This window comes from Streptomyces sp. NBC_01190 (assembly GCF_045039895.1).
Classification (GTDB): Bacteria; Actinomycetota; Actinomycetes; order Streptomycetales; family Streptomycetaceae; genus Actinacidiphila.
The window spans coordinates 5,935,123-6,050,465 of record NZ_CP108580.1 but is presented as its reverse complement, the minus strand read 5'-3'; the positions used below and the strand labels follow the sequence as shown (position 1 = coordinate 6,050,465).

At 71.6% G+C, this 115,343-nt stretch carries 92 protein-coding genes and 1 riboswitch (2 of these 93 only partly in view); of the genes, 41 read left to right on the top strand and 51 right to left on the bottom strand.

The window, feature by feature from the left end; genetic code table 11:
- A protein-coding gene (locus tag OG519_RS25500; RefSeq protein ID WP_405588317.1) for a 2-hydroxyacid dehydrogenase crosses the window boundary here: on the bottom strand, window positions 1-484 show its beginning. Its footprint begins 506 nt before the window's first position; 484 of the gene's 990 nt are visible here — the first part of the coding sequence; the start codon lies at window positions 482-484; the stop codon falls past the left edge of the window.
- A 48-nt stretch (window positions 485-532) separates the two neighbouring features.
- On the opposite strand from OG519_RS25500, the gene OG519_RS25495 reads away from it, so the two are divergent.
- Both OG519_RS25495 and OG519_RS25490 read left to right on the top strand, forming a co-directional pair.
- Window positions 533-1,525 (top strand): aldo/keto reductase, encoded by a 993-nt coding sequence (locus OG519_RS25495; protein WP_405588314.1) that lies wholly within the window; start codon window positions 533-535, stop codon window positions 1,523-1,525.
- 213 nt (window positions 1,526-1,738) lie between these two features.
- A complete protein-coding gene (locus OG519_RS25490; RefSeq protein WP_405592986.1) occupies window positions 1,739-2,932 on the top strand; it encodes a PQQ-dependent sugar dehydrogenase in 1,194 nt (397 codons plus the stop codon).
- On the opposite strand, the gene OG519_RS25485 is transcribed toward OG519_RS25490, so the two are convergent.
- The 12 genes from OG519_RS25485 to mnmA form a co-directional block, all read right to left on the bottom strand.
- Window positions 2,925-5,210, bottom strand: coding sequence for an MMPL family transporter (locus tag OG519_RS25485; RefSeq protein WP_405588311.1), 2,286 nt, complete (start codon window positions 5,208-5,210; stop codon window positions 2,925-2,927). The genes OG519_RS25490 and OG519_RS25485 overlap by 8 nt on opposite strands.
- Before the next feature lie 211 nt (window positions 5,211-5,421).
- A complete protein-coding gene (gene gatB / locus OG519_RS25480; RefSeq protein ID WP_405588308.1) occupies window positions 5,422-6,930 on the bottom strand; it encodes an Asp-tRNA(Asn)/Glu-tRNA(Gln) amidotransferase subunit GatB in 1,509 nt (502 codons plus the stop codon).
- Window positions 6,931-6,951: 21 nt separating this feature from the next.
- The gene (locus OG519_RS25475) at window positions 6,952-7,218 is read right to left on the bottom strand and encodes a hypothetical protein (RefSeq protein WP_405588305.1); all 267 of its coding nucleotides are present in this window, start codon (window positions 7,216-7,218) and stop codon (window positions 6,952-6,954) included.
- Window positions 7,215-8,708: an Asp-tRNA(Asn)/Glu-tRNA(Gln) amidotransferase subunit GatA gene (gene gatA, locus OG519_RS25470; protein WP_405588302.1), complete on the bottom strand. Its 1,494-nt coding sequence runs from the start codon at window positions 8,706-8,708 to the stop codon at window positions 7,215-7,217. The genes OG519_RS25475 and gatA overlap by 4 nt, the downstream gene beginning before the upstream one ends.
- Before the next feature lie 2 nt (window positions 8,709-8,710).
- Window positions 8,711-9,007, bottom strand: a complete 297-nt coding sequence (gene gatC, locus OG519_RS25465; RefSeq protein ID WP_386426281.1) for an Asp-tRNA(Asn)/Glu-tRNA(Gln) amidotransferase subunit GatC — start codon at window positions 9,005-9,007, stop codon at window positions 8,711-8,713.
- A 528-nt stretch (window positions 9,008-9,535) separates the two neighbouring features.
- Window positions 9,536-11,716: a putative bifunctional diguanylate cyclase/phosphodiesterase gene (locus tag OG519_RS25460; protein WP_405588298.1), complete on the bottom strand. Its 2,181-nt coding sequence runs from the start codon at window positions 11,714-11,716 to the stop codon at window positions 9,536-9,538.
- 222 nt (window positions 11,717-11,938) lie between these two features.
- Window positions 11,939-14,155 carry an NAD-dependent DNA ligase LigA gene (gene ligA, locus OG519_RS25455; protein ID WP_405588295.1) on the bottom strand — a complete coding sequence of 739 codons (2,217 nt, stop codon included), beginning with the start codon at window positions 14,153-14,155 and terminating at the stop codon, window positions 11,939-11,941.
- Between the two features lie 80 nt (window positions 14,156-14,235).
- Window positions 14,236-15,246, bottom strand: a complete 1,011-nt coding sequence (locus OG519_RS25450) for a methionine synthase (protein WP_405588292.1) — start codon at window positions 15,244-15,246, stop codon at window positions 14,236-14,238.
- 37 nt (window positions 15,247-15,283) lie between these two features.
- A complete protein-coding gene (locus tag OG519_RS25445) occupies window positions 15,284-16,498 on the bottom strand; it encodes a hypothetical protein (protein WP_405588289.1) in 1,215 nt (404 codons plus the stop codon).
- Between the two features lie 266 nt (window positions 16,499-16,764).
- Window positions 16,765-17,454, bottom strand: a complete 690-nt coding sequence (locus OG519_RS25440) for an SDR family oxidoreductase (protein WP_405588286.1) — start codon at window positions 17,452-17,454, stop codon at window positions 16,765-16,767.
- Entirely contained in the window at window positions 17,451-17,993 is a 543-nt protein-coding gene (locus tag OG519_RS25435) for a TIGR00730 family Rossman fold protein (RefSeq protein WP_405588283.1), read from the bottom strand. The genes OG519_RS25440 and OG519_RS25435 overlap by 4 nt, the downstream gene beginning before the upstream one ends.
- Entirely contained in the window at window positions 17,990-19,216 is a 1,227-nt protein-coding gene (mnmA, locus tag OG519_RS25430; RefSeq protein ID WP_405592984.1) for a tRNA 2-thiouridine(34) synthase MnmA, read from the bottom strand. Before mnmA ends, OG519_RS25435 begins: the two co-directional genes overlap by 4 nt.
- A 259-nt stretch (window positions 19,217-19,475) precedes the next feature.
- On the opposite strand from mnmA, the gene OG519_RS25425 reads away from it, so the two are divergent.
- The 3 genes from OG519_RS25425 to OG519_RS25415 all read left to right on the top strand — a co-directional run bounded on the left by OG519_RS25425 (window position 19,476) and on the right by OG519_RS25415 (window position 22,143).
- Window positions 19,476-20,336: a thioesterase family protein gene (locus tag OG519_RS25425; RefSeq protein ID WP_405588280.1), complete on the top strand. Its 861-nt coding sequence runs from the start codon at window positions 19,476-19,478 to the stop codon at window positions 20,334-20,336.
- 82 nt (window positions 20,337-20,418) lie between these two features.
- Window positions 20,419-21,585, top strand: coding sequence for a cysteine desulfurase family protein (locus OG519_RS25420; RefSeq protein WP_405588277.1), 1,167 nt, complete (start codon window positions 20,419-20,421; stop codon window positions 21,583-21,585).
- A 153-nt stretch (window positions 21,586-21,738) separates the two neighbouring features.
- Window positions 21,739-22,143, top strand: coding sequence for a hypothetical protein (locus tag OG519_RS25415; RefSeq protein WP_405588274.1), 405 nt, complete (start codon window positions 21,739-21,741; stop codon window positions 22,141-22,143).
- A 98-nt stretch (window positions 22,144-22,241) separates the two neighbouring features.
- Here OG519_RS25415 and OG519_RS25410 read toward each other — a convergent pair whose 3' ends face one another.
- The 5 genes from OG519_RS25410 to OG519_RS25390 form a co-directional block, all read right to left on the bottom strand.
- A complete protein-coding gene (locus OG519_RS25410; RefSeq protein ID WP_405592982.1) occupies window positions 22,242-23,330 on the bottom strand; it encodes an ABC transporter ATP-binding protein in 1,089 nt (362 codons plus the stop codon).
- Window positions 23,331-23,410: 80 nt separating this feature from the next.
- Window positions 23,411-24,499 carry an ABC transporter ATP-binding protein gene (locus tag OG519_RS25405; protein ID WP_405588271.1) on the bottom strand — a complete coding sequence of 363 codons (1,089 nt, stop codon included), beginning with the start codon at window positions 24,497-24,499 and terminating at the stop codon, window positions 23,411-23,413.
- 14 nt (window positions 24,500-24,513) lie between these two features.
- On the bottom strand, window positions 24,514-25,515 hold the full coding sequence (locus OG519_RS25400; protein ID WP_405588268.1) for an ABC transporter permease: 1,002 nt from the start codon (window positions 25,513-25,515) through the stop codon (window positions 24,514-24,516).
- Window positions 25,516-25,628: 113 nt separating this feature from the next.
- Window positions 25,629-27,386 carry an ABC transporter substrate-binding protein gene (locus OG519_RS25395; protein ID WP_405588266.1) on the bottom strand — a complete coding sequence of 586 codons (1,758 nt, stop codon included), beginning with the start codon at window positions 27,384-27,386 and terminating at the stop codon, window positions 25,629-25,631.
- Between the two features lie 134 nt (window positions 27,387-27,520).
- On the bottom strand, window positions 27,521-28,519 hold the full coding sequence (locus OG519_RS25390; RefSeq protein ID WP_405588263.1) for an ABC transporter permease: 999 nt from the start codon (window positions 28,517-28,519) through the stop codon (window positions 27,521-27,523).
- A gap of 278 nt (window positions 28,520-28,797) precedes the next feature.
- Between OG519_RS25390 and OG519_RS25385 the strand changes: the two genes are divergently transcribed.
- Window positions 28,798-30,321 carry a DUF885 family protein gene (locus OG519_RS25385; protein WP_405588260.1) on the top strand — a complete coding sequence of 508 codons (1,524 nt, stop codon included), beginning with the start codon at window positions 28,798-28,800 and terminating at the stop codon, window positions 30,319-30,321.
- Window positions 30,322-30,383: 62 nt separating this feature from the next.
- Here the strand turns inward: OG519_RS25385 and OG519_RS25380 are convergent, their stop codons facing one another.
- Both OG519_RS25380 and OG519_RS25375 read right to left on the bottom strand, forming a co-directional pair.
- On the bottom strand, window positions 30,384-31,154 hold the full coding sequence (locus tag OG519_RS25380) for an enhanced serine sensitivity protein SseB C-terminal domain-containing protein (protein WP_405588257.1): 771 nt from the start codon (window positions 31,152-31,154) through the stop codon (window positions 30,384-30,386).
- 338 nt (window positions 31,155-31,492) lie between these two features.
- Window positions 31,493-32,254 (bottom strand): enhanced serine sensitivity protein SseB, encoded by a 762-nt coding sequence (locus OG519_RS25375; protein ID WP_405588254.1) that lies wholly within the window; start codon window positions 32,252-32,254, stop codon window positions 31,493-31,495.
- A 168-nt stretch (window positions 32,255-32,422) separates the two neighbouring features.
- Window positions 32,423-32,519, top strand: a riboswitch (glycine riboswitch).
- A 195-nt stretch (window positions 32,520-32,714) separates the two neighbouring features.
- On the opposite strand from OG519_RS25375, the gene gcvT reads away from it, so the two are divergent.
- The 9 genes from gcvT (at window position 32,715) to OG519_RS25330 (ending at window position 42,426) form a co-directional block, all read left to right on the top strand.
- Window positions 32,715-33,830, top strand: coding sequence for a glycine cleavage system aminomethyltransferase GcvT (gene gcvT / locus OG519_RS25370; protein WP_405588251.1), 1,116 nt, complete (start codon window positions 32,715-32,717; stop codon window positions 33,828-33,830).
- Window positions 33,831-34,098: 268 nt separating this feature from the next.
- A complete protein-coding gene (gcvH, locus tag OG519_RS25365) occupies window positions 34,099-34,479 on the top strand; it encodes a glycine cleavage system protein GcvH (protein ID WP_405588248.1) in 381 nt (126 codons plus the stop codon).
- A gap of 51 nt (window positions 34,480-34,530) precedes the next feature.
- Window positions 34,531-35,796 (top strand): serine hydroxymethyltransferase, encoded by a 1,266-nt coding sequence (gene glyA, locus OG519_RS25360; RefSeq protein WP_405588245.1) that lies wholly within the window; start codon window positions 34,531-34,533, stop codon window positions 35,794-35,796.
- Window positions 35,797-36,041: 245 nt separating this feature from the next.
- Window positions 36,042-37,427 (top strand): L-serine ammonia-lyase, encoded by a 1,386-nt coding sequence (locus OG519_RS25355; protein ID WP_405588242.1) that lies wholly within the window; start codon window positions 36,042-36,044, stop codon window positions 37,425-37,427.
- 189 nt (window positions 37,428-37,616) lie between these two features.
- Entirely contained in the window at window positions 37,617-38,048 is a 432-nt protein-coding gene (locus OG519_RS25350) for a hypothetical protein (protein ID WP_405588240.1), read from the top strand.
- Window positions 38,049-38,094: 46 nt separating this feature from the next.
- Window positions 38,095-38,574: an SAM-dependent methyltransferase gene (locus OG519_RS25345; RefSeq protein WP_405588237.1), complete on the top strand. Its 480-nt coding sequence runs from the start codon at window positions 38,095-38,097 to the stop codon at window positions 38,572-38,574.
- A 680-nt stretch (window positions 38,575-39,254) separates the two neighbouring features.
- Entirely contained in the window at window positions 39,255-40,466 is a 1,212-nt protein-coding gene (locus OG519_RS25340) for a hypothetical protein (RefSeq protein ID WP_405588234.1), read from the top strand.
- Between the two features lie 31 nt (window positions 40,467-40,497).
- Entirely contained in the window at window positions 40,498-41,226 is a 729-nt protein-coding gene (locus tag OG519_RS25335; protein WP_405588231.1) for a hypothetical protein, read from the top strand.
- Window positions 41,227-41,307: 81 nt separating this feature from the next.
- Window positions 41,308-42,426: an MBL fold metallo-hydrolase gene (locus OG519_RS25330; protein ID WP_405588229.1), complete on the top strand. Its 1,119-nt coding sequence runs from the start codon at window positions 41,308-41,310 to the stop codon at window positions 42,424-42,426.
- An 80-nt stretch (window positions 42,427-42,506) separates the two neighbouring features.
- Here the strand turns inward: OG519_RS25330 and OG519_RS25325 are convergent, their stop codons facing one another.
- Complete coding sequence (locus tag OG519_RS25325) at window positions 42,507-43,223, bottom strand: TetR/AcrR family transcriptional regulator (RefSeq protein ID WP_405588227.1); 717 nt, start codon at window positions 43,221-43,223, stop codon at window positions 42,507-42,509.
- Between the two features lie 124 nt (window positions 43,224-43,347).
- On the opposite strand from OG519_RS25325, the gene OG519_RS25320 reads away from it, so the two are divergent.
- Together OG519_RS25320 and OG519_RS25315 are read left to right on the top strand one after the other, a co-directional pair.
- Window positions 43,348-44,091 (top strand): SDR family NAD(P)-dependent oxidoreductase, encoded by a 744-nt coding sequence (locus OG519_RS25320; RefSeq protein ID WP_405588224.1) that lies wholly within the window; start codon window positions 43,348-43,350, stop codon window positions 44,089-44,091.
- A 105-nt stretch (window positions 44,092-44,196) separates the two neighbouring features.
- A complete protein-coding gene (locus tag OG519_RS25315) occupies window positions 44,197-44,781 on the top strand; it encodes a TetR/AcrR family transcriptional regulator (RefSeq protein WP_405588221.1) in 585 nt (194 codons plus the stop codon).
- A gap of 10 nt (window positions 44,782-44,791) precedes the next feature.
- On the opposite strand, the gene OG519_RS25310 is transcribed toward OG519_RS25315, so the two are convergent.
- From OG519_RS25310 to OG519_RS25300, 3 genes are read right to left on the bottom strand one after another with little or no spacing between them, the layout of a single operon-like run.
- The gene (locus OG519_RS25310) at window positions 44,792-45,889 is read right to left on the bottom strand and encodes a cell wall protein (protein ID WP_405588219.1); all 1,098 of its coding nucleotides are present in this window, start codon (window positions 45,887-45,889) and stop codon (window positions 44,792-44,794) included.
- Window positions 45,886-47,019: an ATP-binding cassette domain-containing protein gene (locus OG519_RS25305; RefSeq protein ID WP_405588216.1), complete on the bottom strand. Its 1,134-nt coding sequence runs from the start codon at window positions 47,017-47,019 to the stop codon at window positions 45,886-45,888. Before OG519_RS25305 ends, OG519_RS25310 begins: the two co-directional genes overlap by 4 nt.
- Before the next feature lie 10 nt (window positions 47,020-47,029).
- On the bottom strand, window positions 47,030-47,434 hold the full coding sequence (locus OG519_RS25300) for a GntR family transcriptional regulator (RefSeq protein ID WP_405592980.1): 405 nt from the start codon (window positions 47,432-47,434) through the stop codon (window positions 47,030-47,032).
- 251 nt (window positions 47,435-47,685) lie between these two features.
- On the opposite strand from OG519_RS25300, the gene OG519_RS25295 reads away from it, so the two are divergent.
- Together OG519_RS25295 and OG519_RS25290 are read left to right on the top strand one after the other, a co-directional pair.
- Window positions 47,686-49,344, top strand: a complete 1,659-nt coding sequence (locus OG519_RS25295; protein ID WP_405588214.1) for a glycosyltransferase family 39 protein — start codon at window positions 47,686-47,688, stop codon at window positions 49,342-49,344.
- Window positions 49,345-49,639: 295 nt separating this feature from the next.
- Window positions 49,640-51,373, top strand: coding sequence for an LCP family protein (locus tag OG519_RS25290; protein WP_405588212.1), 1,734 nt, complete (start codon window positions 49,640-49,642; stop codon window positions 51,371-51,373).
- 111 nt (window positions 51,374-51,484) lie between these two features.
- On the opposite strand, the gene OG519_RS25285 is transcribed toward OG519_RS25290, so the two are convergent.
- Window positions 51,485-51,862: a VOC family protein gene (locus OG519_RS25285; protein ID WP_405588209.1), complete on the bottom strand. Its 378-nt coding sequence runs from the start codon at window positions 51,860-51,862 to the stop codon at window positions 51,485-51,487.
- A gap of 162 nt (window positions 51,863-52,024) precedes the next feature.
- Between OG519_RS25285 and OG519_RS25280 the strand changes: the two genes are divergently transcribed.
- From OG519_RS25280 to OG519_RS25270, 3 genes are all read left to right on the top strand, one after another.
- Window positions 52,025-52,489, top strand: coding sequence for an SRPBCC family protein (locus OG519_RS25280; RefSeq protein WP_405588206.1), 465 nt, complete (start codon window positions 52,025-52,027; stop codon window positions 52,487-52,489).
- Window positions 52,490-52,577: 88 nt separating this feature from the next.
- Window positions 52,578-54,197 carry a phytoene desaturase family protein gene (locus OG519_RS25275; RefSeq protein ID WP_405588204.1) on the top strand — a complete coding sequence of 540 codons (1,620 nt, stop codon included), beginning with the start codon at window positions 52,578-52,580 and terminating at the stop codon, window positions 54,195-54,197.
- Window positions 54,198-54,401: 204 nt separating this feature from the next.
- Complete coding sequence (locus OG519_RS25270; protein WP_405588201.1) at window positions 54,402-55,112, top strand: sortase domain-bontaining protein; 711 nt, start codon at window positions 54,402-54,404, stop codon at window positions 55,110-55,112.
- A 23-nt stretch (window positions 55,113-55,135) separates the two neighbouring features.
- On the opposite strand, the gene map is transcribed toward OG519_RS25270, so the two are convergent.
- Window positions 55,136-55,903, bottom strand: a complete 768-nt coding sequence (gene map, locus OG519_RS25265) for a type I methionyl aminopeptidase (RefSeq protein WP_405588197.1) — start codon at window positions 55,901-55,903, stop codon at window positions 55,136-55,138.
- 107 nt (window positions 55,904-56,010) lie between these two features.
- Here map and OG519_RS25260 point away from each other — a divergent pair, with 107 nt between their 5' ends.
- The gene (locus OG519_RS25260) at window positions 56,011-56,295 is read left to right on the top strand and encodes a helix-turn-helix domain-containing protein (protein ID WP_405588194.1); all 285 of its coding nucleotides are present in this window, start codon (window positions 56,011-56,013) and stop codon (window positions 56,293-56,295) included.
- Between the two features lie 70 nt (window positions 56,296-56,365).
- On the opposite strand, the gene OG519_RS25255 is transcribed toward OG519_RS25260, so the two are convergent.
- Window positions 56,366-58,132: a protein kinase domain-containing protein gene (locus tag OG519_RS25255; protein WP_405588191.1), complete on the bottom strand. Its 1,767-nt coding sequence runs from the start codon at window positions 58,130-58,132 to the stop codon at window positions 56,366-56,368.
- Between the two features lie 764 nt (window positions 58,133-58,896).
- Between OG519_RS25255 and OG519_RS25250 the strand changes: the two genes are divergently transcribed.
- The 3 genes from OG519_RS25250 (at window position 58,897) to OG519_RS25240 (ending at window position 64,970) form a co-directional block, all read left to right on the top strand.
- Window positions 58,897-61,314 (top strand): endonuclease/exonuclease/phosphatase family protein, encoded by a 2,418-nt coding sequence (locus OG519_RS25250; protein WP_405592978.1) that lies wholly within the window; start codon window positions 58,897-58,899, stop codon window positions 61,312-61,314.
- 197 nt (window positions 61,315-61,511) lie between these two features.
- Window positions 61,512-62,795, top strand: coding sequence for an alkaline phosphatase (locus tag OG519_RS25245; RefSeq protein ID WP_405588188.1), 1,284 nt, complete (start codon window positions 61,512-61,514; stop codon window positions 62,793-62,795).
- A gap of 711 nt (window positions 62,796-63,506) precedes the next feature.
- Window positions 63,507-64,970, top strand: coding sequence for a discoidin domain-containing protein (locus OG519_RS25240; protein WP_405588185.1), 1,464 nt, complete (start codon window positions 63,507-63,509; stop codon window positions 64,968-64,970).
- Between the two features lie 137 nt (window positions 64,971-65,107).
- On the opposite strand, the gene OG519_RS25235 is transcribed toward OG519_RS25240, so the two are convergent.
- Entirely contained in the window at window positions 65,108-66,031 is a 924-nt protein-coding gene (locus OG519_RS25235; protein WP_405592976.1) for an NADP-dependent oxidoreductase, read from the bottom strand.
- A gap of 297 nt (window positions 66,032-66,328) precedes the next feature.
- Here OG519_RS25235 and OG519_RS25230 point away from each other — a divergent pair, with 297 nt between their 5' ends.
- Window positions 66,329-67,156: a cholesterol oxidase substrate-binding domain-containing protein gene (locus OG519_RS25230; RefSeq protein WP_405588182.1), complete on the top strand. Its 828-nt coding sequence runs from the start codon at window positions 66,329-66,331 to the stop codon at window positions 67,154-67,156.
- A gap of 31 nt (window positions 67,157-67,187) precedes the next feature.
- Here OG519_RS25230 and OG519_RS25225 read toward each other — a convergent pair whose 3' ends face one another.
- From OG519_RS25225 to OG519_RS25205, 5 genes are all read right to left on the bottom strand, one after another.
- Entirely contained in the window at window positions 67,188-67,757 is a 570-nt protein-coding gene (locus OG519_RS25225) for a hypothetical protein (RefSeq protein ID WP_405588179.1), read from the bottom strand.
- 540 nt (window positions 67,758-68,297) lie between these two features.
- Window positions 68,298-68,789 carry an ATP-binding protein gene (locus OG519_RS25220; protein ID WP_405588177.1) on the bottom strand — a complete coding sequence of 164 codons (492 nt, stop codon included), beginning with the start codon at window positions 68,787-68,789 and terminating at the stop codon, window positions 68,298-68,300.
- A 156-nt stretch (window positions 68,790-68,945) separates the two neighbouring features.
- Window positions 68,946-69,713 (bottom strand): enoyl-CoA hydratase/isomerase family protein, encoded by a 768-nt coding sequence (locus OG519_RS25215; protein ID WP_405588174.1) that lies wholly within the window; start codon window positions 69,711-69,713, stop codon window positions 68,946-68,948.
- Window positions 69,714-69,820: 107 nt separating this feature from the next.
- Complete coding sequence (locus tag OG519_RS25210) at window positions 69,821-70,990, bottom strand: Ig-like domain-containing protein (RefSeq protein WP_405592974.1); 1,170 nt, start codon at window positions 70,988-70,990, stop codon at window positions 69,821-69,823.
- 237 nt (window positions 70,991-71,227) lie between these two features.
- Complete coding sequence (locus OG519_RS25205) at window positions 71,228-72,202, bottom strand: Ig-like domain-containing protein (protein WP_405588171.1); 975 nt, start codon at window positions 72,200-72,202, stop codon at window positions 71,228-71,230.
- 197 nt (window positions 72,203-72,399) lie between these two features.
- On the opposite strand from OG519_RS25205, the gene glgX reads away from it, so the two are divergent.
- Entirely contained in the window at window positions 72,400-74,877 is a 2,478-nt protein-coding gene (gene glgX, locus OG519_RS25200) for a glycogen debranching protein GlgX (RefSeq protein ID WP_405588169.1), read from the top strand.
- 93 nt (window positions 74,878-74,970) lie between these two features.
- Window positions 74,971-76,272, top strand: a complete 1,302-nt coding sequence (locus OG519_RS25195) for an MFS transporter (protein WP_405592973.1) — start codon at window positions 74,971-74,973, stop codon at window positions 76,270-76,272.
- A 107-nt stretch (window positions 76,273-76,379) separates the two neighbouring features.
- On the opposite strand, the gene OG519_RS25190 is transcribed toward OG519_RS25195, so the two are convergent.
- A complete protein-coding gene (locus OG519_RS25190; RefSeq protein ID WP_405588167.1) occupies window positions 76,380-78,242 on the bottom strand; it encodes an ABC transporter ATP-binding protein in 1,863 nt (620 codons plus the stop codon).
- A complete protein-coding gene (locus OG519_RS25185) occupies window positions 78,239-80,014 on the bottom strand; it encodes an ABC transporter transmembrane domain-containing protein (RefSeq protein ID WP_405592971.1) in 1,776 nt (591 codons plus the stop codon). The genes OG519_RS25190 and OG519_RS25185 overlap by 4 nt, the downstream gene beginning before the upstream one ends.
- Window positions 80,015-80,778: 764 nt before the next feature.
- Here OG519_RS25185 and OG519_RS25180 point away from each other — a divergent pair.
- Both OG519_RS25180 and OG519_RS25175 read left to right on the top strand, forming a co-directional pair.
- Window positions 80,779-83,130 (top strand): M4 family metallopeptidase, encoded by a 2,352-nt coding sequence (locus OG519_RS25180; RefSeq protein ID WP_405592969.1) that lies wholly within the window; start codon window positions 80,779-80,781, stop codon window positions 83,128-83,130.
- 192 nt (window positions 83,131-83,322) lie between these two features.
- Window positions 83,323-83,529, top strand: coding sequence for a cold-shock protein (locus OG519_RS25175; protein WP_405588164.1), 207 nt, complete (start codon window positions 83,323-83,325; stop codon window positions 83,527-83,529).
- Between the two features lie 132 nt (window positions 83,530-83,661).
- On the opposite strand, the gene glgP is transcribed toward OG519_RS25175, so the two are convergent.
- Complete coding sequence (gene glgP / locus OG519_RS25170; protein ID WP_405588162.1) at window positions 83,662-86,274, bottom strand: alpha-glucan family phosphorylase; 2,613 nt, start codon at window positions 86,272-86,274, stop codon at window positions 83,662-83,664.
- Window positions 86,275-86,767: 493 nt separating this feature from the next.
- Between glgP and OG519_RS25165 the strand changes: the two genes are divergently transcribed.
- From OG519_RS25165 to glgB, 4 genes are all read left to right on the top strand, one after another.
- Window positions 86,768-88,753, top strand: coding sequence for an alpha-1,4-glucan--maltose-1-phosphate maltosyltransferase (locus tag OG519_RS25165; RefSeq protein WP_405588160.1), 1,986 nt, complete (start codon window positions 86,768-86,770; stop codon window positions 88,751-88,753).
- Complete coding sequence (treS, locus tag OG519_RS25160) at window positions 88,750-90,450, top strand: maltose alpha-D-glucosyltransferase (protein ID WP_405588158.1); 1,701 nt, start codon at window positions 88,750-88,752, stop codon at window positions 90,448-90,450. Before OG519_RS25165 ends, treS begins: the two co-directional genes overlap by 4 nt.
- Before the next feature lie 241 nt (window positions 90,451-90,691).
- Window positions 90,692-92,533, top strand: coding sequence for a maltokinase N-terminal cap-like domain-containing protein (locus OG519_RS25155; RefSeq protein WP_405588156.1), 1,842 nt, complete (start codon window positions 90,692-90,694; stop codon window positions 92,531-92,533).
- 30 nt (window positions 92,534-92,563) lie between these two features.
- Window positions 92,564-95,098, top strand: coding sequence for a 1,4-alpha-glucan branching enzyme (gene glgB / locus OG519_RS25150; RefSeq protein ID WP_405592967.1), 2,535 nt, complete (start codon window positions 92,564-92,566; stop codon window positions 95,096-95,098).
- Window positions 95,099-95,194: 96 nt separating this feature from the next.
- On the opposite strand, the gene OG519_RS25145 is transcribed toward glgB, so the two are convergent.
- On the bottom strand, window positions 95,195-96,220 hold the full coding sequence (locus OG519_RS25145; RefSeq protein WP_405588154.1) for an ATP-dependent 6-phosphofructokinase: 1,026 nt from the start codon (window positions 96,218-96,220) through the stop codon (window positions 95,195-95,197).
- A 74-nt stretch (window positions 96,221-96,294) separates the two neighbouring features.
- Complete coding sequence (locus tag OG519_RS25140; protein WP_405588152.1) at window positions 96,295-97,293, bottom strand: 2-hydroxyacid dehydrogenase; 999 nt, start codon at window positions 97,291-97,293, stop codon at window positions 96,295-96,297.
- Window positions 97,294-97,629: 336 nt separating this feature from the next.
- Between OG519_RS25140 and pta the strand changes: the two genes are divergently transcribed.
- The 3 genes from pta to pyk all read left to right on the top strand — a co-directional run bounded on the left by pta (window position 97,630) and on the right by pyk (window position 102,365).
- A complete protein-coding gene (gene pta, locus OG519_RS25135; RefSeq protein WP_405588150.1) occupies window positions 97,630-99,711 on the top strand; it encodes a phosphate acetyltransferase in 2,082 nt (693 codons plus the stop codon).
- Window positions 99,708-100,883 (top strand): acetate kinase, encoded by a 1,176-nt coding sequence (locus OG519_RS25130; protein WP_405588148.1) that lies wholly within the window; start codon window positions 99,708-99,710, stop codon window positions 100,881-100,883. The genes pta and OG519_RS25130 overlap by 4 nt, the downstream gene beginning before the upstream one ends.
- A 63-nt stretch (window positions 100,884-100,946) precedes the next feature.
- Window positions 100,947-102,365, top strand: a complete 1,419-nt coding sequence (pyk, locus tag OG519_RS25125; protein ID WP_405588145.1) for a pyruvate kinase — start codon at window positions 100,947-100,949, stop codon at window positions 102,363-102,365.
- A gap of 114 nt (window positions 102,366-102,479) precedes the next feature.
- Here pyk and OG519_RS25120 read toward each other — a convergent pair whose 3' ends face one another.
- From OG519_RS25120 to OG519_RS25105, 4 genes are all read right to left on the bottom strand, one after another.
- Entirely contained in the window at window positions 102,480-103,925 is a 1,446-nt protein-coding gene (locus OG519_RS25120; protein ID WP_405588143.1) for a hydrogenase expression protein HypF, read from the bottom strand.
- Window positions 103,915-104,523 (bottom strand): DUF6114 domain-containing protein, encoded by a 609-nt coding sequence (locus OG519_RS25115; protein WP_405588140.1) that lies wholly within the window; start codon window positions 104,521-104,523, stop codon window positions 103,915-103,917. Before OG519_RS25115 ends, OG519_RS25120 begins: the two co-directional genes overlap by 11 nt.
- 98 nt (window positions 104,524-104,621) lie before the next feature.
- Entirely contained in the window at window positions 104,622-105,251 is a 630-nt protein-coding gene (locus OG519_RS25110) for a DUF6230 family protein (RefSeq protein WP_405588138.1), read from the bottom strand.
- 702 nt (window positions 105,252-105,953) lie between these two features.
- On the bottom strand, window positions 105,954-106,925 hold the full coding sequence (locus OG519_RS25105) for a tetratricopeptide repeat protein (RefSeq protein WP_405588135.1): 972 nt from the start codon (window positions 106,923-106,925) through the stop codon (window positions 105,954-105,956).
- A gap of 231 nt (window positions 106,926-107,156) precedes the next feature.
- Between OG519_RS25105 and OG519_RS25100 the strand changes: the two genes are divergently transcribed.
- Entirely contained in the window at window positions 107,157-107,849 is a 693-nt protein-coding gene (locus tag OG519_RS25100) for a TetR/AcrR family transcriptional regulator (protein WP_405588132.1), read from the top strand.
- Between the two features lie 42 nt (window positions 107,850-107,891).
- Here the strand turns inward: OG519_RS25100 and OG519_RS25095 are convergent, their stop codons facing one another.
- The 9 genes from OG519_RS25095 to OG519_RS25055 form a co-directional block, all read right to left on the bottom strand.
- Entirely contained in the window at window positions 107,892-108,059 is a 168-nt protein-coding gene (locus OG519_RS25095) for a hypothetical protein (protein ID WP_405588129.1), read from the bottom strand.
- Between the two features lie 162 nt (window positions 108,060-108,221).
- Window positions 108,222-109,922 carry a methylmalonyl-CoA mutase gene (locus tag OG519_RS25090; protein ID WP_405588127.1) on the bottom strand — a complete coding sequence of 567 codons (1,701 nt, stop codon included), beginning with the start codon at window positions 109,920-109,922 and terminating at the stop codon, window positions 108,222-108,224.
- Between the two features lie 149 nt (window positions 109,923-110,071).
- Complete coding sequence (locus tag OG519_RS25085; protein ID WP_405588124.1) at window positions 110,072-110,416, bottom strand: DUF3817 domain-containing protein; 345 nt, start codon at window positions 110,414-110,416, stop codon at window positions 110,072-110,074.
- Window positions 110,417-110,469: 53 nt separating this feature from the next.
- Window positions 110,470-110,979: a MarR family winged helix-turn-helix transcriptional regulator gene (locus OG519_RS25080; RefSeq protein ID WP_405588122.1), complete on the bottom strand. Its 510-nt coding sequence runs from the start codon at window positions 110,977-110,979 to the stop codon at window positions 110,470-110,472.
- 134 nt (window positions 110,980-111,113) lie between these two features.
- Window positions 111,114-111,599 carry a MarR family winged helix-turn-helix transcriptional regulator gene (locus OG519_RS25075; protein ID WP_405588119.1) on the bottom strand — a complete coding sequence of 162 codons (486 nt, stop codon included), beginning with the start codon at window positions 111,597-111,599 and terminating at the stop codon, window positions 111,114-111,116.
- Between the two features lie 223 nt (window positions 111,600-111,822).
- On the bottom strand, window positions 111,823-112,524 hold the full coding sequence (locus OG519_RS25070) for an AIM24 family protein (RefSeq protein ID WP_405588116.1): 702 nt from the start codon (window positions 112,522-112,524) through the stop codon (window positions 111,823-111,825).
- Window positions 112,521-113,171 carry an AIM24 family protein gene (locus OG519_RS25065; protein ID WP_405588113.1) on the bottom strand — a complete coding sequence of 217 codons (651 nt, stop codon included), beginning with the start codon at window positions 113,169-113,171 and terminating at the stop codon, window positions 112,521-112,523. The genes OG519_RS25070 and OG519_RS25065 overlap by 4 nt, the downstream gene beginning before the upstream one ends.
- Complete coding sequence (locus OG519_RS25060; protein ID WP_405588110.1) at window positions 113,171-113,809, bottom strand: AIM24 family protein; 639 nt, start codon at window positions 113,807-113,809, stop codon at window positions 113,171-113,173. Before OG519_RS25060 ends, OG519_RS25065 begins: the two co-directional genes overlap by 1 nt.
- Window positions 113,810-113,811: 2 nt before the next feature.
- Window positions 113,812-114,669 carry a DUF2127 domain-containing protein gene (locus OG519_RS25055; RefSeq protein ID WP_405588107.1) on the bottom strand — a complete coding sequence of 286 codons (858 nt, stop codon included), beginning with the start codon at window positions 114,667-114,669 and terminating at the stop codon, window positions 113,812-113,814.
- 174 nt (window positions 114,670-114,843) lie between these two features.
- Between OG519_RS25055 and OG519_RS25050 the strand changes: the two genes are divergently transcribed.
- Together OG519_RS25050 and OG519_RS25045 are read left to right on the top strand one after the other, a co-directional pair.
- Window positions 114,844-115,242 (top strand): DUF3817 domain-containing protein, encoded by a 399-nt coding sequence (locus OG519_RS25050; protein WP_405588104.1) that lies wholly within the window; start codon window positions 114,844-114,846, stop codon window positions 115,240-115,242.
- Window positions 115,239-115,343, top strand: the start of a protein-coding gene (locus OG519_RS25045) for an MTH1187 family thiamine-binding protein (protein ID WP_405588102.1). The gene runs 189 nt beyond the window's last position; only the first 105 of its 294 coding nucleotides appear in the window; the start codon lies at window positions 115,239-115,241; the stop codon falls past the right edge of the window. The genes OG519_RS25050 and OG519_RS25045 overlap by 4 nt, the downstream gene beginning before the upstream one ends.

Sequence of the window (115,343 nt, the reverse complement as noted above, 5' to 3'; positions counted from 1 at the left end):
TGATGAGCACGGTCCGGTCGGCGAGCGCCGGGTAGAAACCCGAGTACCACTTCTCGTTGTCCTGGCCGCGCACGAAGCGGGGGATGCCGCGCAGCGAGGCGAGGATCAGTGTGAGCGCGAGTTCGGCGGTGCTGGCCTCGTGGACGCCGCGGGCGTTGCACAGCCGGACGCCGGGCGGGAGGTCGGCCAGGTGGGGCGTGATGTCGTCCACCCCGGCGGTGAGGCTCTGCACGACGCGGACCGAGCGCATCCCGGCCAGCGGGCGGGTGCCGACAGCGGCGCCCTTCATATAGGGGACGACGTAGAAGACGGCCTCCGCCGGGTCAGCGGGGAAGCCGTCACCGGTACCGTCCCAGAACACATAGCGGAAGGCGTCCGGCAGCTCGCCGAGTTCGGCGAGCGGCAGCGACACCCACACCTGAGGACGGTCGTCTGCCGTCGCGGCGGGTTTCGGGAGGCTTTGGCCTTGGGTTGAATCGGTCATGGTCAGGAGGCTATGGCACAGTGGGGCCGCGCAAGGGAGGTCACTCGGGTGGAGCGCAGGACGGTCGGGGCGGGGGCACTCCACGTGGGCGCGGTCGGCCTCGGGTGCATGCCGATGAGCTGGGCGTACAGCGCCTCGCGCCGAGGCGGCGAGGAGTCGCTGCGGGCGGTGCGCACCGCGCTCGACCACGGGACGACGCTGCTCGACACGGCGGACATGTACGGCCCTTACACCAATGAGCTGCTGCTGGGCCGGGTGTTGAAGGAGCGGCGGGCCGAGGCCTTCGTCTCCACCAAGTGCGGACTGCTCGTCGGCGAGCAGCACATCGTGGCCAACGGCCGCCCCGGATACGTGCGCCGGGCCTGCGACGCGTCGCTGCGGCGGTTGCAGACCGACACCATCGACCTCTACCAGCTCCACCGGGTGGACCCCGAGGTCCCGGTGGAGGAGACCTGGGGCGCGATGGCGGAGCTGGTGGCGGCCGGGAAGGTGCGCGCGCTCGGCCTGTGCGCGGTGGGGGCGCGGGGCAACCGCCGCACCGGCGCCGCGCTGTACGACGAGACGATCCGTCATCTCACCCGCATACAGCAGGTGTTCCCGGTCTCCGCGGTACAGGCCGAGCTGTCGGTGTGGGCCCCGGAGGCGCTGGACGAGCTGCTGCCGTGGTGCACGGCCCACGCGGTCGGCTTCCTGGCCGCGATGCCGCTGGGCAACGGTTTCCTCACCGGCACCCTCACTCCGGGCGGCGGCTTCGAGCCGGACGATCTGCGGGCCAGGCATCCGCGCTTCACCGCCGAGATGATGGCAGCGAATCAGCCGATCGTGGTCGGCCTGCGGCGGGTCGCGGAACGGTACGGTGCCACGGCCGCGCAGGTGGCCCTCGCCTGGACGCTGGCGCAGGCGCCCACGGTGGTGCCGGTGCCGGGCGCGAAGTCGGCGCGCTGGACCGCGGAGAACGCGGGGGCGGCCGGACTGACGCTGAGCGCCGCCGACTTGGCGGAGATCGCGGAGCTGCCGGCCGCCCGGGGGTCGTGGGACTGACCGGCTCGCCGGGTGCCGGGAGCGGAGGCGGGGGCGGGGGCGCCCTACGACGCCGGCCGCATCACCCGATCGGCCGGCCGGCCGCGGCCGGCCGCGTGGCCGGGCGGGAACGGCGGGCGCGTCGGGGCCGATGTGTGGTGTGCTGGTCGGGTGAGCACCGTGAAGGCAATCGTCCGCCCCGCCGCCGCCCACCGCCGGGCCCCCGCACTGGGGATGGCCGCCGCGGGCACCGCGGCCGTACTGCTGCTGGCGGGCTGCTCGTCCGGTGGATCGTCCGCGCCGCACGCGACCGCCACCACCGCCGGCACCGCCACCACCACCGGCACCGTGTCACCTGGTGCCGCCCCGTCCGGTACGGCCGCGACCTCCGCCGCCGCGCCGGGCGCCGGCCCCTCGGCCGCGCCCGCCAAGGGCACCGCGAAGGTGGTCGGCACGGTGGCGACCGGTCTTCGCGCCCCGTGGGGCATCGCCCTGCTCCCCGACGACGCCCTGCTGGTGGCCTCCCGGGACGACGGGCGGATCTCCCGGGTCGACCTGAGGACCCACAAGGTCACCCCGGTCGGCACGGTCCCCGGCGTCGAGCACACCCAGGGCGGGGAGAACGGCCTGCTCGGGCTGGCCCTCTCGCCCGACTTCGGCGCCGACCACTTCGTCTACGCGTACCACAGCACCGCCTCCGACAACCGCGTCGTCCGGATGGCCTACACCCCCTCCCGGGGCCGGGGCGAGCTGCTCGGCGCGCCCGACACGATCCTGCGGGGCATCCCGACCGGCACCCTGCACAACGGCGGCCGGATCGCCTTCGGACCGGACGGGATGCTGTACGTCGGGACCGGCGAGACCGGCAAGCGCGAGCTGGCCCAGGACCTGAGGTCACCGGCCGGCAAGATCCTGCGGATGACGCCCGACGGGAAGGCGCCGAAGGACAATCCGACGCCGGGCTCGCTGGTCTTCTCCCCCGGGCACCGCAATGTGCAGGGGCTCGCCTGGGACGCCGCCGGGCATCTGTGGGCCTCGGAGTTCGGCCAGGACCGGTGGGACGAGCTGAACTTCATCCAGCCGGGGAAGAACTACGGCTGGCCGGTGGTCGAGGGCATCGCCCACCGCAAGGGCTTCGTCGACCCGATCGAGCAGTGGCACCCCGATGTCGCCTCCCCCAGTGGGATCGCCTACGCGGCGGGCTCCATCTGGATGGCGGGTCTGCGGGGCGAGCGCCTGTGGCGCGTCCCGCTGGACGGCACCAGGCCGGCCGCGGCGCCGCAGGCGTTCTTCACCCACACGTACGGCCGGCTGCGCACCGTGGTCGCCCTCGACGACCACACCCTGCTCCTCACCACCAGTAACACCGACGACCGCGGCACCCCGAAGCCGGGCGACGACCGTATCCTCCGGGTCGACGTCACCTGACCCGCCTGAGCTGCGGCACCGGTGCCACCGGTGTCACCGGCCGGTCCGCCGCCGCGACGCTCGTCCACTGGACCGCCGGGACGGCGGCGGGCCGGGGTTCGATCCCGATCCGCGGCAGCCGCCGCTCCAGCCAGCCCGGCAGCCACCAGTTGGCGTCGCCCAGCAGGTGCATCAGCGCGGGCACCAGCAGCGTCCGCAGCACGAACGCGTCGAGTGCGACCGCCGCCGCCAGCCCGATGCCGAACATGGCGATCACCCGGTCCCCGCTGAGCACGAAGGCGAGGAAGACCGCGATCATGATGACCGCCGCGGAGCTGATCACCCGGCTGGTCTCGGCGAGCCCGACCCGCACCGCCCGCCGGTTGTCGCGGGTGTCGCACCACTCCTCGTAGATCCGGCTGACCAGGAACACCTGGTAGTCCATGGACAGGCCGAAGAGCACCGAGACCATGATCACCGGCAGAAACGGCTCGATGGGACCGGCCCGGCCGAGGCCCAGCCACTCGCTGCCCCAGCCCCACTGGAAGATCGTGGTGACGACACCGAAGGACGAGCCGACGGCGGCGACGTTCATCACCGCCGCCTTGAGCGGCACCCCGATCGAGCGGAAGGCGACCAGCAGCAGGAGGCAGCCGAGCCCGACGACGGTGCCGACGAAGAGCGGCAGCTTGCCGACCACGGCGGCGGCGAAGTCGTCGAAGCTGGCCGTGGTGCCGCCGACGTAGACCCGCAGTCCTGTGCCCTGCTCGGCGGTGGGCAGCACGTCGGCCCGCAGGGTGTCGATGAGCCGCGAGGTGGCACCGGACTGCGGAGTGCTGTCCGGGACGACGGTGATCACGCCGACGGCGCCGGACGGGTCGAAGTCGGCGGGGCCGGCCGAGGCGACGCCCGGGATCCCCCGCAGTGCGTCGGGCAGCCGGTCGAAGGCGAGCCGGGCGGCCGCGCTGGGGATGCCGCCGCCGGCGGGCGCGGTGGTCGCCACCAGGGTGAGCGGCCCGTTGGTGCCGGGTCCGAAGCCCTGGGAGAGCAGGTCGTACGCCTGCCGGGTGGTCGATGTGGCCGGTCCGTTGCCCTGGTCGGACGTCCCGAGGTGCAGCGAGAAGGTGGGCAGCGCCAGCACGATCATCACCACGGCGGCCAGCGAACCCAGCACCTTGGGGTGCCGCTCCACCAGGGCCGACCAGCGGACGGCGAACCCGGACGGCGGCTCCGCCGGCGCGTCGTGGCCGCCGTCGGCGAGCCGTCGCTCGGCCAGGGCGCGGCGCTGGCGGCGGCTGAGGGCGCGCGGGCCGATGTACGCCAGCAGCGCGGGCAGCAGGGTGATGGAGGCGGCCACCGTGAGCAGCACGGTGAGCACGGCGGCGACCGCGACGCCGTCGAGGAAGTCCAGCCGCAGGATCAGCATGCCGAGCAGCGCCACACACACCGTGCCGCCGGCGAAGACCACCGCTCTGCCGGTGGTGGCGATCGCCTCCTCGGCGGCCCGGGCGACGCTCAGCCCGCGTTTGAGGGCTCTGCGGTGCCGGGTGACGATGAAGAGCGCGTAGTCGATGCCGACCCCGAGGCCGATCAGCATGCCGAGCATGGGCGCGAAGTCGGCGACGGTCATGCCGTGTCCGAGCAGTTGGATGCCCATATAGGCGGTGCCGCAGCCGACCAGCGCGGTGGCGATCGGCAGCAGCATGGCGGCGAAGGAGCCGAAGGCGAGCAGCAGCACCACGGCGGCCACCGCCACCCCGATCAACTCGCTGAGGTGGGCGCCGGCTCCTTCGGTGGTGCCGATCGCCTGGCCACCCAACTCCACCTGGAGACCGGGCCGTTCGGCCGCCTTGGCGGTGTCCACCAGGGCCTGGGCCTGGCTGCGGCTGATGCTGTCGACGCTGCGGGCGTAGTCGACGGTGGCGTACGCGGTGCGCCCGTCCCGGCTGATCCGGCCGGCGCCGCCGGACGGCTCGTACGGGCCGGTGACCGAGGTGACGCCGGGCAGCGTACGGGTCCGGTCGAGCACCTTCGTCATGGTCCGCTCGACGTCGCCGGCCCGTACGGTGCGGCCGGCCGGGGTGTGCCAGACGATGGTCTCGCTGTCGCCCGCCTGGGCGGGGAACGCCGCCGACAGCAGGCTCGCCGCGTGCCCGGACTCGGTGCCGGGGGCGTCGTACGTCGTGGAGTACGCGGAGCCGGCCGCCGCCGCGGCGGCGGTCAGGCCGACCAGCGCGGTGATCCACAGCAGCACGACGGCGAGGCGGCGGTTGACACACCAACGGGCGACTGCGGCCATCTGGCGATTTCCTCGACTGCTTCCGGTACTTCGGTGAACTGGTGGTGCCTCTGTGATCGAGGTGCGCACCACTGTGCCCGAGGAACATGATCCTTGGGGGGTTTCGTGCCGTTACTCACAAGAGTCGGTTCCGCACGTTTGGTACACATAAGGGCGGCACCCCTTTTCGGGGTGCCGCCCTTATCCGCGACCTACACAACACCGCCAGGCGTCAGCCCTGGACGCCGAGCTTCTCCAGCACCAGTTCACGGACCCGCTTGGCGTCCGCCTGGCCGCGGGTCAGCTTCATGACCGCGCCGATCAGCGCGCCCGCCGCGGCGAGGTTGCCGCCGCGGATCTTGTCGGCGATCGCCCCGTTGGCCGCGATGGCCTGGTCCACGGCGGCGCCGAGCGCGCTGTCGTCGGAGACGACCTTCAGACCGCGCTTCTCGACCACGTCGTCCGGGCCGCCCTCACCGGCCAGCACGCCCTCGATGACCTGGCGGGCCAGCTTGTCGTTGAGGTCCCCGGCCGCGACCAGCGCGGAGACCCGGGCCACCTGCTCCGGGGTGATCGGCAGGCCGGCCAGCTCGGTGCCGGTCTCGTTGGCGTGCCTGGCCAGCTCGCCCATCCACCACTTGCGGGCCGAGGCGGCGTCCGCGCCGGCGTCCATCGTGGTCAGGATGAGGTCGAGCGCGCCGGCGTTGAGCACCGACTGCATCTCGTGGTCGCCGATGCCCCAGTCCTCCTGGAGGCGCTTGCGGCGCAGCCGGGGCAGCTCGGGCAGGCCGCCGCGCAGCTCCTCCACCCAGGCACGGGGCGGTGCGACCGGCACCAGGTCGGGCTCGGGGAAGTACCGGTAGTCCTCGGCCTCCTCCTTGATCCGTCCCGCGGTGGTGGAGCCGTCCTCCTCGTGGAAGTGCCGGGTCTCCTGCACGATGGTGCCGCCGGAGGAGAGCACCGCCGCGTGCCGCTGGATCTCGTAGCGGGCGGCCCGCTCCACGCTGCGCAGCGAGTTGACGTTCTTGGTCTCGCTGCGGGTGCCGAACTTCTCCCGGCCGTGCGGGCGCAGCGACAAGTTGACGTCGCAGCGCATCTGGCCCATCTCCATCCGGGCCTCGGAGACGCCCAGCGCCTTGATCAGCTCGCGCAGCTCGGCGACATACGCCTTGGCCACCTCCGGTGCCCGCTCCCCCGCGCCCTCGATCGGCTTGGTGACGATCTCGATCAGCGGGATGCCGGCCCGGTTGTAGTCGAGCAGCGAGTGCGAGGCGCCGTGGATCCGGCCGGTGGCGCCGCCGATGTGGGTGGACTTGCCGGTGTCCTCCTCCATGTGGGCGCGCTCGATCTGCACCCGGAAGACCTCGCCGTCCTCCAGCTGGACGTCCAGATAGCCGTTGAAGGCGATCGGCTCGTCGTACTGCGAGGTCTGGAAGTTCTTCGGCATGTCCGGGTAGAAGTAGTTCTTCCGGGCGAAGCGGCACCACTCGGCGATCTCGCAGTTGAGCGCGAGACCGATCTTGATCGCGGACTCCACGCCGATCTCGTTGACCACCGGCAGTGAGCCGGGCAGGCCGAGACAGGTCGGGCAGGTCTGCGCGTTGGGCTCGGCGCCCAGCTCGGTGGAGCAGCCGCAGAACATCTTGGTCCTCGTACCCAGCTCGACGTGGACCTCAAGGCCCATCACCGGGTCGTACGACGCGAGCGCGTCCTCGTAGGACAGCAGTTCCGTGACGGTCACAGTGGTCTTACCTCTCAGTCCTCAGTCCGCCAGGATGTCGTCGTCGCCGAGCCGGCGCAGCTCACGGATGAGCAGGGCCACACCGGTGGCGATGGCGGCGGCACTGACGACGGCGTCCACCAGCTTGAGCGTGTCGCTCTCGCCGCGTGCCGCCCTGGCCCGCTTGATGTTGGTGAAGGCGCCGAAGAGCGAGGTGCCGATGGCCAGGTACGTGCCGGGCCGGCTCTTCTTGAAGCCCTTGGCCTTGGCGACCGTGCTCTTCTTGTCACCGCTCTGCTTGGTGCTCATAGCTGGGGTGCCTCCTCGAGTAGCGGGTGGCCCCACTTCGTGACGAAGGCGGCCTCGACGGCCGCGCCGACCCGGTAGAGCCGATCGTCCTTGAGTGCGGGCGCGATGATCTGCAGGCCCACCGGGAGACCATCCTCCGGGGCGAGCCCGCACGGCAGCGACATGGCCGCGTTGCCCGCCAGGTTCGTCGGGATGGTGCAGAGGTCGGCGAGGTACATCGCCATCGGGTCGTCGGCCCGCTCACCGATCGGGAAGGCGGTGGTGGGCGTGGTCGGCGACACGATCACGTCGACCCGCTCGAACGCCTTCTCGAAGTCCCGGGTGATCAGCGTCCTGACCTTCTGGGCGGAGCCGTAGTAGGCGTCGTAGTAGCCGGAGCTCAGCGCGTACGTGCCGAGGATGATCCGCCGCTTGACCTCCGGGCCGAAGCCGGCCTCGCGGGTCAGCGCGGTGACCTCCTCGGCGGACCGGGTGCCGTCGTCCCCGACCCGCAGGCCGTAGCGCATCGCGTCGAAGCGGGCCAGGTTGCTCGAACACTCCGAGGGGGCGATCAGGTAGTAGGCGGCCAGCGCGTAGGTGAAGGACGGGCAGGAGATCTCGACGATCTCGGCGCCCAGGCCGCGCAGCAGCTCCACCGCCTCGTTGAAGCGCTGGACGACACCGGACTGGTATCCCTCGCCGCCGAACTCCTTGACCACGCCGACCCGCAGGCCCCGCACATCGCCGCTGCGGGCCGCCTCGACGACCGGTGGCACCGGGACGTCGACGGAGGTGGAGTCCATCGGGTCGTGGCCGGCGATCACCTCGTGCAGCAGCGCCGCGTCCAGCACCGTACGGGCGCAGGGGCCGCCCTGGTCGAGGGAGGAGGAGAAGGCGACCATGCCGTAACGGGACACCCCGCCGTAGGTCGGCTTGACGCCGACGGTGCCGGTGACCGCGGCGGGCTGCCGGATGGAGCCGCCGGTGTCGGTGCCGATCGCCAGCGGCGCCTGGTAGGAGGCGAGGGCCGCGGCGCTGCCGCCGCCGGAGCCGCCGGGGATCCGGGTCAGGTCCCAGGGGTTGCCGGTCGGGCCGTAGGCGCTGTTCTCGGTGGAGGAGCCCATCGCGAACTCGTCCATGTTGGTCTTGCCGATGATCACCACGTCGGCGGCCTTGAGGCGCTTGGTGACGGTGGCGTCGTACGGCGGGATCCAGCCTTCGAGGATCTTGGAGCCGACGGTGGTGGGGACGCCCTCGGTGGTGAAGATGTCCTTCATCGCCAGCGGCACCCCGGCGAGCGGGCCCAGCGGCTCGCCGGCCGCGCGCTTGGCGTCCACCGCGCGGGCCTGGGCGAGCGCGCCGTCCCGGTCCACGTGCAGGAAGGCGTGCACCTTCTCGTCGACGGCCTCGATCCGGGCCAGGTGGGCCTCGGTCACCTCGACGGCGGTCAGCTCGCCGGACGCGATCTTCGCCGCCGTCTCGGCGGCGGTGAGCCTGATGATGTCGCTCACGGCTAGTCCTCCCCGAGGATCTGCGGGACCTTGAAACGCTGCTGCTCCTGCGCGGGGGCGCCCGAGAGGGCCTGCTGGGGGGTGAGCGACGGCCGGACGGTGTCCGGGCGCATGACGTTGGTCAGCGGCAGCGGGTGCGAGGTCGGCGGTACGTCCTCGCCGGCCACCTCGGACACGCGGGCGACCGCGCCGATGATGTCGTCGAGCTGCTGGGCGAAGTGGTCCAACTCCTCGCCGGACAGCTCAAGACGGGCCAGCCGTCCGAGGTGGGCGACCTCCTCGCGCGTGATGCCTGGCATGCGTTGCGATCCTCTGCGGGGTGAGATGTCGATGGACCCCCAATCCTACGTTCCCCCCACCAACCCCCCGCACCGCCTTTCCGTCCGCGCCCGAAGGGGGCGCCCCCTTCTCCCCGCCGCGGCGGCGGGACGCGGAACGGCGCGGGGCGGCGGTGCCGAACCGAGGGCAGCCGGGCGGCGCGGGCGCGAAGGGCGGGCGGACCCGGGGCGGCCCGGAGCGCGGGCGGAGCCCGGGGCGGGGTGGGCCTAGGCCGTGTCTGACAAATAGCGTCGTCCGCCCGCAGGGCGGGGCCCGCGGTGTCTGGTGCTCCCCCAGACTTCGTCCGGGGGAGCACCAGATCGCAAGGGCGGTGGGGGCACCCCCAGCGGTAGCTGGGGGAGGTCGTCCTCGTAGTGGGCCTACTCGGACGACCCCGACAACGCAGCTGGGGGTACCTCCCAGCGTTAGCTGGGGGAGTGCGTGCCAGACGCCGCGGGGCTGGGGGCACCTCCCAGCGGTAGCTGGGGGAGGGATTTGTCAGACACGGCCTAGGTTGCCGCTGCTCGGCCGGAGGGGCTCGGCTTGGGCTCGGCGATGGCGATCGGGACGGGGGAGCGGGTGGGCCGCTGCCAGCCGCGTTCGCCGCGGGCCCGGAGCCAGGCGGTGGCCTCGGCCGGCGGCATCGCCGCGGCGACCAGCCACCCCTGGACCGCGTCGCAGTGCAGCTCCCGCAGCCGCTCCCACGTCTCGTCGTCCTCGACGCCCTCGGCGACGACCAGCAGACCGAGCGAGTGCGCGAGATCGATCGTGCAGCGCACGATCTCCGCGTCCTCGGGATCCTTCACCAGCCGCGCCACGAACGACCGGTCGATCTTCAGTTCGCTCACCGGCAGCCGCCGCAGATGCACCAGCGACGAATACCCCGTACCGAAGTCGTCGAGCGACATCTTGACCCCGTGCCCGGTCAAGCCGTTGAGCGTGTCCGCCGCCCGCTGCGGATCCTCCAGCAGAACCGTTTCCGTGATTTCCAGCTGCAGCGCCCCCGGCGGCACCTTGTGCCGGGCCAGCCGCGCCGCGACCGCCCCGGCGAAGCCGGGACTGTGCACATCACGGGGCGAGACGTTGACCGCGACCGGCACCTCGAGCCCCATCGCCCGCCACACCGCGATCTGCGCCAGCGCGGTCTCCATCACATACTCGGTGAGCTGCGGCATCAGCCCCGACGTCTCGGCCATCCCGATGAACTCCTCCGGGTTGACCCGCCCCCGCTCCGGATGCACCCATCGCACCAGCGCTTCGAGCCCGGCCACCTGGCCGTCGAACCGCACCTTCGGCTGGTAGTGGAGTTCGACCTGGCCCGAGTCCAGGGCCCGCCGCAGATCGGCGAGGAGCCCCAGCCGGTCGGGGGTGTTGGCGTCCCGCGTCGCCTCGTAGACCTCCGCGCCGCTGCGGTCCCGCTTGGCCTGGTACATCGCCACATCGGCCCGGCGGAGCAGCCCTTCGGCGTCCAGCGCGTGGTCCGGAAAGACCGCGACCCCGGCACTGGCCTCCAGCACCAGGGTCAGACCGTCGAGACTCAGCGGTGAGCCGAGGGCCGCGACCAGCGCTCTGGCCACCCGCTGGGCGCGGGTCGGCGAGTCGCAGTGCGGCAGCAGTACCGCGAACTCGTCGCCGCCGAGCCGGGCCGCCTCGGCGCCGCGCGGCAGCGCCAGCCGCAGCCGGTCGGCGATCTGCACCAGCAGCCGGTCACCGGCGAGATGGCCCAGCGTGTCGTTGACCGAGCGGAACTTGTCGAGGTCGATGAGGACCAGCGCGACCCGCCCCCAGTCGCCGGCCGGACCGACCGCCCCCGGCGCCCCGCTCTCGCCGCCCTCCTTGGCGGCGTCCAGCGCCGTCCAGGTGCGCTCCAGCAGCCACTGCCGGTTGGGCAGGCCGGTCAGCGGGTCCCGCAACTGCTCCTCGGCGCGGGCGTGCGCCATCCACAGCGTGGAGTCCAGCGCGATCAGCGGCACCGCGAAGAGCGGCAGCAGCACCGGCTTCTCGCAAGCGACGACGAGGATCAGCGGGGAGATGCCGAGCAGCGCGCCGCCGACCATGCCCTGGCGCAGCAGCGCGGTGCGGGCGATGCTCGGCAGTCCGCTGCCGCGGGGGGCGAAGGTCCACCAGAGCAGGGCGCGGGTGCCGCTCAGATACGCCAGGGCGGTGACGGTGACGGAGAGAACGGCCGGCATGGACCAGTCGTCGGGCAGCCAGGGGTGCTCCACCGACGGGTACACGCCGAAGAGGGCGAGGGTGACCGCCCCGGCGCCGATGCCGAGGATGTCGATGGCGGCGTGCAGGACGGCCTGCCGCCAGCGGCGCCGGCGGGCGGCGCCCACCAGCAGCACCACGGCGAGGCTCACCAGGACGGCCGGCACCCAGCCGTAGAGCAGCAGCACGGCGAGGGTCAGGGCGGCGCCCGATCCGGTGCCGCCCCACCAGCGGTCGCGGCCCATCGCCACCAGATGGCCGACGATGACGCCGGTGAGGACGGCCAGCGCCCAGCCGATGGTGCCACCGGGGAAGAGCGCGTTGCCGTGCTGGAGCATCCGGATCACACAGACCGTCAGCGCGGCCGCGGCCACCGTCTGTACCGCCACCCGGATGACCGGCCGGGGCACCGCCGGGAGCACGGGCACGGGCTGGCGCCCGGCCAGCGGCGCCCTTGCGGCGCTCTCCGTCGGTTCCATGCCGTCCCTCTCCCAGCCTGGTGGAGCAAGTGGTCCGCCGCGTCCGGTCCCCCCCGTGATGGACCGTTCGGTCCGAAGCAAGGTTGACGCGCGGCGGGCGCGCTCCTCAACAGTAGGCCGGAAGGCGCTGCCTCGGGCACCGATCCGCTGCCATTGCCCCTATACGACAGGCGCGATCAGCATATTCTGATATCGGCTGATCGGGTGACATGTATGGGCTATTCACGCTGATTCGCCGTCGGATTCCGGGGGATTCACCGCATTCTCCCGGGCCGCGTCGGCACCTTGTTCGAGGAGTACCTCGAAGCCTTGCTCGTCCAGGACCGGGACTTTCAACTGGACGGCTTTGTCATACTTGGAACCCGGGTTGTCCCCGACGACCACAAAGTCCGTTTTCTTGGAAACCGCGCCGGTGACTTTGGCGCCGCGGCTGCCCAGTGCCTCCTTGGCGCCGTCCCTGGTATGGCCGCTGAGCGTTCCGGTCACCACCACGGTGAGTCCTTCGAGGGGGCGCGGCCCTTCGTCCGAACCCTCTTCGGTGAACTTCACGCCGGCCGCGCGCCACTTCTCGATGATCTCCCGATGCCACTCCTCGGTGAACCACTGCTTGACCGAGGCGGCGATGGTCGGCCCCACGCCGTCGACGGCGGCCAACTCCTCCTCCGCGGCGTCCCTGATCCGGTCCAGATCGCGGAATTCGCGGGCCAGCGCCTCGGCGGCGACCGGTCCGACATGACGGATCGACAGACCGGTGATGATCCTGGCCAGCGGGCGCTGCCGAGCGGCGGCGATGTTGTCGAGCATGGCCAGCGCGTTCTTCTTCGGCTCGCCCTTCTGGTTGGCGAAGAAGGTGACGATCTTCTCCTCGCCGGTCTCCGGGTCGCGCTTGGGCAGGCCGGTGTCCTGGTCGAGTACGTAGGAGCGGATCGGCAGCAGCTCGTCGATCCTCAGGGTGAAGAGGCCGCTCTCGTCCTTGAGCGGCGGTTCGGCGTCGAGCGGCTGGGTGAGCGCGGTGGCGGCCACATAGCCGAGCGCCTCGATGTCCAGACTGCGCCGCCCGGCGAGATAGAAGATCCGCTCGCGCAACTGGGCGGGGCAGCCGCGGGCGTTGGGGCAGCGCAGATCGATGTCCCCCTCCTTCATGGGCTGGAGGGGGGTGTGGCACTCGGGGCACTCGGCGGGCATCACGAACTCCCGCTCGCTGCCGTCCCGCAGATCCGCCACCGGGCCGAGGATCTCCGGGATGACGTCACCGGCCTTGCGCAGCACCACGGTGTCGCCGATGAGGACGCCCTTCTTCTTGACGACCTCCTGGTTGTGCAGGGTGGCGAACTCCACCTCGGAGCCGGCCACCGTGACCGGCTCGACCACCGCGAACGGGGTGACCCGGCCGGTGCGGCCGACACCCACCCGGATGTCCACCAGCTTGGTGTTGACCTCCTCCGGCGCGTATTTCCAGGCGATCGCCCAGCGCGGCGCCCGGGAGGTGGAACCGAGCCGGCCCTGCAACGGGATCTCGTCCACCTTGACGACCACGCCGTCGATCTCGTGCTCGACGTCGTGCCGGTGTTCGCCGTAGTAGTCGATGAACTCCCGGACTTCGGCCAGGGAATCCACCCGCTTGTTGTGCCGGGCGGTGGGCAGACCCCACGCGCTCAGCAGATCGTAGGCCTGCGACTGGCGGTCGATGTCGAAGCCCCGGCGGGCGCCGAGGCCGTGCACCACCATCCGCAGCGGCCGGCTCGCGGTGATCCGCGGGTCCTTCTGCCGCAGCGAACCGGCCGCCGCGTTCCGCGGGTTGGCGAAGGGCTTGTCGCCGCCCTCCACCAGCCGGGCGTTCAGCTCCTCGAACTTGTCGCCGGGGAAGTAGACCTCGCCGCGGATCTCCACCAGTTCCGGCACCCGGTCGCCGGCCAGCCGGTCCGGGATGTCGGCGATGGTGCGGACGTTGGGCGTGATGTCCTCACCGGTCCGGCCGTCGCCGCGGGTGGCGCCGCGGGTCAGCCGGCCGTTCTCATAGGTGAGGTTGACCGCGAGCCCGTCCACCTTGAGCTCGCACAGGAAGTGGTACGGACTCCGTTCGTTGTCGGGCGGGCCCAGCTCGGCGGCCACCCGGTCCGCCCAGGTGCCCAGCTCCTCGTCGGTGAAGGCGTTGTCGAGCGAGAGCAGCCGCTCGCGGTGCTGGACGGAGGTGAACTCGGTCTCGTACGCCCCGGCGACCTTCTGGGTGGGCGAGTCGGGGGTGCGCAGCGCGGGATGATCCGCCTCCAGCGCCTCCAGCCGCCGCAGCAGCTTGTCGAAGTCCGCGTCGCTGACGACCGGTGCGTCGTTGACGTAGTAACGGAAGCGGTGCTCCTCGATCTGCTCGGCCAGGCGGGCGTGCTGCTCCCGGGCCTCGGCGGGGATCTCCGCGGGCTGTGCGTCCTCCAGGGCTGCCACGATTCCGTCCTTCCACGGTCGCTCGGTCGAGCGGCACTCACGACATCGCGCACGACGTCATTCACACATCACTCGGGCCATCACTCAGGGTTGTCGACGAGCGAGCGTGCCGCTTTCGCGCAGTGCGCCAGCGCGGCACGGGCGTAGGCCGGTGAGGCCCCCGCCAGACCGCAGGCCGGGGTGACGGCCACGGCGGACCCCAACGCCCCCGGTGCCAGTCCCAACCTGCGCCACAGCGCCCGAACACCACTGACGCTACCGGCAGGGTCCGACAATGCTGAGTCGGTGCCCGGCACGACACCGGCGAAGAGCGCGGTGCCGCCCTCGGCGGCCTCCCCGAAGGCGTCCCAGTCACGCTCGGTGAGCAGCGAGAAGTCGAAGGAGAGCCCGGCCGCGCCGGCCCGGCGCAGCAGCGCGAACGGCACGTCGGGGGCGCACGAGTGGACGACGACCGGCACCCCGGCCGCCTCGATCAGCTCCCGCAGCGTGGACTCGACCACCACCCGGTCCACCGACCGGTAGGTGCGGTAACCGCTGGCGGTCCTGACCCGGGCGGTCAGCACATCGGTGAGCGAGGGCTCGTCGAGTTGCAGCACGACGTCGGCGCCGGGCACCCGCCGGCCCACGTCCGCCAGGTGGGCGCGGACGCCCTCGGCGAGCGAGGCGGCGAGGTCGCGGCAGGCGCCCGGGTCGCGCAGCGCCGCCTCGCCATTGCGCAGTTCGACGGCGGCGGCCAGCGTCCACGGCCCGACGGCCTGCACCTTCAGCGGGCCTTCGTACCCTTGGGTGAACTCCTCCAGCGCGTCCAGGTCCTCCCCGAGCCACGCCCTGGCCCGCTTGGTCTCCCGCCCCGGCCGGTCGCCGAACCGCCAGCCGCTGGGCTCCACCCGGGCGTAGAGCTCGACCAGCATCCCGATCGTGCGGCCGATCATGTCCGCGCCGGGTCCGCGCGCGGGCAGCTCCGGCAGGAACGGGAACGCCTCGGTGGCCTCCACCGCGACCCGCGCCGCCTCCCGGGCGTCCCCGCCTGGCAGGGACCCCACTCCGGTGGCGGCGCCTTGGGGCAGTTTGAACTCGCTTCGGTTGGTCACCCGGGAAGACTACGAGACCGGCGCCGGGCCCCGCCCCTCACGGCGGACCGTTCCAGATCAGGGTGAGGTGCACGCCGTAGACCGCGGAGGCGACGGCGGCGGTGGAGAGCGTGTAGACGATGGTGCGGCGGTGGGTGCGGGTCAGCACCCGGGCCAGCGGGACGAGCAGCGGGAAGGCGGGGAGCAGAAAGCGGGCGCGGGCGATGTAGACGCCCCGGCCGAAGACGAGCAGCACCAGCAGGAAGCCGGTGAAGGAGAGCAGCGGCAGCGTCTGGCGCTGGGCCAGGCACAGTGCCCACAGCACCATGGAGGCGACCACGACCACGGTCACCACGACGTACGCCACCGGCACCGGGGCGCCGCGCGACCCGAGGAAGACCGCGCGGAAGCTGCGCAGCAGATAGCCGCCCTTGCTGAACTCGTTCCCCCACTTCTCCTGCACCACGAAGTAGCCGTCCGCGCGGTGCAGCCGCAGGCCCACCCACACCACGAACGCCAGCCAGCCGACCGGCGCGAGCAGCCCGCCGAGCGCGGGCCGCCAGGCCGGCCGCCACCACGGGACCCCCTCCCCCCTGGCGCGCACCCCTTGGACCAGGGCGAGGGCCGCGCACAGCGAGATCGCGGCGGCGATCGCGATCCCGGTCGGCCGGGTCAGTCCGGCCAGCGCGGCGAAGAGCCCGGCGAGCACCCAGCGGCGGGTGAGCGCCGCCAGCAGCGCGGCGGCGCACAGCGCGGTGAAGAGCGACTCGGTGTACGCCATGCTCTCCACCACCGCGTGCGGCAGGCACCCCCACAGCACCGCGAGGATGATCCCGGTCCTGCGCCCGTAGAGCCGGTTGCCGATCAGGAAGATCAGCCAGGCGGCGGCGAGGGAAGCGGCCATGGAGACCAGCCAGGAGGACTTGGCGAGTCCGACCGGCAGCACGAGGTCGGCGCCGCGGCACAGCGCGGGATAGAGCGGGAAGAAGGCGAGGTTGCTCGACGCGAAGTGCCAGGTGTGCGGGACGCCGTGGATGGTCCGGTCGTAGCCCCGCTCGGCGATCATCTGATACCACTGGGCGTCCCAGGAGCCGTAGAGCGCCCGGCCGGGCGATTCGCCGCGCCGTTTGGCCAGGTAGTAGAGCAGGGCGATGCCGAGGAAGCGGGCGGCGCCGTAGCCGAGCAGCGCGGGGAGGGCGAGCCGCAGGGCGGCCTCGGTACGGCCGCGCAGGTCGACGATGGTCCGTCGGGCGGCGGCATTGCCTGAGGCCATGGTCTCGGTCCGCTTCCTCGGATCGTGGTGGGGCGCGGACGACCCTACGTTCCGAATGGGACGGAAGCGGACAGCATGGCCATGTGGCGGCCGACCCGGTGGCAGATGCACACGGTCGGGTGACGGCGCGGGCCCCGGGTGGGCGCGCGCCGTGCCGTGAGCGGTCGGTACGCGTAGCAGCGGGCCTGTATTGGCGGCCTGTATCGGCGACCCGTTCAGTGGCTCGTCCGCCGGCCCGCGGCAGCAGCCCCCGTCAGCAGCCCGTATCAGTGCCCCGGTCGTACCGTCAGTTCGGTGATCACCGCGTCCCGCGGCAGGTCGAGGGCGGTCAGCAGGGTGGTCGCCACCGACTCCGGGTCGATCCAGTGGGCCGGGTCGTACGTCTTGCCCTCCTGCTGGTGCACCTTCTGCTGCATCGGAGTGGCGGTCCGGCCGGGGTAGACGGTCGTCACCCGGACGCCGTTGCCGCGCTCCTCGGCCCGCAGCGAGTCGGCGAGCGCCCGCAGGCCGTACTTGCTGGCCGCGTACGCGGACCACTCGGGGCTCGCGGACAGCCCGGCGGTGGAGTTGACCAGCACCACATGCCCGCGGGACAGCCGCAGTTGGGGCAGCAGCAGCCGGGTCAGCTCGGCCGGGCCGATCAGGTTGACGGCGAGGGTCCGCTGCCAGATCTTCGGGGTGAGGTCGCCCACCAGGCCCAGTTCGATCATGCCCGCGATGTGCAGCAGCGAGTCCAGCCGGTCCGGCGGGGACTGCTGGCCGAGCGCCCACGACAGCCGGGCCGGCTCCCCGAGGTCGCCGACCAGGGTCCGCGCGCCGGGGAAGGCCGCCGCCAGCTCCCTGGCCCGGCCGGCGTCCCTGGCCAGCAGCCAGAGCTCGTCGCCGCGCGCCAGCAGCCGGCGGGCCACCGCCGCGCCTATTCCCGAACCGGCCCCGGTGACGAGGTGGACGCTCACACCTGCTCCTTGCGGTAGTCCGTCAGATAGCCGAGGGCGGCGCGGCCGTCGTCGGCGAAGTGGACGAGTTCGGCGAGCGGCAGCGGCAGGAAGCCCTCGGCGTCCATCCGGCGGAGCTGCTGCTTGAGTCCGTCGTAGAAGCCCGCGGTGTTCAGCAGCACCACCGGCTTGTCGTGCAGGCCGTGCTTCTTGAGCTCCAGGATCTCGGTGGCCTCGTCCAGCGTGCCGAGGCCGCCGACCATGATCACGATCGCGTCGGAGCGCAGCAGCAGTTCCGCCTTGCGCCGGGCGAGGTCCTGGGCGATGACCATCTCATCGGCCCCGGGCCTGGCCAGGTCGTGCAGGAACTCCACCGAGATGCCGACGAGCCGGGCGCCGGCCTCCTGGGCGGCGTCCGCGACCACCTTCATCAGCCCGGCGTCGGAACCGCCCCACACCAGGGTGTGGCCGCCCTCGCCGATGAGCGCGCCCAACTCCGCGGCCGCCCTGGTGTACTGCTCGCCGAGGTCGGCCGCGGACAGGAACACGCAGATGTTCATACGGTCACCGGCGCCTGAGCCGGCGCCGATGCCTCAGCCGATGCCCGAGCCGGTGCCTCAGCCGATGCCTCAGCCGGCGCCTGAGTCGGCGCCGCCCGGCCGGTGGCCGCGATCGTCGCCGAGCCGACCACCCGGGTGCCGTCGTAGAGCACGACCGCCTGGCCGGGGGCGACACCGCGGACCGGTGGTCCCTCGAAGACGACGTGCAGCTCGCCGTCGCGCAGCTCGGCCGTCACCGGGACGTCCTCGCCGTGCGCCCGGAGCTGCGCGGTGTACGCGGCCGGGCCCCGCGGCGGGGCGCCGCACCAGCGGGGGCGGATCGCGGTGAGCGAGATCACGTCGAGCGCCTCGACCGGGCCGACGGTGACCGTGTTGCGCACCGGTGAGATGTCCAGCACGTAGCGGGGCTTGCCGTCGTCGGCGGGGACGCCGAGCCGCAGGCCCTTGCGCTGGCCGATGGTGAAGCCGTAGGCGCCGTCGTGGGTGCCGACGCGCTCGCCGGCCTGGTCGACGATGGCGCCCTGCTCGGTGCCGAGCCGCTTCGCGAGGAAGCCCTGGGTGTCGCCGTCGGCGATGAAGCAGATGTCGTGGCTGTCGGGCTTCCTGGCCACCGCGAGGCCGCGGCGCTCGGCCTCGGCGCGGATCTCGTCCTTGGTGGTCAGGGTGTCGCCGAGCGGGAACATCGCGTGCGCGAGCTGCCGTTCGTCGAGCACACCGAGCACATAGGACTGGTCCTTGGCGGCGTCACTGGCCCGGTGCAGTTCGCGGCGGCCGTCCCCGCCCACCACCACGGTGGCGTAGTGGCCGGTGCACACCGCGTCGAAGCCGAGGGCCAGCGCCTTGTCGAGCAGCGCGGCGAACTTGATCTTCTCGTTGCAGCGCAGGCAGGGGTTGGGGGTGCGGCCGGCCGCGTACTCGGCGACGAAGTCGTCCACCACGTCGGCGCGGAAGCGTTCCGCCAGATCCCATACGTAGTACGGGATGCCGATCACATCGGCGGCGCGGGCCGCGTCCCGGGAGTCCTCCACGGTGCAGCAGCCGCGCGCGCCGGTACGGAAACTCTGCGGGTTCGCCGACAGCGCCAAGTGCACACCGGTCACGTCGTGGCCCGCCTCGGCCGCCCGCGCCGCGGCCACGGCGGAGTCCACCCCGCCGCTCATGGCGGCCAGCACGCGCAGCCGCCGGCCCGGCTCCTCTTCCCGAGTGCCCCGGGTATCCCGAATATCGCTCACCCCCTCAGAGTAACGTCGCCGCCTCCCCCGCCCGTCGGCACTTTCCGCCCGCGAGCGGGCGGGCGGAGCGCGGGGGGAAGGCCCGGGGTACGCGAGGGGAGCTTCACGGAAGATCGGCGCAAGATCGGCGCAAGGTCGGCGGGACGTCGGCGGAAGGACGGCCACAGCTCCGGCGGAAGAGCGAGCGGCCGCCCGGCGTTCACCTTCCCGGGGCCGACAACGGAATCTACTGATGGGTAACATGGCGGACATGTCGATTGCAGCGGCCGGTGCGGCCACACGGGACCACGAGTTCGACCGGGACACCGCGGTCGTACCGCGACCGGGAGAGCCCGGCGCGTACGCCATCGACCTGTCCGAGGGCTGGACGATCATCTCCGCGCTCAACGGCGGCTATCTGCTGTCGGTGGTGGGCCGGGCGCTCGGCCAGGCACTGCCGCACCACGACCCGCTGACGATCACCGCCCACTACCTGACCGCCTCCCGCCCCGGCCCCGCGGTGATCCGCACCCAGCTCGTCCGCGGCGGCCGCACCCTGTCCAACGGACAGGCCTCGCTCTTCCAGCGGGACGACAGCGGCCAGGAGGTCGAGCGGATCAGGGTCATCGCCGCCTACGGCGACCTGGACGCCCTGTCCGCCGAGGTACGGACCGCCGCCCGGCCGCCGCGGATGCCGTCGTACGAGGAGTGCGTGAGCGGCGAGGAGGCCCCCGATGGCGGCCCGGTCTCCGGCTCCACCGCCCTGCTCGACCGGCTGGACCTGCGGATCGACCCGGCGACCGCGGGGTGGGCGATGGGCGCGCCGTCCGGGGCCGGGCGGATACGCGGCTGGCTCGGTTTCGCCGACGGCCGCGACCACGACCCGCTCTCCCTGCTCTTCGCCGCGGACGCGCTGCCCCCCACCGCCTTCGACCTCGGCCTCAAGGGCTGGACCCCCACCCTCGAACTCACCGTCCATGTGCGCTCCCGCCCGGCGCCCGGTCCGCTGCGGGTCTCGCTCACCACCCGCAATCTGGCCGGCGGCCTGATGGAGGAGGACGGCGAGGTCTGGGACAGCGCCGACCGCCTGGTCGCCCAGTCCCGGCAGCTCGCCCGCGCCCCGCGCGGCTGACACCCCGCCCACGGCCCGGGCACCGGCCGCCGCCACTCACCCGGTCGGCCGGTGCCCGGCGCGACCGTAGAATCAGGACACCATGGCCTACCTCGACCACGCCGCCACCACCCCGATGCTCCCGGAGGCGGTCCAGGCGATGACCGCGCACCTCACGGTGACCGGCAACGCCTCCGCGCTGCACGCCGCCGGGCGCCGGGCCCGGCGTACCGTCGAGGAGTCGCGGGAGGCGCTGGCCGCCGCGCTCGGCGCCCGGCCGAGCGAGATCGTCTTCACCGGCGGCGGCACCGAGTCCGACAACCTCGCGGTCAAGGGGCTCTACTGGGCCCGGCGGGCCGCGGAGCCGGGACGGACCCGGGTGCTGGCCAGCCCGGTCGAGCACCACGCGGTGCTCGACGCGGTGTACTGGCTGCACGACCACGAGGGCGCCGTCGTCGAGTGGCTGGAGGTCGACCGGCTCGGCCGGGTCCTCCCCGAGACGCTGCGGGCGGCCATCGCCCGCAACCCCGACGATGTGGCGCTGATCACGGTGATGTGGGCCAACAACGAGGTCGGCACCATCCTGCCGGTCGGCGAACTCGCCCAGGTCGCCCAGGAGTTCGAGGTACCGATGCACTCCGACGCGGTGCAGGCCTTCGGCCAGACCGAGGTGGACTTCGCCGCCAGCGGGCTGCACGCGCTCACCGTCACCGGCCACAAGATCGGCGGTCCCTACGGCGTCGGCGCGCTGCTGCTCCGGCGGACCGACACCCCCGTCCCACTGCTGCACGGCGGCGGCCAGGAGCGCAGCCGCTCCGGCACCCCGGACGTACCGGCCATCGCCGCCTTCGCCACCGCCGCCACCCTGGCGGCCGAGCGCCGCCCCGAGTTCGTCGCCGAAGTGGGCGCGCTGCGGGACGAGTTGGTCCGGGGGGTGCGGGCCGCGGTGCCGGACGCCATCCTCAACGGGGATCCCTCGCCCGAGGGGCGGCTGGCCGCCAACGCGCACTTCACCTTCCCCGGCTGCGAGGGCGACGCGCTGCTGCTCCTGCTGGACGCGCAGGGCATCGCCTGCTCCACCGGCTCCGCGTGTACGGCCGGGGTGGCGCAGCCGAGCCACGTCCTGGTCGCGATGGGCGCGCCCACCACCCACGCCCGGGCCACCCTGCGCTTCTCCCTCGGGCACACCACGACTACGGCGGAGGTCGCCGACCTGGTCCGGGCGATCGGCCCTGCGGTCACCCGGGCCCGCGCCGCGGGCCAGATCTGAGCGGGGCCCCGCCGGCCCGGTCGTGGTTCGGTCGTGGCTCGACCCCGGCTCGACCCCGACGCAGTTTGGTTGACCGTTGAACGGTTTCCGCGCCTCGTTCGTAGAGAACAGTGTGGGCCGCGCATCGGCGTGTCCCCCGAGGCGGAGGGCGTGATGCGGATGCGTACGGAGAGTCTCCAGGAGCGGCGAGCGGTGCGCGGCGCGGTGGCCGGTATCTCCCTGACACCGGAAGTCCTGTACGCCGGGGGCTCCGCCACCGGGACCCTGACGCTGGCCTCGCCCGCGGCCGAGCGGACCGTGGTGGCGGTCCGCACCACCGCTCCCGGGCTGCTGGGCGCGCCGGCCGCGCTGATCGTGCCGGCCGGCGCCCGGACCGCCACCTTCACCGTCGTCACCCGCGGCGCCGGCACCTACCGCCTGCGCGCGGAGCCGGCGGCGCTGTCCGCGCACCTCTTCCTTGATGTCCTGGACGACCTGGACGACCTGGACGACCTGGACAGCCCCGGCCGGCCCGGCGGTCCCACCGGCCCCCGCCCCAGCGGCCCGAGCGCCGCGTAGGCAGCCACAGCGCCGCGGGCCGTCAAAAAACGGGCCGGACGCGAAGAAGGGACGGACCCAAGGGCCCGCCCCTCCGTCGCGTCCGGTCAGCCCGGGGCTCACACCGCGGCGGGCTGCTCCGCCGGCCGCTGGTCCGCCGTGTTCTCCGGGTGGTGGCAGGCCACCTGGTGGCCGGGTGCCAGCGCCACCAGCGGCGGCTCCTGGGTGGCGCAGACCTCCGTCGCCTTCCAGCAGCGGGTGCGGAACCGGCAGCCGCTCGGCGGGTTCACCGGCGACGGCACATCACCGGTGAGCAGGATCCGGCCGCCCGAGGCGCCCTCGCCGCCTTCGAGCTGGGCCTTGCGCCGCTTCGGATCCGGCACCGGCACCGCGGAGAGCAGCGCGGTGGTGTACGGGTGGAAGGGCGATCGGTACAGCGCCTCGCGGTCGGAGATCTCCACGATCTTGCCGAGGTACATCACCGCGATCCGGTCCGAGACATGGCGGATGACGGACAGGTCGTGGGCGATGATCACATAGGTGAGGCCCAGCTCCACCTGGAGGTCGTCCAGCAGGTTGACCACCTGGGCCTGGATGGAGACGTCGAGCGCGGAGACCGGCTCGTCGGCGACGACCAGCTTGGGCTTGAGCGCCAGCGCCCGGGCGATGCCGATGCGCTGCCGCTGTCCGCCGGAGAACTCGTGCGGGTAGCGGTTGTAGTGCTCGGGGCTGAGGCCGACCAGTTCCAGCAGCGCCTGCACCTCCTTCTTCACCCCGTTCTCGGTGGCGACCTTCTGGAGTTTGAAGGGCGCGCCGACGATGGTGCCGATGGTGTGCCGGGGGTTCAGCGACGAGTACGGGTCCTGGAAGATCATCTGTACATCGCGCCGCATCGGCCGCATGGCGCCGGTGCCGAGGTGGGTGATGTCCCGGCCCTCGAACTCGATCCGCCCGCCGGTGGGTTCGAGCAGCCGGGTGATCAGCCGGCCCATGGTGGACTTGCCGCAGCCCGACTCGCCGACCACGCCGAGCGTCTCGCCCTTGGCCACCTCGAAGTCGATGCCGTCCACGGCCTGTACGGCGCCGGCCTGCCGCCGCAGCAGCCCCTTGGTGATCGGGAAGTGCTTGACCAGTCCGGTCACCGTGAGCAGCGCTTCGCCGGCCGGCTGCCGGGGCACCGACTGGTGCGGTACCGGCGCGGTCGGCACAGCCGCGGACTTGTCGAGCGCGGGCCGCACCGGCTCGGCCGGCTCCGCCGTTTCGTCGTTCACGCCTTCGTCCCGGCCCTTCACAGCTTCGGCTCTATCTCTTCGGTCCAGATCCGGGCCCGCTCGTCGTCGGCCAGGTGACAGGCCACCAGATGGCCCGCGCCGACCTCGCGCATCTCGGGCACGACCTCCTCGGAGGCACCGCCGTTCAGCGCCCCGTACGGGCAGCGCGGGTGGAAGGCGCAGCCGGACGGCACGTTGATCAGGCTCGGCGGGGAGCCCTTGACCGGGCTGAGCCGGTCGGCGCGCTCCCGGTCGAGCCGCGGCATGGAGCTCAGCAGACCCCAGGTGTACGGGTGCTGCGGCTCGGTGAACACGGTCTCGGCGCTGCCGTGTTCCGCGGCCCGGCCGGCGTACATCACCAGGACGTCGTCGGCGACCTCGGCCACCACACCGAGGTCGTGGGTGATCATGATGACCGCGGAGCCGAACTCCTTCTGCAGATCCCGGATCAGGTCCAGGATCTGCGCCTGCACGGTCACGTCGAGCGCGGTGGTCGGCTCGTCGGCGATGAGCAGTTCCGGGTTGTTGACCAGCGCCATCGCGATCATGGCGCGCTGCCGCATACCGCCGGAGAACTCGTGCGGGTAGCTGTCCACCCGCCGGTCCGGCTGCGGGATCCCGACCCGGCCCAGCAGGTCGACCGCGTGCTTGCGGGCGGCCTGCTTGGTGACCTGGTTGTGGATCCGGTATGCCTCGACGATCTGGTTGCCGACCGTGTAGTAGGGGTGCATCGCCGACAGCGGGTCCTGGAAGATCATCGCCATCTTCTGGCCGCGCAGCCGCCGTACCTCCTCCGGGGTGGCGGAGACCAGTTCCTGGCCGTCCAGCCAGATCTCGCCGGAGATCCGCGGCTTGGAGCGGACATGGCCGGTTCGGTGCAGGCCCATCACGGCGAGCGAGGTGACCGACTTGCCCGAGCCGGACTCGCCGACGATACCGAGGGTCTTGCCCTTCTCCACGCTGAACGACAGCCCGTTGACCGACTTGACGAGCCCGTCGTCGGTCGGGAAGTGCACCTTCAGATCGCGCACGGCGAGGAACTCGGTCGGCGCGGGACCCCGATCGATCTCCGGTGTGCCGGGAGGCTGCGCGTCGAGGGCGTCCATGGGTCGGCTCCTTTTCATGTCAGCCGCACGCGCGGATCGATGACGGCGTAGAGAAGGTCGACGATGAGGTTGGCCATCACGATGAAGAAGGCCGCGAACATCGTCACGCCGAGGATCACCGGCAGGTCCTGGGTGCTGATCGCGGTGACCGCGGCGTTGCCGAGCCCGTGCAGGTCGAAGACGTTCTCGGTGAGCACCGCGCCGCCGAGCAGCTGGCCGACGTCCAGACCGAAAACGGTGATGATCGGGGTCAGGGTGGAGCGCAGCGCGTGCTTGCGGATGACCACGCCCTCCGTCAGGCCCTTGGCGCGCGCGGTGCGGATGTAGTCCTCGCCGAGGACCTCCAGCATCGTCGCCCGGGTGAGCCGGGCGTAGGTGGCGGCGAAGAGGAAGGCCAGCGTGATCCAGGGCAGCAGCAGGTTCTGCGCCCACTCCAGTGGATTGGCGGTGAAGTCGACGTAGCCGATCTCCGGTATCCAGCCCAGCGCGTAGACGAAGATCGCCGAGGCCAGCAGGCCGGTGAAGTAGATCGGCAGCGAGACACCGGCCAGGGCGGTGATCATCGCCGCCCGGTCGAGCGCGGTCCGCCGGCGCAGCGCGGACAACACGCCGGTGGCGACCCCGCCGATGAGCCACAGCACCGACGCCCCCAGGGCGAGGGACGCGGTGACCGGCAGCCGGCTGGTCAGCATCGGCCAGACCGCCTGCTCGTTCTTGAAGGAGTAGCCGAAGCAGGGCGCCGGACAGTGCGTGATGTCCGTGCCGTTGTCGTAGTTGCGGCCGACCACGATGCCCTTGGCGAAGTCCCAGTACTGGACCGCGATCGGCTTGTCCAGGCCCATCTTGTGACGGATGCCCTCGATGGCGACCTTGCTGGTGGCCCGGCCGGCGTAGAGCAGGGCCGGATCGCTGCCGGTGAGCTTCGGCACCATGAAGAAGATGCCGAAGGTGATCATGGAGACCACCACCAGCAGGACGACGACGTTCACCAGCCGTCGGATGAGGTAGACGAGCACTGACCTCGGCCGCGCGCGGCGGCCGCGGCCCCTTTCGGGGTACCGCGGCCGCCCGCGCGGCCTTCACCTGCCCTTCGTGCTAACTGTGGCTGTGTTGCCGGCGTGCGGCCGGTTTACTTCGCGACGCCGACCCGCGCGAGGTCCAGGCGTCCGCCCTGACCGTCGCTCAGGAAGACGTTGGTCAGCCGCGGGTTGATGTAGACCAGCGCCCGGTCGAAGTTGATCGGCAGGTAGAGCGCCTTGTCCATGATCGACTGGTTGATCTGCTTGTAGTCCCCCGCGGCTTCCTCGGGGGTCGAAGCGGCGGCGCCCTGGTCGAAGAGGCCGTTGATCGCCGGGTCGTTGATCATCGAGTAGTTGTTGTTGCCGCTGGGCAGGATGTAGCGGCCGTCGACCAGCGCCTGGAGGAAGCCGGAACCGGTGTTGAAGTCCGGGCCCCAGCCCATGACGATGATGCCGTAGCCCTTCTTCTTCACGTTCGCCGGCGAACCGATGACGGAGGAGGACTGGCTGCCGTCGTACTGGTCGATGCTGGCCTTGATGCCGACCTTGGCGAGCGCCGCCTGGAGCGACTGGGCCGTGGCGACCTCGGCGGCCTTGTTGTTGCGCACCGCGATGGTGGTGGAGAAGCCGTTCGGCTGGCCACATGCGGCCAGTGCCGCCTTGGCCTTGTCGATCTGCGGCTTGCCCGGCGCCAGGTTGTACGGGTCGAAGGACTTGTCCGAGCCCGCGATACCGGGCGGCAGCATGTTGGTGCCGATGTCACCGCTGGTCGGGCCGCCACGGGCGGTCTGCAGCGACTTCGGGTCGGCGGCGTAGATGACCGCCTTGCGGCAGTCGATGTTGTCGAACGGCTTGACCGTGGTCGGGAAGGCGAAGTACCGGATGTAGCCGGTGTACGGGTCGTCCGCGTTCGCCTTGTACTTCGGGTTGCTCAGGATCTTGATCTTGGCGGCCTGCTGGACACCGGTGCCCGAGATGTCGTAGTCGATGTCGCCGGAGAGCAGCCGCGAGTCCATGTCGTCCGGGTTGGAGGTCACATTGAAGGTGACCTTGTCCGGCAGCCCGGTACGGATCGGGTCGGTCTTCGGGTCCCAGTAGGTGTTGCGGACGAAGACCGCGCCCTTGCCCGGGGTGAAGGACTGCACCTTGTACGGGCCGGAGGCGACCGGGTGGTTGGTGTACTTCGCGCCGTCGTCGCGCTTGGCCGGCACCGGGGAGCTGTCGGCCATCGCCAGCAGGTACGGGAAGTCCGAGTTGGGCTTGGCCAGGTTGAAGGTGATGGTCTTGTCGTCCGGGGTCACCACGGACTTCAGGCCGAGCTTGTTCGGGTCCGTGTCCTTGTAGGGGCCGGGGTAGTGCTGGCCCTGGTCCAGGAGGTTGATCAGGTACACCGGACCGCCGGGCAGCACGTCCTGGGCGAAGACCCGCTCGATGCCGTACTTGACGTCCTTCGACGTGATCGCGGTGCCGTCGTCGAACTTGACGCCGTCGCGCAGCGTGAAGGTGTACGTCTTCCCGCCGTTGGTGACGGTCGGCATCGCCGTCGCCAGGTCCGGGACCACCTTGTTGCCGTCGGCGCCGGGCTTGGAGTCGTAGGCGAGCAGCTGGCGTATGTACAGCCGCTGCATGTCCCAGACGAACCCGTAGTAGGCGCGCGCCGGGTCGAGGAAGTCCACGTCCTGCGACGACCACAGGTTGAGGGTGCCGCCCTTGGTGGCCGAGGCGTTGAGGACCTTGTCCGTGGTGGCGGCGTTGTAGCCGAGGCTCTTGGACGAGTGGCTGTTCGAGCCCCCGCCTCCGCAGGCCGCCGTCAAGGCAAGGCCCGCGACCGTGGCGAGGGCTCCGAGTGCTCTACCCTTGCGGTTCACTGTGGTGAAACCTCCGATATTTCAATCCGGACCCCCTTGTTGTGGGGCCTTTCGGGGACCTGCTTGGCAATGCTGGACAAGGTGTGGAGATAGGCCCGGGCCCCGTGTCGCGGGGCCGGACACCGCGCCGAGGCTCAGGTCCCCTTCGGGTCGAGCGCGTCGCGCAGACCGTCGCCGAACAGGTTGAAGGCCAGCACGGTGACGAAGATCGCGAGGCCGGGGACGACCATGTAGGTCGGGTCCGCCTGGTAGGTCGAGACGGCGTCGGACAGCATCTTTCCCCAGGACGGGGTGGGCGGCTTGACGCCTGCGCCGAGGAAGCTGAGGGCCGCCTCCTGGAGGATGTTGGAGGGGATGATCAGCGTCGTGTAGACGAGGATCGGCGCGACCAGGTTCGGCAGCAGCTCCCGCAGCAGGATGTAGGTCCGGCCGGCGCCCAGGCTGCGTGCCGCGTCGACGAACTCCCGCTCGCGCAGCGACATCGTCTGGCCGCGCACGATCCGGCCGATGTACGGCCAGCCGAAGAAGCCGATGACGACGATGAGGACGCCCATCCGCACACCGGATCCGGTCAGGCCCCACAGCTTGTCGGGCACCACGGATACCAGGGCGATCGTGAACAGCAGCTGCGGGAAGGCCAGCAGAAGGTCCATCACCCGGCTGATCGCCGCGTCGATCCAGCCGCCGAGGAAGCCGGCGAGCGCGCCCAGCAGGCTGCCGAGGACGACGGAGACCATGGCGGCCAGGAAGGCGACCAGCAGCGAGATCCGGGAGCCGTAGACGATCCGGCTGAAGACGTCACGGCCGTTGACCGGCTCCACGCCGAGCAGGAAGTGCCCGTTCATCCCGCCGAACGACCCCTTCGGCGTGCCCAGATCGGGATCGATGAGGTTCTCGTGGAACTCGTTCGGGTCATGGCCGAGGAAATGCACGATCACCGGGGCGAACACCGCCATCAGCACCAGCAGGATGACGATGAGCCCGCCGGCGAGCGCGATCTTGTCACGCTTGAGTCGCGTCCAGGCGATCCGGCCGGGTGAGCGGCCCTCGATCACCACTCCACCGGGTATTGCGGCGACGACGTCCGCGGGCGTGCTCTCGCCGGCGGCGGTTTCATGCAGCGGTGCTGTCATTTCTCCTCGTGCATCCCCAGCCGGCGGTGGCCGGCCCCCATGGCCGGTTGTCAGGTTCGACCAACGGACCGGTGTGGCTCTGACGTCAGCTCACATCGTCGGCTGCCGCTTTACAGTGCGGAAACATCGACAAGACGACATTCGCTGACGCGTTCCCGTCCGGTGAGTCTTCATGCACCTAACAAGACCACACCAGATCCCACCGGGAATGGATGCGTAACTGTGATGTGGTGATTCATCGACCGCCGGGCCCGCACGCCTCGGGGTACGGTCGTCTGGTGAACGAGCGGCTGCGCGCGGTGTACGCCCTGATGATGCCTCAGGCCCGGGAGATGGCGGGCCTGCACGAGTACGACGGGCGGGTGCAGGATCTGTCACCCGACGGCGTCCGGGACGCCGTCGCCGAAGTGGTGCGCGCCCGCCGCGCGGCGGGCCGGCTGGACGACGACCACGACGAGGCCCACCTGCGGGTCTTCGAGAAGTCGCTGCGGACGCAGTACGGCGACCTGGAGTTGCACCGCCGCGATCCGTATCCCCATCTGTCCAACCTCGAACTCGCCTGTTACGACCGGGAGTACGCGCCCCGCAGGGAACGGGCGCGGGCCCGCCGCAAGCATCTGGCCGCCTGGCCGGACGCGGTGGACGCCTCGGTGAGCGCGCTCGACCAGGTCAACTCCCCGGTGGCGGCGGCGCTGCTGGGCGCGGTCCGCGGTCTGGCCGCGGGGCTCGACGCCGACCAGGGCCGGCGCGAGGCCGCCGCGCTCGCCGCGCACGCCCGGCTGGTGGCCCATCTCGAACACGCCGCCGAGCACGGCGACCCCGACCCGCGCCTCGGCGGCAAGGCGCTCGCCTCGCTGATGGGCGCTCAGGAGGGCCTGCGGGTCGACCTGGAATCCCTGGCCAACGACGCGGCGCTCGAATCCCACCGGCTGACCGAGCTGCTCACCGAATCCTGCCGGGCCCTCGATCCGCGCCGCACCGTCGACGAGCTGATCCCCGAACTCCTCGCCGACCACCCGGACGCCGGCGGGGTGATCGAGGAGGCGGAGCGGCTCACCGCGGAGGTGATCGCCTTCACCCGGGACCACGGGCTGGCGCCCTATGCGGACGGGGAGTGCCTGGTGGGTCCGGCGCCGGCGTCGCGCCGCTGGTCGATGGCGATGATGACCTGGGAGGCGCCCGGCGAGTCCGACACACCCTCCTGGTACCACGTCACCCCGCCGGAGCCGGAGTGGCCGGCCCAGGAGCAGGAGGAGTGGCTGACCGTTTTCAGCCGCACCAGCCTGCCGTCGATCACCGTGCACGAGGTCGCGCCCGGCCACTTCGCGCACGGCAGGGCGCTGCGCCGAACCCGCGGCCCGGTCCGCCGCACCCTGCACAGCCTCTCCTTCGCCGAGGGCTGGGCGCATTACGTCGAGGAGGTCTGTCTGGAGGAGGGCTTCCGGGCGGACGACCCGCGCTTCGCCATCGGTGTCGCGCTGGAGGCCCTGGTCCGGGTCACCCGGCTGACCTGCGCGATCGGTGTGCACACCGGCACGATGGACCTGGAGGACGCCACCCGGCTCTTCATGCGCGACGCCCATCTGGCCAGGGCCAGCGCCGCCGCGGAGGCCCGTCGCGGCACCTTCGACGCGGGCTACGGCCGCTACACCTGGGGCAAGCTGGAGATCATGCGGCTGCGGGAACGGGCCAAGCGCAAGTGGGGGAACGAGTTCTCGCTGCCGCGCTTCCACAAGTCCCTGCTGACGCTGGGGAGTCCGCCGCTGGGGTTGCTCGAGGGCATCTTCAACCGGGGGAAGTAGCGGGGGGGGCCGAGGGGGTGGCCGGGGCCGGGCGGCCGGGCGGGGCGGGGCGGCCGGGCCGGTCAGTAGCGGGGCGGGCCCCAGGCCGCGCCGCCGCCGTACGCCTCGCGGTCGAAGAAGGGCTGGCCGTTGGCCCGCATCCACATGCCGACCGGGTCGTACGCGTCGGCCATCGCGACGGTGGAGACCGCCAGGCCCTCCGGGACGCCGGTCACCGACTGCCGCATCATCAGCCGCACCGATTCGACGGCCTGCGCGGAGGAGTCGTAGACCTCGACGCCCACCGCGAGATAGGGCTCGCCGAGCGCCGGCTGGACCCAGGCGCGGCGCAGCGAGCGGACCGCGGGGGTGCGGTGGGCGGCCTGGGCGAGGAGGGCGTAGAACTGCGGGATCTGGAGCGAGGGTTCACCGATCTGGAGCGGGCCGGCCGGCAGCAGGTCCAGGCCGACCGCGATACGTCTCAGATCCGGCCACGGGATGCCGACGCCGCCGCCCGGCCCGTGCGGATTGAGCCATAGGCCGCAGCGGTCGGGGTAGAGGGTGAGCGCGATGTCCCGGCCCGAGACCATCTCGTGCTCGCGGGTCCAGCCGCTGGCGGCCAGTTCGCGGGGCGAGGTGCAACAGGGCGCGTAGCCGTGGCCGCCGATCTCCATGCTGCCGTACTGGGCGTCGGCGGATCCGGGCGCGCCGTGCCAGAGCAGCATCCACACCTCGCCGTCGGCGAGCGACCGGAGCAGGTTCTCGTAAGCGTCGAACCGGCCGGGGACCACCTGGAGGAGCGTCTGCTCCAACTGGCCGGCCGCCGCCGCGCCGCCTTGCGCGCCCGCGATCACGTGGGACCGCTCCTTCCCCTGGTTCGGTGGTGCCGCTCTGACCGGTACTGCCGGTGTTCCGTCGGTCCGCCGGTGCCGGTGGCGGCAGGCGTCCCTTCGTTCGTCGCGCGGCGCCCGTCCGGGTGAGCCGCGTGCCCATCAAATCAGGTCGAGTGTTCCCGGTGGAACGCTGACCGACTCAAGCGGGACCGGCTAAATGTGCCGTATACACGGCCTATACGCGGTCGGCCGACGACCGTGCGCGCTCCCGCGCGATCCCCCGTGCCACCTGCGGCTCCCCCGGCGCACAAGGCTCTCCCGGCTCTCGCGAGTCTCCCGGCTCCCGGGCCGGGTGGGCGTCAGTCGCGGCCGAAGAACGGCCGGACCATCTCCAGCATCCAGTCCCCCACCGGGTCCTGGGCCACATCGAGCAGAATGAGCTGCACCTGCCAGGGCAGCGGCACCGCGCCCAGCGCCCGGCCGAGCGCGTCCATCGCGGCGGCCCGGTCCTGGTCCTGCCAGCGGTCGAGTTCCACGCCGACGAAGAGCTGCGGCGCGCCCTCCTCCACCGAGGCGAGCGCCCGGCGGGCGGTGAGCACCACCGGGGTGACCGCGAACTCGCCGGCGGCCGCGGCCAGGAAGTCCACCGGCTCCTGGTCCGGCTCCGGTTCCCACAGCCGTACCCGCGCCCCCGCCCGCGGCGCGCCGTGCTCGCCACGCTCGCCGCGCTCCGGGCGGCACAGCCCGGCGACGGCTTCCGGCGGCACCGGCACGCCCACGGCGCCGCCCGGGTTCACCACCATGCCGACCAGCGGGGGCAAGCCGCGGGCGAACTCATGGACCGGCGCGACCGTGCAGGACATGCCCTCGGCGGCCAGCCGGAACTGCTGCTCGGAGCTGAACACCGGCACATAGGGGGCGCCGTCCAGCTCCATGGTGGGCAGCTCGAAGCCCGGCTGGTGCGGACCGCCGCCGGGCAGCGGCACCCACACCCGGGACCGGCTGAGCACCTCCATCAGCCGGGGGGTGGCCGAGGGGTTGCCGAGGCTCGCGGTGAGCACCTCTTCGAGCTCGTTGGCCGGCCATATCTCCGGCCATATGTCCGGTGCCGGATTCTCCATGCGCATCCCTGTGTGCATCCTTCTCGTCCCGCCCGTCTGCCGGCCGCCCCGCCCGTCCCGCCGCGTCCGCCGCCTGCCGTTGCCGGGAAACCCTAGCGCCGCGGGGGCCCCGGGCGGGCCCAGGACGGACATGCGATGATGGGCGGCACAACTTGCATACCGGCCGTTCGAGGCCGCGCGGGAGAGTTCCGCCCCTGGTCGGGGCGGGCGCCGAAGGAGCAAGTCCTCCCTTGAATCTCTCAGGCACAGATACCGCGCGGGCGAGGCAGATCTGAAAAGCGGACCGGTCCCCGGTCCCACCCACGGTGCAAACCGCGTCCCCCAACGGGTCACGGTGAACCTCTCAGGTTCCGATGACAGATGGGGAGGCCAGGTTTCACCGCTTGGCCACGCCGTCCGTCGATCCGTCTGGGAGCCCTTTCCGATGAGCCAACCCCCGAGCCAGTCCCTGAGCCGGCCCATGAGCCAGCCCCGCCGTACCGCGCTGGACGCGCTGCACCGCGCCCTCGGCGCCACCATGACCGACTTCGCCGGCTGGGACATGCCGCTGCGGTACGCGAGCGAGCGCGAGGAGCACCAGGCGGTCCGTACCCGGGCCGGTCTCTTCGACCTCTCGCACATGGGCGAGATCACCGTGACGGGACCGCAGGCCGGCCAGGCCCTCGACCACGCGCTGGTCGGCCATCTGTCCGCGCTCGCGGTGGGCCGGGCCCGCTACACGATGATCTGCGCGCCGGACGGCGGCATCCTGGACGACCTGATCGTCTACCGGCTCGGCGAGCAGGAGTTCATGATCGTCGCCAACGCGGCCAACGCGCAGCCGGTGCTGGACGCGGTGACCGAGCGGGCGGCGGGCTTCGAGGCGCTGGTCCGCGACGACCGGGACGCGTACGCGCTGCTGGCCGTGCAGGGCCCGGAGGCCCCGGGCATCCTGAAGTCGGTCACCGAGGCGGACCTGGACGGGCTGAAGTACTACGCCGGGCTGCCCGGCACGGTCGCCGGTGTGCGGGCACTGATCGCCCGTACCGGCTACACGGGCGAGGACGGCTTCGAACTGTTCGTCGCGCCGGCCGACGCCGAACGGCTGTGGCGGGCGCTGACCGACGCCGGCCACGCGGCCGGGCTGGTGCCGTGCGGACTGTCCTGCCGGGACACGCTCCGTCTTGAGGCCGGGATGCCGCTGTACGGGCACGAGCTGACCGCCGCGGTCACCCCCTTCGACGCGGGGCTCGGCCGGGTGGTGAAGTTCGACAAGCCCGGTGACTTCGTGGGCCGGCGGGCGCTCGCCGCGGCGGCCGAGAAAGCCGCCGCCCAGCCGCCGCGCACGCTGGTCGGGCTGATCGCCGAGGGCCGCCGGGTGCCGCGCTCGGGCTATCCGGTGACGGACGCCGACGGCACGGTGATCGGCGAGGTCACGTCGGGCGCTCCGTCGCCGACCCTCGGGGTGCCGATCGCGATGGCGTACGTGGAGGCGTCGCACGCGGCGCCCGGCACGGCGGGGGTCGCGGTGGACATCCGCGGGACGCGGGAGCCGCACCGGGTCGTGGCGCTGCCGTTCTACAAGCGCGAGCGCTGACGCCTGCCGGCGGCTCGCGGCTCCTTCGCCGCCCGCTTGCTCGCTCCCGCTGACCGGGCCGCCCGCTTCCTGATCCCTGGCCGTCCCGCTTCCCTGCTTCTTGCCTGTCCCGCTTCCTGCCGGTCCCGCTGTCCCGCTGTCCGGCTTCCCCGCTGTCACACCTACCCGATCCTTCGCTCCGCCGTGCGGGCGGGCCCGCGGATTCCGCGGCTCCGCCGTGTCGCGTGGCCCCGCGCGACCACACCGATCCATCCGGGAGAATTCCGTCATGACCATCAATCCTGAGCAGCTCCGTTACAGCAAAGAGCACGAGTGGCTCGCCGCCCCGGTCGACGGGGTCGCCACCGTGGGTATCACCTCGCACGCCGCCGACTCACTCGGCGATGTCGTGTTCGTCCAGCTCCCCGAGGTCGGCGCGACCGTCACCGCAGGGGAGACCTGTGGCGAGCTGGAATCCACCAAGTCCGTCAGCGATCTGTACTCCCCGGTCTCCGGCGAGGTCACCGAGGCCAACCAGGATGTGGTGGACGACCCGTCCCTGGTCAACTCGGCGCCCTTCGAGGGCGGCTGGCTCTTCAAGGTGAAGGTGTCGCAGGAGGCGTCGGATCTGCTGTCCGCCGCCGACTACGAGGCCTTCACCGCCGGCTGAGCCGCTTCCCGCTCCCGCCCTCGCTCCCCCTCCCGCGACCAGGAAGGTCCCATGTCCCTGCTCAACCAGTCCCTGCATGAGTTCGACCCGGACGTCGCCGCCGCGATCGACGCCGAGCTGCACCGCCAGCAGTCCACCCTGGAGATGATCGCGTCGGAGAACTTCGCTCCGGTGGCGGTGCTCGAGGCCCAGGGCTCGGTGCTGACCAACAAGTACGCCGAGGGCTACCCCGGCCGCCGCTACTACGGCGGCTGCGAGTACGTCGACGTGGTCGAGCAGCTCGCCATCGACCGGGTGAAGGAGCTGTTCGGCGCCGAGGCGGCGAACGTACAGCCGCACTCGGGCGCCCAGGCCAACGCGGCGGCGATGTTCGCCCTGATCAACCCGGGTGACACCATCCTGGGCCTCGATCTGGCGCACGGCGGCCACCTGACCCACGGTATGAAGATCAACTTCTCCGGCAAGCTGTACAACGTCGCCGCTTACCACGTGGACGCGAAGACCGGCCTGGTCGACATGGCCGAGGTCGAACGGCTGGCCAAGGAGCACCGGCCGCAGCTCATCGTGGCGGGCTGGTCGGCGTACCCGCGGCAGCTCGACTTCGCCGAGTTCCGGCGGATCGCCGATGAGGTGGGCGCTTATCTGATGGTCGATATGGCCCACTTCGCGGGCCTGGTGGCGGCCGGGCTGCACCCCTCGCCCGTGCCGTACGCGGACGTGGTCACCACCACGACCCACAAGACCCTCGGCGGCCCGCGCGGCGGCGTGATCCTGAGCAAGGCGCTGCTGGCGAAGAAGATCAACTCGGCGGTCTTCCCCGGTCAGCAGGGCGGCCCGCTGGAGCATGTGATCGCGGCGAAGGCGGTCGCCTTCAAGGCCGCGGCGACCGACGAGTTCAAGGACCGGCAGGCCCGTACGCTCGAAGGCGCGCGGATCCTCGCCGAGCGGCTGGTCGGTCCCGACCTCGCCGAGGCCGGTGTCTCGGTGCTCTCCGGCGGTACCGATGTCCACCTGGTCCTCGTCGACCTGCGCGACTCGGTGCTCGACGGCCGGCAGGCCGAGGACCGGCTGCACGAGATCGGTATCACCGTCAACCGCAACGCCATCCCCAACGACCCCCGCCCCCCGATGGTCACCTCGGGGCTGCGCATCGGCACCCCGGCGCTCGCCACCCGCGGCTTCGGCGCCGAGGACTTCCGCGAGGTCGCCGATGTGATCGCCGAAGCGCTGAAGCCGACGTACGACGCGGCGGCGCTGCGCGAGCGGGTCAGCGCGCTGGCGGCCGCGCACCCGCTGTACCCGGGCCTGGCCGGCTGACGCCATCCGTCGACGGGGCCCTTTCGGATCGGGTCCATCGGTCACCTGGGCCCGGTCGGACCGGCTCCACCCGTCGCCGGGGCCGGGTCAGGCCCTGGCAGCGGTTACGTTTGTACGGGCGGGACGCCGTGACCCGGTCGTCCCGCCCGCACCACCCGGCGGGCACCCACCCGCACCACCCGGCCCGCGCGACCGCGGCGCCACCCGTGGACAACGGTGTCCGCGCAATCGAGGAGTACGCACCCGTGGCCATTTCGGTCTTCGACCTCTTCTCCATCGGCATCGGTCCCTCCAGTTCGCACACCGTGGGTCCGATGCGGGCCGCCGGGATCTTCGCGCACCGGCTGAAGAAAGAGGGACTGCTCGCGCACACCGCCACCGTCCGCGCCGAGCTCTTCGGTTCGCTGGGCGCGACGGGCCACGGCCACGGCACCCCGAAGGCGGTCCTGCTCGGCCTGTCCGGCCGCTCCCCCCGCACGGTCGACATCGAGACCGCGGACGACGAGGTGGCCAGGATCCGCGGCGCCCGTCGGCTGAACCTGCTCGGCGCCCACGAGATCGACTTCGACCCGGAGACCGACCTCGTACTGCACCGGCGGCGCTCGCTGCCCTATCACGCCAACGGGATGACCCTGGCCGCCTACGACACGGCCGGCGCGACCGTGCTGGAGAAGACGTACTACTCGGTCGGCGGCGGCTTCGTGGTGGACGAGGAGGCGGTCGGCCAGGACCGGATCAAGCTCGACGACACGGCCCTGCGGCACCCCTTCCGTACCGGCGACGAACTGCTGCGGCTGGCGCGCGAGACGGGTCTGTCGATCTCCGCGCTGATGCTGGAGAACGAGAAGGCGTGGCGTACGGAGGAGCAGATCCGGGCCGGGCTGCTGGAGATCTGGCAGGTCATGCGGGAGTGCGTGGCCCGGGGCATGGCCCGCGAGGGCATACTCCCCGGCGGCCTGAAGGTCCGCCGCCGTGCCGCGCAGTCGGCCCGCCAACTGCGGGCCGAGGGAGACCCGGCGGTCCACGCCATGGAGTGGGTCACCCTCTACGCCATGGCCGTCAACGAGGAGAACGCGGCCGGCGGCCGGGTCGTCACCGCGCCCACCAACGGCGCGGCCGGCATCATCCCGGCCGTCCTCCACTACTACCTCGACTTCGTCGCCGACCCGCGGATGCCCCAGGGCGACCAGGAGGACGCGATCGTCCGCTATCTGCTGGCCGCGGGCGCGATCGGCATGCTCTTCAAGGAGAACGCCTCCATCTCCGGCGCCGAGGTCGGCTGCCAGGGCGAGGTCGGCTCCGCCTGCTCCATGGCCGCCGGCGGCCTCGCCGAGATCCTCGGCGGCACCCCCGAACAGGTGGAGAACGCCGCCGAGATCGGTATGGAGCACAACCTCGGCCTCACCTGCGACCCGGTCGGCGGCCTGGTCCAGATCCCCTGCATCGAACGCAACGGCATGGCCGCGGTGAAGGCGGTCACCGCCGCGCGCATGGCGATGCGCGGCGACGGCCGCCACCACGTCTCCCTCGACAAGGTCATCAAAACGATGAAGGAGACCGGCGCGGACATGAAGGTCAAATACAAGGAAACCGCCCGCGGCGGCCTCGCGGTCAACGTCATCGAGTGCTGAGCTTTTCAGGAGCGGGCCTGGGGTTGCCCATCTTTCGCACGGTCGGAGCCTTCCGTGCTCGCACGGCGGAATGGGAACCGATCCACAGGTCTTGAGCGGCTCGCCTCCCCGCGCGAACGGGCACTTCTCGGCGTCGTTCACGCCCGGGCCCTGGCCCACACCGGCGATCAACGCGGCTCCGCCGCAGCCTTGTTGCGAGCCGAGGACGACCTCGCGTCCGCCGGCCCTGATCGCGAGGAGCCGGGGCGGACGTTCTTCTTCGGCGAGGCCAGCCTCGCCCACGAGACGGCCCGCACACTCCAGGCATCCGCCGATACGGGAGGCGCCTTGCGGGAGTTCCGCCGCAGCGTCCGCACCCGCAACGCCACGAGCTTCTCCAGCACCCATGCGGTACCTCTCGGCTGTCTAGGCTCCATCCAGGCCACGACCGGCCGGGTGGAGGAGGCGTGTGCCACCTGGAATCGCGCGCTCGACGCCATGGCGGGCGTCACCTCCGGCCGCACCCGTCAGACGGTGGTGGACATGCGGCGTGCGCTGTCGCCCTTCCGGCGGCGGGGTATTGACGCGGTGGCCGAACTCGACGTCCGGGCGGCCCAGTTCCTGGGGCGCCCGGTAGCCTGACAGCCTTGGCGCACTGCCCGGCCAGCGTGCCGGGAAAGGGGAAACGGTGAGCGAATCGTACGAGGTCACGGCGCTGGCCCACGTCGTCGGCGGGCGCAAGGAACCCACGGACGACTACTGGGGCGGCACCCGGTCCATCATCCGGATCGACCCCGCCTTCCCAGCGGATTCCACCGCCGGACTCGCCGACTTCAGCCACCTCGAGATCGTCTTCCGCTTCCACCTCACCGACCCCGCCGACCTCCACCCCGGCGCCCGCCGGCCCCGCGACAACCCCGACTGGCCCCCGGTCGGCATCTTCGGCCACCGCAACATGCGCCGCCGCAACTGGCTCGGCGTCTCCCGCTGCCGCCTCCTGCACGTCGACGGACTCGACCTCCACGTCGAAGACCTCGACGCCGTCGACGGCACCCCCGTCCTGGACATCAAGCCCTGGTTCGCCGCCATGGGCCCCCGCGGCGAAGTCCAGGAGCCCGAATGGCCTGGCATCATGCTCACCGACTACTTCGCCCCGCATCCGGAATGAGGCGGTAACCCAATCGCTGGCACGAGCCTGGCTGCTCGCGTCTGCTGCGGCGAGCGAGCCGCGTGAGAGGGGAGCCTCACATTCGCCTCCTGCCTCATCGCCCTGGGGCCCGCTGTCTGGTCCCGGTCCCCCAAAAACGTTGGGAATGGACCGCCGTTGGCACCCAGTCGGAATCGACCGCAGCATAGAAGGCGCAGGTCTGGCCTCGGGCGACTGCTGATGCCGTGCGAGCCGGTCCGCAGAAGCGTTACCGGCTCGCCGTCGACCTCGGGCTCGGCCTCGGACCTTGCCAGGTGAGGCATTCGGCCTCGGCGAAGAGGACTTCGACTTCCAGGCCATGGTCGTACGCGTACGGCGCCAGCTCCGTTGGGACCCGAGGGGTCCCAGACTTCAGCCTTCCCCAGGGCCCTAAGACCCGCGATGCGCCCCTCTCCCCCAACCTCGCACGAAGGGATCGCCTCCACCGACAGCGCTTCCCCGGGTCAGAGCCCGAAGGCCAGCCGCCCCGCCGAGCAAGCCCGGCCGGACGAAGAGCGACCTTATACGGCGGTATGCCCGAAAGATCCCCAGCAGGGCGGCGCGGATTTTGTAGTTGACACTCCAATCTTGAGTCGTAAAATGGAGTGAGCCCTGCAAAATATGCTGGGTGGGGACGCCGCTGAGAGCGGCGAGGAGTCCACATGAACACGACTGACCACATCACCCCGCAATCAGCGGGAGCCTTGACCTTCAGCCCCGACGGGGTGCTCTTCCTGGGTGACAACAAGCTGGGGGCCGTCTTCGCCTACGAGACCGAACGGGGCCAGGCGCCGGCCTCGCTCGATCCCTTCCTCTTCGAGTCGATCGACGAGAAGATCGCCGCGGCGCTGGGCGTAACGGCGAAAAGCCTGGTGATGAACGGGATGGCCGTCCATCCGGTGACGCGCGAGCCGTACCTGTCGGTCGGGGTGCGCAACGGCGATCGCCTGGAGCCCGCGGTCGTGAGCGTCTCGCTGGCCGGCGAGGTCCGCCCGTTCGACCTCTCCCCGTCGAAGTCCCCGTCGAAGTCCCCGTCGAACGTGACGGTGCACCAGCTGTCCGACGTTCCCGACGAGGACAAGACCTTCAAGTCCCGGGCCGGCACTTTCCCCATGCCACCGGCGGCCTACTTCGACGAGAAGGCGCGAACGCCGCTGCGGTCCATGACGATCGTGGACCTGAAGTTCCACGCCGGAGAGGTGTTCGTCGCCGGCGTCTCGAACCAGGAGTTCTCCTCCACGCTGCGGCGGATCCCCTACCCGTTCACCGGGGGCGCCAGCGAGACCCAACTGGAGATCTACCACCTCGCCCACGGCCAGTACGAGACGCGTGCCCCGATCCGAACGATGCAGTTCGCCACCATTGACGGCGAGGACACCCTCATCGCCGCCTACGCCTGCAGTCCGCTCGTCACCATCCCGGTCTCAGAGCTCAAGCACGGCGCGAAGGCGCGGGCCAAGACGATCGGCGACATGGGCAACGGCCAGCCCATCAGCATGGTCGCCTACCGCGAGGGGGACGAGGAGAAGCTGTTCATCACCAATCTCAGCCGCGGCCCCGTCGTGGTCCCGCTCTCCGGGATCCGCTCCGCCGAAGGTTTCACCCCCGAGAACCGGCCGGCCCAGGGCCCGATGCTGGACCAGTCCCCCTTCATGCCGGCCGGGCCGGTCGGCAAGCAGGTGCTGTTCGTCGGATCGTCCCTGCGGGCGGACCTTTTCAGCGACCGCTTCTTCGTCTCGCTGACCCGCTACGCGGACACCGGTGATCTGACGCTGGAGACCCTGATGGTCAGCCCGCTGCCCGCGCGGCTGGACAAGATCTGGGTGGAGATGGATTTCCCTGGCGTGGAGAGCACACACAAGGTGACGGCGTGAACCACGGCCTCCACCGTTGAGTGCGCCGGAGATGCCGATCCCGGCTTCCCCGGAGCTGCCCATCCGCGTCTCTCCCCAAGCCGAGGTCCTGCCCGCCAACACCCTGCGTTTCTACCTGCGTTTTCCCAGGCCGGCAGAGGCGCACTTCGATCGCGACCACCTGTGGCTGCTGGACGGGGAGGAACAGGTGGTACGCGACCCCTTCCTCGTCCTGCCGTATGAGCTCTGGTCCGTCGATGGGCGCCGCCTGACGGTCCTGATGGAGCCCGGACGGATCAAACGCGGTCTGGGAGCGGACCCGTCCCACGAGCCGGCGCTTGTCGTCGGGCGGACGTACAGCCTTGTCGTCACGGCGCTCGGGCAGACAGCGCGGCATACCTTCCACGTGGGCGATCCGGTTCTGGAGGCGGTCGACGAGACCCACTGGCGTCTCGTCCCCCCGGCAGCGGGGAGCCTCGATCCCCTCGTCGTGCACTTCGACCGGGTGATGGACGCCGCCCTCTGCGAGGACGAGATCGGCGTCCTGGCGCCTTCGGGAGAGGTCGTCGGGACACGTGTGTCACTCGCACCGGGCGGAACCGCGGCGCGGCTCATGCCGAGTCACCCGTGGCGCGCCGGGAAGCACCGCCTCGTCGCCTCCGAACGGCTCGAAGACGTCTGCGGCAACAGGCTGGGCGAGGCTCTCGACCATGACCTGGGCGCGGGCGGACCCCCGCGGGCGGGGCTGATCGACTTCACTCCGCGCGGACTTTCGGGCTAGCTGCCGGATGCATGCCGCGGTCCGAGATTCGCCGCGGATCCCGAAGCCGCATGCGGCCCTTACCTACGCTTAAGGAAGATCATGGGCACCAAATCCGCTGACAGCACCGAGACCATTGAGACCGCTGAAGTGACAGCGTCGAATCGGCGTACGTTCCTGAGGCGGGCGGCCACGACCGCCGCCGTGCCCGCCGGAGCGATGCTCCTGGGTGGGGCACTGCCCGCCAACGCGGTGGCCGCGCAAGCCCCTGGGCTGCCCGACTACGCGCCGGTTCCCGCCGCATCGGTCGGGCCCGCGCTCAACGAGGACGGCTACTTCGTCGGCGCGATCAAGGGAAACCTCTACTGGGTCACCGACTCCTTCTACCAGGCCATGTTCCTCAGTACGCGGGAGGGCGTGGTGCTGGTCGACGCACCGCCCACCATCGGCCACAACCTGCTGCGGGCCATCGAGCAGGTGACCCGTGCCAACGGAAGGCCCGCCAAGGTCACCCATCTGATCTACTCGCATTCCCACGCCGACCACATCGGGGCGTCCGCCATCTTCGGCAAGGACGTGATACGCATCGGCCACCGCGAGACCCGCCGGCTGCTGCGCATCGCCGCCGATCCCAACCGGCCGGTGCCCACGCAGACGTTCGAAGACCGCCATGTATTGAGGGTGGGCGGCGAAAGGCTTGAGCTCGCCTACCACGGCCCGAACCACACGCCGGACAACATCTTCGTCTACGCCCCCGACCAGGAGACGTTGATGGTCGTCGATGTGCTGTTCCCCGGCTGGGCACCGTTCGGGAACCTCGCCATGTCCGAGGACATCCCGGCCTGGATCACCGCGCACGACGTCGCCCTGGGCTACCCGTGGCAGACGCTCGTCGGCGGCCACCTCGGCCGTCTCGGTGTCCGCGCCGACGCCCTCATCCAGCAGCGGTACGTCGCGGACCTCGAAGCCGAGGTCCGCGCGGCTTCGGCGTCGCTCGACCCCACTCCCTTCTTCCAGAAGTACGGGCCGGGCGGCAACTCCTGGGCCATCTTCAAGACCTACCTCGACGCCGTCGCCCGACAAGCGGCCGCCCCCGTCACCGCCAAATACAGCGGCACCCTGGCCGCCGCGGATGTCTTCACCGTCGACAACGCCTTCGTCATGCTCGAATCGCTGCGCATCAACAGCGGAGTTCTCGGCCCCTTCGGTGTCCATCCGTAGAACCGTGCGGCGCCGTGCCCGGCCGCCCCGCCGTCGCGCGGCGGCGGTCCGCCCTACCCGTCACCCGCCGGAATCGACAGCTAGTGCTCGGCCGAGCCGGGGTCATGGCGGTGGGCCTGCTCGGTCGCGTAGGTCCGGATGTGGGCCAGGACGGCGTCGAGACCGGTCCGCAGGGGGGTGGTGTCGCGGCGGGTCTGGGTGAGGAGGAGTCCGCCCTGGAGTGCGACGAGCAGGGCGAGGGCGAGGGCGTCGGTGTCGGCGTCGGGGCGCAGATCGCCTCGGGCGCGCATGCGGGCCAGGCCGTCGCGGATCGGGGCCTCCCACCGTTCGAAGCTGTCGACGAGGTCAGCTCGCGCGTGGGGGTCGTTGTCGGCCAACTCGGCCGCGATCGATCCGATGGGGCAGCCGCCGACACAGTCGCGCCGCACTTGCATGTCGACGAGCAGATCACGCCAGCGGCAGAGGGCGTCAAAGCTGTCGAGCTCGTCGAGGACGGGTCGCTGGGCCGCCAGGACGCCGTCGGTCTGGTGAGCGATCACCGCCCGGATCAGCTCGTCCTTGTCTGTGAAGTAGTGATACATCTGCGACGCGCTGACACCCGCTTGCCGCTGAATGTCCTCGATGCCGGTACGGGCCACACCGTGGGCGAACACCAGCTCGGCGGCGGCGGAGACGATGCGAGCCCGGGTTGCCAGCCCCTTCGCCGTGAATTTCCGGGCCGGCGCCGGCCCGGCTTCGACGACCGTGCCCGCCCGCTCGGTGCCGTCTATCTGACCTTCGACTGCCGACTCCTCCATATCCGCAGTATACCTGCCTATGGAGTGGGTACTCCAGAAGTTGTTGACGTGACAGACCGGTCGGTCTACCGTTGAAGTCAAGAAGACCGACCGGTCTGACTACCCAGCTTGGGAGCACATCAGCGTGAGCGACTTCACCGGCAAGACCGCCCTCATCACCGGATCGACCCTGGGCATCGGCCGAGGCATCGCCGGCACCCTGGCCGCGTCCGGCGCCCGGGTCCTGATCACCGGCCGCAACGCGGAGCGTGGCGAGAAGGCCGTCGCCGAGATCCGGGCCGCCGGCGGTGCGGCCGACTTCCTCTTCGCCGATCTGCACGATGCCGCCAGCGCCAGGGCTCTCGCCGCCGAGGCGGTGGCCCTGGCCGGCGAGATCGACATCCTCGTCAACAACGCGGGCATCTACATTCTCGGACCGACCGCCAGCATCACCGAGGCCGACTTCGACGCGACATACGACCTCAACGTCAAGGTTCCGTTCTTCCTGGTCGCGGAACTGGCTCCGCTGATGGCCGAGCGCGGGCACGGCGCCATCATCAACATCACCACCGCCTTCGCCGAGAAGGGCGCGGTGGGGCCGGCCGCCTACGGCTCCTCCAAGGCGGCGGTCGGCCTGCTCACCAAGTCGTGGGCGGCCGAATACGGCGTCAGCGGCGTCCGGGTCAACACCATCAGCCTCGGCGCGATCCTCACCGAAGGGAGTACCAGGGTCTTCGGCGAGGCCGTCCACGACTTCCCCAAGGGGTCCCCGGCCGACCGCGTCGGCACGACCGCGGAAGTAGCCGCAGCCGTCGCCTTCCTCGCCTCCGACGAGGCCTCCTACATCTACGGGGCGAACCTCGCGGTGGACGGTGGAATGGTCCTCTGACCAGCCGCGCAGGGTGGTAGTCAGACCGGTCTGCCTGTTTTGATAGACTTGCCCCGTCCGCGCTGAATGAGGCCCGGGGCACTGTCATCGAAAGGATGCCGACGGATGAGCGAAGTGGACTCGGCGCCGAGGCCGTCGGCGCGTGAACGGCTGCTCGCGGCAGCGAACCGGCTGTTCTACGAAGAGGGCATCCAGACGGTCGGCATCGAGCGGGTGATCGAGCAAGCTGGAGTGGCCAAGGCCAGCCTGTACAAGACGTTCGGGAGCAAGGACGAACTGATACGGGCCTACCTGGACCTCCAGCACACCTCCACCGTCGAGCGGATCATGGGCGGGATGGACGCGCAAGCGAGTGCTCGCGACCGCATCCTGAGCGTTTTCACCACGCTGGAGACAGTTTTCAGCGCTCCGGGCTTTCACGGCTGCGCCTTCATCAAGGCCACCGCGGAGGCGCTTCCCGGAAGTGCGGCCGAGCAGGCGAACGCCACCTACCGAGCGTGGGTCAGGGGATTGTTCACCGATCTGGCCAGGGACGCCGGGGTCGCGAATCCGGTGTCCCTGGCCCGGCAACTGCACATGCTCTTCGACGGATCGGGACTCGGCGCCGATGTCGAGCACGACCCGTCGCTGGCCGACGAGGCGAGGGCCGCGGCCGAGGTTCTCCTGGACGCCGCCCTCGCCCGGTCATAGGGCGCAGCCTTCAGCGCGCCGCGATGCGCGGGACGTACCAGAGGCAGAAGGCGATCAGTGCGGCCGCGGCCGCCAGACAGATGCCCGTCTCCACGAGCTGGAGCAGCGGCAGCTCGTCGATATGGAGGCTGCGGCTGTACTGCCCCACCAGGCCGTGGGTTTGAAGGCACGCGTCAAATCCCACGCGGGGGGCGCAGGACGGATAGCTGTCGGTGAGGCTGCCGTCCGTCCGGACCAGGCCGCCGTCCAGATACCAGCTGTCCATGGGCGGTACGGGGAAATGGAGGCCGGTGCCGCGCTGGACATGGGTGGCGAGCAGGTGCGGGCGCGCGGCCGCGAGGGCGAGTTGTGCGCCCTCGCTGACGATGGCGGCGACCGCGACAGCGGCCAGGGTACGGCGCAGCAGCATTCCGGTGGCCGCGCCGATCATCAGGGCGAGGAGCAGGTGGGCGACGGCGGCCGGGCCGACGTAGGGGAAGAACGACCAGTCGTCCCAGGACGCGGTGGTGCGCCACACATAGCCGTCGAGGCCGCCGGTGTGTTCGCCGCGCCAACTGGTGTACCACCACCACGTGACCGGTCCCGTGAGCACGATGGCGGCGGTGGCCGTAACGGTGAGGGCGGTGGCGAGTTTGGCCGCCGCCCACTCGCGGCGCCCCACCGACTGTGTCCAGGCCAGCCGGTGCGTGCCGTTCTCCATGTCCTGGGCGAACAGCGGCGCGCCGACCAGGGCGGCGACCGCGAGCGGCAGAAAACGCAGCACCGACGGTACCTGGTCGAAGAGCAGCCGGACGGTGCCCCACTCATGGGACGGGCTGACGACGGAGCCGCTGGGGTCCGCACGGCAGACGTCAGCCATCCGGCGGCAGGTACGTACGTCGTCGTGCACGGCGGCGGTGAGCTGATGGTGCTCCCACACCGCCCACAGCGCGGCGAGAGCGGCCACGACGAGCACCGTCCGGTACACCGCACGGTGCCGGCGCCAGGCCAGCCAGAGCACGCCGGCCGGTCGAGGGACCGGAACCGGCACCGCGAAGGGCAGCCGGCCGAGGCGCTGCCCGCTCGGGGTCCAGGCCACGCAGCGGCCGAGCGCACGCACCACACTCATTCCGGCGGCCTTCGGTCATGAGCCGCCCGGCCGCCGCGCCGGCCCGGGCCTGAGCCGTGTTCCGAGTGGTGGTTCCGTCCCGGGTCCCCGCCGGCCGGTCCGCCGGTTCCGGGGGTTTCGTGGGTTTCGTGGGTTCCGCCCGCCGGGTCCGCGCCGGGATCCTGGCCGGGGTCGTCGACGGGCGCGAGGAGCGGCGGGGCCTCGGGGTTGCGCAGGTAGGCGAGGAGGATGTCCTCAAGGGTGGGGGGCTCGGCGCTCTCGGCTCCCTCGGGGGAGACCGGCAGCCGGAGCATCGCGGTGAGCTGCCGGCCGGTGGTACGGGCCTCGACCACGGTGTGGTCGCGGAACTCCGGGGGCAGCGCCGCCAATGGCGTCCGGGCGGCGAGGCCGCCACGCTCGGCGGGCGAGCCGGTGATGGTGCGGGTGACCCGGGTATGGGCGGCCTGGACGAACTCGACGTCGTCGGCCAGCAGCATCCGGCCGTGCGCGAGCAGCAGTACGTAGTCGCAGACCAGGTCCAGCTCGGTGAGGACGTGGGACGACATCACGACGGTGGTGCCGTGTTCGGCGGCCGTGGTCATCAGGGCGCCCATCACGGCGTGTCTGCGCAGTGGGTCCAGGTCGGCTGTCGGCTCGTCGAGCAGGAGCAGTTCAGGGCGCTTGCCGAGGAGGAGCGCCAGTGCCAGGCAGGTGCGCTGACCGCCGGAGAGGCGGCCGACCCGCGCGGTCAGCGGCACCTCGGCTTCGGTGACGATCGCGTGTGCGGCCGCCTGGTCCCAGCGCGGGTTGAGTTCGCGGCCCAGCCGCAGCGTCTCGGCGACGGTGAAGGCGCGGTGCAGCGGACGGTCCTGGAGCAGCGACCCGACGAGGGGCCGGGCCTCGCGTGCCCCCGGCCGCCGGCCGAGCACCCGCAGGCTTCCCTCGGCCGCGGGAAGCAGCCCGGCGGCGACCGCCAGGAGTGAACTCTTTCCGTCGCCGTTCGGCCCGACCAGACCGGCTATCCGTCCGCGCGGGACCTGGATGTCGCAGTGCCGGAGCGTCCAGCCGGAGTGATCGCGTATGCCGAGGCCGCGGGTTTCCAGGGCGATCGTCTCCGCGCCGCCGCGTGCGGTCGGGGGTCGGGCTGTCATGGTGCCTCGCTCACGTCCGGACCGGTGCCTCGGCGCCGCGCGGGAACGCGTCGTCCAGCGCGGCCGACACCAGCGCCGCGGCGTCCTCCCGGGCGAGCCCGGCCGCGCGGGCGGCGTCCATCCAGGTACGCAGTCCGTCGCGCAGCGGGGAGTCGGCGGTGGTGCCGGGTTGGGCGAGCGACTTGCGGACGAACGTCCCGACGCCCTGCCTGGCCTCGACCAGGCCCTCGTTCTCCAGGGCGCGGTACGCCTTGAGCACGGTGTTCGGATTGATCGCGGTCGCGGCCACCACCTCGGCGGCGGAGGGCAGTTTGTCCCCGGGCATCAACTGGCCCAGCCGGAGCGCCTGTCGGGTCTGGTTGACGATCTGCTGGTACGCGGCGACGCCGCTGCGACGTTCGATACGGAAGGTCACCACCGGGCGCACTATACCGCTAGGGGACCAGTGGACCAAGACACCCGCGGGCCCGGCCCCCCTCCGGGGCGCCGGCCTTCCGGACCGGCGTTTGACAAGCGCGCTGGAGGTCCTTAACACTCACTCCACTAGTTCATTAGTTGACCAAGGCGCCCTGAGGGACACCTGCGCTCCGTGACCGTCAGCGACCGAGCGCCGTGCGCGTCCGTGCGGTCGCCGAACCGGATGGGGGCGGGCGGATGCCGGCGGATGTGCAAGAGACGGCCCGGACGTCGGGGAGCGTCACCGACGGGCGGACCGCTCCGGGTACGGCACCGGGCGCCTCTCCCGCCCCGGACCGCCCCACCGGCCCCAGCGCCCTGGTGGCCTGGGCGGCGCACAGGCCCGGCGGGCAGGCCACGCTGCTGCTCGTGCTGGCCGCCGGGGCCCGGGCGCCCTCCTTCCGGCAACCGTTCTGGAGCCCCGACGAGGGCTACCTCGCCGCGGAGGCGGTCGCCCTCCGGCACGGCGGACGGATGTACGGCGACGTGGTGGACCGCAAACCGCCCCTGCTCCCCTGGCTCTACGAGGGCTGTGTGGCGATCGCCGGGTCGGACGCGCTGTGGCTGGTGCGCCTGCTCGCGGTCGCCGCGCTCGCCCTGACCGCGGTGGTCACCGCCCGGCTCGCGGCCCGGCTGCTCGGCGGATGGGCGGCGCTGCCGGCCGGCGTGCTCACGGTGGCCGCGTCGACCGCGCTGCCCGCACCGGACGCCATGGCCGCGACCTTCGAGATCTTCATGCTCCCGGCCACCGCGCTTGCGGTGTATTTCGGGGTCCGGCGCGACTTCCTCGCCGCGGGACTGGCGGTGGCCGTCGCCGCCCTGACCAAACAGGTCGGCCTCGCCCCGCTGCTGCCCCTGGCCCTGCACGTGCTGGCCGGCCGCCGCCGGCTGCGCGAGGGGGCCGCTCTGGCAGCGGGTGTCGCGACGCCGCTGGTGGTCTGCGCCCTCGCCACAGGCGTGCGGCCCTTCGTCTTCTGGGTGCTCCTCTCCTCCGGGTCCTACGCGGGTTCGCCGCCGGAGGCGACAGCGGTGTTCTCCCACGCGGCCGGCAATCTGCTGCTCCTCCTCACCGCCTTCGCGCCCTTCGTGGTCCTCGCCGCGCCGTGGTCCTGGCCGGACCCGCGGCGGTGGACGCGACGGCCACCGCCCCAAGCCGTTCACTCCCCGGGTCACGAAGCGGGCGCCTTCCGCGCCGCGCCGGGCACCGGCCGTACGGTCCGGTCGTGGCTGCTCGCCTCCGCCGCCGGCGTCACGGTCGGCTATCACTTCTACGGCCACTACTTCCTCCAGCTCATCCCGCCGGCGGTCCTGCTGGCCCTTCAAGGGGTGGGCGCCGCCTGCCCGAGCACCTACGCGCGGCGGCACCGGCCGTGGTGGACGGTCCGTCGCGCGGGGCGCGCTCGCACGGCGGCGGCAGCGGCCGGATGCGCGCTGGTGGTCGCGGGAGGGTGGACCGTCGGCGCCCTCGGGAGCCGGCCGCCGGAGATGGAGACGAACGCGGTGGTGGCCGCGGCCGTCGACACCTACAGCACCCCGGATCAGCGTGTCTTTCTGTGGGGGATGCACCCGGAGGTCTACTGGCTGGCCGACCGACGACCGGCCAGCCGCTTCCTGACCGCCGGCCTGCTCACCAACTTCAGTGGCAACGGCAATCCGCGCCGCGTCGGCGCGGCATACGCGGTTCCGGGCGCCTGGCCGACCCTCCGGCGCGAGTTGGCGGCCACACCCGCGTGCCTCATCGTCGACGAGTCCGCCGGCACTCCCTACCGCATGGCCGACTACCCGCTGCTCAAGAACCTGTTGGCGCGGAATTACGACGCGGTCGCCTCGGTGGCGGGGACGCGCATCTACCGGCGGGCTGGCTGCTGACCGCCGACCGACCGTCGACCGACCGCCGCCGGGAACGGCGTGGGCCGCGGCCCGGCCGACGTGTCACCACGTAGCGGCCGGCTGAAACCGGCCGGTCCTGTATCTCGTCTTCCTGTGGCGGGAGATGTGTGCAGGGCGCGGAGGTCCGGTAAGCCACTGCCCACCCTGCCGCCCAGTGGCCGTCCGGACCTGTCTTAACCTGTCTGGACCTGGCTGGACCCTCTCTGGACGCGCCCGACCGTGCTCGACCGGAACACCGGCACACCGGAACAACCCGGAACAACAAGGAGTGAACGTGGCTGATCCCTGGGGGGACCCCGCCGGCAGCGCCCCGCAGGATGTGGCACCGGTCTCGCATCCCCGTGACGCGCCGGACGACGCCGTCGTGCCCGGGGGCCGGGCGGCCGCCCGCCGGGCCGCGCAGACGTCCCACCGGAAGAAGCCGGGTCCCGGCGCGCCGCGAGGCGGCCGGCGGGCCCGGCGGACCAGCCGCGGCCGGCGGACCCTGAAGATCACCGCGATCACCGTCTCGGCCATCCTCCTGGTCACCGGCGGCGTGGGCTGGTGGTTCTACCAGCACCTCAACGGCAACATCAAGAGCGTCTCGCTGACCGACGGCTCGGGGAAGAACAGCGGCGGCACCGAGAAGACCGACGCCTTCGGCCGCAGCCCGATCGACATCCTGGTGATGGGCAGCGACGGCCGGACCAGCGCGAGCGACTGCAAACTCGGCGGCGGCTGCGCGAAGACCGGCATCCAGACCGGCCAGAACGCCGATGTGGAAATGGTCGTCCACATATCCGCCGACCGCTCCAACGCCACCGTGATGAGCATTCCCCGCGACACCATCACCGACATCCCCGCCTGCACCGACCCCGACACCAAGGCCTCCACCCCGGGCTACCGCGGGATGATCAACGGCGCGCTGGCGTACGGGCAGGCGTGCCAGGTCGCCACCGTCCACCAGCTCACCGGCATCCCGATCGACCACTTCATCCAGGTCGACTTCTCCGGCGTCGTGCAGATGTCCGACGCGGTCGGCGGCGTGCCGGTCTGCGTCAGCGCGGATGTCTACGACACCTACTCCCACCTGAAGCTCTCGACCGGCTCCCACACCCTCAAAGGTGTCGCGGCACTGGAGTTCCTCCGCTCCCGGCACGGCTTCGGCGACGGCAGCGACCTCGGGCGCACCTACGCCCAGCACATCTACCTCAGCTCCCTGATCCGCAAGTTCAAGAGCGCCGGCACCCTCACCAACCCCGCGGCCGTCTACCGGCTGGCCAACGCCGCCACCAAGGCCCTGACCGTCGACAGCGCGCTGGGCAGCGTCAACAAGCTCATCGGCCTGGCCGGCGACCTGAACAAGGTCCCCTCCAAGCGGATCACCTTCACCACCATGCAGACCGCCGCCGACCCCGAGAACGCCGACCGGGTCGTCCCCGGCGCCGGCGCCCGTACGCTCTTCGCCACGATCGCCAACGACCAGTCCCTGACCACCGCCTCGGGCGGCAAATCCACCGCGGCCTCGGCCACCGCTTCCCCGACCGCCACTCCGGTGCCCACCGCCCAGATCGACGTGACGGTCGAGAACGGCACCGGCATCGCCGGCCGGGCGGCGACGCTCGTCACCGCGCTGACCGACCAGGGCTTCAGCCCCGCCACCCACGCGGGCAACGCCCCGGCGCCCGCGAGCGCCACGACCCTCAGCTACGGCCCCGGCGAGAAACCCGAGGCGCAGACGGTCGCGCGGTCCCTGGGACTGCCCTCCTCGCACATCGAGCAGGACACCGCCGCCGGCCTGACCCTGGTGGTCGGCGCGGACTGGCCGAGCGGCACCACCTACCCCGGCGGCAAACCGGCGCCAGCCGACACCCAGGCCGCCCTCAGCAACTCCCACGCCCAGACCGCCGACCAGCCCAAGACCTGCGCCAACGTCAGCCGCTACAAAACCGTGCAGATCAACGGGGTCCCCATGACGCCCACCCAGGCGTACCTGGCCGCCCCGGGCAAGAAGGACTCCGACGCGTGAGGCACCGCCCGGGGATCGGCTTCCCCGGGCGGCGGCGGTCGGCTCCGTGTCCGGCCGGTCGTTGATCAGGTCGGACTCGTCGTCGGGGCCGGTGGCGGCGGGGCGAGGGGCTCAGCGGCGGACCAGGCAGAAGGGGTGCCCCGCGGGATCCGCGTAGACCCGCCAGCCCCGTCCGGCCGGCCCCTCGTCCAGCACGGTCGCCCCCAGAGCCAGCACCTGGGCCTGCGCCAGAGCCGGATCCGGCACGCCGAAGTCGAGATGGAACTGCTGGGGCCTGGCCGGGTCGGGCCAGCGCGGCGGCCGGTGGTCCGCGACCCGCTGAAAGGCGAGCACCAGACCGCCCGGCGTGTGCAGGGTCGCCCAGTCGTCGTCGAGCGACCAGCGCCCGTCCGGCCGATTGACGGTGCCGCCCAGCAACTCCCGGTAAAACGAGGCGAGTTCCCCGGGTTCGGGGCAGTCGAGCACCACACACTCCAGATCGGCGATCACAGCGGGATCCTACCGACCCGCGGCCCTGGGGCATGGTGTTCCGCCGCCCGCGCGCCCGGGGCACCACCCCGACCGGCGGCGCTCCGGCGGGCGGGACGGGGGGATCGCTTTTAGGGTGAGCGGGAACGGAAGGTGGTGCGGGTCTCGGCGGCTGGAGGACCGATGGCAGTGCGGCATCAGCTCGTCGAGCGGTCCCCCGAGCAGGTGTGGACGGTGCTGGCGGACCGGGACCGGTACTCGGACTGGGTGGTCGGGGTGGCGGCTTCCGAGCCGGGGCGGGGGTCCTGGCCCGAGCTGGGGTCCGACCTCACCTACCGGGTGGTGCTCGGCCGCTGGTCGGTGCGCGGGCGCACCGTCGTACGGCGCCGGGAGCCGCCGCACATCCTGGAGATGGAGGCCGACAGTGGTCCGCTCGGCACCGCGCGGATCGCCATCGAGGTCCGGCCGTGGGGCGAGCGGGACAGCATCGTCACGCTGGACGAGCATCCGCTGCGGGGGACGGTCGGGTCGCTGCACAACGCGGTGCTCGACGCGTTCATGCAGGCCCGGCACCGCACCATGCTCAACCGGTTGGCGGACGTCGTGGAGCGCTCCACCAGCCGGCTGGGCGAGCACGCGAGCCCCTGACCCGTACGCGACACGACACGACACGTCTACGCTCCCGCACCGTTGTACGCCCCCGCCCCCGCCCCCGCCCCTCGAACGGAGCAGCGCCATGCCGGATGCCGTGGTCATCGGGGCCGGGCCCAACGGCCTGGTCGCCGCCAACGTCCTGGCGGACGCGGGGTGGAGCGTGGAGGTGCTGGAGGAGCAGCCGGAACCGGGCGGGGCGGTCCGCAGCGACCGGGGCGTGGACCCGGCGTTCGTCAACGACCTCTTCAGCTCCTTCTATCCGCTGGCCGCCGCCTCCCCGGTGCTGGGGGCGATGCGGCTGGCGGACGAGGGCCTGCGCTGGAGTCACGCCCCGCGCGTGCTGGCCCACCCGCTGCCCGACGGGCGGTGCGCCGTGCTGGACCGGGAGGTCGGGCGGACGGCGGCGAACCTCGACACCTTCGCGCCCGGCGACGGCGCCGCGTGGCGCGAGCTGTACGAGGGCTGGGAGCGGGTCGGCGCGGACCTGCTGGGATGTGTCTTCACCCCCTTCCCGCCGGTACGCGCCGGCCTGCGGCTGGCCGCGCGGGTCCGGGCGGCCGACGGGCTGCGGCTGGCCCGGACCATGCTGCTGCCGGCCCGCCGGCTCGGCGAGGAGACCTTCGCCGGCGACGGGGGCCGGCTGCTGCTCGCGGGCAACGCCCTGCACGCCGACCTGTCCCCCGAATCGGCGCTCGGCGGCGGCTACGGCTGGCTGCTGTGCATGCTCGCCCAGAGCTACGGCTTTCCGGTCCCGGTCGGTGGCGCCGCCGCCCTCACCGGCGCTTTGGTGCGGCGGCTGGAACGCCGGGGTGGCAGCGTCCGCTGCGGTGAACGCGTCACCCAGGTCGTGGTGCGCGGCGGCCGGGCGGTGGGGGTGCGTATGGCGAGCGGGGAGGCCGTACCGGCCCGGCGGGCGGTCCTCGCCGATGTGTCGGCGCCCGCGCTGTTCCTGCGGCTGGTGGCCGCCGAGCATCTGCCGGGACCGCTGCTCGACGCGTTGCGCCGGACCTTCCAGTGGGACTTCTCCACCTTCAAGGTGGACTGGGCGCTGGACGGACCGGTGCCGTGGAGCGCCGAGGGTGCGGTCGGCGCCGGCACCGTGCACCTGGCCGACGACGTGGACGATCTGACCCTCTTCGCCGCGCAGATCGCCACCCGGCACGTACCGGCCCGGCCGTTCGCCCTGGTGGGACAGATGACCACGGCCGACGCCACCCGCTCCCCCGCGGGCACCGAGTCGGCCTGGGCGTACACGCACGTGCCGCAGGAGATCAGGGGCGACGCGGGCCCCGACGGCCTCACCGGCGTCTGGGACCGGCGTGAGCGGGAGGCGATGGCCGACCGGGTGGAGGCCCGGGTGGAGCGGTACGCGCCCGGCTTCCGCGCGCTGATCCGGGGCCGCCGCATCCTCGCGCCGCCCACCCTGCGGTCCCTGGACGCCAACCTCGAAGGCGGCGCGATCAACGGGGGCACCACCGCCCTGCACCAGCAGCTCGTCTTCCGGCCCGCACTCGGCGCGGGGCGGCCGGAGACCCCGGTCAGGGGCCTCTACCTCGCCTCCTCCGGGGCCCATCCCGGCGGCGGCGTGCACGGCGCGCCCGGTGCCAACGCGGCCCGCGCGGCCCTGCACGGCCCGGCCGCGCGGCGCGCGATCAGCTCCCTCCAGCGCGCGCTGATCCGTCCCGGCCGGTCTCCGCACTGAGCTGCCACGACGTGCCGCCCCGAGCCGGCGGCCCTGCCGCGGCGGCGGCACCGCGAATCGGCGGCGGGCCGGAACGGGGCCTCCGTTTGACGGCCCACCGGGCTCGCCGGACATTTGAGAGGAACGCACCTGCCCGGCTCACCCTGGCCCCGCGTTCCGGTCAGCGGTCGCGGCGGGAAGTATCCGGCGACCCCCAGGATCCTCATGAACCGCACCCGCGCTGCCGTCCTCCCCGCCCTCGCCTGCTCCCTCGTCGTGCTCGTCGGCGGCCTCGCCGGCGGCGCCGCCGCGAGTACCGCCGGTCCATCGGGCCGGGCGCCGGCCGTGGCGGGGGCGACCATGACGGCGGCCGACCGGCCGGCCCGGCGGGCGACGGACCCGCGCGACCTCAACGCCTCGCTGACCATCGCGTCGATCGGCATCCGTGCGCTGCGCGTCGTCCCGTACCAGGGGACCACCGACGACTGGCCCGGGACCCGGATCCAGGACCGCGGTATCGCCGCGAGCCCGCACGGCGGGCAGGGCGGGGTCGGGCCCGGCGAGATCGGCAACTACCTCGTCACCGGGCACCGCGTCGCGGCGGGCGGTCCGCTGGGCCGGGTGCCCTCGCTGAAGAAGGGTCAGCGGGTGCTGATCACGGCCGGCGGCACGGTGTACGAGTACAAGATCACCGAGACCCGGATCACCTCCTTCCGCTCGGCGCGCTCCCTCACCGAGCAGCGCGCCGCGGTCCCCGGCTTCCCCGGCAAGCGCCCCACCCGGGCGATGATCACGGTCTCCACCTGCGCGACGCCGGAGGACGACGCGGCCGGCAACTTCTGGCGCGACGACAAGGGCAACCCCGAGCACCGGATCGACAAGATCGGCGTCCTGGTCTCCACCCACCGGTCCACCGCCGGGCCGTCGACCCCCTGACCCCCTTGCCCCGCTCGCCCCCGCTACAGGACGGTGAGGACCCGGGGTCCTGCCGCCGTCACGGCGATGGTGTGCTCGAAGTGCGCCGCGCGGGTGCCGTCGGCGGTGCGCAGGGTCCAGCCGTCGGGGGCGGTGGTGTAAGCGTTACGGCCACCGGCCATGAGCATCGGCTCGATGGCGAGGGCCAGTCCCGGGCGCAGCGGGAACCCGCGGCCGGGGCGGCCGTAGTTGGGCACGTGCGGGTCCTCGTGCATCCTTCGGCCGATGCCGTGGCCGCCGAAGTCCTCCGGCATCCCGCAGGCCGCCTCGCGGGCCACCGCGCTGACCGCGTGCGAGATGTCACCGATGCGGTTGCCGACGGTGGCCGCGGCGATGCCGGCCTCCAGGGCGCGCCGGGTGGCCTCGATGAGGCGTACGTCCTCGGGGCGCGGGGTGCCGACGGTGAAGCTGATGGCCGCGTCCCCGGTCCACCCGTCGAGTTCGGCGCCGCAGTCGACGCTGAGGAGGTCGCCGTCGCGCAGCCGGTAGTCGTCGGGGATGCCGTGCACCACCGCGTCGTTGACGGAGGCGCAGATCACCCCGGGGAAGGGGGTGGGGGCGAAGGAGGGCCGGTAGCCGAGGAAGGGTGAGCCGGCGCCGGCTTCCGCCAGTACGGTACGGGCCGCCTCGTCCAGTTCGCGCAGCGATACGCCGACGGCCGCGGCCTCCTGTGCCGCGGCCAGCGCGCGGGCCACCACCCGGCCCGCCTCCCGCATCGCGTCGAGTGCGGTCTCTGACTTGATCTCCACCATGAGGTGCCTCCGGCGTATCGCTGCCCAGTCGCCGCCCACGGCGACCCAATTACTATACCGGTATTTCTATCACGCTCAGCGCCGGGGCGGGGACTACCATGGCGGCCATGGTGAGAACCCCCCTGACGCCCGAGGAACGGCACCGCGGCGAACGGCTCGGCGCGCTGCTGCGTGCCGCCCGGGCAGACCGCAGCATGGTCGAGATCGCGGCCGCGGCCGGGATCTCCGCCGAGACGCTCCGCAAGATCGAGACCGGCCGCGCGCCGACCCCCGCGTTCTTCACCGTCTCGGCGCTCGCCGCCGCCCTCGGTCTGTCCATGGACGAGCTGGCCTCGGCCTGCGTGGCGGAACCGGAGTACGAGCCGGAGTACGAGGAGCCGCTCTCCGCCTGAGCCCCCGGCTGTCCGGCGCGGCCGGGGCTCCCGGGGCTCCCGGGGCTGCCCGCGCTCCCCGCGCTCCCGGCTAACGCGTGTACCGCGCCAGCAACCAGCGTGCCTCGACGCATTGTTCGTGGCCCGCGCCCAGCGCCCGCGTCACATCGGGGAGCAACTCCCGCAGCAGGCCGATCGCCCGGACGTGGTGACCCGACTTCTCGGTGTTCCAGGCGAGCATCCGCCGTGCTTCCAGGGTGTGTTCGTGGTCGCGGCCGAGCGCCTCGGTGAGGTCGGGGACGAGTCTGCCGAGCAGCCGGACCGCTCTCGGGTGCCGGCCGAGCGCGCCGATGTTCCAGACGAGGAAGCGGCGCGCCTCCAGTACGTCGGGGTGCCGCCGGCCGAGCAGCCGGGTGGCGTCGGGGATGAGTTCGAGAAGGAGCCTGACCGCCTCGGCGGGCCGGTCGGCGGCGCCGAAGTGCCAGGCGAGCAGGCGCTGGGCGGTGAAAGTGGTGCGGTGGAAGTGGCCGAAGGTGTACTGGAGGTCGGGGATCAGCTCCTGCCAGAGGCTTATGGCCAGGGCGTGGTCACCGGCCGCGCCGACGTGGCGGGCGAGCGCGCGGCGGGCGCTGAGCGTCTGCTCGTGGTGGTTGCCGAGGGTGTCGGTCAGGTCGGCCGCCGCGGCCCACCATAATCGGATGAGTTCGGCGGGATGGTGGCGCGCCGCCTCGGCCGCGTCCGGCCCGCCGTAGCGGCGCATGATCGCCGAGTAGTTCGGATCGTCCTCCGCCGTCGGAGGGCGCGGGTTGGGGAGCGGGCGCCGGGAGAAGGCGCCGGCCGAGGCGGCGCCGTGCAGTTCGGTGGCGATGGCGCCGAGCCGGCGGTAGACGGCCGCCGCGTCGGCGGGCCGCGCCTCGGGGTCCTTGGCGAGCAACTCCAGGATGAGGGCGTCGAGTTCGGCCGACAGGGTGTCGTTGCGGGTGCGCGGCGCGGGCGGCAGATCGTGCACGTGGGCGACCGCGACCGCCAGCGGGGAGCCCTCGCCGTCGAAGGGCGGACCGCCGGTGACCATCTCGAAGAGCAGGCAGCCGAGCGCGTAGAGGTCGGTGCGGTGGTCCACCGGCTTGGACAGGCACTGTTCAGGGGCCATGTAGGCGGGGGTACCGCTGAGCGAGCCCAGGCCGCCGAGTCCGCCGTAGTCGTCCCGCTGGGCGCCGCCGGCCCGGGTGGCGTAACGATCCGCCGGATCGGGCGGGTCCAGGGACGCCGCCGGCTCCGGCGGCCGGGCAGTCGGCGTCCCGGCCGGCGGGAGCTGCGCCGGGATGCCAGGAGGGATACCCGGCGCGATGTCCGGCCCGCCCTGCTGTTCGCCGATGAACCGGGCGATCCCGAAGTCGACCAGCTTCACCAGGCCGTCCCCGGTGATCAGCACATTGTCGGGTTTGAGATCACGGTGGACGACGCCGACTCCCGGCGCGTGGGCCGCGCCGAGTGCGAGGGCGATCTGCCGGGCCCAGTCGAGCGCGACCGAAAGCTGCGGCATTCCTTCCGCGAGCACACCGGTTAGCGGACGTCCGTCGACCAATTCCATGACGATATAGGCGACCGTCACTCCCTCATATGCGGCCTGCCCGTAATCATGCACCGTGACGATATGAGGATGGGATAAACGCCCCGCCGCGATGGCCTCCCGGCCCATCCGCTCGATCAGCCCGGGGTCGGTGTGGTCGAGCACCACCTTGACCGCCACCGACCGGTGGAGCTTGAGGTCGTTTCCCTGCCATACGGCGCCCATGGAGCCTTTGCCGAGCAGCCTCACCATCTGGTAGCGGCCATCGAGCACCACACCGGGCTTCATCGGCGTCCCTCCGTCGTGCGCCCTCGTGGGCCCCTCATCGGCCCGGACCCGCGATCGCGCGCGGGGTGGGTCACCGGGCGGCGCATGGATACCGGATCTCACACGGGCGGGCCGCGCGAGGTTCGGTATACGCTCGCCATCGCCTGACGAAACGATAAGGCCAACCCTCGCTTTTGGTGGATCGGACGACGGAAGTCAGCAGCCAAAAGACGGTAACGGCTGTACAGTCGGCCCTTCTCCGCGGTAAGTGCCGAAGACCTCTACTTACCCGCGCAATCGATGCGCCGTCACGTGATTGACGGTGACCAGGTCGGACCGCCGGCGCGTCCTCGTCACCGGCCCGCGCGGGGTGCGGCCGCGGCCGGCCGCCGTCCGGCCCGCCGGGATCCAGGGCCGCCGGGACAACCGGAAGCGCGGGCGACCGTGCGGATGAGCGGACGAACGGTCAGAACGCCGAGGTCAGGCAAACCACCACGATCGGCACCCAGAATTAATCCGGAAACTCCTTCTACGGCGGGATCTACGCGCGTATCTTGACTCAGATCGCGCGTTGCCCGACAGACTGACGCGCCATCACCACGGCCGTTCCGGACCACCGCCCGGGCCCACGTCGCTTGCGGCGGCCGCCGGACACCGTCACGCACCGCCGTAACGTCATGTCGTCCCGCAGAAGGAGAGCTCCTCCGGTGTCGCACCCTCCCGAGGCCACGCCTCGCCCCGCGAGACCCGGCCAGCCCGGCCCGTCCCGACTCCGCACGCGTGTCCTGCCGATCGGCATAGCCGGCGCCGTCGTCCTGGCGGCGGCGGGCCTCGGCGTCAACGCCGCGATGGCGTCGCCGTCGGCGGACGCCCTGATCGCCGAGGTGTACGGCGGTGGCGGCAACTCCGGCGCCACGTACACCAATGACTTCGTCGAGCTGGCCAACGCCGGTGCCGGACCGGTGGATCTGAGCGGCTACAGCGTCCAGTACCTGCCGGGCGCGCCCACCGCGACCTCCAAGTGGCAGGCCACCGCGCTGACCGGTTCGCTGGCCGGCAACGGCCGCTACCTGGTGCAGGAGGCGGCCGGCACCGGCGGCAGCGCCGCGTTGCCGACCCCGGACGCGACCGGGGCGATCAACATGTCGGGCACCTCGGGCACCATCGCGCTGGTCTCCGGCGCCGACCCGCTGACCTGCCTGACCGCGGCGGACTGCCTCGCCGACGGGCGGATCAAGGACCTGGTCGGCTTCGGCACCGCGCTGGTGCGCGAGGGCAGCGGCCCGGCCGCCGGGGCGAGCAACACCGCCTCCGTGGCCCGCGGCGCCTCGCTCGCCGACACCGACGACAACGCGGCGGACTTCACCGCGGGTCCGCCCACCCCGCAGAACTCCGGCGGCGGCTCGACCGAGCCGCCCACCACGCCCCCCACCACTCCCCCGACGACGCCGCCCACCACGACGCCGGCGCCGCAGGAGAAGATCCACGACATCCAGGGCGACACCCGCGTCTCCCCGTGGGCCGGCAAGGCGATCAGCGGCGCGACCGGCATCGTCACCGGGGTACGGGCGTACGGCTCCTCGCAGGGCTTCTGGGTGCAGGACCCGCAGCCGGACGCCAACCCCCGCACCAGCGAGGGCATCTTCGTCTTCACCGGCTCCACCACCCCGACCGTCGCGGTCGGCGACAGCGTCTCGGTGGACGGCACCGTCTCCGAGTACTACCCGGGTGGCGCCGACACCGGGGTGCAGTCGACCACCGAGCTGACCAAGGCCAAGGTGACGGTGGTCTCCGGCGGCAACCCGCTGCCCGCCCCGGTGGTGCTGAACGACAAGACCGTGCCGGACGCGTTCGTACCGAGCGCGGGCGGCGGCACCATCGAGAACCTGCCGCTGCGGCCGAGCGACTACGCCCTGGACCTCTATGCCTCGCTCGAGGGCATGAACGTGACGATCGGCAGCAGCCGGGTGGTCGGCGCCACCGACACGTACGGCGAGTTGTGGGTGACGGTCAAGCCCAAGCAGAACCCCACCAAGCGCGGTGGCACCCTCTACACCGGCTACGGCGACCCCAACTCGGGCCGGCTGATGGTGCAGTCGCTGATCCCGACCGCCACCCAGCCGTTCCCGGTGGCCAACGTCGGGGACACGCTGACCGGCACCACGGCGGGGCCGCTGGACTACAACCAGTTCGCCGGCACCTACACCATCGCGGCGCGGAGCATCGGCACCGTCAAGAGCGGCGGCATCAAGCCCGAGGTGACGGCGAAGGCCGCCTCGGACGAGGCGACGGTGGCCACGTACAACGTGGAGAACCTGGCGCCGGGCAACCCGCAGTCGAAGTTCGACGCGCTGGCCAAGGGCCTGGTCACCGACCTGCGGTCGCCCGACATCGTGGCGCTTGAGGAGATCCAGGACAACAACGGGGCCACCGACGACGGCACGGTGGCCGCGGACCAGACGCTGCAGAAGCTGACGGACGCGATCGTGGCGGCCGGCGGCCCGCGCTACTCGTGGCGCGAGATCGACCCGGTCAACGACAAGGACGGCGGCGAGCCGGGCGGCAACATCCGCCAGGCGTTCCTCTTCAACCCGGCGCGGGTCGGCTTCACCGACCGTCCTGGCGGCGACTCCACCACCGCGGTCGGTGTCACCGGCACCGGCGGCAGCACCGCGCTGACCTTCTCGCCCGGCCGGATCGCGCCCGCCGACCCGGCCTGGAACAGCAGCCGCAAGCCGCTGGCCGGGGAGTTCACCTTCCGCGGCAAGAAGCTCTTCGTGATCGCCAACCACTTCAACAGCAAGGGCGGCGACCAGGCGATCGACAGCCGCTTCCAGCCGCCGGTGCGCAGCTCCGAGGTGCAGCGCAACCGCCAGGCGATCCTGGAGCACGACTTCGTGCAGCAGATCGAGACGGCCGACCCGCACGCGGACATCGTGGTGCTCGGCGACCTCAACGACTACCAGTTCTCACCCGCCGCGCTGAGCCTCACCGGCAACGGCAAGGTCCTCACCGACCTGGTCAACACCCTGCCGGCGAGCGAGCGTTACTCCTATGTCTTCGAGGGCAACTCGCAGGTGCTCGACCACATCCTGGTCAGCCCCGCGGTGAAGCACGTCGACTACGACGTGGTGCACATCAACTCCGAGTTCGCCAACCAGACCAGCGACCACGACCCGCAGATCATCCGGGTCAAGCCGTAAGCGTGTGACGGTCACCGCCGGGCGGGGCGGGTCTCCTTCGGGAGGCCCGCCCCGCCCTTTTCACGGCTCCCGGCGCGGACCGAACGGCTGGGCCCGACTTTGCCAACTCTTGAAATCTGCTGGACGTTCATCCGCCATATCCCATGACTCTCTATGGTTCCGGTGAAAGATTGGCAAAGCCTCATTGGGGAGTACAAGTGACCAAGCGCGTGCGCATGACACGGACCTGGGCGGCACCCGCGGCGGCCGCCGCCGTCGCGACACTGGCGACGATGGTGATCAACCCGCCACTGGGCGCCTTCGCCTCGGCCCCGCACCCGGCGAAGGCCCCGACCGCCAAGAACGTGATCTTCATCAACGGCGACGGCATGGGCGCCGCGGCCCGCGAGGCGGCCCGGCTGCACCTGGCCGGACTCTACGGACAGCTCGCCATGGACAAGCTGGCCGCCTCCGGGCAGCTCACCACCACCCCGGACGACCCCAAGTCGGTGATCACCGACTCGGCCGCGGCCGCCACCGCCTGGGCCACCGGCGAGAAGACGTACAACGGCGCCATCAGCGTGGACGTCGACGGCAACCCGCTGGCCACCCTCGGCCGGCAGGCCAAGGCGCACGGGAAGGCGACCGGCCTGGTCACCACCGCCCAGGTCACCGACGCCTCCCCGGCCGCCTTCTTCGCCAACACCGCCACCCGCTCGGCGCAGGACGAGATCGCCCGCCAGTACATCGAGGTCAGCAAGCCCGATGTGATCCTGGGCGGCGGCGAGGACTGGTGGCTGCCCAAGGGCACCCCCGGCGCCTTCCCCGACCAGCCGGCCGAGGACACCGCCGAGGGCAGCGTCGGCACCAAGGGCGATCTCATCAAGCAGGCGCAGCGGGCCGGTTACACCTACGCCTCCTCCGCCCAGCAGCTCGCCAAGGCCAAGGGCGGCAAGCTGCTCGGCCTCTTCGCCAACGAGGAGCTCTTCCAGCAGCGCCCCGAGGGCCAGGGCGACGTCTACAGCCCGGTGGTGGACCTGCCCACCATGACCACCAAGGCGCTGGACACCCTGTCGAAGAACAAGAAGGGCTTCTTCCTCATGGTCGAGGAGGAGGGCACGGACGAGTTCGCGCACTCCAACAACGGCACCCGGCTGCTCCAGTCGTTGCAGCAGTTGGAGCGGACCGTGGCGATCGCCCGGGCCTACGTGGCCGACCACCCCGACACCCTGCTGGTGGTGACCGGTGACCACGAGACCGGCGGCCTGAGCGTCGAGGAGGCCACCGACACCGCGGACGAGTCCGGCGACGCGATCTCGGCCGAGGACGGCCCCTTCAGCATCCGCGGCAGCCAGAAGACGTTCGTACTGGACTGGACGACGTCCGGACACACCAGTGTGGACGTGCCGGTGACCGCCGACGGCCCGCTCGCCGACCGTTTCTCCGGCAAGCACCCCAACACCTACGTGCACGACGTGCTGGCCCGGATCCTGACCCGCTGAGCCCCGGCCGCGACCGGCCGGGGTCCTGACACCCGAGCGGTACGGCGGGTCCAGCGGTCCATCGGTCCAGCAGCACTACGGCACGGCAGCACAGCAGCACAGCAGCACTACGACACAGCGGCACCGCTCCAACGGCGGGCCGGGGAAGCGCTTTCCCCGGCCCGCCCACCCGTTTGACGTGGGACTTCCGCCTGACGGCTTGACTCGCGTGGGCGAGGGCACTAGACAACTCCCTGACTGAGAGAGCGCTCTCACACCTATCACCACCACCTGCACACGGTCCCCCACCCGGTCAGGAGAACGTCATGCCAGGCTGCTTTTCCCGCCGGGCGCCGGCCCGTGCCGCGGGCACCGCACGTGCTCGGTGCGCGCCGCCCATCGCGTCGTACCCCCCGTGTTCTCGGACGACGGCCGAATCCGCCGTCATCGCGCGGCGCGCGGCCCGGACCGCCGCCGCCCTCGGCGGCACGCATCGCCATCATTCGCCCTGAGCCGCCGGAAAGGCGGCTGCCCGACCGGTCCGCGCGAAGCTGGCAGCGCTCTCCAAGCGCTCGCCGCCCTCGCCACTCTCTCGGCCACCGCCCCCTCGGCCACCACCCCGCTCCGGCCGTCGGCGCCATCCGCGCCGGACCGTCAGGCGCCGCCCCGGGCCGCATCACCGCACGCAGGGGCGAACCCGTACATCAGGCTCTTCGGGACAGGAGACCACGCATGTCCACCGGACACGCAGCAGAACAGGAACAGCCGGCGCAGGACCCGGGCGGCGGGAGCCGACGCTCCCACCGCCGAAGCACCCGGCTGCGGTTGACGCTCGCCGCGGTCACCGTGGGCGCGCTCAGCCTGGCCGGCTTCACCGTCGCGGCGGGCACCGGCGGCGCGGCCGTACCGGCGGCGGCCACCAGTGGCCTGGCCCCGGCGGCGGCCGCGGCCCCCAACGCGATACCGGCCCCGCCGAGCGGCTTCACCACCACCTGGAGCGACGACTTCAGCGGCGCCTCGGGCACCGGTGTCAACGGCGCCGACTGGAAGTACGACACCGGTCCCGGCAGCAGCTTCGGCACCGGTGAGATCGAGACCATGACCAACAGCACCGCCAACGTCTACCAGGACGGCAACGGCCATCTGGTGCTCAGGGCTCTGCACTCGGGCACCGACCCCCGTGCCAACTGGACCTCGGGCCGCATCGAGACGCAGGCCGCGACCTTCGGGGCGCCCGCCGGCGGCGTGGTGATGATGCAGTCCTCGATCCAGCAGCCCAACCTGACCACGGCCAACGGCGCCGGCTACTGGCCGGCCTTCTGGATGCTCGGCTCGACGCTGCGGTCCGGCGTGGGCTGGCCGGGCTCCGGCGAGGTCGACATCCTGGAGGACATCAACTCCCGCAGCTCGGTCTTCGGCACGCTGCACTGCGGTGTGGGCCAGGGCGGCCCCTGCAACGAGACCACGGGCATCGGCTCCGGTGAACGCGCCTGTTCCGGCTGCCAGACCGGCTACCACACCTACGCCGTGCAGATCGACCGCTCGGTCTCGCCCGAGCAGATCCGCTGGTACCTGGACGGGGCCAACTACTTCACCGTCAAGTCCACCCAGGTCGACGCCACCACCTGGGCCAACGCGGTGGACCACCCGTTCTTCATCATCTACGACCTGGCGATGGGCGGCGGCTTCCCCGACGCCTTCGGCGGCGGTCCGAACTCGGCCACGGTCAGCGGCGGCCAGCTGAACGTCGACTACGTGGCGGTCTACAACAAGGGCCCGGGCAGCGGCAGTACGACCCCTCCGCCGAGCGGCAGCAACATCGCCCAGGGCAAGCCGACCACCGCGTCCTCGGCCGAGAACGCCGCCAGTTCCGCCTCGGCGGCCACCGACGGCAACACCGCCACCCGGTGGTCCAGCGCCTTCAGCGACCCGCAGTGGCTCCAGGTCGACCTCGGCGGCACGCACACCATCAGCCAGGTGAAGCTGAACTGGGAAGCGGCGTACGCCAAGGCGTTCCAGATCCAGACGTCGAACGACGGCACCAACTGGACGACGATCTACACCACGACCGCCGGCGCCGGCGGCAACCAGACGCTGAATGTCACCGGCTCCGGGCGCTATGTCCGGGTCTACGGCACCCAGCGGGCGACCGCGTACGGCTACTCGCTCTACGAGTTCCAGGTACTCGGTAGCTGAGGCGGCGCGGGCAGCCGTCGGCACGTCATGGGGGAGCGCGGGTCCAGGCCTTTCGGTCCGGACCCGCGCTCGTGTCGTGTCGCAGGGTGGCCTTTTCCCGGCGAGGCGGGCCGGAGCGCGCGGCCGACCGCGAGCCGTCAGACGGTGAGCACGATCTTCCCGGTGAGATGGCCGGTCTCGCTGGCCCGCTGGGCGTCCGCCGCCTCGGCCAGCGGGCAGCAACGGTGGATGAGGATGTGCAGCTTGCCCGCCGCGATCAGCTCGATCGCCTCGGCGGCCGCGGGGCCACCCCGGTACTCGCCCGCGCCGCCGGCCGAGAAGCGCACGCCGAAGGGCTCGGACACCGCCCGGTTGGCGATTTCCAGCACCCGGTCGGTTCCGCCGGTCAGCTCGATGGACGCCTCGAGCGCCTCGCCCTGCCCGGAGAGGTCGAGCGCCGCGTCCACCCCGTCGGGGGCGACGGCCCGCACCGCGTCGACAAGCCCTGGGCCGTAGCGCACCGGGGTCGCACCGAGCGATCGCAGGTGCGCGTGGTTCCCGGGGCTGGCGGTGCCGATCACCCGCACCCCGCGGGCGACGGCGATCTGGACGGCGATCGTGCCGACGCCGCCGGCCGCGCCATGGATGATCAGCGTCTCACCGGCCCGTACCCCGAGCTCCTCCAGCGAGCGGTAGGCGGTCTCGGTGGCCACCGGCAGCGCGGCGGCCTCCGGCCAGCTCAGCGCGTCCGGCTTCCGGGTGATCCGGTCCGCCTCGGCGAGCGTCCGCTCGGCGTAGGAGCCGCTGCTGGTCCGGCCGAACACCTCGTCGCCGACGGCGAAGCCGGTGACGCCGTCCCCGACCGCGTCGATCACCCCGGACGCCTCGGTGCCCGGCAGATGGGGGAAGTCGACGGGCATGAACTCGCGCATGGCGCCGGAGCGGATCTTGTGGTCGAGCGGGTTGACACCGGCGGCGCGGACGGCGATCCGCACCTGCCCGAGGCCGGGCTCGGGGTCCTCGACGTCCTGGAGGCGCAGGACGTCCGCGGGGCCGTACTCGTTGAAGACGATGGCCTTCATCATGGCTTCTCACGATCCTCGACGGAGAGTTAAAAGGGTCGATAAGCTGTGATATCACTTAAATATCCTGATATGTCTCACCGGAGCCGACGCCTTCAGCGCGCGCCCGGCCGCTTCCGGGCGGTGCGGCCGGCGGCGGAGGGTCCGCGAGCGCCACCGAACGTCGGCGCGGCCCCCGCCAACTGCCTTACCCGTACGGCGATTTCACCCGGTCCGCCAGCTAATCCGCCACCGGCTGTGTAGCGTGCGGACTCCACGGGCCGAGCGCACCGGCCCGGCCGGCTGAGGAGGCACGCGATGGCGGACCGTCCTTCGGGCCCGGGGACGAACCGGGCGGCGGACAGCGACACCGACCGGACCCCGGCCCGGCGGGCCGGCCTGTCCCGGCGGCGGCTGCCGGCCTCGTCGGCATCCCTCGGCGCGGGCGCCTGGCTGCTGCTGGGCACGGCCCGTCCGGACAGCGCCCACGCGAGTGCGCCCGCACCGCCCGGCTTCCCCGACGGGCCCGACCTCTACCAGGGGATCTACCAGAACTGGGCCGGCGAGATCCGAACCGACGCCCTGTGGACCTGCGCGCCGCGTACCCCGCAGGACGTACTCGACGTCGTCAACTGGGCGTGCGCCGAGGGCTGGACGGTCCGCGCCCAGGGCCACCGGCACGGCTGGGCGCCGCTCACCGTCGCCGACGCGGCGCCCGCCGCCGCGCGGGTGGTCCTGCTGGACACCACCGTCCACCTCACCGCGCTGTCCTTCGCGTCGCAGGCGGCGGACGGCACGGCCAGGGTCCGGGCGCAGGCCGGCGCCTCCCTGGAGTCGCTGCTCGCCTTCGCCGGCGGCAGCGGCTACGGCGTGACCTCCGCGCCCGCGCCCGGCGACCTCTCGGTGGGCGGCGCCCTCGCGATCGACGCGCACGGCACCGCGGTCCAGGCGGTCGGCGAGTCCGCGGCGGGCTGGGCCTACACCGAGAGCGCGGCGTGGGCGGATCCCGATGTGCTCGGCACGGCCGTCCCGGACAGCCTGCGGGCCGACGGCGGACCGGGCTGGGACGAGGCGGTCGCCACGCTGGACCGGCTGGACCCGCACCGCGTCCTCAGCAACCCGTTCCTCGACGGACTGCTGCGCTGAGGGTCCCGCTCGGCGGCCCGCCGGAGGGCGCCTACGCCACGGCGATGACGGACTCGCGGTCCAGTTCGGGCTGCGCGGCCTTGAGGGCGCCGACGCTCTCGGCGGCGGCGCCATGCGCGCCGGCGTTGAGGGCGCCGGCCTTGACGGCGCCGGAATTCCCGTTGGCCTGCGCATCGGCGTTGCCGCGGGCGAAGACCACCAGGCGCAGCAGCAGGAAGCGGCCGAAGCCGGCCAGGCCGGACGCGGCCAGATAGACGCCCTGCCGGAGCAGTGCGCCCGAGTGCGGCCAGAGCCCGTCGAAGGCGAGCAGCGCGCCCGTGGTGAAGAGGTACGACATCAGGACGGTGAGGCCGCTCGCCCAGTGGTCGCTCCAACTGGCCCCGCCCCGGCGGAAGGTGAAGCGGCCGTGCAACTCGGTGGCGAGCACGGTGGTGACCACGGTGATCACCGCGTTGGCGATGGCGATCGGCACCCGGTCACCGACCAGCAACAGCGCCCCGCTGCCGAGCAGGGTGACCCCGCCGCCGAAGAGGACGAAGCGGATGAACGCCAGGACTGCGGCCCTTGACTCTCCGGGCGCGGTCACGGTCGTGGCGGTCATCGTCAACTCCTCGGTGAAAGGCGGCCCTTGTGGCCACCCGTTGCATGACCGACTCTTCCTCGACGGGCCGGTCCCTCCCATCCGGTGTATCCCCCATTCGACGTGGGGGCTACCCCCATGGCGCCCTCAGGGTGGAGTGGGAGTCGTCACACCGGGCCCCTTGACCATCTTGAGGACCGCGACACAGGCTATCGGACGACGGGACCTGCGTGGCCATAAAAAGGCCATAAGGACATGCGGCCATCGTTTATAAGGTGGTGGCGCAGATCACCCTTGCATTGGGTTGATATTTGTCCGTTTTATTAGCAAATGCCCGCTAGGTTGATTTGCCGCCGTCCGACCGTCGTGCGACAGTCGACACAACGGCCACCGAGACCCGGGCTCGGCCGTCCCAAGGCGCCGCGGCACACCCCCCCTGCTTCGCGGCGATCCAGAAGAGGCCCTTCCGCTGTCACCCCCGGACGCGAAGGGCCTCTTCTCTGGTTCTCGGGCCCGCACGTTCCCGGGCTCGCCGGCTCCCGGGCCCCGAGTCGCCGGCTTCTACCGGTCGACGACGCGCAGTTCGAACCAGGTGATCTTGCCGCGGGCCTGGAGGTCGACGCCCCAGCGGTCGGCGAGCTTGTCCACCAGGAAGATCCCGCGCCCGCTGACGTCCATCTCCCGTACCGGCATCAGGCACGGCAACGCCCGCGACGGGTCCCGGACCTCGACCCTCACCCAGCCGCGCCGCCGCTGCATCCGCAGCCCGAAGGTGCGGGCGCCGGTGTGCCGCACCGCGTTGCCGACCAGCTCGGAGACGAGCAGCTCCACCGTGTCCGCGAGGTGCGGCAGACCCCACAGCCGGACCACCGACAGCGACAACCGGCGTGCGGTGGAGGCCGATTCGGGACGGGAGGTGAGGGTGACCTCGGCGACCGAGGGGTCACCGAGGAGATCGAGCGCCTTGGCGGCCACGTCGTCGGTCAGAACCGGCACCTTTTCCGCGGCGTCGTCAGCGCGTCGCGGTTGCTCAGCCCCACCCCATCCGGCCATGCCCTCATGATGGCCGAGGCGGAGGGGATCCGTGGGACAACCCGGGGAATTGGTGGTGGGGAAACATCCGTTCCTCCCGCCCCCCTGGCGCTCCCCAGCCCCCTCCGCCGCCGCCCCGTCGCCTTCCCCCTGCCGACCCTCCGCCGGCCCCCGGGCTCAGCGGAACTCGGCCTTGCCCGGCCCGTCGTCGAGGAAGCTGCGCATGCCGGTCTCCCGGTCCGCGGTGGCGAACAGCCCCGCGAACAGGGTCCGTTCGAGAGCCAGGCCGGTGTCCAGGTCCGACTCGAGGCCGATGTCCACCGCCTCCTTGGCCGCCCGCAGCGCGTACGCCGGGCCGCGGGCCAGCTTCTCGGCCCAGGCGCGCGCCTGCGCGTAGACCTCCCCGGGCGGGGCCACCTGGTCGACCAGGCCGATCAGCAGGGCCTCGGCGGCCGGCACCATCCGGCCGGTGAAGATCAGGTCCTTGGCCCGGGCCGGGCCGACCAGCCGGGACAGCCGCTGGGTGCCGCCGGCGCCGGGGATCAGGCCGAGCAGGATCTCCGGCTGGCCCAGCTTGGCGTCGTCCGCGGCGATCCGGATGTCGGCGCACAGCGCCAGCTCGCAGCCACCGCCCAGCGCGTAGCCGTTGACGGCGGCGACCACCGGTTTGGGGATGCGGGCCACCGCGGTGAAGGCGTCCTGGAGGCCGCGCGAGCGGTCCACCATGTCCTCGTACGTCATCGCCCGCATCTCTTTGATGTCCGCGCCCGCCGCGAACACCCGCTCGCCGCCCCACACCACCACGGCCCGTACGTCAGGGCGCCCGGCGGCCTCCTCGGCCAGCTCCTTGAGCCGGTCCTGGGTGGCCGTGTCCAGGGCGTTGAGCGGGGGCCGGTCGAGCCGGATGGTGCCCACCGCGTTGTCGACTTCAAGGGTCACCGTCATGCACGCGAGCGTACGACGGGCGGGCCGCCGGAGCGACGACGGCCCGCCCGGGGCACCCGGGCGGGCCGTACGTCATCACATCACCGTGGCTCACCGGCGGCGGTGTCTCAGGCGTTCCACTCGCTCCAGCTCAGGTTCCAGCCGTTGAGGCCGTTGTACCACTGGACGGTCCGGTCGTGGGAGTTGACCACCTGGACGACGTCGCCGAGCAGCGAATGGTTGTAGAACCAGGCCGCCGGGGTGTCCGCGTCGCCCGCGCCGCGCACGTCGTGCAGCCCGACGCAGCCGTGGCTGGTGTTGCTGTTGCCGAAGACCGAGGGCGCGGCCCAGTAGTTGCCGTGGATGAAGGTGCCGGTGTTGGTGAGCCGCATGGCGTGCGGCACGTCCGGGATGTCGTACTCCCCGCCGAAGCCGACCGTGTCACCGTTCATCCGGGTCTTGATGTACTTCTCCGAGATCACCATCTTGCCGTTGTACGTGGTGTGTTCCGGCGCCCCCGAGGAGATCGGGATGGTCCTGAGCACCTTGTTGTCCTTGTAGACGGTCATCGAGTGCTTGGCCGCGTCCACGATGCTGACCTGGCGGCGGCCGACGGTGAAGTGCACGTCCTTGTGCTGCTTTCCGTAGACACCGGGGGCGCCCTCGACACCGTTGAGGTTGAGGCTGAGGGTGACCTTGGTGCCGGCCGCCCAGTAGTCCTGCGGGCGGATGTAGACGTCCTGGTCGCCGTTCCACTTCGCGGCGACCGCCACCGCCGGCGAGGCGGTGACCTTCAGACCGCCCTCGACCGCCTTCTTGTCGGTGATCGGCCGGTTGAAGTGGAGGTAGACCTCCATGCCGACCCCGACGGTGGAGCCGTCCTCCGGGGTGAAGAAGCCGACGAAGGTGTCCTTGGGCACGGTCGTGGTGAACGACGCGTGCTTGTCGGACTCCCGGCCCTTGGCGTCCTTGGCCACCGCGTCCACCGTGTACGCGGTGGAGGTGTCCAGGTGGTCGGCCGGCGTCCAGCCGAGGCCGTCCGCGGAAACAGCGCCGGGCACCGCGACCCCCTTGTCGTCCTTGACCACGACCGAGGACAGCTTGCCGCCCGACGCGGCGACCTTCAGCGCCCCGGTGGTGGCCACGTCGGTGGCGCCGTCCCTCGGCAGGATCGACACGACAGCGGTCGACACGGAGGTGTCGGCGCTGCTGGTGGCCCCGGCGGACGGCTTCCCGTCGTCGCTTCCCGGCCCCGCCTTGTCGCCGCCGTCCGGACCGCAGGCGGTCGCCAGCAGCATCACCGCACCGAGTGCCAGTGCCGCCAGGCTCTTCCTGGTACCCGGCGCCACACCTATCGGCTTCACGTTCTCCACTCCCCTGACCCGCGTAACAGCCTGAACTCCCCCTGTGACCGAAAGAAAACCACACGCACCACACCGTCATGGCCCGCGGAATGTCACCGTTCCGTCCCAGTTGCTCGCGGGTGACCTCGCGCTCGGCCGGCGGGGCCGGCGGGGCCGCCAGGTCAGCGGGGTTCAGCGCAGCGCCGAGCCGGCCCGCCAGGCCGGCCAGCCGAGGTTCCAGCCGCTCATCCCGTTGTCGGGGGCGACCGTGCGGTCATGGGAGTTGACCACCCGGATCGGGTCACCGATCAGCGAGTGGTCGAAGAACCAGGCCGCGGGGGTCCGCTCGGGGAGCCGCCCGGCCACTCCGGGCAGCGGAAGGCCGGGCTTGGTGTCCCGCAGCCCGATGCAGCCGTGGCTGACGTTGTCGGTGCCGAAGACCTCGCCCGGCGACCAGTAGTTGCCGTGCACGAAGGTGCCCGAGGTGGTCAGCCGCATGGCGTGCGGCACGTCGGGGATGTCGTACTCGCCGCCGAAGCCGACGGTGCGGCCGTTCATCCGGGTGCTGACGAACTTCTCGGCGATCACCATGATCCCGTTGTACGTGGTGTGCCGCGGGCTGCCCGAGGTGATGGGGAGCACCCGGAAGAGCCGACCTTCCCGCAGCACCCGCATGGTGTGGGTGGCCGCGTCGGCGGTGCTGACCTGCGAGCGGCCGATGGTGAAGGTGACATCCTTGGACTGCCGGCCGAAGGTGTTGGCCGCGCCGCGGACACCGCGCAGCCGCAGGTGCAGGGTGACCCGGGTGCCGGACCGCCAGTACGCGGCCGGCCGCAGGTCGAGCCGCCGGTCGCCGAACCAGTGGCCGGCCACCGGCACCGGCGGCTCGGCGGTGACCGTCACCCCCCGCTCCACGGCGGCCCGGTCGGTGATGGTCCGGTTGAACCGCAGCGAGACGATCATGCCGGTGCCGACGGTCGATCCCGCCTCCGGCGAGAAGTACCCGACGAAGGTGGCCTTCGGAACCGGCCGCGGCGACGCGGTGTCGTCCTTGGCGTCGTGGCCGCCGAAGCCGGCCCCGCAGCCGGCGAGCAGCGCGGCCGCGGCCGCCATCCCCACCGACCGCGCGAGCCGCCGCGGCGCGCTCCCGACCGCCCGTTGTCCCACAACCGACCTCCCACGTCCCACTGCTGTCGTCACGCACCGTCAACGAGGCGGCGACCGCCGGGAAACGCGCAGCTCCGACGGTTCTCGTGTGACACTCAACCTCCAGTTGGGAAAGATGGTCGAAGGGGCACGGCCGACCGCGGGACATGGGACGTTCACGCGGGCGACGGCCGGGTCCGAGCCGTGGGAGGAAACACGTGTCCGAGACACGCGCATTCAGCCCGGCGGGTCCGGCGGACGAGATCGCCGGAGCCGCCGGGGCCGTCCCGCGGCCCGCTCCGACGCTGCCCGCGCGCCCCCGGCTCGGGGCCCCGCGCGGCGGCGAGCCGGAGCGGGGGCAGGGCGGCGGCGCGGCGCGGGCCGGGGATCCCCCGGCCGTGGCGCCGACCGTCTGGCCCGGCACCCCGCAGCCGCTCGGCGCCCGCTTCCATACCGGCCCGGACGGCCGCCCCGGCACCAACTTCGCGCTGTGGGCCCGCGGCGCCGAATCCGTCGAGCTGTGCCTCTTCGACGCCGACGGCACCGAGACCCGGGCGCCGCTGGCCGAGCTGACCCATGAGGTGTGGCACGGCTTCGTCCCCGGCGTGCTGCCGGGCCAGCGGTACGGCTACCGGGTCGGCGGCCGCTGGGACCCGTGGACCGGCGCCCGCTGGAATCCGGCGAAGCTGCTGCTCGATCCGTACGCGCGGGCGGTGGACGGCGATTTCGCCCTCACCCCGGAGATGTACGGGCATGTCCGCGACTGGCCGGAGCCGGAGGTCGCCGACACCGTGCGCGACAACCGCGACTCGGCGCCGTATGTGCCCAAGGGCGTGGTGGTGGACGACGATGACGACTGGGTGGACGACCGGCGGCCCAAGACGCCCTGGTCGGACACGGTCATCTACGAACTGCACGTCCGCGGCTTCACCCGGACCCATCCCGGTGTGCCGCCGGAACTGCGCGGTACCTACGCCGGTCTGGCCCATCCCGCCGCGATCGAGCACCTGACCCGGCTCGGGGTGACGGCGGTCGAACTGCTGCCGGTGCACCAGTTCGCGCACGAGGAGCACCTCGAACGCCGGGGGCTGCGCAACTATTGGGGCTACAACTCGATCGGCTACTTCGCGCCGCACGCCGCCTACAGCGCCAGCGGCACCCGCGGCGGACAGGTCGGCGAGTTCAAGCGGATGGTGCGGGCGCTGCACGCGGCCGGTATCGAGGTGATCCTCGACGTGGTCTACAACCACACCGCCGAGGGCGGCCAGGGCGGGCCCACCCTCTCGCTGCGCGGCATCGACAACCGCGGCTACTACCGGCTCGGCGAGGATCCGCGCGGCTACACCGACTACACCGGCTGCGGCAACACGCTCAACGTCGTCCAGCCCCATGTGCTGCGGCTGATCACCGACTCGCTGCGCTACTGGGTGACCGAGATGGGCGTGGACGGCTTCCGCTTCGACCTGGCGGCGGCGCTCGCCCGCTCGATGCACGACGTGGACATGCTGTCGCCGTTTCTGGCGGTGATCGCCCAGGACCCGGTGCTGCGCCGGGTCAAACTGATCGCCGAGCCCTGGGACGTCGGCTCCGGCGGTTACCAGGTGGGCGCCTTCCCGCCGTTGTGGACCGAGTGGAACGACAAGTTCCGCGACACCGTGCGGGACTTCTGGCGGGGCGCCACCGGCGATGTGCGCGACATCGGCTACCGGCTCTCCGGTTCGAGCGACCTGTACGACTGGGGCGGGCGGCGGCCGTACGCGTCGGTCAACTTCGTCACCGCGCACGACGGTTTCACGCTGCGCGACCTGGTCTCGTACAACGCCAAGCACAACGAGGCCAACGGTGAGGACGGGCGGGACGGCACCGACGACAACCGGTCCTGGAACTGCGGTGCGGAAGGCCCGTCGGCCGATCCGCGGGTGCTCGCGCTGCGCCGCCGGCAGATCCGCAATCTGCTGGCCACGCTGCTGCTGGCCACCGGTGTGCCGATGCTGGTGGCGGGCGACGAGATGGGCCGGACCCAGGGCGGCAACAACAACGCGTACTGCCAGGACTCCCCGATGAGCTGGATCGACTGGTCGCTGCTGGAGGATCCCGGCTGGCGGTCGGTGCGGGACATAGCGGCCCGGCTGATCGCGCTGCGCCGCGCCCATCCGGTGCTGCGCCGGGGCGGGTTCTTCTCCGGTCTCGCGATCACCCCGGAAGGGCTGCGCGATGTGGCGTGGTTTCTGTCCACCGGGCGGGAGATGGGCGAGCACGACTGGTACGCGCCCTCCTCGACGCTCGGCATGTACCTGTCCGGGCGGGACATACCGCAGCGGGACGCCCGGGGTGAGCCGGTGGTGGACGACAGCTTCCTGCTGATCGTGCACGCCCACCACGACCCGGTGGACTTCGTCCTGCCGGGGGCGCCCTGGGCGAGGGCGTACGAACTGCTGCTCGACACGGCCCGGGAGGACGGCGGGCAGCCGCCGGCGGCGGGGAGCGGGGCGGGAACCGGCGGGGAGTCGGAGGCGGGCCCGGGGGGTGACGCGGCGGCCGGCCGGGAGCCGATCCGGACCGGATCGGACAGCGCCGCTGACGGGCCGGTCGGCGGTGAGGCCGCCGGGCCGGCCGACCCGGCGGTCACCGCCGCGGGGGCGTCGGTCCAGCTCATCGGGCGTTCGCTGCGGCTCTACCGGGCGATCCGGATCTGACGGCCGCATCGCAGATCAGCGCGGTGGGACGGGCGGCCGGCGGGCGGCCCGCCCCTCCGCTGGACTCGGTGGAGTGGTCCAGTCCATTCTGTGCTGGTGAGCTCTTCAGCGCCTCGTTCCGCCGCACGGGCCGACCCCGCCGCCGAGGTCACGCCGGTGGGCGGCGCCGTCGTACCGGGCCTCGCCGCCGGCCTCGGCCCGGACCGGTTGTGGTCCGCCAACTTCCGCGCCTACTTCACCGCCCGCTCGGTGGCCATGCTCGGCGACACCATGCTGCCGGTGGCGCTCTCCGCCGGCCTGCTGTCGTACGGCTACTCGGCCGGTGACATCGGGCTGGTGATGGCCGCGTCCACCGCGTGCTTCGCCGGACTGGTCATCTTCGGCGGGGTGTTCGCCGACCGCTTCAACGTCCGCGCCCAGATGATCGGCGCCGACCTGGTCCGGGTCGGCTCACAGTCGACCGCGGCGGCCCTCTTCGTCAGCCACCGGGTGCGGCTGTGGGAGATCGTGGTGATCGCGATGGTGAACGGGACGGCGGCGGCGATGTTCCAGCCGGGCGTGGCCAGCACCATCGTCCGGGTCGCCACCGATGTGCAGGGCGCCAACGCGGTGACCAGGACGGCGGAGTCGGTGGCGAGCCTGGCCGGACCGGCGTTCGCCGGTGTGCTGGTCGGATTCGTCTCCCCGGGCGCGGTGTTCGCCGTGCACGCCGGCACGTATCTGACCAGCGCGGTATGCCTCATCCTGCTCCGCTTCGACCGGCCGCCGCCGAAGATCACCGCCGCGGGCTCCTTCCGGGCCGATCTCGCCGAAGGGTGGCGGGAGTTCAGCTCACGCACCTGGATGTGGTCGGTGATCGTGGTGTGGATGGTGTTCATGGTCTTCGTGGTCGGCCCCTACACCCCGCTGGCCGCCGGTCAGATCATCCCCGAGCACGGCGCGGGCGCGTATGGTCTGGTGAACTCCGCGCTCGGCGCCGGGACGGCGGTGGGCGCGCTCTGCGCCCTGCGGATCCGGGCCGCCCGGCCGCTGCGGGCCGGGTCGCTGGCGCTCTTCGCCACCGCGCTGATGCCGGTCTCGGTCGGCCTCGACCTGCCGGTGGCCGCGATGTGCGGCTGTGTGTTCGTGGCCGGCCTGGGCACCGCCTACTGGGGCGTCAACTGGGCGACCAGCGTGCAGACCCAGGTGCCCGGCACCATCCTCAACCGCATCCACGCCTACGAGGTGGCCGGTTCGGTGGCGATGGTCCCGGTCGGCCAGGCGCTGGCCGGTCCCGCCGCCGCGGCCTTCGGCGCGGACCATGTGCTGCGCGCGGGCGGGGCTGTGACCGTCGCGGTGGCGGTGGCGCTGCTCGCGATCCCCGCGGTCCGCGATCTGCGCCGCGTTCCGGCCTAGGACCGTTCAGGGAGCCCGGACCGGCGGCGCGGGCCGGCGGTCCGGGCCGCGCCCAGGCTGTGCTCGGGCCGCGCCTGGGCCATGCTCGGGGCAGACTCGGGCCGCGCTCAGACCAGGCTCTCCCGCCATGCCTGGTGCAGCCCGGCGAAGTGTCCTTCGGCCGAGATCAACTGGTCGGGGGTGCCGTCCTCCACGATGTGGCCGTCCCGCATGACCAGCACCCGGTCGGCGATCTCCACGGTGGACAGCCGGTGGGCGATGATCACCGCGGTCCGCCCGCGCAGCACGGTGCGCATCGCGTTCTGCACCGCCCGCTCCCCGGGCACATCGAGGGAGGACGTGGCCTCGTCCAGGATGAGGACGGCCGGGTCGGCGAGCAGCGCCCGGGCGAAGGCGACCAGTTGGCGCTGCCCCGCGGAGATCCGGCCGCCGCGTTTGCGCACGTCGGTGTCGTACCCGTCGGGCAGCGCGCTGATGAACTCATGGGCGCCGATCGCCCGGGCCGCGGCTTCCACCTCCTCGCGGGGCGCGTCCGGCTTGCCGATGGTGATGTTGTCGGCGACCGTGCCGGAGAACAGGAACGCCTCCTGCGTGACCATCACCACGCCCCGCCGCAGATCGGCCAGGGCCAGATCGCGCAACTCCACCCCGTCGAGCAGCACCCGCCCTTCGGTGGGGTCGTAGAACCTGGCCAGCAGCTTGGCCAGGGTCGACTTGCCGGCGCCGGTCGCGCCGACCACCGCCACCGTCTGGCCGGCCGGGAGCCGCAGGTCGAAGGCGGGCAGCACCTCGCCACCGGTCCGGTAGGCGAAGCGCACCGCGTCGAAGACCACCTCGCGTCCCGGCTGGTCGTCCTGCCGCTCCGGCAGCGGCACCGGCCGCTCGGGCTCCGGCACGGTCGGCGCCTGGGCGAGCAGCCCGGCGAGCTTCTCCAGCGAGGCGGCGGCCGACTGGTAGGAGTTGAGGAACATCCCGAGCCGGTCGATCGGGTCGTAGAGCCGGCGCAGATACAGCACGAAGGCGGCCAGTATGCCGAGGGCCATACCGCCGCCCGCCACCCGGTAGCCGCCCCACAGCACGATGCCGGCGATGGTGATGTTGGCCATCAGCCGGGACCAGACGACATACCGGGCCATCTCCAGGATCGCGTCGCCGTTGGCCCGCTCATGGCGGCGGTTGAGCACGTCGAAGGCCTCGTCATTGGGGCGCTCCCGGCGGAACGCCTGGACCGGCCGGATGCCGTTCATCGTCTCGGTGAACTTCACGATGACCGCGGCGATGGCGGTGGAGCGCTTGCGATAGGCCGTCATCGAGCGGTTCTGGTAGGCCCGGATGGCGATGTACAGCGGGACGTACGAGGCCAGCACGGCCAGTCCCAGCTTCCAGTCGAGGACGAGCAGCAGCACGGTGATGTAGACGGCGGAGAGGACCACGCCGATCAGCTCTTCCAGGCCGTCGGTGAGCAGTTCCCTGATCGACTCCACGTCGGAGGTGGCGCGGGCGATCAGCCGGCCCGAGGTGTAGCGCTCATGGAAGTCGAGGCTGAGCGACTGGGCGTGCCGGAAGATCCGGCCGCGCAGGTCGATCAGCACATCCTGGCTGATGACCGCGGCCACCCGGATGAACCAGCGTTGCAGCACCCCGGACAGGAGGCCGCAGCCGAGATAGCCGGCCGCGACCGCGATCAGCCCGCCGTGCCGTCCGTCGCGGACCTGCGGGATGGCGTTGTCGATGGCGTAGGCGACCAGGAGCGGGCCGGCCTGCACAGCGGCCTGCTGCACCAGCAGCAGCACCGCGGCGAGCCAGACCCGCCGGGTGTGCGCGTGGAGCAGTGAGCGCAGCAGGACGCGCTGGGCGTTCTTCGGCGCGGGCAGGACGTCCTGGGCGAAGGGGTCGACCACGGCGGGCAGGCCGGCCGGGTCCTGCCGCTCGTCCGGTTCTGCGGTGCTCGGTGCGGCCACGGACGTCATCGGGCGTCGCTCCTCTCCAGCGCGGGCGCCGGCATGTCGCGTTCGTGCGGTTCGTCGTCTGTGCCGGGTGCACCGGATGTACCGGATGTACCGGGTGCACCGGGGTTATCGGGGGCGCCGGGCTCGGGGAGGCCGGCGGGCTCGTCGTCGCCCGACATCAGGTGGCGGTACTCCGCGCTGTCCCGCAGCAGCTCCTGGTGGGTGCCGACCGCCGCGATCCGGCCACCGGTCAGCAGGGCGACCCGGTCGGCGAGCAGGACGGTCGAGGGCCGGTGGGCGACGACCAGCCCGGTGGTGTCCCGCAGCACCTCGCGCAGCGCCGCCTCGACCAGCGCCTCGGTGTGCACGTCGAGCGCGGAGAGCGGATCGTCGAGGACGAGGAACCGCGGCCGGCCGACGACCGCCCGGGCCAGCGCCAGCCGCTGCCGCTGGCCGCCGGAAAGGCTCAGGCCCTGCTCCCCCACCTGGGTGTCGAGCCCCTTGGGCAGCTTGTGCACGAAGTCGCACTGGGCGACGGCCAGCGCCCGCCGCACGTCCTCCTCGGTGGCTCCGTCGGGTCCCGCTCCCATCTCCACGTTCTCCCGGACCGTCGCGGAGAAGAGGGTGGGCTCCTCGAAGGCGACGGCGACCAGTTCGCGCAGCCGGGCGAGCGGCAGTCCGGCGATGTCCACCCCGTCCAGGGTGATCCGGCCGCCGGTGGCCTGATGCAGTCGCGGCAGCAGCGCGGTGAGTGTGCTCTTGCCGCTGCCGGTCGCGCCGACCAGCGCCATCGTCTCGCCGGGGCGGATGTGCAGATCGATACCGGCCAGCAGCTCCGGGGAGCCGTCCGCCGCGTCGGGGTAGCGGAAGCGGACGTCCGCCAGCCGCAGGCCGTCGGCCCGCGGCGGTGTCTCGCTGCCCGACGGATCCACCTCGGGGATGTCCATCGCCTCGAAGTACCGGTCGGCGGCGGTGGCCGCCTCGTTGCTCATCGCCAGCAGGAAGCCGATGGACTCGACCGGCCAGCGCAGCGCGAGCGCGGTGGAGAGGAAGGCGACCAGGGTGCCGGCCGAGAGCTTGTCGTCGGAGACCTGGAGCACGCCGAGCACCAGGGCGCCGCCGATCGCCAGCTCGGGCAGCGTCATGATCACCGCCCAGATGTCCGAAAGCAGTCGCGCCTTGCGCATCTCGGTGTGCCACAGCTCACGGGACTTGCCGCGGAAGGCGCGGGCCTGGCTGCGGTGCCGGCCGAACGCCTTGACGATCCGGATGCCGAGCACCGACTCCTCGACCACGGTGGCCAGATCGCCCGCCTGGTCCTGGGCGGCGCGCGCGGCGAAGGCGTACCGGGTCTCGAAGAACGAACAGAGGATCATCATCGGCACGGCGGGGGCGAGCAGCACCAGGCCGAGCAGCCAGGACTGGGCGAAGAGGATGGCGAAGCCGATCACGATGGTCGCCGCGTTGACCACCAGGAACACCAGCGGGAAGGCCATGAACATCCGCAGGAACTGGAGGTCCATGGTGGCCCGGGAGAGCAACTGCCCGGAGGCCCAGCGGTCGTGGAAGTCGACCGGCAGCCGTTGCAGATGCCGGTAGAGGCCGGCCCGCATCCCCGCCTCGACCCCCGCCAGCGGTCTGGCCACCATCCAGCGCCGCACCCCGAAGAGCCCCGCCTCCAGCAGCCCGAGCAGCAGCACCAGTCCGCCGCCGAGCCAGACCCCGCCGGGGTCGTGGCGCTGCACCGGGCCGTCCACCATCCACTTGAGCACCAGCGGGATCAGCAGCGACATGCACGAGGCCGCGACCGCCACCACCGCGGACACGGCCAGCCTCGCCCGCACCGGTCTGATGTACGGCCACAGTCGCAGCAGCGAGCGCGGCGTCGAGTGCGGCGGGGGGACCCGGGACTCAGCGGGCGCGGCCGGCTCGGGGAGTTCGGGGCGCTCGGAGGGTTCGAGGTGCTCCGGGCGCTCAGAGAGTTCGGGGAGTCCAGGGAGTCCAGGGCGTTCGGGGGGCTCGGGAGGTGTGGGGGAGGTTCCGGCGGCAGGCGTCACTTTTCGACCCTAGGGGGCACCACTGACACCGCTCACCTCATTTTCGCCGCGGGCCTCACCCGTCGGCCCGTCGGCCCGATTCAGCCATCCGTCTCACGGGTCGAGTTGACAGCAAGCCAATGATCAACTCAGCCCCAGGGGCACTATAGTCGCGCAACGCCCGATATGTGGGGGCGGAAATTTTTCCTCGCCGCAACACAGCGATCACACATGCCCGCTATGCGAACCTACGATCCCGCTCACCGAACGTATTTCAGCCATTCTCCGGTCATGGCAATGACATGGACAGGTAAAGGATGCCACTCTGTGCCCCGTTCCACAGCAACAACGCCACACAGCAGCAGTACAGCCAGACCACAGCTCTACCCGCGTAGCCCACCATCCCCATCTGCCCGGACTGTCCCGGCCGCCACCGCGGCCGCCGCAGAAGGAGTGACACCTAAGTGCGCAGATCCCCCCGCACCGCAGCCGTGGCAGGCGCCCTCATCGCAGGCGCTGCCATGGTCGCCGTGAGTCTCCCCGCCGGTACGGCTTCGGCCCAGACCGCGACCGCCACCCCGGCCGCCCAGGCCGACACCCACGCCGCGCCCCGCGCCGGCGCACTGCCGGCGAGCCTGTCCCCCGCGCAGCAGACGGCCCTGGTCTCCACGGCCCAGTCGAAGAGTGCCGCCACCGCTTCGTCGCTGCACCTCGGCGCGAACGAGAAGCTGGTCGTCAAGTCCGTCACCAAGGACCAGGACGGCACCACCCACACCCGCTACGAGCGGACCTACCAAGGCCTGCCGGTGCTCGGCGGCGACCTGGTGGTCGCCCAGAGCGCCACCGGCGCCACCACCTCGGTGGACAAGGCGACCGACGCCGCGATCACGCTGGCCGGCACCACCGCGGTGAAGAGCGCCGATTCCGCCAAGTCCGCCGCCCTGACGGCCGCGAAGGCGGCGGGCGCCGCGAGCCCCTCGGCGACCGCGCCGCGCAAGGTGGTCTGGGCGGCGACCGGGGTACCGACCCTCGCCTGGGAATCGGTGGTCGGCGGCTTCCAGGACGACGGCACGCCGAACCAGCTGCACGTGATCACCGACGCCACCACCGGTGCCAAGCTGTACCAGTACCAGGGCATCGAGACCAGCGTGGGCAACAGCGAGTACAGCGGCCAGGTCAGCATCACCACGACCAAGTCCGGCTCCACGTACAACCTGACGGACGGCACCCGCGGCGGGCACAGCACGTACAACCTGAACCACGCGACCTCCGGCAAGGGCACCCTCTTCACCGACGCCGACGACGTGTGGGGCGACGGCAACGGGGCCACCGCGCAGACCGCCGGTGTGGACGCGGCCTACGGCGCCCAGGAGACCTGGGACTTCTACAAGAACACCTTCGGCCGCAACGGCATAGCCGACGACGGGCGCGCGGCGTACTCCAGCACGCACTACGGCAACAACTACGTGAACGCGTTCTGGGACGACAGCTGCTTCTGCATGACCTACGGCGACGGCAGCGGCAACACCCACCCGCTGACCGCCATCGACGTGGCCGGCCACGAGATGAGCCACGGCGTCACCGCCAACTCCGCGGGCCTGAACTACTCCGGTGAGTCCGGCGGCCTCAACGAGGCCACCTCCGACATCTTCGGCACCGGCGTCGAGTTCTACGCGAGCAACCCGACCGACGTCGGCGACTACCTCATCGGCGAGAAGATCAACATCAACGGCGACGGATCGCCGCTGCGCTACATGGACAAGCCGAGCAAGGACGGGGCGTCGAAGGACAACTGGTCCTCCAGCCTCGGCGGCCTCGACGTGCACTACTCCTCCGGTCCGGCCAACCACTTCTTCTACCTGCTCTCCGAGGGCAGCGGCGCCAAGACCATCAACGGTGTGAGCTACAACAGCCCGACCGCTGACAACCTGTCGGTGCCGGGCATCGGCCGGGACAACGCGCTCAAGCTCTGGTACAAGTCGCTCACCGAGCGCTTCACCTCCACCACCAACTACGCGTCGGCGCGTACCCAGTCGCTCCAGGCGGCGGCGGACCTGTGGGGCGCGGGCAGCGCCACCTACAACACGGTCGCCAACACCTGGGCCGCGATCGCGGTCGGCAGCCGGGTCAGCACCCCGACCGGCGTCACCGTCACCAACCCGGGCGCCAAGTCCTCCGTGGTGAACACGGCGGCCAGCCTCCAGATCCAGGCGAGCAGCACCAACGGCGGCTCCCTGACGTACTCCGCCACCGGCCTGCCGACCGGTCTGTCGATCAGCGCCTCCTCCGGTCTGATCTCCGGCACCCCGACGACGGCCGGCACCTACAGCGTGACCGTGACGGCCAAGGACTCGACCAACGCCAGCGGCTCGGCCTCCTTCACCTGGACCGTCAGCACCAGCGGCGGTGGCGGTGGCTGCACCGCGGGGCAGCTGCTGGCCAACCCGGGCTTCGAGAGCGGCGCCACCTCCTGGACCCAGTCCTCCGGCGTCATCGACAACAGCACCGGCGCCCCGGCCCACAGCGGCTCCTACAAGGCCTGGCTCGACGGTTACGGGACCACCCACACCGACACCCTGTCCCAGTCGGTGACCATCCCCTCCACCTGCACCAGCGCCACCTTCACCTACTACCTGTCGATCACCACGGCGGAGACCAGCACCACCACCGCCTACGACAAGCTGACCGTCCAGGCCGGCAGCACCACCCTGGCCAGCTACTCCAACATCAACAAGAGCAGCGGCTACGTCCAGCACTCGATCGACCTCACCCCCTACAAGGGCACCACGGTCACCCTGAAGTTCACCGGCACCGAGGACTCCAGCCTCCAGACCTCCTTCCTGGTGGACGACACCGCGGTCAACGTCAGCTGACCCGCTCACTGATCGCCCCGCTGGTCACTGTGCTCACCTGATCGGCGGAAACGACCCGGGCCGGCGCCCCCACCGCCGGCCCGGGTCTTCGGTTTTTTACCTTTTTACTACGGTGTGGGATGAACATTTCTGCCGTTTCAGATCCGTACAGTGCGGATCTGGACACACCTGCCCCACCAGTAGGAGATGGATATGGCAACCGGAACCGTGAAGTGGTTCAACTCGGAAAAGGGCTTCGGCTTCATCGAGCAGGACGGCGGCGGCTCCGACGTCTTCGCGCACTACTCCAACATCCTGTCGCAGGGTTACCGCGAGCTGCTCGAAGGTCAGAAGGTCGAGTTCGAGATCACCCAGGGCCAGAAGGGCCCGCAGGCGGAGAACATCCGCCAGATGGGCTGAGCCACCACGGAAAGGCGGCAGGCCCGCACCGGTCCGGTGCGGGCCTGCCGTCGGCTCCAGCCGACCGAGCCGACCGAGCCGAATCTGCCGACCGAGCCTCGTCTGCCGGCTCGGCCTGCCAAGCGGGCGGTTCTAGCGCAGCACCCCCGCCGTCATCCCCTCCGCCTCGGCCGGCACCGCCACCAGGCCCAGCTCGGCCGGGGTGGCCAGCAGGGGGTGGGACGGCAGCACCCGGACGGTGTAGCCGAAGGCGCCGGTGCGGTCCAGCGTGAGCTGGCCCTCGAAGTGGACGCGTCCGGTGGTATCCGGGGCGCCCGCCGGCTTGAGGGACAGGGCGGTCGGCGCGGTCAGCCGGTCGGCCGCGTCCACCGGTCCCGCCAGCAACTGGACATCGACGTCGGCCGGGTCGAGGCCGCCCAGGGACACCTGGGCCCGCAGCGTGAGGGTGGAGCCCAGCTCCGGGGTGCCCTCGTCCGCCTGGCCGGTCTCCACATGCTCGACCGACACCTGCGGCCACTGCTCGCGCAGCCGCTTCTTCCAGCCCGCCAGCTCGGCCGCCGCGGCCCCCTGTATGGCGCGGTGCGAGCGGGCGGCGGGCGCGTACAGCTCGTTGACGTAGTCGCGCACCATCCGGCCGGCCAGCACCTTGGGGCCGAGCGTGGTCAGGGTGTGCCGGACCATCTCGATCCAGCGCTGCGGGACCGACTCCCGGGTGTGGTCGTAGAAGCGCGGCGCGACCTGGTTCTCCAGCAGCTCGTAGAGGGCGGTGGCCTCGATCTGGTCGCGCCGGTCCTCGTCGGTCAGGCCGTCGGCAGTGGGGATCGCCCAGCCGTTGTCACCGTCGAACCACTCGTCCCACCAGCCGTCGAGCACCGACAGATTGAGGCAGCCGTTGAGGGCGGCCTTCATCCCCGAGGTGCCGCAGGCCTCCAGCGGGCGCAGCGGGTTGTTGAGCCAGACGTCGCAGCCCGGGTAGAGCAGCCGCGCCATCCGCATGTCGTAGTCCGGGAGGAAGACGATGCGGTGCCTGACCCGGGGGTCGTCGGTGAACCGCACCAGTTCCTGCACCAGCCGCTTGCCGCCGTCGTCGGCCGGGTGGGCCTTGCCGGCCACCACGATCTGGATCGGCCGCTCCGGGTGCAGCAGCAGGCTCCGCAGCCGGTCCTGGTCGCGCAGCATCAGGGTGAGCCGCTTGTACGACGGGACACGGCGGGCGAAGCCGATGGTGAGCACGTCCGGATCGAGCACGCTGTCGGTCCAGCCGAGCTCGGCCTCGCCCGCGCCGCGCTGCCGCCAGGAGTCGCGCAGCCGGCGGCGTACGTCCGCCACGAGCTGTTCGCGCAGCTCGCGCCGCAGCTCCCAGATGGCGGCGTCCGGGATGTCGGCGACCGCCTCCCAGCGGTCGGCGCCGCCGACGATCATGGCGTCCTCGGCGGCCTGCGCACCGGCGTGCCGGGCGGCGAGCCGCTGCACCTCCGGGGCCACCCAGGTCGGCGCGTGCACCCCGTTGGTGATCGAGGTGATCGGCACGTCCTCGGGGTCGAAGCCCGGCCACAGGCCGGCGAACATCTCCCGGCTGACCGCGCCGTGCAGGGTGGAGACGCCGTTGGCGCGCTGGGCGAGCCGCAGGCCCATGACGGCCATGTTGAAGAGGCCGGGGTCGCCGCCGGGGTAGGTCTCCCGGCCGAGTTCGAGGATCCGGCCGATGTCCACACCGGGCAGTTCCGCGTCGTCGCCGAGATGCCGGCCGATGAGTTCGTGGTCGAAGCGGTCGATACCGGCGGGAACGGGGGTATGAGTGGTGAACAAGGTGCCGGCCCGGACCGCTTCCAGGGCCGCGTCGAAATCAAGACCGTCAAGGGAGAGTTCCCTTATGCGTTCGAGACCGAGGAAGCCGGCGTGGCCCTCGTTGGTGTGGAAGACCTCGGGCGCCGGGTGGCCGGTGATACGGCAGTAGGTGCGGACGGCGCGGACACCGCCGATGCCCAGCAGCATCTCCTGGAGCAGCCGGTGCTCGCTGCCGCCGCCGTAGAGCCGGTCGGTGACATCGCGCTCGGCCGGCTGGTTGCTCTCGACATCGGAGTCGAGCAGCAGCAGCGGGACCCGCCCGACCTGGGCTTTCCAGATCTGGGCATGGAGAGTGCGACCGCCGGGCAGGGTCAAGGTGACCTCGGCGGGTGTGCCGTCCTCCTCGCGCAGCGGGGTGACCGGCAAGGAGTTGGGGTCGAGGACGGGGTACTGCTCCTGCTGCCAGCCCTCCCTGGAGAGGGTCTGGCGGAAGTAGCCGTGCCGGTAGAGCAGGCCGACACCGATCAGCGGTACGCCGAGGTCGCTGGCTGCCTTGAGGTGGTCTCCGGCAAGGATGCCCAGGCCGCCGCTGTACTGCGGCAGGGCGAAGGTGATACCGAACTCAGGGGAGAAGTAGGCGATGGACGTGGGCAGGTCGGTCTGTTCTTGGTACCAGCGGGGGTTGGAGGTGTAGTCGGCCAGATCCTCGCGGACGGCGGCCAGCCGGCGCAGGAAGCGGCGGTCCGCGGCGAGTGCCGTGAGCCGTTCTTTGGAGACCGTGCCGAGCAGCCGTACCGGGTCGCCCTGGGCGGCCCGCCAGCCTTCCGGATGGACACTGCGGAAGAGTTCCCTGGTCTCCTGATGCCATGACCAGCGTAGGTTCTGGGCCAGTTCCTCCAGGGGCCGCAATGGTTCCGGTAGGACGGTGCGCACGGTGAATCGACGGATTGCCTTCACAGGTTGACCGTAACTCTGTTGGAGGGGGCCTCGGGACCGATCACCGCGATCCGATGGTTCAAACGCTCGAACGGCGGCTCACGGAAGCGATGGGCGCACCCACCGCGCGCTCCCGAAACCGTGTCGGCGCATGCGTTCACCGCACTGGTGCGGGGCAGGCTCGTTTGCGTGACCCCGCTCACAGATCCACATGAGTGAACGCGCAGAATTGCGATCGAGCGGGTAGGCCGGTCAGTCGGGTCCGTTCCGCCAAGAACAGTTAAAAAGAGCGTGGGGCGTCGTCTCTGCCCCGTTCTCGGAGCCGTACCAGGATCAACCGAGCGCCATGCTGAGCGTCGTGCTGAGCGTCGCCCCGAGCGCCCACACGCACCGCCCACACGCACCGCCAGCACGTCACCCCGAACGCCAGCCAGCCCCACCGAGCCCCAACCGAGTGATCGAATCCCCATATGCCGCTAATCTTCCTAATATCACGAGCTGTACAGGTGAGGCCATGATCGGTCGTATTCCCGTTGTCGATGTCCACCCGGTCGTGGACTGCGGCCGCCGCCCGGCGAAGGCGGTGGCCGGCGAGACCTTCGAGGTGACCGCCACCGTGTTCCGGGAGGGACACGACGCGGTGGCCGCCAATGTGGTGCTCCGCGACCCGGCCGGCCGGCCCGGTCCTTTCACCCCGATGCGCCCGCTGGCCCCGGGTACCGACCGGTGGGGCGCCCGGGTCACGCCGGCCACCGAGGGTCACTGGACGTATGCCGTCGAGGGCTGGTCCGACCCGGTCGCGACCTGGCGGCACACCGCGGGCATCAAGATCCCGGCCGGTATCGACACCGAACTGGTGCTCGCAGAGGGCGCCCGGCTCCATGAGCGGGCCGCCGCGGGCGTGCCCAAGGGCGACGGGCGGGCGGTGGTGCTCGCCGCCGTGGACGCGCTGCGCGACGAGGGCCGGCCGGCCTCCGCCCGGCACGCGGCGGCGCTGGCCCCGGACGTGGTGGCGGTCCTCGACCGCTTCCCGCTGCGGGAGCTGGTGAGCGCCTCGCGTCCGCTGCCGTTGCTGGTCGAGCGGGAGCGGGCGCTGTTCGGCTCCTGGTACGAGCTCTTCCCGCGCTCGGAGGGCGCGGTGGTCGAGCCGGGCCGCCCACCGCGCTCCGGCACCTTCCGCACCGCCGCGGAGCGGCTGCCGGCGGTCGCCGCGATGGGCTTCGACGTGGTGTACCTGCCGCCGATCCACCCGATCGGCACGGCCTTCCGCAAGGGCCCCAACAACAGTCTGTCGGCGGGTCCCGACGATGTCGGCTCGCCGTGGGCGATCGGCTCCCCCGAGGGCGGGCACGACGCGGTCCACCCCGATCTGGGCACCATCGACGACTTCGACCACTTCGTGGCGCGCGCCCGCCAACTGCGCCTGGAGGTGGCGCTGGACTTCGCCCTCCAGTGCTCCCCCGACCACCCCTGGGTGGGCAAGCACCCCGAGTGGTTCGCGCACCGCGCGGACGGCACCATCGCGTACGCCGAGAACCCGCCCAAGAAGTACCAGGACATCTACCCCATCGCCTTCGACGAGGACTTCGCCGGGCTGGTGCGGGAGACGCTGCGCGTGCTGCGGCACTGGATGGCGCACGGCGTCCGGATCTTCCGGGTGGACAATCCGCACACCAAGCCGGTGGTGTTCTGGGAGAAGGTGATCGGCGACATCAATCGCACCGACCCCGATGTGATCTTCCTCGCAGAGGCGTTCACCCGCCCGGCGATGATGAGCACGCTGGGGAAGATCGGCTTCCAGCAGTCCTACACGTACTTCACGTGGCGTAATGACAAAGCGGAACTGACTGACTACATGCTGGAGTTGAGCAGGGAGACGGCAGGCTGGATGCGGCCGAACTTCTTCGTCAACACCCCTGACATCCTCCATGCCTACCTGCAGAACGGCGGCCGTCCCGCGTTCGAGACCCGGGCCGTGCTCGCCGCCACCCTCTCCCCCAGCTGGGGGGTGTACGCGGGGTTCGAGCTGTGCGAGGCGGCCCCCGCCAAGCCGGGCAGCGAGGAGTACCTCGACTCGGAGAAATACGAGCTGCGGCCGCGCGACTGGGCGGCAGCCGAGGCCGAAGGGCGCTCACTGGCGCCCTTGATCAGTAAGCTCAACCAGCTCCGCCGTCGTCATCCGGCGCTGCGGCAGCTACGGGACATCACGTTCCACCACGTGGACAACGACGCGCTGCTGGCCTACTCCAAGCGGCGTGACGACGACGTCGTACTGGTGGTCGTCAACCTGGACCCGTTCCACACCCAGGAGGCGACCCTGTCGTTGAACATGCCAGAACTCGGCCTCTCCTGGCACGAGTCGTTCCCGGTGCGCGACGAGCTCACCGGCGAGACCTACCACTGGGGCAGGGACAACTATGTGCGCCTTGAGCCGGGCCACGCGCCCGCGCACGTGCTGTCACTGCGACCGTCTCCATCGATCGGAGGGTCACTCAGTTGATCGTCAACGAACCCGTCCCTGATACCTTCGAGGACACACCGGCAAAGGACCGAGATCCCGACTGGTTCAAACGGGCGGTGTTCTACGAAGTCCTCGTCCGCTCCTTCCAGGACAGCAATGGCGATGGAGTCGGCGACCTGAAGGGAATCACCGCCAAACTCGACTATCTGCAATGGCTGGGCGTCGACTGCCTCTGGCTGCCGCCGTTCTTCGCCTCCCCGCTGCGGGACGGCGGTTACGACGTCTCCGACTACACGGCGGTACTGCCGGAATTCGGTGACCTGGCCGACTTCGTCGAATTCGTGGACGCCGCGCACCAGCGCGGCATGCGCGTGATCATCGACTTCGTCATGAACCACACCAGTGACCAGCACGAGTGGTTCCAGCAATCCCGCAGCGACCCGACCGGGCCGTACGGCGACTACTACACCTGGGCCGACGACGACAAGCAGTTCCCCGACGCCCGGATCATCTTCGTCGACACCGAGACGTCCAACTGGACGTTCGACCCGGTCCGCAAGCAGTACTACTGGCACCGCTTCTTCTCCCACCAGCCGGACCTCAACTATGAGAACCCGCAGGTGCAGGAGGAGATCCTGGCCGCGCTGCGCTTCTGGCTCGACCTCGGCATCGACGGCTTCCGCCTCGACGCGGTCCCGTACCTCTACCAGCAGGAGGGCACCAACTGCGAGAACCTGCCCAGGACCCACGGCTTTCTGGCCCGGGTCAGGGCGGAGATCGACGCGCACTACCCGGACACCGTGCTGCTGGCCGAGGCCAATCAGTGGCCCGAGGACGTCGTCGACTACTTCGGCGACTTCCAGAAGGGCGGTGACGAATGCCATATGGCGTTCCACTTCCCGGTGATGCCGCGCATCTTCATGGCGGTGCGCCGGGAGTCGCGCTATCCGGTCTCCGAAGTGCTGGCCAAGACCCCGGCGATCCCGGCGGGCTGCCAGTGGGGGATCTTCCTGCGGAACCATGACGAGCTGACCCTCGAAATGGTCACCGACGAGGAACGCGACTACATGTACGCGGAGTACGCCAAGGATCCCCGGATGCGGGCCAATATCGGGATCCGCCGCCGGCTGGCCCCGCTGCTGGACAACGACCGCAACCAGATCGAGCTCTTCACCGCGCTGCTGCTGTCGCTGCCCGGTTCACCGATCCTCTATTACGGGGACGAGATCGGCATGGGCGACAACATCTGGCTCGGTGACCGGGACGGTGTGCGCACGCCCATGCAGTGGACGCCGGACCGCAACGCCGGCTTCTCGTCGAGCGACCCCGGCCGGCTCTTCCTGCCGACCATCATGGACCCGGTCTACGGGTATCAGGTCACCAATGTCGAGGCACAGATGAGCTCTCCCAGCTCGCTGCTGCACTGGACCCGGCGGATGATCGAGATCCGCAAGCAGAACCGGGCCTTCGGGCTCGGCTCGTTCACCGAGCTGCCGTCGAGCAACCCGGCCGTCCTCGCCTTCCTCCGGGAGGACGGTGACGACCTGGTGCTCTGTGTGAACAACTTCTCCCGATTCGCCCAGCCCACCGAACTGGATCTCCAGCAATTCGCGGGACGCCATCCGGTGGAGCTGATCGGCGGGGTACGCTTCCCCGCGATCGGCCAACTGCCGTACCTGCTGACCTTGGCAGGACACGGTTTCTACTGGTTCCGGCTGCGCCGGGACCAGGTCTGACGAGGGGGGGCCGGGGCGCCCGGCCCCCCGCGTGCCCGAGGTGCGGGCACGACTGACCTTTGGCAGGATCCAGAGGTATTCAGAAGTACCCCTCCAGCAGCCCGTACGGCGGTTTCCTGTCACCCGCCCGGGGCAGGCTCCCCCGTGTCGCCGGACAGCCCGCACCCGCCATCCGGGAGGCTGGCGCCCCCGCCGCTCGCAGAAGCGGCCGGGTGCGCGATCCACCGGGGAAAGGACCGTCATGTCGGACACCTCCTGGACCCGTGTCCCCCCTGCCTCGCCGGCTCATTCGGCGGGCCCCGACACGCCGCAGACCGCGCCGCCCGCCGAGCACCCCGAGCCCGCCGGGCCCACCGGGCTCGGTGAAGCCACCGACCGGGCCGGCACTGGCGACAGCGCCGCCGGCGCCGGCGGTTCGCCCCGGGCCGGGGGCGACGGTGCCGATAGGGCCGTGCCCCGCGATCCGGTGCCAGGACTGCTGCGTTCGCTCGATCCGCTGCTGCGCGCCTGGCTGCCCCGGCAGCGGTGGTTCGCCGGGAAGGGCCTGCCGATCGGCCGGCTCGGACTGGCCGCCGCCACCGAGTTGGTGGCGCCCGGCGGCCGGCTCGGACCGCTGGGCCTGTGCCACGTCCTGATCGACGTCGAACAGCCGGGCCGGCCCACCGACTGCTACCAACTGCTGTTGGGCGCACACCCACTGTTGCCGTCGTCACTGGCCCGCGCCGCCCTCGGTCCCGCCGTCGGAGGCCCTTACGACGGGCTGACGCTCTACGACGCCCCGCACGATCCCCGGCTCACCTCGCTGCTGCTGGAGCGGCTGCGGAGCAACGGCCGGATCGGCCGGCTGCGCTTCAGCACCGAGCCGACCGCCGAGTTCCCGCCGGGGCTGACCCCGCGGATCTCCACCGCCGAGCAGTCCAACACCTCGGTGGTGTACGGCGACACCTACATCCTCAAGCTCTTCCGCCGGGTCTCCCCCGGCACCAACCCGGACTTGGAGCTGTCGCTGGCGCTGGCCAGGGCGGGCTCACGGCGGGTGGCGGAACCGGTGGCGTGGTTCGAGGCGCTGAACTCCCCAGACGCCCCGGACACCCTGGACAGCGAAGACAGTGTCGTCCCGGTCGACGCGGCCGACTCCGCCGACTCCGCCGACGCGTCCACCGGCAACTCCGCAGGCAACTCATCCGCCGCGCCCGCCGCCCCGGACGCCGACGGACCCGCGGCCGAGAGCGCGCGGGACGCTCCCGCCGGTCCCGCCGATGACGCGGATCACCCGGATCAGGCCGGTCAGACCGACCGTGTGCGCCCCCCGGCGGCCGAGCCGGTCACCCTCGGCGTGCTGCAACGCTTCCTGCCGGGATCCGCCGACGGCTGGACGCTCGCCACCGACTCGGTCGCCGAGGACGGTGACTTCAGCGCCGACGCGGCCGCCCTGGGCCGGGCCACCGCCGAGGTGCACCGCTCGCTCGCCGAGGCGCTGCCCGTGCAGCGGCTGGACGGCGCCGCGCTGGAACGTATCGCCTCCGCCATGGCACGGCGGCTGGACGAGACCGCGGTCGAGGTGCCCGCGATACGGCCCTACGCCGACGCCCTGCGCGCCGCCTTCGACGACTTGGCCAAGCTGGGCGCCCGCAGCGGCGCCGCGGACGGCCCGGCCGGCCCGGCGGACCAGGGCGAGGGCGTGCTCGCCCAGCGCATCCACGGCGACCTGCACCTCGGGCAGGCGCTGCGCGGCCCCGACGGGGCCTGGGTGCTGATCGACTTCGAGGGCGAACCGGCCCGGCCGCTCGCCGAGCGCCGCCGCCCCGCCCCGCCGGTCCAGGACGTGGCCGGCATGCTCCGCTCCTTCGACTACGCGGCGCACCACAGCGGCAACGGTCCGTGGGCGGCCCGCCACCGCGCCGCCTTCTGCGCGGGATACGCCGAGGTGTCCGGCGTCGATCCGCGGGAACAACCGATTTTGATACGGGCCTTCGAGACGGACAAGGCGGTCTACGAGGCCCGCTACGAAGCCAGGCACCGCCCCGCCTGGCTGCCCATCCCGCTGTCCGCGCTCGCCCGCCTGGCCACATCGGCGGTATGAAGAGGTGGACGCGGCCCGCACCCGCCCGACCTGCCCTACCCGTCTGAGGAGATCCCGACCGTGACCGCGCCCGACGCACCACAGGACCGTTCCACCCCCCAGGCCGCCGCCGAGCGGCGGGCGCCATCGGGTTCGCTGCCGGAGGCCGCCGCCCGCGGATACCACGCGAGCACCCCGCATCCGGGCGCCTCGGGCACGGCCCCCGGGCCGGCGGCGGACACCGGGGCTCCGGGCGGCGCGGCGGCAGCGGCGGGTGGGCGTCCGGTGTCCGGTGACGCCGCGGGCGCGGACCCGGCCACCGCCGCGGCCGAGGGGCCGTCGGAGCGTCCGGCCGGCCACCACGAGGCCGGGGTCCCGGCCGGGGGCGACAGCCACTCCGCCGCCCCGGATCTGGACGAGGGCGAACGGTGGCGGCTGCTGAACGGCACCCACCACAACCCGCACGGCGTGCTCGGCGCGCATCCGGTGTCCGGTGGGGTGCGGTTCCGGGCGCTGCGGCCGTTCGCCCGGTCGGTGGCGGTGGTGGCCGACGGACTGCGGGCCGAGCTGGCGGCCGAGGGCGACGGCCTGTTCTCGGCGCTGCTGCCGCTGTCGGCGGTCCCGGCGGACTACCGGCTGGCCGTGACATATGACGACGGCGAGCAGGTGGTCGACGATCCTTACCGCTTCCTGCCGACGCTCGGCGAGCTCGACCTGCATCTGATCGGCGAGGGCCGGCACGAGGAGCTGTGGAAGGCGCTCGGCTCGAATCCGATGACGCACGAGGGCGTGACCGGCACCCGGTTCGCGGTGTGGGCGCCCAACGCCCGCGGGGTGCGGCTCGCCGCCGACTTCAACTTCTGGGACGGCGCGGCCTTCCCGATGCGCTCGCTCGGCTCGTCCGGTGTGTGGGAGCTGTTCGTGCCCGGCATCGGCGCCGGCACCGCGTACAAGTACGAGATCACCCGCCCCGACGGCTCGCGCGGTACGAAGGCCGACCCGATGGCCCGCGCCACCGAGCAGCCGCCCGCCACCGCCTCGATCGTGACCGAGTCGTCGTATGTGTGGCAGGACGAGGCATGGATGGCGCGCCGCGCCGATGTCCCGGCCCACCAGGCGCCGTTCTCGGTCTACGAGGTGCATCTGGCCTCCTGGCGGCCGGGGTTGAGCTATCGCGAGCTGGCCGTGCAGCTTCCCGCCTATGTCTCCGAACTCGGCTTCACCCACGTGGAGTTGATGCCGGTCGCCGAGCACCCCTTCGGCGGTTCGTGGGGCTACCAGGTGACGTCGTACTACGCGCCGACGTCGCGGCTCGGCTCGCCGGACGACTTCCGCCACCTGGTCGACGCGCTGCACGCGGCCGGCATCGGCGTGATCATGGACTGGGTGCCGGCCCACTTCCCCAAGGACGAGTGGGCGCTGGCCCGCTTCGACGGGTTGCCGCTCTATGAGCCGGCCGATCCGCGCCGGGCCGAGCACCCGGACTGGGGCACCCTGGAGTTCGACTTCGGCCGGACCGAGGTGCGCAACTTCCTGGTCGCCAACGCCGTGTACTGGTGCGAGGAGTTCCACATCGACGGGCTGCGGGTCGACGCGGTCGCCTCGATGCTCTACCTCGACTACTCGCGCGAGGGCGGCGACTGGCTGCCCAACGAGTACGGCGGCCGGGAGAACCTGGACGCGGTCCGCTTCCTTCAGGAGATGAACGCGACCGTCTACCGGCGCTGCCCCGGCGTGGTCACCATCGCCGAGGAGTCCACCGCCTGGGACGGCGTGACCCGCGCCACCCACCATATCGGCCCGACCGGCTTCGGCGGTCTCGGCTTCGGCCTGAAGTGGAACATGGGCTGGATGCACGACTCGCTGGACTACATGGCGCACGAGCCGGTGCACCGCAGGTACCACCACGGCGAGATGACCTTCTCGATGGTGTACGCGTACAGCGAGAACTACGTACTGCCGATCTCGCACGACGAGGTGGTGCACGGCAAGGGCTCGCTGGTGAACAAGATGCCCGGCGACTGGTGGCAGCAGCGCGCCGGTCTCCGCGCCTATCTCGCCTTCATGTGGGCCCACCCCGGCAAGCAACTGCTCTTCATGGGCCAGGAGTTCGCCCAGGGCGCCGAGTGGTCGCACGAGACCGGCCCCGACTGGTGGCTGCTGGACGAGACGTACGCGGCGGCGGGCGACCACCGCGGTGTGCGCGATCTGGTGCGCGATCTCAACCAGGTCTACGGCGCCACCCCGGCGCTGTGGCAGCGCGACACCGACCCGGCCGGCTTCGCCTGGGTCGACGGCGCCGCCGCGGAGGACAACACCTTCTCCTTCCTCCGCTACGACGCGGACGGCCACGTGCTGCTGGCCGTCAGCAACTTCGCCCCGGTGGTGCGCGAGGGCTACCGGTTCGGCGTCCCGGAGGGCGAGTGGACCGAGGTGCTCAACACCGACGAGGCCCGCTACGGCGGCAGCGGCGTCTCCTCGGGCGGCCCGGTCAAGAGCGAGCCCGCCCCTGCCCACGGCCGTCCGCACAGCATCGCGATCACGCTGCCGCCGCTGGCGACGCTCTGGCTGCGCCAGAACGTCTAGATGGCCGGCCCCCCGTCCGGGCGGCCGGTTCCGCGGGGCCACGGCGGTGTGCGGGGGCCGGTGACCGGCCCCCGCACACCGGCCAGAATCGGTGCCTCAGAAGACCGACTCCGCCTCCTGCATCCGGTCCTCGGGGACGGTCTTGAGGTGGGTGACCGCGTCGGCGAGCGGGACCGTGGTGATCCGGGTGCCGTGCAGCGCGGTCATATGGCCGAAGTCGCCCTTGTGGGCGGCTTCCACCGCGTGCCAGCCGAAGCGGTTGGCGAGCACCCGGTCGTAGGCGGTCGGGACGCCGCCGCGCTGGACATGGCCGAGGATGACCGGACGGGCCTCCTTGCCGAGCCGGATCTCGAGTTCGCGGGCGAGGGTGGTGCCGATGCCGGCGAAGCGCTCATGGCCGTACTTGTCGATCTCCCCGACGCCGTACTCCATGGTGCCCTTCGCCGGGTGGGCGCCCTCGGCCACGCAGATGACGGCGAACTTCTTGCCGCGGGCGAAGCGTTCCTCGATCATCTTGACCAAGTCGTCCGGGTCGAAGGGCCGTTCGGGGACGCAGGTGCCGTGGGCGCCGGAGGCCATCCCGGCCTCCAGGGCGATCCAGCCGGCGTGCCGGCCCATCACCTCGACCACCATGACGCGTTGATGGGACTCGGCGGTGGTCTTCAGCCGGTCGATGGCCTCGGTGGCGACGGTGACCGCGGTGTCGAAGCCGAAGGTGCGGTCGGTGCCGTTGATGTCGTTGTCGATGGTCTTGGGTACGCCCACCACCGGCATACCCGACTCCGACAGCATCCGGGCGGCGGTCAGCGTGCCCTCGCCGCCGATCGGGATGAGCACGTCGATGCCGTACTGGGCGCACAGCTCGTCGGCGTTGTCGGCGGCCTCGCGCAGCCGGGCCCGCTCCAGCCGGGCCGAGCCCAGGATGGTGCCGCCGCGGGCGAGGATGCCGCTGACGGAGTTGAGGTCCAGATTGCGGAAGCGGCCTTCCAGCAGCCCGACGAAGCCGTCCTCGAAGCCGATGACCTCGTCGCCGTGGAAGGTGATCGCGCGGTGCACGACGGACCTGATGACGGCGTTCAGTCCGGGGCAGTCGCCGCCCGCGGTGAGCACTCCGATGCGCATGGGATGGTGTCTCCAAAAGAGGTGCGGGTGGGTCGGCGGGCGCCGCTCACGGACGGGGCGTGGTTCGACTCTTTCTACGGTGACTTCGGCACCAGCGTGCACTCGGTGATCCGCCCGGCGAGATAGTCGTCCACATTTCGGACGCTCGTCGCGACGATCTCCTCGATCACGTCCAGCGTGAAGTACGCCTGGTGAAAAGTGAGCAGAACGCGGGAGAAGGTCAGCAGCCGGGCCAGTGTCTCCTCGGTCATGACCTCCAGTGACTCCTCGTGGAAGAAGACGCCTTCCTGTTCTTCGTACACATCCATCCCGACCCCGCCGAGCCGGCCCTCGCCCAGCGCCTCGATCAGCGCGGTGGAGTCGATCAGGGCGCCGCGGCCGGTGTTGACCAGGATCACGTCGTCCCTCATCCCGGCGAGTCTGCGCGCGTCGACCAGATGGTGGGTGGACGGCATCAGCGGCACATGGAGACTGATCACGTCGGCCTCGCGGCACAGCCGGTCCAGTTCGACGTACTCCATGCCGAGCTCTTCGCACCCGGGGTTCACCGCGATGTCCCAGCCGAGCAGCCGCATCCCGTAGCCCCGGCCGATCGCGGCGAAGGCGGTGCCGATCCGGCCGGTGCCGATCACGCCGACGGTGCGGCCGTGCAGATCGCGGCCGAGCAGTCCGTCCAGCCGCGGGTCGAGGTCGTGGCTGCGCCGGTCGGCCCGGGTGATCCGGCGGTTGAGCGCGGTCGCCAGGGTCCAGGCGAATTCGGCCACCGCGTGCGGAGGGTAGGCGGCGACCCGGGCGACGGTGAGGCCGAGCCGTTCGGCGTGGTCGAGGTCGATGTTGTTGTAGCCGGTGGACCGCTGGGTGATCAGCCGGGTGCCGCCGCGCACCAGCGCTTCGAGCACCGGGGCGTCCAGCGTCGCGTTGACACTGGTGCAGACCGCCTCGTAGCCGACGGCGAGCGGCACCGTGTCGGCGGTGAGGAAGGGTTCGAGGCAGCGGACGGTGTGGCGCGGGGCGAAGGCCCGCTCCAGCAGGGGCCGCTCGTCCCGCCGTACACCGGTCGCAAGGATGTCCACCGCACCGTCCCTCTTCCGCGCTTGTGCCGCGCTTCCTACCGTGCCGTTCCCCGCTGTTATCCGCTCATCAACGGTTATCCGCTGTTATCAGCCGCCATCCACTGATATCCACCGTCCCTTCGCTTGTTGTTCACCCTACGTGCACGGTGTGGTGCCGACATCCGCAGAGCGACGGGGCCGCCGGGCGCCGCCCGGCTCGGTACATCACATTTTCCTGCCGCGCGCCACCTCGGCGGGCATCAGCCGGGTCCGCACGTTAGCGTCGTAGGTGCGTACACCCGTACGCGCACGGCTGCCGCCGGCAGGCGGACCAGGCAGGAGAAACGGAGCACAAGGGTGACGCGCAGCGTCTATGTCACGGGGATCGGCCGAGGTGACGGCCGCCAGGTCGTGGAGCTGGGGGTGATGGAGCTGCTGACCCGGCAGGTGGACCGGGTCGGCGTCTACCGGCCGCTGGTGCACGACACCCCTGACCGTATCTTCGAGCTGCTGCGCGGCCGCTACCGGCTCACCCAGGGCCTGGAGACGGTCTTCGGCATGGGGTACGAGGAGGCGGCGGCCCTCCAGGCGGAGCAGGGCCAGGACGCGCTGACCGCCCGGCTCGTCGAGGGCTATCTGCGGGTCGCCGAGTCGTACGACACGGTGCTGATCCTCGGCTCGGACTTCGCCGGCACCAACATCCCGGCGGAGCTGGGGGTGAACGCCCGGCTGGCCAATGAGTGCGGCGCGTCGGTCCTGGTGGTGATAGGGGGCCGGGAGCAGAGCGCGGAGTCGGTGGTCTCCGAGGTCCGCAACGCGCACCACGCGTACACCAACCTGGGCTGCGACGTGATCGCGATGATCGCCAACCGGGTGGATCCCTCGGAGGTGGCGGAGGCGGCCGAGCAGCTCCACCGCACCCCGGACGTACCGGTGTACGTGCTGCCGGACGAGCCGGCGCTGTCCGCGCCGACCGTCTCGCAGATCGTGGACCACCTGGGCGCCGAGGTGCTGCTGGGCGACGACGCGGGGCTCGCCAGGGACGCGATGGGGTTCGTCTTCGGCGGCGCGATGCTGCCGACCTTTCTGCCGGCGCTGACCCCGGGCTGCATGGTGGTGACGCCGGGTGACCGGGCCGATCTGATCATAGGGTCACTGGCGGCGCACTCGGCGGGCTCCCCGCCGATCGCCGGTGTGCTGCTGACCCTGGACGAGCGGCCCGGCCAGCACATCCTGAAGCTCGCCAACCGGCTGGCCCCGGGCACCCCGGTGCTCGCGGTCGCCGCCAGCTCCTTCCCGACCGCGGCCGACCTCTTCACGCTCGACGGCAAGCTCGGCGCCGGCGCCCCGCGCAAGGCGGAGACCGCGCTCGGCCTCTTCGAGACACATGTGGACACCGCCGAGCTGACCGAGCGGCTCTCGGTGGCCCGCTCCGAGCGGGTCACCCCGATGATGTTCGAGCACGCCCTGCTGGAGCGGGCCCGCGCCGACAAGCGGCGGATCGTGCTGCCGGAGGGCGCCGAGGAGCGCATCCTGCGGGCCGCCGAGGTGCTGCTGCGCCGCGGTGTCTGCGAGCTGACGCTGCTCGGCGAGGAGGACGTGATCCGCAAGAAGGCCGGCGACCTCGGCATCGTGCTCGACGACCCGGCCGTGTCGATCATCGACCCGCAGACCTCGCCGCTGCGCGACCGCTTCGCCGACCTCTACGCCAAGCTCCGCGCCCACAAGGGCATCTCCTACGAGCTGGCGTACGACGTGGTGGCGGACGTGTCCTACTTCGGCACCCTGATGGTGCAGGAGGGCCTCGCCGACGGCATGGTCTCCGGCGCCGTGCACTCCACGGCGGCCACCATCCGCCCGGCCTTCGAGATCATCAAGACGCGGCCGGACGCGGCCATCGTCTCCTCGGTGTTCTTCATGTGCCTGGCCGACAAGGTGCTGGTCTACGGCGACTGCGCGGTCAACCCGGACCCGAACGCCGAGCAGCTCGCCGACATCGCGGTCCAGGCGGCCGGCACGGCGGCCCGCTTCGACGTGCGGCCGCGGATCGCCATGCTGTCGTACTCCACCGGCACCTCGGGCAGCGGCGCCGACGTCGACAAGGTGCGGGCGGCCACCGAGCTGCTCCGCGAGCGGCGGCCCGACCTGCTGGTCGAGGGCCCGATCCAGTACGACGCGGCGGTGTCGCCCACGGTGGCCGCCGCCAAGCTGCCGGGCTCGGCGGTGGCCGGGCAGGCGACCGTGCTGATCTTCCCCGATCTGAACACCGGCAACAACACCTACAAGGCGGTCCAGCGCTCGGCCGGCGCGGTCGCCGTCGGCCCGGTCCTCCAGGGCCTGCGCAAGCCGGTCAACGACCTGTCCCGGGGCGCGCTGGTGCAGGACATCGTGAACACCGTGGCGATCACCGCGATCCAGGCGCAGGGAGAGACCTCGTGAGCGGCGGTACGCGGACGTCCGGCCCGGCGGCCACCCGGGTGCTGGTCATCAACTCCGGTTCCTCCTCGGTCAAGTACCAGTTGCTCGACATGGCCGACGACGAGCGGCTCGCCTCCGGTGTGGTGGAGCGGATCGGCGAGCCGGGCGGGGTCGCGGACCACATGGCGGCGCTGCGGCAGGTCTCCGCCGAGCTGGCGGAGCGGGGCCTCGGCCTCGATTCGCCCGAGCTGGCCGCGGTCGGCCACCGGGTGGTGCACGGCGGCACCCGCTTCACCGGCCCGACGCTGATCACCGATCAGGTGCTGGCCGGGATCGAGGAGCTCGTCCCGCTGGCGCCGCTGCACAACCCGGCGAACATCACCGGTATCAAGGTGACCCGCGAACTGCGCCCCGACCTCCCGCAGGTCGCGGTCTTCGACACCGCCTTCCACGCCACCATCCCGGAGGCCGCGCACCGGTACGCGATCGACGCGGCGACCGCCGACCGCTACGGGATCCGCCGCTACGGCTTCCACGGCACCTCGCACGCCTATGTCTCCCGGGCCGCCGCCGAACTGCTCGGCAAGGCGCCGGCCGAGGTCAACGTGATCGTGCTGCACCTGGGCAACGGCGCCTCGGCGTCGGCGGTCAGGGGCGGGGTGTGCGTGGACACCTCGATGGGCCTGACCCCGCTGGAGGGACTGGTGATGGGCACCAGGTCCGGCGACCTCGATCCGGCGGTGGTGTTCCATCTGGCGCGGGTGGCCGGCCTGGACATCGACGCGATCGACAGCCTGCTCAACAAGAAGTCGGGACTGCTGGGTCTGTGCGGTGTCAACGACATGCGGGAGATCGGCCACCGGATGGCCGCGGACGACGAGCGGGCCCAGCTGGCGTTCGATGTGTACGTGCACCGGCTGCGCCGCTATGTGGGCGCGTTCATGGCGGTTCTCGGCCGGGTGGACGCGGTGGTCTTCACCGCCGGGGTCGGCGAGAACTCGGCGGCGGTGCGGGCGGCGGCCATGGCGGGACTCGAGGGTTTCGGCATCGTCCTCGACCCGGAGCGCAACGCGGTGCGGGCGTCCGGAGCCCGTTTCGTGTCGGCGGATTCCAGCTCCGTGGCGGTGGCGGTGGTGCCCACGCAAGAGGAGCTTGAGATCGCTCGGGATACTTACGCATTGGCCCGAGGTTGACCGTCCCACGACCACGCAGCCCCAGAATATTCCGGAGTGGAACAAACCGATAGGATGCGCCCCATGCGCCGAGCCAAGATCGTCTGTACTCTGGGTCCCGCCGTCGACTCGTACGACCAGCTGAAGACGCTGGTCGAAGCCGGTATGAACGTCGCCCGACTGAACTTCAGCCATGGCAGCCACAGCGAGCACCAAGACCGCTACGAGCGGGTGCGGAAGGTCTCCGAGGAGACCGGCAAGGCGGTCGGCATCCTCGCCGACCTCCAGGGCCCCAAGATCCGTCTCGGCAAGTTCGCCGACGGTCCGGTGGAGCTTGTGTCGGGCGACGAGTTCGTCATCACCACCGACGAGGTCCCGGGTGACAAGACCATCTGCGGCACCACCTACAAGGGCCTGCCCGGCGATGTCTCCCAGGGCGACCCGATCCTGATCAACGACGGCAACGTGGCGCTGCGCGTCATCGAGGTCACCGGCTCCAGGGTCCGCACCCTGGTGGTCGAGGGCGGCGTGATCTCCGACCACAAGGGCATCAACCTGCCCGGCGCCTCGGTGAACGTGCCGGCCCTCTCCGAGAAGGACATCGAGGACCTGCGGTTCGCGCTGAACATGGGCGTCGACATGATCGCGCTCTCCTTCGTGCGCGACGCCAAGGACGTCCGGGACGTGCACCGCGTCATGGACGAGGAGGGCCGGCGGGTGCCGGTCATCGCCAAGGTGGAGAAGCCGCAGGCGGTGCAGAACATGGAGGGCGTCGTCGCGGCGTTCGACGCGGTGATGGTCGCCCGTGGCGACCTCGCCGTCGAGTACCCGCTGGAGCAGGTGCCGATCGTCCAGAAGCGGCTGGTCGAGATGTGCCGGCGCAACGCCAAGCCGGTGATCGTGGCGACCCAGATGATGGAGTCGATGATCACCAACTCCCGGCCCACCCGCGCCGAGGCGTCCGACGTCGCCAACGCGATCCTGGACGGCGCGGACGCGGTCATGCTCTCGGCCGAGTCCTCGGTCGGCAAGTACCCGATCGAGACGGTCAAGACGATGTCCCGCATCGTCGAGGCCGCCGAGGAGGACCTGCTGCGCCGCGGCCTCCAGCCGCTGGCCCCCGGCAAGAAGCCGCGCACCCAGGGCGGCGCGGTGGCCCGCGCCGCCGCCGAGCTGGGCGACTTCCTGGACGCCAAGTCCCTGGTGGCGTTCACCAAGTCCGGTGACACCGCCCGCCGGCTGGCCCGCTACCGGGTGCCGGAGCCGGTGCTCGCCTTCACCACCGACCCCGCGATCCGCAATCAGCTCGCGCTGACCTGGGGAGTGGAGTCCTTCGTGGTCGAGCACGTCAACACGACCGACGCGATGGTGGAGCTGGTCGACCGCGAGATGCTCAAGCTGTCCGAGTACGCCAAGGGCGACACCGTCATCATCACCGCCGGCTCCCCGCCCGGCGAGCCCGGCACCACCAACCTCGTCCGGGTCCACCACCTCGGTTCCTGAACGACCCGGCAGGCCACGGCACGGCCCGTGGTGGGGCCGGCCGGCAGCAGACGAAGGCGCCCGTCCCCGGGAAGCGGGAGGGCGCCTTCGGTCGTGGGCTGCGGTGCCGGCGGGTCAGGAGGCGGGCTGGTTCGGGGTGACCCGCATATTGCGGATGTGCAGGTCGCCGCCGAACTGACCGGCCTGGACCACGGTGGCGTCGGTGAAGAAGAGCACCGGCAGGGTGAGCGGCGGCGGCGCCTTCGGGGTGAAGGTGATCGGCACCAGGCCGAGCAGGTTGCCGCTGAGCGACTCGGTGTACATCGTCACGGTCCCGTTGCGGATGGTGGAGGTGCTGCCGGGGGCGGCGTCCACATGGGTCGTGGTGCCGTCGGGTCCCTGGACCACCTGCTGGAGGTCGCCGATGTCGATACCGGTCGCGGTGAACTTCATCACCGGCTTGACGTTGCCGCTCCAGGTACGGACCTGCACGATGCCGTCGTATTCGAGGCCGTAGAGCGTGAGCAGGCTGCTCTTGAGGGTCCACGGCTGGTCGGGCAGCAGGGGTATGCCGCCCTCGGTCTTGGCGTCGGCGAGCGCCTTGGCGTCATAGGTGGGGCAGGGGTACGGCTCCTTGCCGCCGGATCCGCCGGATCCGCCAGCATCCGTCGTACCGGAGGCTGAGGGTGAGGCCGCCGGGGAAGGCGCCCCGGCCGTCAGGTCCTTGAGGGCCTTCGAGGCGGTGTGCGCGGCTCCGTCCACGCCGCCCTTGACCGCACCGCCCCCGGTGCCCGCGGAGCCCTTGGTGGCCCCACTGGAGGGCTTCACGGGGGGCACGGTGGATCCGGTGCCCGACGACGCCGGAGCGGTCGACGCGGGCGGCGGCGTCGTGGCGGGCGGCGTGGTGGGCGTGGCGCTGGGCGTGGCGCCCGGCTTGTGCCCGCCGAGCAGCCCGCCCAGCAGATCGCCGAGGCCCAGCGGGTCCAGCGGGTCGGTGGACCGCCGGGGAGTCGGCGTGGGCGCCGGGGCGGTGGTCGCCGGGGGCTTCGGCAGGACCTTGGTCACCGGGTCGGCGGACTTCGCCGGGGCGGCGGGGCTGACCGTCGGATCGGGGCGGACCGTGCCCGTGCCGCCCGTTTTGCCGCCCGTGGTGCCGCCCTTCGCGCCGTCCGCCGTCGTGCCGTCCCCGGCGCCCTGGGGACCGTCGCCGGTCGGATCCGCGGTGGGGGTGGCGGCGGGCGTGGCCGAACCCGCGCCGTCCGGCTCGCCCTTGGCGCCGTCGCCGTGTCCGGCGGCGGTGTCCGTGGCCGTGGGCGTCGCCGACCGGGTGACGCAGGGGCCCGCCGCGAAGGGGCCGGCCGACCGCTCGTCGGCCTGGGCGAGATGCGGTGTCATCCCCATGCCCATCAGCACCGCGGTGGGCATGGCGGCCAGCGCGACCGCCTTCCCGGCGGGCATGTGCAGCTTGGTCAGCAGCGACTTGCGGGGGGCGGCGTGACGCGGCCCCGAGGTCGCCCTGTCAGCGGGTCCGCCGGCCCCCGCACGGCGGGCCGGCTGGGTCTCGGTCTCGTCACCCGGCACGGTTCCCCCCGTTCTGGTCGGCGGTCTCTTCCTCCGGCCGGACACCGGTCAGCACCGGCTCGGGCACGGTGTACGGGTCGGAGCGCTGGGCGGGGACGGAGGACTCGCCGGGGTAGCCCGCCGACGGATCGTCCGTCCAGTCGTCGGCCGGATCGGCCCCGCCGTCCGGCAACTCGGCCTTCCCGCCCGGGTCGTCGGTCGCCGGGACCCCCGGCGCCCAGGAGACAGCCATGGCGCCGCCGATCAGCGCGAGCAGGAACCCGATCACCAGCCCGCCGAAGTTGGCGACCGGCAGCGACACCAGCGCGAGCAGGATGCTGGCGACACCGGCGAAGATCCGTACCGCGGACTGGAACCACATGGTCAGACCGAGGACGAAGAGCAGGATGCCGATGATCAGCGAGCCGGAGCCCGCGGTCGTCGACATCCGGACGGTCAACTGGCCGAGCGTGAGGTTCGCGTACGGGAGATAGGCGATGGGCACGCCCGCGATGAGGGTCAGCAGTCCGGCCCAGAAGGGGCGTTGCCACCGCCAGTGGCGGAACACGACACGTCCGTGGGCAAACCGGGCACGCAGTCCTGACGACTCGGCGCTCATAGAAAACAGCTCCCTGGGACTGGCATCACAGATGGATCGTTCGGTGATCCGGGCGAGCCGCGTCCCGCGCGGCTCGCCCGAGGGCACTCAGCCGGTGCTCAGTAGCACTCGACGCCCGGCCCCGAGCCCCAACCGACGTGCATGCTCAGGCCCGAGAGCTCGAACGTGCCCGCGCTGGTGGCCCACGCCGTCTGCCGCACACCCGTCAGGTCGGCGCTCTCCGCCTCCTGGGCGAACCCGGCGCCGCCCGCGGTCTTGACCGGCTCCTCGACGGCGGGTCCCGCCGGGTCGGTGTCACCCGCCGCCACACCGATGTTGATCGTGTGGAACGTGGCATCGGCGTCGAGCTGGTCGAGGTCGATGTACAGGTTCTCGGCGTGCACCTTCTTGCCGTTGTTGCCGGCCGTCAGCTTCAGCGTCGCCTTGCCGAGCGGCGTCGGGATGACCACCGACTGGCACAGGCCGGTGATGGTGGCGTCGGAGAACGCCGAGACGGCCACCGGGTGGTGCACCCCGCCGTGATCCACGTCGAGGGTGCCGTACTGCACGAAGTGGTCACCGTGCAGGGTCTCCGCACCGACCTTGAACGAAGAGCCCGACACCGCGAACGACGCGGCGAGCGCGCCCTGGGCCAGTGCCACACCTATCGCGGCGGTGGCCGCGACACTCGGCACCATGACGACGGCGAACCGCCTCCATCTGGTACCCCCACGAACGAGCGACTCCATATTTCCTCCTTCTCGGACGTACATCTCCGGCCGGGATCATCTGTCCTGGCCCGGGATGGGAGAAGTGCTACGTCCTCGGTAAGGAGAGCGCCGGTGACCGGGGAGCCGTCCGCCCAGCGGAGGTGTCCTCCTGAAGGGGAGTCACGGACGGCGGTGTCCGGATCTGCGGCGATCACCCCCGAGCGACAACCACTGGCCGCACTCACGCGCGACCCGCGGGACAGGCTCCATCCGGTGCGGTTCCATCCGGTGGACGGAGACCCCCCTGTCCCGGGGCGACGGCGGTCACCGTTCACCCCGACTCGGCGGGGACCCGCGGCCGTCGCGCCGACTGGCGGCCGGGCGGTGGCAACGGACCGAGCTTGGCCGATCGTGGTCCATTCCCGGCCGCCGCACAAGGGGGCTCGTTACCAGTGAGTAACGCCTGGGTGGCGATGGCGGGATCGCCACGCGGAGTGATGTGACGGAAAGTAAGGGGCGCGGCGGGGCGAAACCGCGGCCAAATCACAGCAAATCCCCAAGAAAACCACACCAAACGGGATCATCGGCCGACAAGGCGGGGCCAGGGGTTTACCCGAAGTAAGAGGGGGCTTTCCTTGTCACGGTTTGATAAAGCGGGGCCCTCATGTCGCTAAATCTCCGAGTACCCGGAGCTGGCGGACGGGCCCCTTCCGGCTGAACGGCCGGGGCCCGTCCGGGAGCTCAGAAGAGGACCCTGGCCAGCGCCGTACGGGCCGCGGCCACCCGCGGGTCGTCCGGGCCGATCACTTCGAACAGTTCGAGCAGCCGCAGCCGGACCGCGTCCCGTTCGTCGCCCACGGTGCGCCGCACGGTGTCCACCAGACGGCCGAAGGAGTCCTCGACATGGCCGCCGACCAGCTCCAGATCGGCGGCGGCGAGCTGCGCCTCGACGTCACCCGGCGCGTTCGCCGCGGCCTCGCGGACCGCCTTCGGGTCGGCGTCCTGCACCCTGCTCAGCAACTCCGCCTGTGCCAGGCCCAGTTTGGCCTCCACGTTGGCGGGCTCGTCGGACAGCACATCGCGGTACGCCTGGATGGCGCCGCCCAGGTCGCCGGCGTCCAGCGCCTCATGGGCGGCGGACAGCGCGAGCTCCTGCGGAGTGGCGGGGCGCGGCGGGGCCGGCCTGGCCGCCTCCTGCGCGACGGCGCCCGGTTCGACCTCGGGGCCGACGATGCCGAACCGCTCCTCGGCCACCGCGATCAACTGGTCGAGGACCTCGGCGATCTGGTCCTCGGGCGCCGCTCCCTGGAAGAGCGGCATCGCCTGTCCGGCGAGGATCGCGAAGACCGCGGGCACGCCCTGGACGCCGAACTGCTGGAAAAGGGACTGATTGGCGTACACCTCGGCGGTGCCGAGGACGAAGCGGCCCCGGTACTGACGGGCGAGCCGTTCGAGCACCGTGTTGAGCTGCTTGCTCTGGTCGGCCTGATCGGCCCAGAAGCTGATGACGATCGGGACCTCGGCGGAGCGCTGGAGTACATCGCTCTCGAAGGTCGCCTCGGTCACCTCGATGACGAGCGGGGAGGCTTGGGTCTCGGCGCCGGCGTCCTGCCGCTGCGCCCTGGCCTGTTCGGCCTTCGCCTTGGCCTCGTTGGCCGCCTTCACGGCGGCGAGGTCGACCACGCCGCTCATGGACATGTTCCGTGGCTGCATGAGGCCAATCCTCCCCCCTTGTGACGCAAAGCGTGCACGGACCCCGAATCCCCGCCGGTTCGCGGGATCCGGGGCGCGCGGCCCCGCCAGGTCGTACGGCGGTGCGGATCCCCACCCGCACCCGTGGTTGCCACTGGTTTCGCTACGGCTCGTAGCGTAACTGGCACGGGGGGCGGCCGCACGAGGGGCCAACGTGATCCCGATCACTCGTCACGCTACTTACCGGCCGGTATGGTCCGGGCTGTGCCGCCACCCTCACCGTCCCCGCAGCCCCCGGCGTCCCCCACCCCGCCACCCTCGGCGAGTGCCCGCTCGCGCCGCCGCGCCGGCCGCCCCCGGAGCGCCGACGCCGACCGCGCCATCCTGGCGGCCACCCGGACGGCGCTGGTGGAACTGGGCTGGGCCCGGCTGACGCTGGGCGACGTGGCGGCCAGGGCCGGCGTCGCCAAGACCACCCTCTACCGGCGCTGGGCGGGCAAGAGCGAACTGGTGGTCGACGCGCTGGCCGCGCTCTTCGAGGAGGAGCTCGACCTGCCCGACCTCGGCAGCCTCCAGGCCGACATCCAGGGGGTGGCGCTCCGCTTCGCCGCGCTGCTCGACCGCCCCGAGACCAAGACCGCGCTGATGGTCTGCGTCGGCGAGGCCGCCCACGACGACGCGCTGCGGCTGCGGATCCGGCAGAGCATCGTGGACCGGCAGAAGCACCTGGTGCTGATCGGCCGGGAACGCGCCCAGCGGCGCGGCGAGCTGCCGCCGGACGACGGCCCGGCCGACCCGGCCCGCGACGACCTGATCTTCGATGTGATCGCGGGCTCGGTGATCCACCGGGTGATGATCAGCTCGGAACCGGTGGACGACGCGTGGGCACTGCGGCTCGCCCGGCTGCTCGTCGTCGGCCTCGTCGGGGTCCAGGAGAGGTCATGAGGTGCGGGCGGGCGCCGGGCGGGACGCAGTTCGGGCGGACCGTCAGACGTCGGCCTCCACCCCTGCCACGAAGTGGTCGAACTCCCCCGCCCTGACGCCCTTCACGAACGCCTCCCACTTGGCGGGGGTGGTCACGGCCACCACCTTCGGCTGCTCTGTCTCGCGGATGTAGACCATCCCGTCGTCACCGACGGACGCTTCAAGGGACACGAGGCTCCTTCCTCGCACGGCCGGTTGGGTCCGTACGAGGTTACGAGGCAACCCGCCGGTAGCCGATCGGGCTTTAGTGGCGGTTGTGCCTCCCGGAAGCAGTCCCGTGTCACACGAACACGTCGGCGCCCCACAGAGCAACGTCCGGCGCGCAAGGGCGCATCAGAAGCGGGCCGGCTCGGTGTAGGCCCCCCACTCCTCGCGCAGCACCCCGCAGATCTCGCCCAGGGTCGCCTCGGCCCGTACCGCGTCGAGCATCGGCGGGATCATGCTGCCGCCGTCCCTGGCCGCGGCCAGCATCGCGGCGAGCGCCGTCTCGACCGCGCGCTCGTCCCTGGCCGCCCGGCGCGCGGCGAGCGCCCGGACCTGCTCGCGCTCCACCTCATGGCTGACCCGCAGGATCTCCAGGTCGCCGGTGACCGAGCCGGTGTTCCGGTTGACGCCGACCACGCCCTTCTCGCCCTTCTCCAGCGACCGCTGGTAGGTGAAGGCGGACTCGGCGATCTCACCGGTGAAGTAGCCGTCCTCGATGCCGCGCAGAATCCCGGACGTCATAGGGCCGATCGGGTGGTCGCCACCGGGCACCGCCTTGACGCCGAGCTCCCTGATCCGCTCGAAGATCCGCTCGGCGTCCCGCTCGATCCGGTCGGTGAGCGCCTCCACGTACCAGGACCCGCCGAGCGGATCGGCGACATTGGCGACGCCGGTCTCCTCCATCAGCACCTGCTGGGTGCGCAGCGCGATCTCGGCGGCCTGCTCGCTGGGCAGCGCCAGCGTCTCGTCCAGCGCGTTGGTGTGCAGCGAGTTGGTGCCGCCGAGCACCGCGGACAGCGCCTCCACCGCGGTACGCACCACGTTGTTGTACGGCTGCTGCGCGGTCAGCGACACACCGGCGGTCTGGGTGTGGAAGCGCAGCCACTGCGCCTTGTCGGTGGCCGCCCCGTACTCCTCGCGCATCCAGCGGGCCCAGATCCGGCGGGCGGCGCGGAACTTGGCGATCTCCTCGAAGAAGTCCAGGTGCGCGTCGAAGAAGAAGGACAGGCCGGGGGCGAAGCTGTCCACCGCCATGCCGCGGGAGAGTCCCAGCTCCACGTAGCCGAAGCCGTCCGCCAAGGTGTACGCCAGCTCCTGCGCGGCCGTCGCGCCCGCCTCCCGGATGTGGTACCCGGAGACCGACAGCGGCTTGTACGCGGGGATGCCGGCGGCGCAGTGCTCCATCAGGTCCCCGATCAGCCGCAGGTGCGGGTCGGGGGAGAAGAGCCACTCCTTCTGGGCGATGTACTCCTTGAAGATGTCCGTCTGGAGGGTGCCGTTGAGGACGGCCGGGTCGACGCCCTGGCGCTCGGCGGCGACCAGGTACATGCAGAAGACCGGGACGGCGGGCCCCGAGATCGTCATGGAGGTGGTGACCTCGGCCAGCGGGATGTCCTGGAAGAGGACCTCCATGTCGGCGGCGGAGTCGATGGCGACCCCGCAGTGGCCGACCTCGCCGAGCGAGCGGGGGTCGTCGGAGTCGCGGCCCATCAGGGTCGGCATGTCGAAGGCGACGGAGAGGCCGCCGCCGCCCGCGGCGAGGATCATCTTGTACCGCTCGTTGGTCTGCTCGGCGTTGCCGAAGCCGGCGAACTGGCGGATGGTCCAGGTCCGGCCGCGGTAGCCGGTGGGATGCAGCCCGCGGGTGAACGGGTACTCCCCCGGCCAGCCGATCCGCTCGAACCCGGGCACGTCCGTGCCGGGCGGCGGTCCGTAGACGGGCTCCACCGGATCGCCCGAAAGAGTGGTGAAGTCGGCTTCGCGCTTGCGCGCGGAGTCATAGCGTGCCTGCCAGCGCTGGCGGCCTTCGTCAATACCGTGGGCGTCCATACCCTCGAATTTACTAGGACGTCCAAGTAAATGCGATCCGGCGGAGGCCATCAGGTGGGGCGAATCTGATCGCCGCGGTAAATTTTGGGCTGATTTGGCGGGATCCGTTCCAGATCTTGCCCAAACGTTGGCCGGATTTTGTGTGCGGGTCAGACCTTGACGGGCTGCGCGTCCTCGGCGGCCGGCACGACCTTGGGGCCGAGCTCGCGGGTCACCCGGCGCTCCACGAAGAACGCGGCGGTGGGTACGGTGCCGGCCAGCAGCACCCAGGCCATCCGGCCGATCGGCCACTTCGCCTTGTTGCACAGGTCGAAGGCGAAGACGAGGTAGACGACGTAGAGCCAGCCGTGGGCGAAGCCGACGATGCCGGTGGCCTTGCTCGCGCCGTCGATGTCGAAAACGTATTCGGCGATGACACAGAGAGTGAGCGCGATCAGCAGCACACCCGTCACATAGGCCATCACCCGATAGCGGGTCAGCACGCTGGATTTCATGCCCAGCAGCCTAGCCCCGCCCTCCCCACCCCCCGGACGGGGCCCTTCCCCCGCTAGTCCTCGGCGAAGTCACCCGCTGCTATCCGTAGCGGGCGCAGCAGCGCGAAGATCTCGCCGCACTCCTCGTGGTCGTAGACGCCGAGGCCGAAGTCCATCGCCATCAGCTCGCGGGTGGCGGTCTCGACGATCTCGCGGCCTTTGTCGGTGATGGTGGCCAGCGTGCCGCGGCCGTCGTTGGGGTTGGGGCGCTTGTCGACCAGGCCGGAGGCGACCAGCCGGTCCACCGTGTTGGTCACGGAGGTGGGGTGGACCATCAGCCGCTCGCCGATCTTGGACATCGGCAGCTCGCCGCCCTTGGCGAAAGTGAGCAGCACCAGCGCCTCGTACCGCGCGAAGGTGAGCCCGTACGGCTTGACCACCGCGTCGACCTGTCCCAGCAGGATCTGCTGGGCCCGCATGATCGAGGTGATGGCCGCCATGGACGGCACGCCGCCCCAGTGGCGCGTCCACAGCTCATCGGCGCGGGCGATGGGGTCGAAGGGGAGGCTCAGAGGCTTCGGCACGCTTGCGAGCCTATCCGGCGGTCATAACGCGGACGGTACTCGGCCGCGGAGCCGGCACCGGCAAGTTGACCCGGCAGCTGTACCGCGACCTGCTCCGGCGGGATACGGACGGACCGCCGGGGTGCGGGCAGGGGTCAGCGGGCCCGCTCGGCGCGGAGGTGTTCGGCGACGGGGAGCAGGGCGCGGTGGTAGCCGGCCAGGTCGGACGGGTCGATCAGGTCGATGAAGTGGGACCGGACCGAGGCCACATGCCGGGGTGCCACCTGCCGCATCGTCGCCCAGCCCTGCTCGGTGAGGACGGCGTAGAGACCGCGGCGGTCCGACTCGCAGTTCTCCCGGCGGACCAGGCCGGCCGCTTCCATCCGGGTGATCTGGTGGGAGAGCCGGCTCTTCGACTGGAGGGTGGACTTCGCCAGGTCGCTCATCCGCAGCCGCCGGTCCTCGGCCTCGGAGAGGTTGACCAGGATCTCGTAGTCGTTGTTGGTCAGCCCGAAAGGCTGGAGGTCGCGCTCCAGTTGGCACATGAGCAGCCGGCTGACGTCGAGGTGGATGCGCCAGGCCCGCTGCTCGTCAGCATTGAGCCAGCTTTCGTTGGCACTGTCCGGGATCTCGGTCTCCATACGCCCGATTCTAGCGGCGGTTGAACGGTTGAGGATCGCCAGGGTAGCCGGGCGATCACGGGGGGTGCTGCCTTGCCCCGGAAATGTCCCGAACAGCTCTTCGAGTCGGCGCGCAGGCGGCGAACAGGCGCGCGTAGGCGGCTGGTCGGTGGCTGGTCGGTGGCTGGTAGGCGGGTACTAGGCGTAGTAGACGGCTGGTAGGCGGCGGGTTGACTGCGCCGCGCTACAGACCCGCCCCCGGCACACCGGGCCCCGCCGACGCGGGCACCCCGCCGGTCTCCCGCGCCTCCATCAGCACCTCGGTCGACTGGAGCAGCACCTGCCCGGCGCCGGTGAACTCGAACTGGTGCTCCTCGCCCGACGCGCCGCCGAGCCCGGTCAGTTGGCGGATGCCGCCCAGCACCCCGCGCAGATAGGCGTGGTCATAGTGGTGGCAGGGCGAGGGACAGTCCGCCCAGCCGACCAGCGCCTGCGGGTCCACCCGGATCGGCGGCTCGACGAAGTGCACCGCGCCGTTGGACGCGGCGACGAACGTGCCGGTGCCGATCAGGGTGAGAAAGCCCGGGATGATCGACTGCTTGAGCGCGAGGCCGGGCTGGTAGGCGAGCAGATTGCCGGAGCGGATGGTGAGGTTGCCGTCCTCCAGGTCGTAGGAGTTGATGTCGTACGACCGGTCGGCGAGCAGCATCTTGCCGCGCCCCTGGGCGACCACCCACTGGGCGGCGTACAGCGGGGAGTGGAAGTTCGCGGCGATCAGCCCGTCGAGGGGGCCGTGGCCGATGCCGAAGAAGTCGATCTGCCCGTAGTAGGCGATCATCTTCCCCTTCTGCAGGAACCACTGGCCGTCCAGGTCGACGCTGAACGCGTACGGATTGACGTTGTCGTTGGCGGGCAGCGTGGCCGGGTCGTGGATGTTCGGTGTCACAGCTTCTCCTCGGACGCCTGGACGTAGACCGTGCCCTGGCCGGACAGCTCCAGCTGGAAGCCCTCGCCCGAGCCCCGGCCGACCATCTCGCGCCAGCCGAGCGCCGTGGTCAGCTTGTTGCGCACCTCGCCGCGATGGGCGACATACGCCTGCGGGTCGACGTGCACCGGGCGCTGCGGGGTGATCGGCAGCTCGATGACACCGCCGTGCGCCATCACCGCGACCGAGCCCTTGCCCTGGAGGGTGGTGGTGAACAGCCCCTGCCCGGTGGCCTGGCCGCGGATCACGCCCATCACACCGCCCTGCGAGCCCATGAACATCGTGCCCTGGCGCAGTGAGCCGTCGAAGGCCAGCAACCGGTCGGCCTCGACGTAGAGGATCTCGCCCGCCAGGTCGACGGTGTGGATGTGGTGGCCGCCGTGGCCGAACATCACCGAGCCATGACCCTCGACCGTCATCAACGGGGTCGCCTCGTTGGCCAGTCGGCGGCCGATCATCGCCATCGCGCCGCCCTGCCCGCCGGTGATGCTGGGGGTGAAGGTGACCTCGCCGCGGTAGGCGAGCATGGCGCCGCGCTGGCTGAACACCCGGCTGCCCGGGGTGATCGGCGCCTCGACCATCTTGGAGTTGATCCGGGTGAACGGCATCAGAGCTGGCCTCCGATCGTGACGCGCTCGCTGGGCTGGACGTAGACCAGGCCCTCGCCCTCGAAGCGGATCTGGAAGCTCTCGCCCGACCCCTCCCCCACCAGGGTGCGCCAGCCCACCGACGACTGGAGCTGCTGGCGGAGCCGGCCGGTGTGCGCGATGTAGGCGCCCGGGTCGACGGTCAGCGGATACCCCGCGGACACCCGCAGCACGATCGCCGGCCCGTCGGACATGACGGCGGCCTGCCCGCTGCCCTCGACCGTGGTGGTGAACAGCCCGTTGCCCTGGGAGGCGCCGCGCAGTCCGGTGAAGGTGGTGCCGGTGCGCAGTCCGGCCTCGGTGGCCAGCAGGTTGCTCGCCTCCACGTAGAGCTTCTCGCCGGTCAGCCGGACCAGGTTGATCTCGGTGGCGCGGTCGGCGAAGTAGCAGGTGCCGTGGCCCTTGACCTCCATCACCGCCATGGCCTCGCCGGTGATCCGGCGGGTGACCAGGCCGCGCAGGCCCTCGCCGCCGCCGGTCATCTTCTTGAACGTCATCTCGCCCTCATAGGCGACCATCGCGCCGTTCTTCGCCTTGACGGCGTCACCGTCCAGATCGACGGCGAGCACCCGCGAACCGTGCAGCCGGAAATTCGCCATGCTCAGACGGTATCCGCAGGGGAGCGGCGGCGTACCGGGAGCGGCTCTTTCGGCGGGCTGCCCGCACCTTCTCCCGCGCCTTCCCCGGCGCCTTCTCCAGCGCCTTCTCCAGCGGATTCCCGCACTTCCAGCAGCGACGCCCCGCGCCGCTCGGCCTCGAAGGCGGCGTGGCCGCCGCGCAGCCCGAACAGCCGCTTGCCCACCAGGATGTAGAGGACGGCGAGCACGTTGAGCACCAGCGTGCCGATCTTGAACCAGCTGATCTTCTCGGTGAGTTCGTAGATCTCGATGGGCAGGAAGGCGGCGGTGGCCACCACGGTCAGATACTCCGCCCAGCGCTTGCCCCACCACAGGCCGAAGCCCTCGACGATCTCGATGACGGCGTAGAGCAGCAGTCCGCCGGCGGCCAGTCGCAGGGTGGACTTCTTGTAGTCGAAGGTCTTCTGGATGGTGTCGACGACCGGCGAGTGGTCAAGGTCGTAGTGGAAGTGCTCGGCGACCGGCTTGAAGACGGTGAGGTCGTCCTGGAAGAGCTGGTGCACCGCGTCCTGCGAGTTGCTGAACTTCCACACCGCCCAGGCGATCAGCACGATCAGCAGCCCGCGCAGCACCCGCTCGACGGCGAGGAAGCGCAGGATGAACAGATCGCGCAGCGCCCGGCCGCGCGGTACCAGGGGCGCCTGGTCGGCCGGGCCGGTGCCGTGCGGCTCGCCGAGGGCGAAGTCGCCGCAGCGCAGGCAGCGCCACACGGTGCCGAGGGCGGTGTCCGCGTGCAGCTCGCGCCGCAGCCGGGGCTCGTCCGGCGCGTAGGTGATGTGGCCCTTGCGGGCGCAGTGGCGGCGGTCCCAGTCGATGCTCATCGTGTGTTCGGTCCCCGTCCGTCCTGGTGTTCCCGGCGTTCGCGTGGAGGGACGTTATCGGGTCGGCGCCCGGTTGCGGACCCTGCGGTGAGTCAACGGTACGAGGCCGGTGATAATGATGAGAGCCTTGTGATCGTGTTCACAAGTTCTGTCGCCGTCGACCGTGAGGTTCCCGTGGAACTGAAGACCGCCGCCGCCCTGCGCCGGCTGCGCCTGATCTCCGCCCCGGAGGCGGTGTCCTTCCTGCTGTTGCTGGTCTGCTCGGTGCTCAAGCGCACCACCGACTTCAACGCCGTCCCCGTCATGGGCATGGTGCACGGGGTGCTGTTCATCCTCTACGTGGTCTTCTGGGCGCTGGCCTGGCACCGGACCCGCTGGCCGCTCGGCCGCTCGGCGCTGTACGCGGTGCTCTCCGTGCTGCCGACCGGCGGGTTCTTCGCCGAGCGGATGCTGGCCCGGGAGTGCGAGGCCGCGGTGGCCGCCGCGCACGCCGCCCAGGCCGCGGCGAGGGAAGCCGGCGCCGCCCAGGCGGCCGGCGCGATGGGCCCGGTGGGCCCGGTGGGCACAGCATGATCGTCGCCTTCTCGGTCAGCCCGGTCGGCGTCGGTGAGGACGTCGGCGAGTACGTGGCCGACGCGGTGCGGGTGGTCCGCGAGTCCGGGCTGCCGAACCGT

What these genes read in the sequence shown, in the direction of transcription:
- OG519_RS25225 (WP_405588179.1), bottom strand. Translation starts at nt 67,757, where the DNA reads ATGACCGCCACGACCGTGACCGCGCCCGGAGAGTCAAGGGCCGCAGTC.
- OG519_RS25405 (WP_405588271.1), bottom strand. Translation starts at nt 24,499, where the DNA reads ATGGACGCCCTCGACGCGCAGCCTCCCGGCACACCGGAGATCGATCGG.
- OG519_RS25060 (WP_405588110.1), bottom strand. Translation starts at nt 113,809, where the DNA reads ATGGCGAATTTCCGGCTGCACGGTTCGCGGGTGCTCGCCGTCGATCTG.
- OG519_RS25425 (WP_405588280.1), top strand. Translation starts at nt 19,476, where the DNA reads ATGTCGATTGCAGCGGCCGGTGCGGCCACACGGGACCACGAGTTCGAC.
- OG519_RS25180 (WP_405592969.1), top strand. Translation starts at nt 80,779, where the DNA reads ATGGTCGCCGTGAGTCTCCCCGCCGGTACGGCTTCGGCCCAGACCGCG.
- OG519_RS25310 (WP_405588219.1), bottom strand. Translation starts at nt 45,889, where the DNA reads ATGAGTGTGGTGCGTGCGCTCGGCCGCTGCGTGGCCTGGACCCCGAGC.
- gatC (WP_386426281.1), bottom strand. Translation starts at nt 9,007, where the DNA reads ATGCCAGGCATCACGCGCGAGGAGGTCGCCCACCTCGGACGGCTGGCC.
- pyk (WP_405588145.1), top strand. Translation starts at nt 100,947, where the DNA reads ATGCGCCGAGCCAAGATCGTCTGTACTCTGGGTCCCGCCGTCGACTCG.
- OG519_RS25335 (WP_405588231.1), top strand. Translation starts at nt 40,498, where the DNA reads ATGCCGATCCCGGCTTCCCCGGAGCTGCCCATCCGCGTCTCTCCCCAA.
- OG519_RS25230 (WP_405588182.1), top strand. Translation starts at nt 66,329, where the DNA reads ATGGCGGACCGTCCTTCGGGCCCGGGGACGAACCGGGCGGCGGACAGC.
- OG519_RS25175 (WP_405588164.1), top strand. Translation starts at nt 83,323, where the DNA reads ATGGCAACCGGAACCGTGAAGTGGTTCAACTCGGAAAAGGGCTTCGGC.
- OG519_RS25315 (WP_405588221.1), top strand. Translation starts at nt 44,197, where the DNA reads ATGAGCGAAGTGGACTCGGCGCCGAGGCCGTCGGCGCGTGAACGGCTG.
- gcvT (WP_405588251.1), top strand. Translation starts at nt 32,715, where the DNA reads ATGAGCCAGCCCCGCCGTACCGCGCTGGACGCGCTGCACCGCGCCCTC.
- OG519_RS25165 (WP_405588160.1), top strand. Translation starts at nt 86,768, where the DNA reads ATGATCGGTCGTATTCCCGTTGTCGATGTCCACCCGGTCGTGGACTGC.
- OG519_RS25445 (WP_405588289.1), bottom strand. Translation starts at nt 16,498, where the DNA reads ATGGCCTCAGGCAATGCCGCCGCCCGACGGACCATCGTCGACCTGCGC.
- OG519_RS25270 (WP_405588201.1), top strand. Translation starts at nt 54,402, where the DNA reads ATGAACCGCACCCGCGCTGCCGTCCTCCCCGCCCTCGCCTGCTCCCTC.
- gcvH (WP_405588248.1), top strand. Translation starts at nt 34,099, where the DNA reads ATGACCATCAATCCTGAGCAGCTCCGTTACAGCAAAGAGCACGAGTGG.
- OG519_RS25115 (WP_405588140.1), bottom strand. Translation starts at nt 104,523, where the DNA reads ATGAGCGCCGAGTCGTCAGGACTGCGTGCCCGGTTTGCCCACGGACGT.
- OG519_RS25220 (WP_405588177.1), bottom strand. Translation starts at nt 68,789, where the DNA reads ATGGCCGGATGGGGTGGGGCTGAGCAACCGCGACGCGCTGACGACGCC.
- OG519_RS25375 (WP_405588254.1), bottom strand. Translation starts at nt 32,254, where the DNA reads ATGGAGAATCCGGCACCGGACATATGGCCGGAGATATGGCCGGCCAAC.
- OG519_RS25415 (WP_405588274.1), top strand. Translation starts at nt 21,739, where the DNA reads ATGCGGATGCGTACGGAGAGTCTCCAGGAGCGGCGAGCGGTGCGCGGC.
- OG519_RS25490 (WP_405592986.1), top strand. Translation starts at nt 1,739, where the DNA reads ATGGCCGCCGCGGGCACCGCGGCCGTACTGCTGCTGGCGGGCTGCTCG.
- OG519_RS25110 (WP_405588138.1), bottom strand. Translation starts at nt 105,251, where the DNA reads ATGGAGTCGCTCGTTCGTGGGGGTACCAGATGGAGGCGGTTCGCCGTC.
- OG519_RS25055 (WP_405588107.1), bottom strand. Translation starts at nt 114,669, where the DNA reads ATGAGCATCGACTGGGACCGCCGCCACTGCGCCCGCAAGGGCCACATC.
- OG519_RS25340 (WP_405588234.1), top strand. Translation starts at nt 39,255, where the DNA reads ATGAACACGACTGACCACATCACCCCGCAATCAGCGGGAGCCTTGACC.
- OG519_RS25325 (WP_405588227.1), bottom strand. Translation starts at nt 43,223, where the DNA reads ATGGAGGAGTCGGCAGTCGAAGGTCAGATAGACGGCACCGAGCGGGCG.
- OG519_RS25190 (WP_405588167.1), bottom strand. Translation starts at nt 78,242, where the DNA reads ATGACGTCCGTGGCCGCACCGAGCACCGCAGAACCGGACGAGCGGCAG.
- OG519_RS25475 (WP_405588305.1), bottom strand. Translation starts at nt 7,218, where the DNA reads ATGAGCACCAAGCAGAGCGGTGACAAGAAGAGCACGGTCGCCAAGGCC.
- OG519_RS25155 (WP_405588156.1), top strand. Translation starts at nt 90,692, where the DNA reads ATGTCGGACACCTCCTGGACCCGTGTCCCCCCTGCCTCGCCGGCTCAT.
- OG519_RS25185 (WP_405592971.1), bottom strand. Translation starts at nt 80,014, where the DNA reads ATGTCGCTGCTGATCCCGCTGGTGCTCAAGTGGATGGTGGACGGCCCG.
- glyA (WP_405588245.1), top strand. Translation starts at nt 34,531, where the DNA reads ATGTCCCTGCTCAACCAGTCCCTGCATGAGTTCGACCCGGACGTCGCC.
- OG519_RS25330 (WP_405588229.1), top strand. Translation starts at nt 41,308, where the DNA reads ATGGGCACCAAATCCGCTGACAGCACCGAGACCATTGAGACCGCTGAA.
- OG519_RS25255 (WP_405588191.1), bottom strand. Translation starts at nt 58,132, where the DNA reads ATGAAGCCCGGTGTGGTGCTCGATGGCCGCTACCAGATGGTGAGGCTG.
- OG519_RS25210 (WP_405592974.1), bottom strand. Translation starts at nt 70,990, where the DNA reads ATGCTGCTGGCGACCGCCTGCGGTCCGGACGGCGGCGACAAGGCGGGG.
- OG519_RS25485 (WP_405588311.1), bottom strand. Translation starts at nt 5,210, where the DNA reads ATGGCCGCAGTCGCCCGTTGGTGTGTCAACCGCCGCCTCGCCGTCGTG.
- OG519_RS25280 (WP_405588206.1), top strand. Translation starts at nt 52,025, where the DNA reads ATGGCAGTGCGGCATCAGCTCGTCGAGCGGTCCCCCGAGCAGGTGTGG.
- OG519_RS25435 (WP_405588283.1), bottom strand. Translation starts at nt 17,993, where the DNA reads ATGAACATCTGCGTGTTCCTGTCCGCGGCCGACCTCGGCGAGCAGTAC.
- OG519_RS25240 (WP_405588185.1), top strand. Translation starts at nt 63,507, where the DNA reads ATGTCCACCGGACACGCAGCAGAACAGGAACAGCCGGCGCAGGACCCG.
- OG519_RS25275 (WP_405588204.1), top strand. Translation starts at nt 52,578, where the DNA reads ATGCCGGATGCCGTGGTCATCGGGGCCGGGCCCAACGGCCTGGTCGCC.
- OG519_RS25235 (WP_405592976.1), bottom strand. Translation starts at nt 66,031, where the DNA reads ATGAAGGCCATCGTCTTCAACGAGTACGGCCCCGCGGACGTCCTGCGC.
- OG519_RS25420 (WP_405588277.1), top strand. Translation starts at nt 20,419, where the DNA reads ATGGCCTACCTCGACCACGCCGCCACCACCCCGATGCTCCCGGAGGCG.
- OG519_RS25390 (WP_405588263.1), bottom strand. Translation starts at nt 28,519, where the DNA reads ATGACAGCACCGCTGCATGAAACCGCCGCCGGCGAGAGCACGCCCGCG.
- OG519_RS25305 (WP_405588216.1), bottom strand. Translation starts at nt 47,019, where the DNA reads ATGACAGCCCGACCCCCGACCGCACGCGGCGGCGCGGAGACGATCGCC.
- OG519_RS25090 (WP_405588127.1), bottom strand. Translation starts at nt 109,922, where the DNA reads ATGGACGCCCACGGTATTGACGAAGGCCGCCAGCGCTGGCAGGCACGC.
- OG519_RS25085 (WP_405588124.1), bottom strand. Translation starts at nt 110,416, where the DNA reads ATGAAATCCAGCGTGCTGACCCGCTATCGGGTGATGGCCTATGTGACG.
- OG519_RS25460 (WP_405588298.1), bottom strand. Translation starts at nt 11,716, where the DNA reads ATGGAACCGACGGAGAGCGCCGCAAGGGCGCCGCTGGCCGGGCGCCAG.
- OG519_RS25260 (WP_405588194.1), top strand. Translation starts at nt 56,011, where the DNA reads ATGGTGAGAACCCCCCTGACGCCCGAGGAACGGCACCGCGGCGAACGG.
- map (WP_405588197.1), bottom strand. Translation starts at nt 55,903, where the DNA reads ATGGTGGAGATCAAGTCAGAGACCGCACTCGACGCGATGCGGGAGGCG.
- OG519_RS25145 (WP_405588154.1), bottom strand. Translation starts at nt 96,220, where the DNA reads ATGCGCATCGGAGTGCTCACCGCGGGCGGCGACTGCCCCGGACTGAAC.
- OG519_RS25075 (WP_405588119.1), bottom strand. Translation starts at nt 111,599, where the DNA reads ATGGAGACCGAGATCCCGGACAGTGCCAACGAAAGCTGGCTCAATGCT.
- OG519_RS25100 (WP_405588132.1), top strand. Translation starts at nt 107,157, where the DNA reads ATGGTCCGGGCTGTGCCGCCACCCTCACCGTCCCCGCAGCCCCCGGCG.
- OG519_RS25105 (WP_405588135.1), bottom strand. Translation starts at nt 106,925, where the DNA reads ATGCAGCCACGGAACATGTCCATGAGCGGCGTGGTCGACCTCGCCGCC.
- OG519_RS25065 (WP_405588113.1), bottom strand. Translation starts at nt 113,171, where the DNA reads ATGCCGTTCACCCGGATCAACTCCAAGATGGTCGAGGCGCCGATCACC.
- OG519_RS25215 (WP_405588174.1), bottom strand. Translation starts at nt 69,713, where the DNA reads ATGACGGTGACCCTTGAAGTCGACAACGCGGTGGGCACCATCCGGCTC.